73 protein-coding genes, 15 tRNA genes and 1 rRNA gene are annotated in these 87117 nt (G+C 39.0%); 53 read left to right on the top strand and 36 right to left on the bottom strand.

All coding sequences use genetic code 11. The features are described 5' to 3' along the window. The first annotated feature begins 167 nt into the window (after positions 1–167). Complete coding sequence (locus H5089_RS17515; RefSeq protein ID WP_182712751.1) at positions 168–1820, top strand: tetratricopeptide repeat-containing sulfotransferase family protein; 1653 nt, start codon at positions 168–170, stop codon at positions 1818–1820. A gap of 46 nt (positions 1821–1866) precedes the next feature. Here H5089_RS17515 and H5089_RS17510 read toward each other — a convergent pair whose 3' ends face one another. The 3 genes from H5089_RS17510 to H5089_RS17500 form a co-directional block, all read right to left on the bottom strand. Next, entirely contained in the window at positions 1867–3072 is a 1206-nt protein-coding gene (locus tag H5089_RS17510) for a DUF547 domain-containing protein (protein ID WP_182712750.1), read from the bottom strand. A gap of 5 nt (positions 3073–3077) precedes the next feature. Further along, complete coding sequence (locus tag H5089_RS17505; RefSeq protein WP_182712749.1) at positions 3078–4874, bottom strand: putative 2OG-Fe(II) oxygenase; 1797 nt, start codon at positions 4872–4874, stop codon at positions 3078–3080. 63 nt (positions 4875–4937) lie between these two features. Then, on the bottom strand, positions 4938–6101 hold the full coding sequence (locus tag H5089_RS17500; protein ID WP_182682303.1) for a DUF547 domain-containing protein: 1164 nt from the start codon (positions 6099–6101) through the stop codon (positions 4938–4940). A gap of 314 nt (positions 6102–6415) precedes the next feature. Between H5089_RS17500 and H5089_RS17495 the strand changes: the two genes are divergently transcribed. The 4 genes from H5089_RS17495 (at position 6416) to H5089_RS17480 (ending at position 13649) form a co-directional block, all read left to right on the top strand. Then, positions 6416–9070 carry a TonB-dependent receptor gene (locus H5089_RS17495; protein ID WP_182712748.1) on the top strand — a complete coding sequence of 885 codons (2655 nt, stop codon included), beginning with the start codon at positions 6416–6418 and terminating at the stop codon, positions 9068–9070. Between the two features lie 125 nt (positions 9071–9195). Continuing rightward, on the top strand, positions 9196–11136 hold the full coding sequence (locus H5089_RS17490) for a S9 family peptidase (protein ID WP_182712747.1): 1941 nt from the start codon (positions 9196–9198) through the stop codon (positions 11134–11136). A gap of 334 nt (positions 11137–11470) precedes the next feature. Next, positions 11471–11773, top strand: a complete 303-nt coding sequence (locus tag H5089_RS17485; protein WP_002958250.1) for an H-NS family nucleoid-associated regulatory protein — start codon at positions 11471–11473, stop codon at positions 11771–11773. 124 nt (positions 11774–11897) lie between these two features. Next, positions 11898–13649, top strand: coding sequence for a DEAD/DEAH box helicase (locus tag H5089_RS17480; RefSeq protein ID WP_182712746.1), 1752 nt, complete (start codon positions 11898–11900; stop codon positions 13647–13649). A gap of 44 nt (positions 13650–13693) precedes the next feature. Here the strand turns inward: H5089_RS17480 and H5089_RS17475 are convergent, their stop codons facing one another. Then, a complete protein-coding gene (locus tag H5089_RS17475) occupies positions 13694–14029 on the bottom strand; it encodes a ribonuclease E inhibitor RraB (protein ID WP_002958248.1) in 336 nt (111 codons plus the stop codon). 214 nt (positions 14030–14243) lie between these two features. Here H5089_RS17475 and H5089_RS17470 point away from each other — a divergent pair, with 214 nt between their 5' ends. The 3 genes from H5089_RS17470 to H5089_RS17460 are packed head-to-tail and all read left to right on the top strand — an operon-like array spanning position 14244 to position 20598. After that, positions 14244–15971, top strand: coding sequence for an autotransporter assembly complex family protein (locus H5089_RS17470; protein WP_182712745.1), 1728 nt, complete (start codon positions 14244–14246; stop codon positions 15969–15971). Beyond that, complete coding sequence (locus H5089_RS17465) at positions 15971–19660, top strand: translocation/assembly module TamB domain-containing protein (RefSeq protein ID WP_182712744.1); 3690 nt, start codon at positions 15971–15973, stop codon at positions 19658–19660. Before H5089_RS17470 ends, H5089_RS17465 begins: the two co-directional genes overlap by 1 nt. 32 nt (positions 19661–19692) lie before the next feature. Continuing rightward, a complete protein-coding gene (locus H5089_RS17460) occupies positions 19693–20598 on the top strand; it encodes a peptidylprolyl isomerase (protein WP_182712743.1) in 906 nt (301 codons plus the stop codon). A gap of 204 nt (positions 20599–20802) precedes the next feature. Here the strand turns inward: H5089_RS17460 and queF are convergent, their stop codons facing one another. After that, positions 20803–21648, bottom strand: coding sequence for an NADPH-dependent 7-cyano-7-deazaguanine reductase QueF (queF, locus tag H5089_RS17455; RefSeq protein ID WP_182712742.1), 846 nt, complete (start codon positions 21646–21648; stop codon positions 20803–20805). 59 nt (positions 21649–21707) lie between these two features. Here queF and syd point away from each other — a divergent pair, with 59 nt between their 5' ends. Continuing rightward, a complete protein-coding gene (syd, locus tag H5089_RS17450; RefSeq protein WP_182682298.1) occupies positions 21708–22247 on the top strand; it encodes a SecY-interacting protein in 540 nt (179 codons plus the stop codon). 424 nt (positions 22248–22671) lie between these two features. Here syd and H5089_RS17445 read toward each other — a convergent pair whose 3' ends face one another. From H5089_RS17445 to H5089_RS17435, 3 genes are all read right to left on the bottom strand, one after another. Beyond that, complete coding sequence (locus H5089_RS17445) at positions 22672–23445, bottom strand: Zn-ribbon-containing protein (RefSeq protein WP_002958242.1); 774 nt, start codon at positions 23443–23445, stop codon at positions 22672–22674. A gap of 13 nt (positions 23446–23458) precedes the next feature. Continuing rightward, positions 23459–23725 carry a hypothetical protein gene (locus tag H5089_RS17440; RefSeq protein ID WP_007378199.1) on the bottom strand — a complete coding sequence of 89 codons (267 nt, stop codon included), beginning with the start codon at positions 23723–23725 and terminating at the stop codon, positions 23459–23461. 96 nt (positions 23726–23821) lie between these two features. Continuing rightward, positions 23822–24058: a DUF2789 domain-containing protein gene (locus H5089_RS17435; protein WP_002958240.1), complete on the bottom strand. Its 237-nt coding sequence runs from the start codon at positions 24056–24058 to the stop codon at positions 23822–23824. Positions 24059–24211: 153 nt separating this feature from the next. Between H5089_RS17435 and H5089_RS17430 the strand changes: the two genes are divergently transcribed. Continuing rightward, positions 24212–24865 carry a GNAT family N-acetyltransferase gene (locus H5089_RS17430; RefSeq protein ID WP_182712741.1) on the top strand — a complete coding sequence of 218 codons (654 nt, stop codon included), beginning with the start codon at positions 24212–24214 and terminating at the stop codon, positions 24863–24865. A gap of 849 nt (positions 24866–25714) precedes the next feature. Here the strand turns inward: H5089_RS17430 and H5089_RS17425 are convergent. Together H5089_RS17425 and H5089_RS17420 are read right to left on the bottom strand one after the other, a co-directional pair. Further along, positions 25715–26014 (bottom strand): DUF3301 domain-containing protein, encoded by a 300-nt coding sequence (locus H5089_RS17425; RefSeq protein WP_002963032.1) that lies wholly within the window; start codon positions 26012–26014, stop codon positions 25715–25717. Then, positions 26015–27043: a DUF3549 family protein gene (locus tag H5089_RS17420; RefSeq protein WP_182712740.1), complete on the bottom strand. Its 1029-nt coding sequence runs from the start codon at positions 27041–27043 to the stop codon at positions 26015–26017. Positions 27044–27147: 104 nt separating this feature from the next. Between H5089_RS17420 and H5089_RS17415 the strand changes: the two genes are divergently transcribed. From H5089_RS17415 to H5089_RS17405, 3 genes are read left to right on the top strand one after another with little or no spacing between them, the layout of a single operon-like run. Further along, positions 27148–27468, top strand: coding sequence for a YqcC family protein (locus H5089_RS17415; protein WP_182712739.1), 321 nt, complete (start codon positions 27148–27150; stop codon positions 27466–27468). Continuing rightward, a complete protein-coding gene (gene truC, locus H5089_RS17410) occupies positions 27461–28225 on the top strand; it encodes a tRNA pseudouridine(65) synthase TruC (RefSeq protein WP_182712738.1) in 765 nt (254 codons plus the stop codon). The genes H5089_RS17415 and truC overlap by 8 nt, the downstream gene beginning before the upstream one ends. Continuing rightward, the gene (locus H5089_RS17405; protein WP_010553680.1) at positions 28225–28674 is read left to right on the top strand and encodes a flavodoxin; all 450 of its coding nucleotides are present in this window, start codon (positions 28225–28227) and stop codon (positions 28672–28674) included. Before truC ends, H5089_RS17405 begins: the two co-directional genes overlap by 1 nt. Positions 28675–28743: 69 nt before the next feature. Here H5089_RS17405 and H5089_RS17400 read toward each other — a convergent pair whose 3' ends face one another. Together H5089_RS17400 and gloB are read right to left on the bottom strand one after the other, a co-directional pair. After that, a complete protein-coding gene (locus H5089_RS17400) occupies positions 28744–30324 on the bottom strand; it encodes a LysM peptidoglycan-binding domain-containing protein (protein WP_182675669.1) in 1581 nt (526 codons plus the stop codon). A 155-nt stretch (positions 30325–30479) separates the two neighbouring features. Beyond that, positions 30480–31253, bottom strand: coding sequence for a hydroxyacylglutathione hydrolase (gloB, locus tag H5089_RS17395; RefSeq protein WP_182712737.1), 774 nt, complete (start codon positions 31251–31253; stop codon positions 30480–30482). Positions 31254–31306: 53 nt separating this feature from the next. On the opposite strand from gloB, the gene H5089_RS17390 reads away from it, so the two are divergent. Then, on the top strand, positions 31307–32092 hold the full coding sequence (locus H5089_RS17390) for a class I SAM-dependent methyltransferase (RefSeq protein ID WP_002963022.1): 786 nt from the start codon (positions 31307–31309) through the stop codon (positions 32090–32092). Positions 32093–32255: 163 nt separating this feature from the next. Here H5089_RS17390 and rnhA read toward each other — a convergent pair whose 3' ends face one another. Further along, complete coding sequence (rnhA, locus tag H5089_RS17385; RefSeq protein WP_002963021.1) at positions 32256–32720, bottom strand: ribonuclease HI; 465 nt, start codon at positions 32718–32720, stop codon at positions 32256–32258. A 68-nt stretch (positions 32721–32788) separates the two neighbouring features. On the opposite strand from rnhA, the gene dnaQ reads away from it, so the two are divergent. The 9 genes from dnaQ to H5089_RS17340 all read left to right on the top strand — a co-directional run bounded on the left by dnaQ (position 32789) and on the right by H5089_RS17340 (position 35739). Further along, entirely contained in the window at positions 32789–33502 is a 714-nt protein-coding gene (gene dnaQ, locus H5089_RS17380) for a DNA polymerase III subunit epsilon (protein WP_182694170.1), read from the top strand. A 9-nt stretch (positions 33503–33511) separates the two neighbouring features. Then, the gene (locus tag H5089_RS17375) at positions 33512–34882 is read left to right on the top strand and encodes a TIGR03503 family protein (protein ID WP_182712736.1); all 1371 of its coding nucleotides are present in this window, start codon (positions 33512–33514) and stop codon (positions 34880–34882) included. Positions 34883–34979: 97 nt separating this feature from the next. Further along, positions 34980–35056: transfer RNA gene (locus H5089_RS17370), tRNA-Asp, on the top strand. A 27-nt stretch (positions 35057–35083) separates the two neighbouring features. Continuing rightward, positions 35084–35160: transfer RNA gene (locus tag H5089_RS17365), tRNA-Asp, on the top strand. Between the two features lie 41 nt (positions 35161–35201). Then, positions 35202–35278: transfer RNA gene (locus H5089_RS17360), tRNA-Asp, on the top strand. 31 nt (positions 35279–35309) lie between these two features. After that, positions 35310–35386, top strand: a tRNA-Asp gene (locus H5089_RS17355). Positions 35387–35424: 38 nt separating this feature from the next. Next, positions 35425–35501 (top strand) — tRNA-Asp (locus H5089_RS17350). A 37-nt stretch (positions 35502–35538) separates the two neighbouring features. Next, a tRNA-Asp gene (locus H5089_RS17345) sits at positions 35539–35615 on the top strand. 54 nt (positions 35616–35669) lie between these two features. After that, positions 35670–35739, top strand: a tRNA-OTHER gene (locus H5089_RS17340). A 706-nt stretch (positions 35740–36445) separates the two neighbouring features. Here the strand turns inward: H5089_RS17340 and fadE are convergent. Then, the gene (gene fadE, locus H5089_RS17335) at positions 36446–38902 is read right to left on the bottom strand and encodes an acyl-CoA dehydrogenase FadE (RefSeq protein WP_002960075.1); all 2457 of its coding nucleotides are present in this window, start codon (positions 38900–38902) and stop codon (positions 36446–36448) included. 323 nt (positions 38903–39225) lie between these two features. On the opposite strand from fadE, the gene H5089_RS17330 reads away from it, so the two are divergent. Beyond that, the gene (locus tag H5089_RS17330) at positions 39226–39990 is read left to right on the top strand and encodes a class II glutamine amidotransferase (RefSeq protein WP_007586947.1); all 765 of its coding nucleotides are present in this window, start codon (positions 39226–39228) and stop codon (positions 39988–39990) included. A 53-nt stretch (positions 39991–40043) separates the two neighbouring features. On the opposite strand, the gene H5089_RS17325 is transcribed toward H5089_RS17330, so the two are convergent. The 5 genes from H5089_RS17325 to cmoA all read right to left on the bottom strand — a co-directional run bounded on the left by H5089_RS17325 (position 40044) and on the right by cmoA (position 44391). Then, a complete protein-coding gene (locus H5089_RS17325) occupies positions 40044–40778 on the bottom strand; it encodes a DUF3108 domain-containing protein (RefSeq protein WP_002959996.1) in 735 nt (244 codons plus the stop codon). 16 nt (positions 40779–40794) lie between these two features. Beyond that, positions 40795–41442: a phosphoribosylglycinamide formyltransferase gene (gene purN / locus H5089_RS17320; RefSeq protein WP_002959994.1), complete on the bottom strand. Its 648-nt coding sequence runs from the start codon at positions 41440–41442 to the stop codon at positions 40795–40797. After that, a complete protein-coding gene (gene purM, locus H5089_RS17315; protein WP_002959993.1) occupies positions 41442–42494 on the bottom strand; it encodes a phosphoribosylformylglycinamidine cyclo-ligase in 1053 nt (350 codons plus the stop codon). Before purM ends, purN begins: the two co-directional genes overlap by 1 nt. A 190-nt stretch (positions 42495–42684) precedes the next feature. Next, complete coding sequence (gene cmoB, locus H5089_RS17310; protein ID WP_138488804.1) at positions 42685–43653, bottom strand: tRNA 5-methoxyuridine(34)/uridine 5-oxyacetic acid(34) synthase CmoB; 969 nt, start codon at positions 43651–43653, stop codon at positions 42685–42687. Positions 43654–43665: 12 nt separating this feature from the next. Continuing rightward, positions 43666–44391, bottom strand: a complete 726-nt coding sequence (gene cmoA / locus H5089_RS17305) for a carboxy-S-adenosyl-L-methionine synthase CmoA (protein ID WP_007378000.1) — start codon at positions 44389–44391, stop codon at positions 43666–43668. 116 nt (positions 44392–44507) lie between these two features. Between cmoA and H5089_RS17300 the strand changes: the two genes are divergently transcribed. After that, a complete protein-coding gene (locus tag H5089_RS17300) occupies positions 44508–45194 on the top strand; it encodes a DUF3334 family protein (RefSeq protein WP_182696245.1) in 687 nt (228 codons plus the stop codon). Positions 45195–45346: 152 nt separating this feature from the next. Here H5089_RS17300 and H5089_RS17295 read toward each other — a convergent pair whose 3' ends face one another. The 6 genes from H5089_RS17295 to H5089_RS17270 form a co-directional block, all read right to left on the bottom strand. After that, positions 45347–46024: a response regulator gene (locus H5089_RS17295; RefSeq protein ID WP_182712735.1), complete on the bottom strand. Its 678-nt coding sequence runs from the start codon at positions 46022–46024 to the stop codon at positions 45347–45349. 4 nt (positions 46025–46028) lie between these two features. Beyond that, positions 46029–47387 carry an ATP-binding protein gene (locus tag H5089_RS17290; protein ID WP_259396089.1) on the bottom strand — a complete coding sequence of 453 codons (1359 nt, stop codon included), beginning with the start codon at positions 47385–47387 and terminating at the stop codon, positions 46029–46031. A 221-nt stretch (positions 47388–47608) separates the two neighbouring features. Further along, positions 47609–48115, bottom strand: a complete 507-nt coding sequence (locus tag H5089_RS17285) for a hypothetical protein (RefSeq protein WP_182712733.1) — start codon at positions 48113–48115, stop codon at positions 47609–47611. Positions 48116–48152: 37 nt separating this feature from the next. Next, positions 48153–50336, bottom strand: a complete 2184-nt coding sequence (locus H5089_RS17280; protein ID WP_182712732.1) for a YHYH protein — start codon at positions 50334–50336, stop codon at positions 48153–48155. Between the two features lie 210 nt (positions 50337–50546). Continuing rightward, positions 50547–51047: a M48 family metallopeptidase gene (locus tag H5089_RS17275; protein WP_165722927.1), complete on the bottom strand. Its 501-nt coding sequence runs from the start codon at positions 51045–51047 to the stop codon at positions 50547–50549. A gap of 24 nt (positions 51048–51071) precedes the next feature. Next, entirely contained in the window at positions 51072–51920 is an 849-nt protein-coding gene (locus H5089_RS17270; protein ID WP_182712731.1) for a DUF72 domain-containing protein, read from the bottom strand. 247 nt (positions 51921–52167) lie between these two features. Between H5089_RS17270 and aspS the strand changes: the two genes are divergently transcribed. The 3 genes from aspS to H5089_RS17255 all read left to right on the top strand — a co-directional run bounded on the left by aspS (position 52168) and on the right by H5089_RS17255 (position 54907). Then, positions 52168–53946 (top strand): aspartate--tRNA ligase, encoded by a 1779-nt coding sequence (gene aspS / locus H5089_RS17265; protein ID WP_182712730.1) that lies wholly within the window; start codon positions 52168–52170, stop codon positions 53944–53946. A gap of 119 nt (positions 53947–54065) precedes the next feature. Continuing rightward, positions 54066–54296 carry a hypothetical protein gene (locus H5089_RS17260; RefSeq protein WP_002959972.1) on the top strand — a complete coding sequence of 77 codons (231 nt, stop codon included), beginning with the start codon at positions 54066–54068 and terminating at the stop codon, positions 54294–54296. Between the two features lie 14 nt (positions 54297–54310). Further along, positions 54311–54907: a pentapeptide repeat-containing protein gene (locus H5089_RS17255; RefSeq protein WP_182712729.1), complete on the top strand. Its 597-nt coding sequence runs from the start codon at positions 54311–54313 to the stop codon at positions 54905–54907. A 71-nt stretch (positions 54908–54978) separates the two neighbouring features. Here H5089_RS17255 and H5089_RS17250 read toward each other — a convergent pair whose 3' ends face one another. Then, a complete protein-coding gene (locus H5089_RS17250) occupies positions 54979–55302 on the bottom strand; it encodes a hypothetical protein (RefSeq protein WP_010555318.1) in 324 nt (107 codons plus the stop codon). A 129-nt stretch (positions 55303–55431) separates the two neighbouring features. On the opposite strand from H5089_RS17250, the gene H5089_RS17245 reads away from it, so the two are divergent. Then, positions 55432–56178, top strand: coding sequence for an alpha/beta hydrolase (locus tag H5089_RS17245; RefSeq protein WP_182712728.1), 747 nt, complete (start codon positions 55432–55434; stop codon positions 56176–56178). Positions 56179–56281: 103 nt separating this feature from the next. Here the strand turns inward: H5089_RS17245 and H5089_RS17240 are convergent, their stop codons facing one another. The 3 genes from H5089_RS17240 to H5089_RS17230 form a co-directional block, all read right to left on the bottom strand. After that, positions 56282–56854 (bottom strand): hypothetical protein, encoded by a 573-nt coding sequence (locus tag H5089_RS17240; protein WP_008139086.1) that lies wholly within the window; start codon positions 56852–56854, stop codon positions 56282–56284. Then, positions 56851–57462 (bottom strand): hypothetical protein, encoded by a 612-nt coding sequence (locus H5089_RS17235; RefSeq protein WP_008139084.1) that lies wholly within the window; start codon positions 57460–57462, stop codon positions 56851–56853. Before H5089_RS17235 ends, H5089_RS17240 begins: the two co-directional genes overlap by 4 nt. A 157-nt stretch (positions 57463–57619) precedes the next feature. Next, positions 57620–58822, bottom strand: a complete 1203-nt coding sequence (locus tag H5089_RS17230; protein WP_182712727.1) for a bifunctional alpha/beta hydrolase/OsmC family protein — start codon at positions 58820–58822, stop codon at positions 57620–57622. A gap of 267 nt (positions 58823–59089) precedes the next feature. On the opposite strand from H5089_RS17230, the gene H5089_RS17225 reads away from it, so the two are divergent. Together H5089_RS17225 and H5089_RS17220 are read left to right on the top strand one after the other, a co-directional pair. After that, positions 59090–59929 (top strand): isopenicillin N synthase family oxygenase, encoded by an 840-nt coding sequence (locus H5089_RS17225; RefSeq protein WP_008172584.1) that lies wholly within the window; start codon positions 59090–59092, stop codon positions 59927–59929. A 199-nt stretch (positions 59930–60128) separates the two neighbouring features. Further along, positions 60129–61523, top strand: a complete 1395-nt coding sequence (locus tag H5089_RS17220) for a DEAD/DEAH box helicase (protein WP_008172585.1) — start codon at positions 60129–60131, stop codon at positions 61521–61523. Between the two features lie 124 nt (positions 61524–61647). Here H5089_RS17220 and H5089_RS17215 read toward each other — a convergent pair whose 3' ends face one another. After that, a complete protein-coding gene (locus tag H5089_RS17215) occupies positions 61648–62403 on the bottom strand; it encodes a DUF3307 domain-containing protein (protein WP_182712726.1) in 756 nt (251 codons plus the stop codon). Beyond that, positions 62403–63026, bottom strand: a complete 624-nt coding sequence (locus H5089_RS17210; RefSeq protein ID WP_182712725.1) for a hypothetical protein — start codon at positions 63024–63026, stop codon at positions 62403–62405. The genes H5089_RS17215 and H5089_RS17210 overlap by 1 nt, the downstream gene beginning before the upstream one ends. Before the next feature lie 137 nt (positions 63027–63163). Between H5089_RS17210 and H5089_RS17205 the strand changes: the two genes are divergently transcribed. The 8 genes from H5089_RS17205 to H5089_RS17170 all read left to right on the top strand — a co-directional run bounded on the left by H5089_RS17205 (position 63164) and on the right by H5089_RS17170 (position 70665). Further along, entirely contained in the window at positions 63164–63667 is a 504-nt protein-coding gene (locus H5089_RS17205) for an NYN domain-containing protein (protein ID WP_182712724.1), read from the top strand. 174 nt (positions 63668–63841) lie between these two features. Continuing rightward, the gene (gene nudC / locus H5089_RS17200; protein ID WP_002962842.1) at positions 63842–64762 is read left to right on the top strand and encodes an NAD(+) diphosphatase; all 921 of its coding nucleotides are present in this window, start codon (positions 63842–63844) and stop codon (positions 64760–64762) included. 9 nt (positions 64763–64771) lie between these two features. Next, positions 64772–65953, top strand: a complete 1182-nt coding sequence (locus H5089_RS17195) for a cystathionine beta-lyase (protein ID WP_182712723.1) — start codon at positions 64772–64774, stop codon at positions 65951–65953. 143 nt (positions 65954–66096) lie between these two features. Further along, positions 66097–66924: an ABC transporter permease gene (locus tag H5089_RS17190; RefSeq protein WP_024599820.1), complete on the top strand. Its 828-nt coding sequence runs from the start codon at positions 66097–66099 to the stop codon at positions 66922–66924. Then, complete coding sequence (locus H5089_RS17185; RefSeq protein WP_182712722.1) at positions 66921–67829, top strand: ABC transporter ATP-binding protein; 909 nt, start codon at positions 66921–66923, stop codon at positions 67827–67829. Before H5089_RS17190 ends, H5089_RS17185 begins: the two co-directional genes overlap by 4 nt. Further along, positions 67829–68203, top strand: a complete 375-nt coding sequence (locus tag H5089_RS17180) for a PH domain-containing protein (RefSeq protein WP_007377979.1) — start codon at positions 67829–67831, stop codon at positions 68201–68203. The genes H5089_RS17185 and H5089_RS17180 overlap by 1 nt, the downstream gene beginning before the upstream one ends. Positions 68204–68402: 199 nt before the next feature. Next, a complete protein-coding gene (locus H5089_RS17175; protein WP_002962833.1) occupies positions 68403–69197 on the top strand; it encodes a putative porin in 795 nt (264 codons plus the stop codon). Positions 69198–69861: 664 nt separating this feature from the next. After that, entirely contained in the window at positions 69862–70665 is an 804-nt protein-coding gene (locus tag H5089_RS17170; protein ID WP_182712721.1) for a putative porin, read from the top strand. Between the two features lie 66 nt (positions 70666–70731). Here H5089_RS17170 and H5089_RS17165 read toward each other — a convergent pair whose 3' ends face one another. Next, the gene (locus H5089_RS17165) at positions 70732–72579 is read right to left on the bottom strand and encodes a M2 family metallopeptidase (RefSeq protein WP_182712720.1); all 1848 of its coding nucleotides are present in this window, start codon (positions 72577–72579) and stop codon (positions 70732–70734) included. A gap of 167 nt (positions 72580–72746) precedes the next feature. On the opposite strand from H5089_RS17165, the gene H5089_RS17160 reads away from it, so the two are divergent. Then, positions 72747–75023 carry an acyl-CoA dehydrogenase gene (locus H5089_RS17160; RefSeq protein WP_182712719.1) on the top strand — a complete coding sequence of 759 codons (2277 nt, stop codon included), beginning with the start codon at positions 72747–72749 and terminating at the stop codon, positions 75021–75023. A 343-nt stretch (positions 75024–75366) separates the two neighbouring features. Here the strand turns inward: H5089_RS17160 and H5089_RS17155 are convergent, their stop codons facing one another. Together H5089_RS17155 and cysK are read right to left on the bottom strand one after the other, a co-directional pair. Further along, positions 75367–75801 carry a hypothetical protein gene (locus H5089_RS17155; RefSeq protein WP_002963139.1) on the bottom strand — a complete coding sequence of 145 codons (435 nt, stop codon included), beginning with the start codon at positions 75799–75801 and terminating at the stop codon, positions 75367–75369. Positions 75802–75943: 142 nt separating this feature from the next. After that, complete coding sequence (cysK, locus tag H5089_RS17150; RefSeq protein ID WP_002963138.1) at positions 75944–76912, bottom strand: cysteine synthase A; 969 nt, start codon at positions 76910–76912, stop codon at positions 75944–75946. A gap of 362 nt (positions 76913–77274) precedes the next feature. Here cysK and H5089_RS17145 point away from each other — a divergent pair, with 362 nt between their 5' ends. The 12 genes from H5089_RS17145 (at position 77275) to H5089_RS17090 (ending at position 82732) form a co-directional block, all read left to right on the top strand. Next, positions 77275–78426, top strand: a complete 1152-nt coding sequence (locus H5089_RS17145; protein ID WP_182693064.1) for a dicarboxylate/amino acid:cation symporter — start codon at positions 77275–77277, stop codon at positions 78424–78426. 108 nt (positions 78427–78534) lie between these two features. Beyond that, positions 78535–79185, top strand: coding sequence for a UvrY/SirA/GacA family response regulator transcription factor (uvrY, locus tag H5089_RS17140; RefSeq protein WP_002963136.1), 651 nt, complete (start codon positions 78535–78537; stop codon positions 79183–79185). Between the two features lie 9 nt (positions 79186–79194). Continuing rightward, positions 79195–81018: an excinuclease ABC subunit UvrC gene (gene uvrC / locus H5089_RS17135; protein ID WP_039488521.1), complete on the top strand. Its 1824-nt coding sequence runs from the start codon at positions 79195–79197 to the stop codon at positions 81016–81018. 42 nt (positions 81019–81060) lie between these two features. Continuing rightward, a complete protein-coding gene (pgsA, locus tag H5089_RS17130) occupies positions 81061–81606 on the top strand; it encodes a CDP-diacylglycerol--glycerol-3-phosphate 3-phosphatidyltransferase (protein ID WP_032827134.1) in 546 nt (181 codons plus the stop codon). Between the two features lie 212 nt (positions 81607–81818). Continuing rightward, positions 81819–81894 (top strand) — tRNA-Gly (locus H5089_RS17125). Between the two features lie 31 nt (positions 81895–81925). Continuing rightward, positions 81926–81999 (top strand) — tRNA-Cys (locus tag H5089_RS17120). 37 nt (positions 82000–82036) lie between these two features. Then, a tRNA-Leu gene (locus H5089_RS17115) sits at positions 82037–82123 on the top strand. 64 nt (positions 82124–82187) lie between these two features. Beyond that, a tRNA-Gly gene (locus H5089_RS17110) sits at positions 82188–82263 on the top strand. Positions 82264–82302: 39 nt separating this feature from the next. Next, a tRNA-Leu gene (locus H5089_RS17105) sits at positions 82303–82389 on the top strand. Between the two features lie 49 nt (positions 82390–82438). Continuing rightward, positions 82439–82514: transfer RNA gene (locus H5089_RS17100), tRNA-Gly, on the top strand. Between the two features lie 19 nt (positions 82515–82533). Next, positions 82534–82607: transfer RNA gene (locus tag H5089_RS17095), tRNA-Cys, on the top strand. 38 nt (positions 82608–82645) lie between these two features. Continuing rightward, positions 82646–82732 (top strand) — tRNA-Leu (locus H5089_RS17090). Between the two features lie 458 nt (positions 82733–83190). Here H5089_RS17090 and H5089_RS17085 read toward each other — a convergent pair. Together H5089_RS17085 and H5089_RS17080 are read right to left on the bottom strand one after the other, a co-directional pair. Continuing rightward, positions 83191–84789, bottom strand: coding sequence for a BCCT family transporter (locus H5089_RS17085; RefSeq protein ID WP_182696262.1), 1599 nt, complete (start codon positions 84787–84789; stop codon positions 83191–83193). A 165-nt stretch (positions 84790–84954) separates the two neighbouring features. Continuing rightward, the gene (locus H5089_RS17080) at positions 84955–86370 is read right to left on the bottom strand and encodes a sodium:alanine symporter family protein (protein WP_039488519.1); all 1416 of its coding nucleotides are present in this window, start codon (positions 86368–86370) and stop codon (positions 84955–84957) included. A gap of 631 nt (positions 86371–87001) precedes the next feature. Here H5089_RS17080 and H5089_RS17075 point away from each other — a divergent pair. Then, a 16S ribosomal RNA gene (locus tag H5089_RS17075) occupies positions 87002–87117 on the top strand; the annotation flags it as partial.

Below are 87117 nucleotides of genomic sequence, written 5' to 3'. Positions count from 1 at the left end.
AGAGGCACCTCTAGTTGGTGGTTCATTATCAACAAACGCAAATGCTATTGCTGGTTACTACGATTCGTTAGGTCGTTACTTCCATGCGAGCCTTTCATTAAAATTCTAATTTGAATTAATTAATGTATATTAAGCGAGCTTAGGCTCGCTTTTTTTATGGGGAAAAAATGAAATCGGTAAAAGAAAGTTTACTGTTTGCAATACAGCAATTGAATAGTGGAAAGATTGTGGCAGGAAAAGCAACCCTAGAAGGTTTATGCGACAACCCTGAAGTTAATGAGCAAGCTTTAGCTGTATTGTTTAAAGTAGCTATGAATGAAGGAGATTTACTAAAAAGTAAGGAAGTTTGTAGAAGACTCATTTCAATAGTCCCCAAAAAATTCGATTATGTAAATACTCTTTGTCAGTTATATGCCGCCAGTAATGAATTCTCTTTAGCAATAGACTTACTTAAAAAATACACTGAAATAGTACCGGATAGCGCAATGTCGTATTTTCAATTGGGTGAAATGGCAAAAAAAGATGGCAATGGTATTCTTGCAAGTACATCTTTCTTAGCAGCTATCGAGCTTGGTTACCACGACATATATACCGCTTATGTGGAGTTAGCATCCGTCTACTCTGAGCTTTTAATTGATTATGGGACTGCGACTAATTATTTACAGCAGGCAATTACAGTTGAACCAAATAAAATTAATGCCTATTTTAATCTTGCTAATATATATGAGCAGCTTGGTGATAAGCAAAACTGTTTAAAGAGCTTTAATCAGGTATTAAAGATAAATCCTTTATATGGTCTGGCGCATGCGAGAATTGCTGATATACAAACATTTAATAAAAAAGAAGCGTTAGAATACGAACTAAAAAGCCTATCTATTTTAGAAGCTACAGAAGATGATGTGTTAAAAGCTGATATGTATTATGCGCTTGGAAAAGCTTTTGACGATAGCAAAGATTATGAAAAATCATGGTCTTATTATACTAAAGCCAATAGTTTTAATCGAAAATATATCCCGCAATACAACAGGGTTGATATCGAACATCAAGTAAGTAACACACTAGCAAGAGAGCTTAGTAACGTAAAAAGTAAGACTGGCGATATTGTTCCAATTATTATTTGTGGCATGTTTAGGTCTGGTTCAACCTTAATAGAACAAATAATTTGCACTTCTGAGGTGATTAGCAATGGAGGAGAGATTGATTACTTGCATAAGCAACTATTCAATCTAATTGATAAGCCTAAAGTGCTGTCAAGCACGGTTAACTCAACATTATTTCAGCAAGGTTATGAGAAAGAATTAAAGTTAAGAGCGGGAAAAAGTAGTCTTGTTACTGATAAACGGCCTGAGAACTACTTATACATTGATATAATTAAAATGATGTACCCTGAAGCAAAAGTTATTTGGACACAGCGCGATATTAGAGATAACAGTTTATCAGCTTACTTTCAACATTTAGGCCCAAGTTTGAATTATGCGACCGCACTGAATGATACAGTGCACTATCATAAAGCGCAGCAGCGTGTTAAAGCACATTGGCTAAAAAAGTATCCTAATGATATTTTTACAGTCAATTATGATGAACTTGTTTCAAAGCCCGAGGGGGTATTATTGCCTCTGTTCGAATTTTTAGGCGTAAAATATCAAGGTGAAAGCGGTTTATTTCATCAACAAAAAAATATTGTAAGTACTGCTAGTGTTTGGCAGGTGAGAAAGCCTCTTTATACATCTTCATCGGGAAGATATAAAAATTTCAGTAGGTATATTAAAGAAAGCTTATCTATTTCTGATTTTGAAGAGTTTAATAATGTATTAGATTAATCACTGAGAGTATTCAGCACTCAATAGAGCGCTGAATACAATTTAATTATTTAGTGGGTAAGTCTTTTATTTTAACACTACTACTATTGATTTTTTTCTTGAGACGAAGCTTATTAATTTTGTCTAATACTGCAGGTGAAAAGCGAGATTGAGAGCTAACTTTAGAGGATAACATATCGCTTAGGAAGCTAAGGTTCATAGCGCCTGCACCAGGCACGTTACTATTGGCTGCTACGGCATTGAGTAAGGCCGCTTTGTTGGTGGCATTACCCTCACCAAATGAGCGCTCAGTGCCGTATATGTCGGTTACATTCCAGTCCTCAATAGCTAGAATTAATTCTTCCGAATCTTCTACTTGTGAGTTAATAGAAGAATCAGAATAGTTTAAAATATGCTTTAGTAGATCGTTCTCAAAGTCAGGAAATAAAATTTTTGCTTGATCATAAAAAATAGAAACGCTTAGACGATTTCTTTTAACTTGAACGCCTCGGTTGGAGTTTACAAACTCTTCAGCATTACCTGAAAGTTGTTTATATACCTTATCAGCTGTGTAAGCTTCGTTACGTAAATTCGGACTTCCGATTATCCCTTGATAGAAGCCATACATTACTATTTTCTTATTCCCAAATTTCTTAAAAACGATATCATGTTGAATATTATTAAGTGACAAGGTATGGCCTGAAACATTTATAAATTTATCGTTTAGTATTGAGCTTTCACCTTCGAGTAATTTTTTTGCATTTCGAACTGGGTAATGTTCAATTAACTTTTCAATAATGGCTGTATTATATAAGTTTAGCCAATAAGCTAATTGCTCATCTAAGGTTAATGCGTTTAAAGGGACTTCTTCAGGTACTTTTTCTAGGCTTTGGCGAATTACTTTAAAACCTAGCTTAATATCCGATTTTACAACTTCTTCGAAATAAAAGCGGTTAGCCTCTAAAGCCGTATCTCTGTCTCTATTAGATCGTAACCTTGTGCCATTACCTACTATTGGTTTTAGAATAGTCCTATCAGATAAACCCATGTCAATAACGGTTAACTCTAGAAGTTGGTCTAGGTCTTCATAAGATATGCTTATATCCCTATTTAAGCCAAAATCTGAAAACTCTTCGGGTAAAGAGAATTCTTCAGCTTTCACTGGAATAAAAACAATAGCGATTATAAGTAGCAAGCATTTTATCATGATCAATCCTTTGTTTTTGTTTTTGTTTTTGTTTATTTTTATAGCACTAGTTTGAATTTCAATCAACTAGATTAACCAATTGGCATAATATCGCTAGGTATTGTTAAGCGAGGTCTATCGCTTTTAAGCTCATTTGTGCCATGCCAAATATAGCTAGGAAAAATGATAATTTGTCCACTTTCAGGGCATATCTCGCGATCTATTGATTCTCTTTTTCCTAGGTCAAGGCATGTTTCTCCTAACTTTAACCAGCCATTTTTAAGTGGATCATTTTTACTCATTTCATCAGGTATAGAAATATAGCTGGGTGCTGACAACCAACCGTGAGGATGAATATGATTGGCATGATATCCTCCATTTTCTAGTTTTACTGACCAGCTGCCTTTGGCAGTAAAGTTTAGGCTATTCCTTGCCGTTAATGGGTGCATACTATCTGCTGGTAAATCATTTAAGTAAGTAGATATACATGACTCCATTGACTGCTTAAATAATGAGAGTAACGTATTTGAGCGATAGAGTAAGTGTCCTTCAGTTTGACTTCCTCTTCGAACACTTTGATCAAGCGGGTCTTGTTCTTTAGTGTGTAAAGTAAGTAATAGTTCCTTGAGTTCCTTCCCAAAAGAGTCAAACGACTTGTAGCCTTTAGGCGTAGGTAGAGCCATTGTTTTAACAAACATATCGTAATTAGTTAACCAATGATATTTATCGTCTTTAGCTAAGCGCCAAGCTGTGGATAAATAAGCCCAGATTTCTTGATTAAAAGGGTTGTGTTTAACTGCAGTGTTTAAGTGCAATATTGCTTTTTTATATTCAAAATTTTCAATACAGTAGTTTGCCAAATCTACACTATATCTTGCTGATTGGGGAGCCTGTGATACAAGCTCATCTAATATAATGAATGCTTTATCACTTTGCCCATGCTTACCTAAAATGATGCCATGAGCATGTTTTATGTCTAAGTTATCAGGGAAGAGCCTAATAGCTTGTGAAGATACATCAAGGGCTTGATTAAAATCTTTAAAATGTAAAAGCTGAGCTAGTTGTGATTGAACTAGTTGTGGGTTTTTAGCATGATTTAAGAATGTACTATTGTAGGAGCTCATAAGGGCTGATTTGTTTGCACGATCCCAGTATAATTTATTTAAACACTCATGCGCAGGTATATAGTTAGGAGCCTGTTCAAGACATCGTTTTAAATACTGCTCACAGAGCTCAAACTTTAGTAAATCATAGTAAGTACAGCCAATCAAAAAGTTAACCTCGGGGCTATACTTGTTCTGCTTATCGCTTAGCATTAAAAATATATCTAAAGCATTGTCGAATTTACCCATATTGCGAAAATTACAAGCACGTTTATATTTAAATAAAAATTGATTTTTTAAATCGGCAGGTAAAGAGAGGTAATAGCTTTCAACTAATTCTAAGTCACCCAAACGTTCTAGTAATTCAAGCTTTAACCAGTGATATCTCTCTTTTAAGGTTTCATCAGATACGGTTTTAGAAAGTTCCTTTTTTGCTTGTAACAACTGGTTGGTTTTGATCAAGCTTTCTATAAAATTCAGAGATACCTTTTTGCTTAATGCCAAATACCTTGTGTTTTTTAAAAAGTTTAAACATAACGAATGTTTAGCAGTTCTGCACAGCAAGTTTGTATAGTTTTCAATTAGAGGGAGGGATGAAGGAAACTTATTTACTGCGTAAGAATATGTTTGTTCGGCATTTTCATTTTGGTTAAGTGCGCTATATGTAGCGGCAAGTAAAATATACCAATCAACAGTTTTAATATCACATTTGTTTAAAAAAAGAATAGCTTGGTTATATTGGCGTGAATTATAAGCAGCGAGCGCAGAGTTAAGAAAGTTAGACATAAAACACCCTATTTTTCGTACCATGTTAACAGGGTGTTTTTTAAAGTTAAATAATAAAATTTATTAAAGGTCTTTTATTTTTACAGAGCCACTATTATCAGTTTCTTTTAGCTTGAGAGCTCTAATTTTTTCGAGCATTTCTGGAGAAAAGCGGCCAAAGTCCATTGTTTTCTCCGAAATAGAATTAGATAAAAAGCTTATGTTAACAGCACCTAGTCCTGAACCTGCGCCATCAGCTCCTATTGGTTTTGATGAGTTATTTGCAACAGCATTGAGCATGGCGGCAGGATTTGTTGACGCTGCGCCACCAAACTTTCGCTCTGTGCCATAAATATCAGTGATTCTCCAATCTTCAATACCTATTTTAAAGCTCTTAGCATATTTTATATCAGAGCTCATTGGCGGGTTTGCATAGTCTTTTAGGTGCTCTCGTAAATCTTTCTCGAAGTTTTCGAATAATGGTTTAACTTGCTCATAGTACTTAGAGGCATAAAGGCGATTTTTTCGCTTGATACTAGTTCCTCTATTTGAATTGACGAATTCTTCAGCGTTTTCAACTAATTGATGATAAACCTTGTTTCCTTTATATGCTTCGGCACGAATGTTAGGACTTCCTATATTTCCTTGATAAAACCCATACATAACTATTGGTTTTTTTATACCAAACTTTTTAAAAACAATATTTTGTTGTATGTCGTTTAAAGAAAGTTTATGGCCAGCAACATTTAAAAACTCATCCTCTAAAATTGAATTGCTGCCAAAGAGTAAATCTTCTGTATCGCGAATAGGATAGTGTGTGATCAGTTTTTCTAACATGGCTGTATTGTAAAGGTTTAACCAATAAGCAAGTTGCTCATCAAGGCTGAGTTCGTTAAGTGAGATTTCATTTGGCAGACTTTCTAGGCTAACTCTGATCTTATAAAAACCGTCTTTAATCTCTGATTTTGTTACTTCTTCAAAGAAGAAACGATTTGCTTCTAATGCTGTGTCGTTATTTTTATGCGACTTCATTCTTGTACCTATAGAGGCTTGAGAATTTAGTTTGGAACGATCTGATGCTCCAGTATCAATTACAGTAAAACTTAGAAGAGTATCTAAGTCATCATATGAGACAGTAATATCTCTATTTAAACTAAAATCTGAAAATTCTTCCGGAAGTTCTTTTAAGTCAGCGAAAGCCGAGAAGGAGATAGTGAGTATTAAAATACATACGAGGTGAGTTTTCATAGCAATTCCTTTGTTTGTTAGAAACACCATAATCTACAAATGTTAATTCACTTTCAAGGTTTGTTTACATTTAATTTCATTTTCTTAGCATAACTCCAAAAAGTTGAATATTGCTCCTTTGTTAATAGTGATAATATTGCAACGTGTTAGTTTTTTGTTTCTTTAAGTTGTTGTAAATTAATGTGTTTTTTCGTTGTCAAAGTGTTGACCTTTTGCTTGGGTTGGGCCTACTATTCAAATCGAAATAGGTACTGTGATGAATTGCAGACCGTTTTGAAAACAAAATAATTAAAAAATATTCTAGGGGTAATCCAATGTTAAATAATAAAATCTCGAAAGCGGTTCGCTTAGCGATAGCTTTTGGCGCGGCATCTACAGCTGCTTTTTCGGCTAGTTCATTCGCAGCTGAAGAAAGCGCAGATAAAGTAGAACGTATTCAAGTAACTGGTTCTCGTATTAAACAGGTTGATCTTGAAAATAGCTCTCCAGTAACAGTTATTACTGCAGCAGATATTAACTTGTCAGGTGAGCCATCTGTAGGAGATGTACTTAACAACTTATCTTCAAACTCATTCGGTTCTTGGACTGGTGTTTCTGGCTACGGCGCAGGTTCTTCTGCAACTTCAAGTATTAACTTACGTGGTTTAGGTTCTGATGCGACTCTAGTATTATTAGATGGCCGTCGTATGCCTGGAACAAGTACTTCTTCTGGTGCATCTGCAGATACTTCTCTAATTCCAATGGCTATCGTTGAGCGTATCGAAATCTTACGTGATGGTGCTTCTGCAGTATATGGTTCTGCAGCGGTTGCTGGTGTAATTAACATCATCACTAAAAAAGATTTCGACGGTTTAAATCTTAAATATGAATTTAATCAACCAAGTGTTGACGGCGGTGATAGCAGTACTTTCTCTGTATCGTCAGGTTTTACTGCTGAAAAAGGTAATATTGTTTTCACTTTCGAACACTCTGAAAGCGATGCTATTTACGATAGAGATATATGGGCACTAGATGATGAAACTTACGGTGCATACAGCTCGTACAGCCCAGTATCTAACTATTTAGATAGCACAGGCTACCATGCAAATTCAGATCTATGTGATGCAGAACCTAATACTGTAAATACTATTGATGCTGATGGTAATGGCCGTTGTACATATAGCTACGGTGAAGTAACTAAGTTTTACCCTGATACAAACAAAAACTCATTTTTGTCTAACTTCACTTATGAACTAACAGACAATATTCGTTTCATTGGTCGTGCGATGGCTAGCTTCAATGAAACAGATGCACGTTATGCTGGTACACCAGTATCTACTACGCCTATTTACATGAGTGCAGATAACCAATATAGCCCATCAGATGAAGATGTACGCATTTTTACTCGAGCTGTGCCAATTGGTAACCGTGATACAACAACTGAAGTTACAACAACAGATATTTTAGTTGGCCTTGAAGGCTTTACCGATCTTGGTAATGGTCTTGATTGGGAAGTAAACTTCCAAAACAGTGTTTCAAAAACTAACTCATTTGGTAAAAACCTAGTTAATGACGTTGCCTTCCAAGCGGCAATTGATACTGGTGAGTACGATGTATTTAACGTATCAGGCATGAGTTACGATGACTGGAGCACAAGTATGGGTGAGCTTTATCAAGAAGCAAATCATACAGGTACTTATGAAGGTCGTTACGAAAGTAAACAAATCGATGGTCTAATTTCAACGACATTACTAGATGACGGTGAATTTATAGTTGCCGGTGTTGTTGGTGGTGAATTTGAGCAAATTGATTTTACCCAAATCAGTGATCCAGAATCAGCGAATGGATTTATTTCTGGTGGTTCAGGTGGTGATGATGTTTATGCAGATCGTGACCGTACAGCTGCTTACTTTGAAGTACAAGCTTCTTTCCCACATGATGTTGATTTGACAGTTGCTGGTCGATACGAAAAGTATGAGCAAAGTGGTACAACAAATCTTGGTAAAAAAAGTACTACGTTTGACAAATTTGTACCAAAAGTTGGTTTAACTTGGCGTCCAACAGATACTTTATTACTTCGTGGTTCTTGGGGGGAGTCATTCCGTGCTCCAAACATGGGTGAGATGTTCCAATCTTACGCATTAAGCTTCCCAACTGTTCGTGATACAGCTTGGTGTTCTGCTAACCCAGGACAAGAAACTGATGGTTATTGTGCTGATGCAGGTGAGCAAGTTGCAACGTGGTTTGGTGGTAATACTGAACTTCAAGCTGAAACAGGTGATTCTACAACGGTAGGTTTCGTTTGGGATGCAGTTGAAAACCTTTCGCTTGAATTAACATATTACTCAATCAATTACGATGATAAAATTGATAGTGTAGATAATTCTGAACTTCTTCGCCTTGAAATTGAACAAGGTGGTTTAAACTCTACTCCAAATGCAATTGAGCGTAGTGCTGATACAGGTAAAATTGATTACATGTACACTGGTTACGTGAACAAGAGCTCGCTATCTACTGACGGTATAGACTTTACAGCTAGATACCGTTTTGATACTGACTTTGGTAACTTTACGAGCACATTAAATGTATCTCGAGTTTTATCATTTGAAGAAGTAGCTGATTCAGAATCTGATGCATTTGATTACGCTGGCTTACAAGATTATCCAGAATGGAAATCAGATTTAGCGATTAACTACGCTTATGAAGACTTCTCAGCTACGTGGACTATGTTCTATGTTGGTACTCAAGATTCGGGTAATGAAGAGTACGGCGTTGATTACTATGCTGATATTCCTAGCTATTTCAAACATAACGTTCAAGTAAGCTATGTTGCACCTACAAATACCAAAATTGCTTTAGGTGTAAATAACTTATTTGATAAAGCTGCACCTAGCTTCTACGATGGCTTCCGTGATTACCGAGACTCTAACTGGTCTCTATATGATCAAACAGGTCGTTCATTGTACTTACGTTTAGAGCAGTCGTTCTAAGCATTATCTAATTTAGTTACAAAGAATAAAGCCCTGCTATTTAGTAGGGCTTTTTTATTTACTAATAAGTGAAGTCTCTCTCAGCAAGCTGTTGTTAGTAAGCACTTAATTTATTTGGAAGTATTATGTCAGCAATATTTAAGTTAATAGTAATTTCTTACTTGTGTATTATTTCTTTTGAAATCAATGCTCAGAAGGCACAACCAAAAATTGAAGATTTTTTTAAAAATCCTAAATTCTCTAATCTTCAGCTTTCCCCAAATGGTAAGTATTTAGCAGTACTATCTCCAATAAATGAGAGAAAAAATATTGTTATACTTGAAACTGACGGGTTAAAAAATGCAAAGGCGGTAACAAAGTTTGATGATCAAGATATTAATGATTTTTCATGGGCTAATGATGATGAAATTGTTTTTAAGCTTGATAGTGATGGAAATGAAGCTTTTAGCCTTTATAAAATCAATGTTAACGCTAAAAAAGCGAGAGTTATTGAGTTAGTTGGCTCTAAAGTAGGAGCCTCAGGTATCCGTTCTGCAAGCATTGTCCATATGCTACCTAATGCTCCAGAGCATATTGTTATTCAATATAATGGAAGAAATATTAAAGCTCCGGATCTTTATAAATTACCTCTTAATAGTAAATGGGATAGAAAGCGAGAAAGAAATTTTAAAATGAAGATTCTGGCTAAGAATCCAGGTGATTTTCAGGGTTGGCTTTTAGATCATGATGGTGAAGTGAGAGGTGCTGTTGCTATCAATGGCTTAAAAGGTAAGTTTTATTATAAGAATAAAGGTGAAAAAGAGTTTCGTATATTACGTGACTATAGCGTTGAAGAAGAAAATATTACACCTCTGGCTTTCGATTTTGATAATAAAACACTATTTGTAGCTTCAAATATTAATAGAGATACGTCAGCTATTTATTATTTTCATCCTGATAAAAACGAGTTAGGTGAATTAATCTTTGGCATGCCAGAAGTTGATGTCTCTAATTTAATGTTATCGACTAAACGTAAAAAGCTAATCGGAGTCAGGTATTTAGATGAATACCCTGAAGTAGCTTATTTTGATAAAGAAACCGCCGAGATGATGGCCTCATTGAAGAGCGCTTTTAAAGATAAAGTTGTTAATGTAGTTAGCAGCTCAAAAAATGAAGCACTGAACGTTGTATATGTTGGTAGTGATACAGATCCTGGTCATTATTATTTGTTCAATAAATCAAAAAATACGCTCAAATCATTAGTTTCACCTATGGGCTGGATTGATAAAAGTCAGTTATCACCTATGAAACCAATTAAGTTTAATAGCCGTGATGGTTTAACTATTCGTGGCTATTTAACAATACCAAAAGATAGCAACGGTAAAAATTTACCTTTGATTGTTAATCCACATGGCGGCCCTTATGGTATTAGAGACGCATGGGGTTTTAATTCTGAGACGCAATTTTTTGCGAGTCGGGGCTATGCAACAGTTCAAGTCAACTTTCGTGGTTCAGGTGGTTATGGGAGAAAATTTCAACAAGCAGGCTATGGCGGTAAATGGGGCGCCGAGATGCAAAATGACTTAACCGACGCTATTGAGTACTTGGTAGGTGAGGGGGTTATAGATCCAAAAAGAGTATGTATTTATGGTTCTAGTTACGGCGGTTATGCAACTATGGCCGGTCTTACTTTTACTCCAGAGCTTTATAAATGTGGTATTAATTATGTAGGTATAACTGACGTTGAGTTACTTTTTGACTCGCTTCCTAAGCATTGGGAACCACAAAGAGAGCTTCTAGAAAAGCAAATTGGTAACCCTGATGATAAAGCTTTAATGAAAAAAATGTCTCCACTTCATCATGTAGATAAAATAGTAGCGCCATTAATGATTGTGCAAGGAGCCAAGGATCCTCGTGTTGTAAAAAAACATGCACTCGATTTAAGAGATTCTTTAGAAGAGCGCGGAATTATATTATCTGACGATGAGTGGATTATGAAAGATAACGAAGGACATGGATTCCAAAAAGAAGAGAATAAAATAGAGCTATATACTAAAATTGAAAAGTTTTTAGCTAAACATCTATAGTTATTTACCATTTTATTAATACATGTATATAAAGTTAAATAATTTTAATATTGTGATTTTTATATGCATGTACTATTTAATAAATAGGCTAAATATGAACTTAGTGTTTTTAGCCACGGTAAAAAAGGGTAATCTCTAGTTATTGAGTCTACTCGGTTAAAAGTATTGCATTGTCATTTTATAGCCTCTAGATTTGATAATTATACTATTGTAAAAGTATTTTTTTATAAAGCTTAAAGCAGCAGGTGTCTTTGAATGGTAAAAATAACTACTTGGCATTATACTAAGTAGGAATAATTAAATAATTCCAATCACACAATTTAGCGAGATATAGATGAAAGAAGTCCGATCTTTTATTAAAACAGCATCATTAACAGAGCTTGAAAAAGCTCAACAGCTTATCAATGATGCAATTTCAAAATATACCCAGCAGCAAAAAGCGAAACAGGAAGTTTTGGATCTTTTAAAAGAAAAAGGACTTACGCTAGAAGATTTACAAGATGGAGCATCAGACAAGCGCACCAAAGTTAAGCCTAAGTACCGTATGGAACTTAATGGTGAGACTATTGAATGGACTGGGCGTGGCCGTCGTCCTAAAGCGTTTGAAGGTGTTGAGCTTGAAAAGTTTTTAGCTTAAAGCTAAATATAAGAGAAGCTTCGGCTTCTCTTTTTTGTTTACCCCTCAATAAAATATAATTAAAGTTTAAAACTCCCAGCTATTATTTGCTAAAATCTCCGCACTCGAACCTATTTGTTTTCCCATGAGCTATAAACTAAGACCTTACCAACAAGAAGCCGTAGAACGCACCGTTTTACACTTTAGAAAGAGTAATGATCCTGCCGTTATTGTACTACCAACCGGCGCAGGTAAGAGTTTGGTTATTGCTGAACTTGCCCGTATAGCTAAGCAAAAAATATTAGTGCTTGCTCATGTAAAAGAGCTGGTAGAGCAAAATTCACAAAAATATAAAAGTTTTGGCTTAGAGGCGAGTATATTTTCAGCAGGCTTAAAAGAAAAATCATTAAACCATCAAGTAACCTTTGCCAGTGTGCAATCACTTTCTCGTAATTTAAATAAATTAAATGAGCATTATTCATTACTTATTATTGATGAATGCCACAGGGTAAATGGGGATAAAAAAAGTCAGTACGGTAAAGTAATAAACAGTTTAAAAGAGTATAACCCTCAGTTAAAAGTATTGGGTTTAACAGCAACACCTTATCGGTTAGGAATGGGGTGGATATACCACCACCATTATCATGGTTTTGTTAAGGGTACTCAAGAAAGTCCGTTTAAAAGTTGTATTTTTGAATTGCCGCTCAGGTATATGATCAAACATAATTATTTAACGCCGCCTAACGAAGTTGATGCAGCAATTAGCCATTATGATTTTTCGTCCTTAGATAGCAATGCATTTGGGCAATATACGACTGATGACATGAATGCGCTTTTAAAAAACAGTGAGCGCGCAACGCAGGCTATATTACAGCAAGTAATTCAATACAGTGAAGAGCGCGAAGGGGTTATGGTTTTTGCCGCCACGGTAATGCATGCCCAGGAAATATTAAGCTACTTGCCAGCTCATCAAAGTGCACTAATCACAGGTGATACGCCAAACACTGAGCGCGATAAAATCATTAAGCAATTTAAAGCTAAGCAATTAAAGTATTTAGTTAATATTTCGGTATTAACTACAGGATTTGATGCGCCACATGTCGACTTTATAGCTATTTTAAGACCTACAGAATCAGTTAGTTTATATCAACAAATTGTGGGGCGAGGTTTAAGGTTATCTGAATCAAAAACGGATTGCTTAGTAATAGATTATGCTGGCAATGGTTTTAATTTATTTCACCCAGAAGTAGGTGATAAAAAAGGCGATAGTGATAATGAACCTGTGCAGGTACTTTGCCCAGGTTGTGGGTTTGCGAATATATTCTGGGGTAAAACAGACTCCACTGGCAAAGTAATAGAGCACTTTGGCAGGCGTTGCCAAGGCCTGTTAGAAGATGATGAAGGTACAAAAGAGCAGTGCGATTATCGTTTTAGGTTTAAAGAATGTGAGCAGTGCGGCGCCCAAAATGACATTGCGGCACGTAAATGCCATGATTGCGGCGCGGTAATGGCCGACCCTGATGATAAGTTACGTAATGCATTAAACTTAAAAGACGCACTTGTGCTTCGATGTAGTGGGTTATCGGTTACTCAAATTAAAGATGAACTTATTAAAGTAACGTATTTTGATGAAGATGGCGCAAGTTGCGATGAGGTATATAATCTCGCAAATAAAGGCGGGCAATTTATATTTAATAAGCAATTTGGTCTACGAGTAGGACTTGGACAAACACCTATTAATTTTAAAAATGCAGCGCAAGTACTAAGCGCACAATTTGAATTAGTACCACCAGATTTTGTTATTGCACGAAAAAGCAAAAAGTATGGTTGGAAAGTGGCTGATAAGCTATTTGACTATAAAGGCAATTTTAGGAAGGCAAATCAGTTAAGCCGTTAAGCTTAACTGATAGAGTGCATTGAACTAATACAATTAAAAGGCAACTAAGCCTCGTCACCGTCCATTAATCCCCAGCCGTCACCATATCCATTAAAGCTATTAGCAATGCTTTCAATGTATTGCTCAGCTTGGCCTAAAAGGGTGTGCTCTGGCACCATTTGTACTTGAGTGATTACTTCCCAAACGCCAGTGTCTTTACATTTTTCAAGCTCAGCCTTTTGAACTAATGCATCAGAAACTATTTCTTTAGCAAATTTTTCAGCATCGGCTTCTTGTTCAAATAAAATAAAAAAATCGACTTGGTGCATTTTATTTAAATCAATGCCAGCAGCGGCTATTTCGGCTAAAAGTTGGCCGTTATCATCATCAGGGAATTGCATTAAAAACTCATTTAAAATTAATTTTTTATTCGTAGGCACTATTGTAACTAAAATATTGTCTTAACGCGTACTAATTTTAATTATGCTGATACTTATTCAAAGTTAAATTTACGCATTAGATTGTCATTAAGTTAATGTGTTGCTCATTATGGCTATGCTAATATGCGCGTAATCAGCCAGTTTTATGTAAGATATTAAAAGTAAGGATATTTACTTGTTTATTAAGTTTTTACGTTGCATGTGTGTTGTGAGCGCTTTAATTGCGACAAGTAGCTATGCGGCAGAAAAAGTCATAGAAGATTACGAAATTAAAGGGTTAAGTGGCGATTTAGAAAATAACGTAGCCCTTTATCTCAAGCAATTAATTGGTGAAAAACCAACCCGTACACTTCGTCGTTATGCCCAAAAGCAAGTACAAAATAGTATTAAAGCACTTGGTTATTATAGCCCGACCGTCGAGGTTATTTATGATAAAGACAACAGCGAGCTAATTGTTAAAGTTGAGCGAGGTCCTGCAACACGCATAGAAGCAATTAATATTACGCTAAACGGCGATGGCCAAAATGATACTCAATTACAGGCATTAATTAAAAATACCAACTTAAAACAAGGTGATGTTTTAAATCATGGTAGATATGACTCTGCTCATAAAAAAATAGAATCTATGCTATTGGAGCTTGGCTATTTTGATGCAAAGTGGCCAGCGCGCAAATTAGAAGTGTCACTTAAGAAAAATAGTGCTGTTATTACTTTTGTAATTGATACTGGGGTTAGATACCAGTTTGGTGATATAAAAATAGCTAGTAATACGCCTGCTGAAAAATACATACGCTCGCTTGCGCCTTTTACTCAGGGTCAACCTTATAAATCAACACATATTGCTGACTATAATTTGGATTTATCAAGCACCCCTTATTTTGCAAGCGTGCGCGTTTACGCCGATATTGCTGCGCGTAAAAATAGCCAAGTACCTATTAAGGTAGATGTGTTGCACAAGCCTGCAAATAGCTATGAAATTGGCGGCGGTTTTAGTACTGACTTAGGGCCCAAAGTGCGTTTTAAATGGAGTAAACCGTGGATCACAGAAGACGGCCATTATCTCGAAACTAATTTAAATGTGGCGCAAAAGCAGCAAGATATTTCCATGGCTTATACCATTCCAGTTGATGATCCGAATGATGATTTATGGCGTTTTTCTGCTGGATATAAATTAGAGGATGAACTAACAAACGATACCTACAGTGAAATACTCACGGGGCAAATTCAGCGCCAATGGTTAACCGAAAATAAGTGGGTGCGTACTGCATTTTTACGCCGCGACCAAGAAACCTACCGCATCGGTGATGAAGAGGAAGAAAGCACCGAAATGTTAATGCCGGGCATTAGCTACGCCCGCAAAAAATCAAAAGGCGGCACGACTCCATACTGGGGAGAGCAGTGGCTTATATCTGCTGAGTTTGGTTTAGATGATGTGCTTTCGAGTACTAATCTGATTAGGGTGCAAATGCAACATGCGTGGTTACGTACATACTTAGATAAGCATTTAGTGTTTTTAAAAGCAAATGTTGGTGCAATGCTTGTTGATGATATTGAAAACGTACCTTACTCACTGCGCTTTTATGCAGGTGGCGATCAAAGTGTTCGTGGTTTTGCGTATCAATCAATATCGCCAGAAAATGATGATGGCGACCTCATTGGTGGTAAATACTTACTAACCAGTACAATAGAGTACAACTATCAGTTTGCTCAAAACTGGCGCGCAGCTTTATTTGTTGACGGTGGTACTGCAACGAATGATTTTTCTGATGATTTTGAAGTAGGCGCTGGTTTTGGTTTTCGCTATTTAACACCCGTTGGCCCAGTGCGTATAGACCACGCTTGGGGATTAACAAAAGAAAGTAAAAGCACACGTTTAAGTATTACCATAGGGCCAGAAATTTAATGTCAGTATTAAAAAAGATAACAGCCGCCGTAAGTGCTATTTTTGTCACGTTAGTTGTTGCACTATTTTGTTTGTTATTTACCGCACCCGGTAATCAATTTATTGCTTATAGTGCAAACAAAGCGGTAGATGGACTACATATCGTAATTAAAGATGGCCGTTTTATTTATAATGATGCCTTTAATGTGCGCTTTACTAGCAACGGATTGGATTTTAATGCACAACAATTGAAAATTGATTTGTTTTGGTGGCAGTGCGATGGAATTTGTATAGATAACTTAAGTGCTAAATCTATAAATTTAACATTACCAAAAACTGCAGAGTCACAAGAAGAAGCCGCTGCAGAGCCGCTTGAAAAAATCAGCTTACCTTTTAATATTGCTTTAAAAAACATTGCGATCAATAAATTTACTCTAGAGCATCCAAGTGCAAACGTAAGCGTTAATAACTTTAAACTCTCAGCAAAAGCAGAGGGTTCAAAGCTTACGGTTAAAAGCCTGAATATTCCCACCATACTTGTTGCTTTAAAAGAGCAAGAACAAGATGCGAAAACACAAATGGCGCAAAATACTCAAGCGCCTTTGACGCACCTACCCGCACTGCCTAATATAGAATTTACTTCACCACTTGATTTAGTTGTTGAAGACTTTGAAATAGCTAACATTACGATAGAGCAAAACGAAGCCCAGCATGTTATTGAAAACATCTCGCTGCAATTAAGTGTGGAAGATGCGGTTATTAATTTAGAGTCATTCTCAGCAAAGTATGAGCAGTGGCAGCTTAATACGCACCTTAATGCTGAGCTTGCAGGAAATTTGCCCATAAAAGGGAATGTTGTTTTACAAAGTGTTGAGCACCAAGCCAATTTGCAGTTGAATGGCGACTTATCAAATCTAAACTTAAATTTAGAAACGCAGGGACAATATCCGCTTAGTTTAACGGCAACGGCAAATTTAAAGCAAAAAAACTATCCGTTTGAGTTAAATGGCAAAATTAAACAGTGGCTTATTGATGCACAAAGTAATGAGCTTAAAGTGCGAAATGTAAGCCTCAATGCACAAGGTAATGCCGACGATTACCAGCTTAGCCTGCAGGGGAATAGCCAATTAGGCGCGTACCCAGCTGTTGACTTAAATACCCAATTAAAAGGCAGTCTCACCAAAGCAACTTTACAAGCGCTAAGCATTAAAGCAAACGAAAGCAGTGCAACTATAAAAGCCAATGTTGATTGGCAAAAAGGCATACAGGCTAACTTTAATGGCACGCTTGCTAACTTAAAAGCGCAGTACTTAACTGATGCCGCTACCAGTGATATTTCAGGACAGTTTAAAGGCTCGTTTAATGCAGCTGACGACAAGTGGCAGCTACAAATGAATAATACAAAGTTAAACGGATTACTTAACGACGTGCCACTAGAATTTGCTTCAAACTTTAAGCTCGACAACACGTTAAAAGCTAATATTGATAGTTTTTATTTAAGTAGTGGCACCAATAAATTAGCACTAAGCGGGCAAGTTGATGATACTTGGCAGGTTGATGGCAAAGTAACGCTTAAAAGTGATGAAAAAGCTAATATTCCATTTACTGCCGATGGCAACGCAAATTTAAAAGTAAGGGGGGAAAGGTTAACGCCCTCTGTTGATTTAGCGCTAATACTCGATCGCTTTATTTTTGATGAAATAAACATTAATAAATTATCAGTAAGAGGGCAGTTAGATACCGCAGCCGATTGGCAAACCGATGTTTCGGTAAGTGTTGGTTCGGCGCTTGTAGCCGAACAGCAAATTAATAGCGTTAAAATTGATATTAGCGGCGACAAAACAGATCACCAACTTACGGCATCTGTAGATGCTGAGCAAGGCAGTGTAGAGTTTGAAGTTAATGGCAAAATTAATAATACCACTTGGAATGGCGAGCTTAGTAATGTAACGCTCAGCGATAAAAAGCTTAGTTTTAGTAATACTAAAAATATTGCCATTATGGTTAATACGCAAAGTGGCGACTTTGATGTAAGTGCACATTGTTGGGCATCTGAGCAAAGTAAATTGTGCATAGACACCTTAGCCCAATCAAAAAACCTCGGTCAGCTAAATGCTAAACTAAGCAATTTAGCTCTTGAGGAGCTTAAGCACTTTTTACCTAATAGCATTCGTACTCGCGGTAATATAACTGGCGATGTAGCGCTTAATTGGCAAAGTGGTGCGCTTAAAACATTACGCGCAAATATCGATTCTAGCGACTTAGAAGCGGTGCTTACCTCGGAAGAAGATCGTTTTAAATTACCAATCGAAACTCTAACTGTTAGTGCATTTTCGGACTCTCAAGTTGGCAAGCTTGAAGCTAATTTAGAATCAAGTGTGCTTGGTAAAATAAACACACAAATTGATATTGACGACATACAAAATACGCAAGCGCTTAACGGCACTATTAATATTGATAAAATACTCCTTTCAGACTTACAACCATTTCTTGAAACCCTTGAGCAGTTAAAAGGTGATATTAGTGGAAAAGTCGCATTAGCAGGTACGTTAAAAGATCCATTATTAAATGGTGAGCTTAATGTGAGCGATATTAGTTTAGAGGGCGAGCAATTGCCTATAGCGCTGCAAAAATCAAATATAAACGTATTGTTTGATAAAACAACAGCCACAATAAAAGGCAACTTAAACGACAACCAGGGCGGTAAAATAAACCTCACCGGTGACGTTGATTGGCAAGGTGCGCAACCTGCTGTAAATGTGGCGGTAGTTGGCGATCAGTTTTATGTACGCGCGCAGCAAGGGGTTACTTTTAAAGTATCGCCGGATTTAAAAATAGGCTTGGCTAATAATGCACTCAAGCTTGCTGGTGAGGTAGTTGTGCCTTACGGTCGTATAATGATTGAAGAGCTTCCTGAGGGCGCAGTGCAAGTTAGCGATGATGAAATTATTGTTGATCAAAAAACCGAGGCCACCGAAACAGTTCCGTTTGATTACGACATAGATTTAAAAGTGATTGTTAAAAACGATGTAAAAGTAGAATCGTTTGGCTTGGAATCAAAAGTTGCGGGTGATTTAGCGATAAAAATGAGTCAAGGTGCACCAATTATAGCCACAGGTGAGCTTAACTTAATTGAAGGTACTTACTTAGCCTTTGGGCAAGATTTAATAATCAGCACCGGGCAAGTAGGTTTTAGCGGTTCAATTGAACAACCATTTTTAAATATTAAAGCAATACGTAACCCCGATACGACTGCAAATGGTGTCATTGCAGGGGTTACGCTTACGGGTAATGTTGAACAACCAACGCTTAAAATATTTTCTGAGCCTGCGATGGATCAAGCACAAGCACTCGCATATTTACTTAATGGCCAACCTTTAGGCGATGGAGAAAGTTCGTCAAGCGATGCTATGCTCACACAGTTATTACTTTCTCAAGGGGTTAGCCGCAGCGAAGGGGTTGTTTCTAAGGTAGGTGAAACCTTTGGGTTGTCAGATGTAAGTTTAAGCTCATCAGGTAGTGGTGATAGTACCAAAGTAGAAATATCAGGATACGTAGCACCCAGTTTGCAAGTTAAATATAGTGTGGGTGTATTTGATTCGCTCAGTGAAGTGGCTGTGCGTTATCAGTTACTTTCTCAGTTATACATAGAAATAACGAGCGGCCTATATCAAAATGTTGATGTGCTATATAAGTTTGATTGGGAATAACCAAAACTATAATAATTATAAGGATATAAGCGATGAGGAAAGTTATATTGCCAGCTCTGCTTAGTGTTTTATTGAGCGGTTGTGCTCAACAACTAGGTGATGATTTTGCTAAACAAGAGCTACCTTTATTGAGCGCGAGTGAGGTAATTGCTAGTGCAACAGATAATGACTGGCGAGTAGTGGATGCTCAAAATATTTTAAAGGTAACGCTGCCAACGGGCGATGCGTATATTGAACTTAATGAACAGCTTGCCCCAAAGCACGCTCAAAACATTAAAAAGTTAGCGCGAGAAGGGTTTTATAAAAACACCAGCGTTTATCGGTTTGTTGAGGGTTTTGTAGCGCAAGGTGGCGACAGCTCGGGTAAAAAGTTAATTAAAACTGCAGATAAAACAGTTCCAGCTGAGTTTTATTTAACAACAAACAAACCACTTTTAATTACTGAGCTAAATGGCGACGGATATGCACCAGTTACCGGCTTTTTAAACGGCTTTGCAGTAGCTCAAAACTCAGCACATACGCAAACATGGCAAGTGCATTGTAGTAGCGTGTTTGCCATGGCGCGCGACAACGATAAAAATAGTGCGAGTACGGAGTTTTTTGTAACAATAGGGCAAGGCCCGCGCTACCTTGATAAAAATATTACGGTGTTTGGTCGATTGCTCGAAGGTATAGAGCATTTTAACCGTTTAGCGCGCACACCAAGTGAAGGTAAAGCATTTAACCCAATTACCAATATACAAGTACTTGGTGATGTACAAAGCGATAAAAGTATATTTAAAGTGATGAAAACAAACTCACCGGTGTTTAAAAACTTAATAAATGCTCGTAAAAACCGTGTTGAACCTTGGTTTGTTAAAGCACATAACTACGTTGACGTGTGTGGTATGCCCATACCCACTAAGCGCGAAGTTATACCAATTCCAATAAATAGCTGATCTATTTTACTTGCTAAAACAACCCATTTCTTTGTTGTAAATTTCGCAAAGGGAACAACCATTTACATCAATTTACGCCTAGAACTGAATTGTTTTTTCGGCGTAAAATTTAGATCACATACTTAATGGAATAGGTATTAATTAAAAAATGTAAAAAGGAGCCTAGGCTCCTTTTTTAATACTCATATTCCAGTTTAAAATAACCTACTGACGATTAATTTTAACTGCAAATGGCGTATCGTTATAATGCGTAGAGCGATACGGGTTTATATCAAGCCCGCCGCGACGAGTATAACGCGCGTAAACCTCTAACTCTTTAATATTAAGTTGTGTTGTTAAATCGCTATAAATACGCTCAACACACTGCTCATGAAATTCGTTATGTGTTCTGAACGAAATTAAGTAACGCAATAACGACTCACGACATATTTGCTCGCCTGTGTATCGTATAATGACACTTGCCCAGTCAGGCTGGGAGGTAATTAAACAGTTCGATTTAAGTAAGTGGCTATAGAGCGTTTCTGTAACTACGTTATCACTTTTTGCTTTAAGTGAATTAGCATCAATGTCGTAATTATTAATCTCAATATCTAAATCATCAATACATTCACCTGGCAGCGCCGTACACGGTAAGCAATTGTAATCGTCAGGATTGTATAAAGTCACTTTGACAGAGCTGTTAACCGCGTTTGATAAATCATCAATTAAATGCTGTTTTACTATATCAATGCTTTCAAATCGGGTTTGGTTAAAGCTATTCAAGTAAAGCTTAAACGACTTTGACTCAATAATATGGCTGCTTTGGCATTCAAAGGTAAATAAGGCCACGGCAACTTGCGGTTTACCTTTAGTATTTAGCCATGAAAGCTCGTAACCTGTCCAAATATCTTGGCCTTTAAATGGAAGCTCTGCTTCGTCAATATTTAAAGCATCACGATTTAGTTTGCGCGCAATAGGGAAAAGCAAGCTTGGCGTGTACACATCTACATACTCAGTAGATTGGCCTAATACGCTACCTTTAAGGTCTGGAGAATTGCTGTAATCTGTCATGTTTGCTCTTAAATAGTTACAATAGGGACATTATATCTAATTTAAATGAGTTTCACAGTATGTCTGTTGCATTGCTTATAGAACAACTTCATCAAACATTTAGCGAAAATACCCTTAAAAACACTACAAAGTACCCACTTATTGCGCACGACGAGCAATGGCCAAGCCCATGTGAAGTTGGTGAGGTTGACGAGCAAGGAAACATTCAATGGCAGGGCGCGCGTCAGCAACCTGCAGGTTCGCTTAATGATTTAGCCAGTGCACTAGAACTTGAGTTTCCAAAAGCGCTTAGCGAGCTATACGGACATATGTACGGTGGAAGTATTTTAGCAAGTATTGATGGGCATCAGGTTGAATTACTACAAGCATGGAACGAAGAAGACTTTAATTTGCTACAGCAAAATATAACGGGCCACGTTTTAATGAAACGCAAGCTTAAGCAGCCAGAAACAGTATTTATTGGTTTAACAGATCAAGATGATTTACTAGTAAGTGTATTGGTGCACACTGGTGAAGTATGTTTAGAGCATGTAGGCAAAAAAACACACCATGTACTTGCACCTAACATTAATGCTTTTTTAAAGGCATTAGAGGTTTAAAACGTGTTTTATAAATCAGCTTAGCGTCATCACTAAGCTGATTTTTAGAGCCATTACTAGGGCGTGTTGACCTTTCGTGGTTGATTTTGCAGCTGTATGTTTGGTTTTTAGGCAAGGCAGAGCCTATGTAGTGTGGTTACTCCCCATAAATAGGCGATAACGAAGCATAAATGCCAAACATGCGCTGCCCTTTGAGTTCTTTCTAGGGACGGTTTACTCTTTGTTGCCTACATGGATGTAGGTAAGGGGCGTGAGCAGGACGCGGAAGCTTTGCTCGGTTTTTACTTATTCTTACATGGATGTAAGCCAGTAGGGTAACGCAGGAGCAGTTACCGAGCCCACTAGGTTACAAACCTCGCGCCGCGATTAAATCGTCCCTAGATTGAACAAATTTCAATCCACAAAGGTCAACACGCCCTAATGGTTACTGAAAATCCCACGATATATTAGACACTAAGCCACATGGCTCACACCTAAAGTCGAATAACCCAAACCACGATTCAGGTAATTTCCAGTCGCCATTACAACTAGGGCACTTTCGTTCAAGTTCAGACGCTTTATCTACGCCGCCTACACGGTATAAATAATAATAGGTTGGCTTTTTAGTTAAAAAACTAATTCGCTTTGTTATGTCTTTTCCGCGTCTGTATAAGTCGCTTTGAATACTCGATATTTCTTCAAGCGCCGGAAACTCACAACGGGTTGCGCCATTAATTTGAATTTGATCGCAGGCTTGCCAATCTTCTTGCCATTTTATAAGCGTTTTATAGTCACCATTAGCAATTGCCGGAATACGAAATAGCGGCACAGGCAAAAAGTCATCACCACAATAAAGCGGGCTGCACGTATGCACATAGGTTGTATATAAAATATAACTTGATGGTTCTTTGCAGCAATCAGCGCCGTTGGAGTGAATATCTTGTCCGATCACTTTTACTTTTGGCGCAAGTAGCCCAGCACTATGTAACTTTTCGATACTGTGCTTAACAAACGGGCTGTTATTTAGCGGGTGCATTGCATCTTCAGTAGGGCACATTACGCGGGTAATAAAAAATCCATCTTTTAAAACGGTTGGAAATTCTTCCCCCATTATTTGACCATTAAAACGCAGTGCATTTACTAAGCGATTTATTGCTTGTTCGGCTTGTTCTAGGGTGGTGTCTTGGTAGCAATCAAAAGTTAAATCAACAACGAACATTTATAGTCTCAAATTATTTTTGTTCTAGCAGCGCAAGAAGTTTATCGAGTTTTTGCTCAATTCTATCTAATTGACTTGTTTTAAGCTCAGTATTATCTGACTGCTGTGGGTTTCTCATGAAGTTATTAATTGAATCAGGATTGTTTTTATATTGGCTTACTGCTGCAATAATCATAGGCATTGGAACCGGTTGCGCCAAACGGCTTTTAGTTAGTGCTACAGTAGGGGTTTTGCCTTCATCGAGAAGGGCTTTGATTGCATCAAATACAACTGAATTCATTAGATATATAACTCTTTAATAAAATAAATACGCAGCATATAAATGCTGCGCAGATGCTATGTTAGCAATAAATAAGGGAGGGTACATTAAATAAAATTACTTACTTTGACGAATGCGTACATCTAACTCGTCAATTACTTCACTCCAATCTCCGTCTTGTGCAAGGGATTCAGCTAAAAAGTGCTGTTGTGCCTCATCCCAAAAAGAAGCTTCTTGGAGTAATGTTGTGTCTTCTAATTCATGTGAGGCAATAAATGCATCTATTTGCTCATCACTATTTGGTAATCCAAGCTGTGCAAAAAGTGTGTTAATGTCGTGTTTTGTCGTATCCATGATATTGCTCCTTTAAATGAATGAAAATTCATACTAGTACCTAACTGTACCTCCTGCTAGTTAAACTCTCGCTGAATTTACGGTTAATAATTTTAGGTATATAGTTAGGTTTAAAGTTAAACAGCCTATAGCTAAAATAATAAAGGAAATACAATGAGTGTAACCACACCAGCTGATACGTTCAGCGTACAGTATTTAGCTGCAGAAGATATTAGTACTGCAGCGAGCCTAATTTATCAGGCTTATCATGACGATCCTGTATTACTAAACATGCTTAGCTACAATGACGAAAATAAAACAGTTTACGAAAAAAAATTACGATCATTAATTCGCGAAGAGCTCAGTAGTTTTTGGCAAGAAAAACAGCCATTAATTGGTTTATACCGCAACGATAAATTAAAAGCAGTAGCGTGTGTATTTGAATCTAATAGCCAATTACAAGCGCAGCGTTATTGGCACTGGCGTTTAAAATTAATGCTGAGTGCGGGATACTTACAAACAAATCAATTAATAGATAAAGAACAAACAATTAGAGACGCCCTTAAAGAGAAAGGCAATTACTATTTTTTAGCTTTTATTGCCGTAGATCCGCATTTTCATGGACAAGGCTTTGGTCGTTACTTACTACGCGGGCTTGACGACTTAGTTAAATGCAACGCTGAGTCAACAGGGATGGCTGTATTTGTAACACGTAAGGAGCACATTGAATTTTTTAAAACTGAAAAGTTTGAAGCATTTAAACACCTTACTTTTAACCAAGTAGAGGGCGAGTTACTGTTTAAATCAATAATTGAGCCAACTATTTAAAATTATAATGTAAGCCAATGCGCCCAAACGGACATAAGACCGTGAGATATATCTCACATCATCGTAAGCATTGTCACTTAAAGGCTGCTAATAAGTAGCCTTTTTTGTTCTAAGCTATTGTTCTGCAGTATTTATTTTGTTTTTTCATTTTTGTGACGTTTATTTATTTAATGTTAAGTCCTATTTCTCTCCCCTGATTGCTTTAAACTTCTCTTTGTCAAGACGACATAGCTCAATGATTGAGTTACTGCCAAGGATAAGGAATAGGCAACATAGCAGACGCTAGCAGGAAGCATAAAGGACAAGCTAAAATGGATACAAGGAAGAATAAGGAAGTGCATGAAGCACTTAGTAGCTAGGAGTTACTTTAGGATAATCACGGATGACGCTACAGGAAGTAGCAGGAGCGTTAGTTTACGCAGGACTGCCAAGATGGCAAGTGGACATTGCAGGATGCAAAAAGTGGCAGGAGCTACTTTAAAGGATTACCAGGGATGATGCTACGGGACGTAGCCAAACGATAGATTTCGTGGGTTTGCCAAGATGGCTATGGATATTGCAGGATGCAAAAGTGGCAGGAGCTACTTAAAAGGATTACCAAGGATGATGCTACGGATGTAGCCAAACTATAGATTTCGTGGGTTTGCCAAGGTGGCCATGGATATTGCAGGATGCAATGTGAGGGTAAACAAGGTTGTTTACTCGTTCAGGGGATGATAATACGGATTTAAGATAATGGATATCTAGCAGGATGCAGTCCAATTGGGGCGTAACTTTAGTTACGCCTTAGTTTTTGTGTTGAATTAAATTTATTAATTTAAGACACATACTCTTAAAGTATATTAAGTTTTATATTTTATGCGGTGGAACAACCACACTTTTCAAAAACTCATTTTCCATAATCAACACACCTTGATAAGCATTTTCACCATCGCTTGAAAATTCAAATATAAATTCACTTTTAATGCCTGGCTTGCCGTTCTTTAAAAAACCAAAGCGGCGTTTTGTGCATGCAACACTCATCAACTGCACCTGCAGTTGCTCACTTTGACGTTTAGCATGAACGTTCGCCGCTTCAGCAACCTTTCGGTTAAGCCAAAATAAGTAAATTACACTACCAATAAGTATGAACGTCCATAAACTTGCCATTTAAGAGAATAACCTTCCAATTGCACGCGCGAGGGTTTCGCTACGATTTTCTTTACGTAATAAGCCTAATAAATGCGGGCGAATAGTTGGTATTGCAACTAAGTCAGCAAAAATACTTGGAAACAATTCTTCAATTTTTTGATGATGCGCGCAATTATCCATAAATACATGTAAGCGTTCAGGGTTTTCTAATTGTTTAAAACACCGCCCAGCGATTGTTAGTAACACGTCAGAGTCGTGCTTCACTGGTGAGCTTAGTACAGTATCAACTAATTGAGCGCATAACCCTTGAGCTTGACCTTTTGAAGCTGATCTTAGTGCTGCGGTTATAGCTAATGTATCGTTATTACTAATTGCGGTCTGTGTGTAATCAACAAGTAACTCACTCATTGATGTTGGTATTTCAACGTGTTCAAGCATGGCACTGAGTGGTTGTAGTACTTCAATAGGTAAATGCGCCCATGCTTTTTGCAGATTACTTAAGTTTGTATCGCTGTCTAAGCGTAGTGCAAAATCGGCAATACCCTGTAGTGCAACACTTTGCCAATTATCAAAACCAATTTTACCGCTAAAGTACAATTGTGCATGCTCGTAATACTGCGATGCAGGCTGTTTTAATAGTACTTTTACTTGGGCGTTAAATGCCGCTAATTTATTTGCGTTTGGTGTAAAAACATAAGGGTTATTATCAAGCTTTCCATCGGCTTGCTCGCCTGTAATTTCAGTGCCTAGCGCTTGAATAACCATATCAGCAAAGTGATCGCGACTAGCACTTACCAGCATACTTTGCTCATCAAGTGAAAATTTTAAAAACCATACATACGGTTCTTTACTGGCTTTAGTATCCCAAAATTGAATAGCGAGCCATGCATGACCAGCAAGTGGATAAGGGTAAGGCACTTGAGCTTGTTCAATAGCTAAAAATTGTTTTTTATCAAGCTTAGTAATGTGCCTGCCAATATCAAAAGCACGCCACTGAGTACCCGCACCATCTAAAAGCTGACCTAATGTAGCTATTTGATCACTCATTGTTTTCTCAACTGTTTTTACTGCAAAATTACATTAATTATACGTCATAGCCGCTTGTGAGGGAACAGGGTATAATTGCATTACATATATAAAAGAGGGTGGTTATGTACCAGCAAACCCAAACTTATTTAGTGCAGCTAATGGCACTTTTACAAAAACACGCGCTTTGGCAAAGTGAGCCAATAGACGCTGAGGCACTGCTTTCAAATACTCCTTTTTGTCACGATACAATGGCATTTGAGCAGTGGTTACAGTTTGTATTTATTGACAAAATACAGCAATTAATAACACATAGGCAACCACTGCCGCGTAACTTTGCTATTGCCCCTATGGCGCAAATGACACTTGTGAATAAAGCCGGAAGCGATGAAATTATTGAATTACTAACAGCCCTTGATACCTTTTTAGGAGAACCAAATGAGTGAGCGTCCAGCGCCTATTGAATATGGCGAGCTGACTATTTTGTATCAAGATGAAAACTATGTGGCTATAAATAAGCCTTCAGGTTTATTAGTGCATCGCTCGTTTTTAGATAAACACGAAACCCAGTTTGCTATGCAAATGTTGCGCGACCAGCTAGGGCAACATGTATTTCCAGTACATAGGCTCGATAGACCTACGTCGGGCGTATTGCTGTTTGCATTGAACTCGGAAGCTGCTCGCGATATGAACCAGCTATTTATTGAAGGCACCATTGCTAAGCGCTATTTGGCCTTAGTGCGCGGCTTTGCGCCAGAGTCAGTATTTTTAGATAAACCGCTTAAAGAAGAACTTGATAAAATAGCCGATAAGTTTGCAGATCAAGATAAAGCACCTCAAGAAGCGCAAACCCAGTTTAACTGCTTGCACCAAGCTGCATTGCCTATTCCTATAGGTAAGTACCCAACAGTGCGTTACTCGTTAGTGGAGTGCTTTCCAAAAACGGGGCGCAAGCATCAAATTCGCAGACACTTAAAGCACTTATCACTGCCTATTATTGGTGATGTAAATCACGGTGATAATCAGCATAATCAATTTTTTAGAGTGCATTTTGAGCTAAGACGCCTAATGTTATTTGCAACAGAGCTTAGTTTTGTGCACCCTTATAGTAATGAATCAATAACAATTAAAGCGCCACTAGGTGAAGACATGCTTGAAATATGTAAGCAGCTAGGTTGGCCAGAGCAAGAAAAGGATTATTAATGGCACATATTAGTATTTTTGTAGGTAGCGTTAATGGCGGTGCAGAGCGTTTAAGCGATGAAGTTGCAGCCACAATAGAGCAAGCGGGTCATACTGCTACAGTAATTACAGAAGCATCGCTTGATGATATAAAAAATGCATCGCATATTTTAATTGTTACCTCCACAACAGGCCAAGGTGATGTACCGAGTAATTTGGCCGGATTGTACTTTGCAATGAATAGCACTTTCCCAATGCTTACCGATAAACCGTTTGGTGTAATTGCAATGGGTGACAGATGTTACGGCGATACATTTTGTGGCGCAGGGCGAAGCTTTGACGAGCTACTTCGTGATTTACAAGCAAAGCCTGTGGGCAACCGCCTAGAAATAGATGCATGTGAAGATTTTGAACCGTGGCCGGTAACCGAGCCTTGGTTAAAAGTATGGCTAGAAAAACTACCTGCTTAATCCTTTAATTTTAAAGTATTAAAAAAGGAGCGCATGCGCTCCTTTTTACTTTTAATATAGTTTTATAAATTAACTACTTCTGACATCTACTTTAAGTTTTAGCTTTTGGCCAGGTTGTAAGTATTTTTGACCGGCTAAATTATTCCACTTAATAATTTCGTTAACGCTTAGATTAAACTTAGACGCAATACGTGCAAGTGAGTCACCACGGCGTACTTTGTATGTAATAGTACGGTTGGTACTTGCCGTTGCTTGTGGTTTATTAGCTGACTTATACACAGTAAGTTTTTGATTTAGGCGCAGTACAGAGTTTTTCTTTAGCTTATTCCATTTAGCCAACTCATCCATAGTTACGTCATATTCGCGGCTAATGTCCCATAACGTGTCGCCACTTTTAACTGTGTGCGAAAGCTTTGTGCGAGTTGCTTTATTAGCAGCTAAGCGCATCTGCTTTGGTAAATGTTCGCTATTTATAGCGCCATCAGTAAGCGGGACTAATAATTCTTGGCCTACTTTAATCGTATTTGATTTGAGTTTATTAAGCGATCGGATTGCACTTGAGCTCGTTGTAAACTTTTTGGCAATTACTGATAAGCTGTCGCCTCGAGCCACAATATAACGTTGCCAGCGTAATCTGTTTTTAACATCAGTGTTTGCTAGTTTTTGGCTAAATTGCTCTGCTTTATCTACTGGCAGTAATAAAGAATGTGGGCCATTAGGATCAGTTGCCCAGCGGTTAAAACCAGGGTTTAATCTGTATAGCTCAGTAAGCGTCATATCGGCCATATCAGCAGCAAGTGCTAAATCTATTTGCGAGCCAACATCAACCACTTCAACCACTTGTGCATTAATTACTGGTTGCCATGTAACGTTAAAATCATCTGAGCGTTTTAATAAATCGGCAAGTGCTAATAACTTTGGTACGTAGGCTGTTGTTTCGCTAGGTAAATCAAGAGACCAAAAATCGGTAGGTAAATGCTTTTTACGATTCTTTTTAATAGCGCGCATCAAGCGCCCTTCACCTGAATTATAAGCAGCAATCGCATTTAGCCAATCGCCTTCAAGTGTTTTATGTAAATACGACAAGTAGTCAAGTGCTGCGCGAGTCGACTGCACTATGTCGCGACGACCGTCGTACCACCAGTTTTGTTTTAAATCGAATCGCTCACCGGTTGCAGGCATAAACTGCCAAATGCCCGATGCGCTGCGATTAGAATAACCAAATGGGTCAAATGCGCTTTCTACAATAGGCAGTAGTGCAATTTCGATTGGCATTTCGCGCTTTTCTACTTCTTCAACAATAAAGTGTAAGTAAGGTTCTGCACGTTTAGAAATACGATCTAAATAGGCTTGGTGGCGAGCGTAATAGTTACGTTCAGTAACAACAGGGCGGTTTTGCGGTATTTCGATAGAAAGTTGGTAGCGAATTCGCTCCCACACATCATCAAACACGGGCGCTTCTTGCTCATCAGAGTCAACTTGCTGATATTGTGCGTTTACCATCAATGCATTGTTAATGTCGTTAGGACTTGCGCCTTCGAGTTGTTGGTTTGCTTGCGTGGCAACTTTAGAGTCTGACTCTAATGTTGTCAGTGTTTGACAACCACTTAGCGCTAACGCCAAGGCTACTAATAGGGGAGATTTATTCATAAATACCAATACATCGGGTAAAAAACTCGGCGAATACTACCTGTTATGAGTTAACATTGCCACTTAATGACTTTTTAAAACGCAGAAATAGAATCATCACTATATCTTAAGTTAATGATTCTAATGAAATAAATATTAAAGTATTAGTTTTTGCATTAAAAATTGTCTTTGAACTGTCTCAGACTCGCAAAGTTTCCCCAAGGTTCATTGTTTTTTGTAACCGAGATAAATTTCTCTGGCACTAACTCTATAATGGTTGGCAAATCGCTACGCATAAATGGATTTATTTTTAGCTCCTGTCCAATAGAGGTCGGTAGAGAAATTTGATTATTACTGCGTAATTCATCTACTTTTTTACTGTACTCAAGGAGTTCTGGATTGCGTGGTTCAACTGCTTTGGCAAAGGCAAGATTAGCTTGCGTGTATTCGTGCGTGCAATAAACAACACAGCTTGCAGGCAGCTCTCTTAGTTTATTAAAAGATTTCCACATTTGCTCTGGCGTGCCTTCAAATAAGCGCCCACATCCGCCGCTAAATAATGTATCGCCTGTAAAAGCAAGTTCATCATTTGTGTAACAAATATGATCAAGCGTATGCCCAGGAGTTGCTAAAATAGTAAAGTTAATATTAAGCACACTGATGCTTTGTCCATCAGTGAGTGCGTGAGTGACGCCTTTAAATGGACTATTTGCAGGGCCATAAACCGATATATCTGGATAGGCGTCAACTAATTCAGCTACGCCATCAGTGTGGTCGTAGTGATGATGCGTAATTAAAATGCCACCAAGCGTTAGTTTGTGCTCAGCTAAGTACGTTAATACGGGATGTGCTTGGCCTGGATCGACTACCCATGCTTGGTTACTGTTATCGGTAGTTAAACACCAAATGTAATTATCAGAAAAGGCTTTAATTGCTTTGACTTGCACCATGGTAAATTGCTCTATAAAGTGACACTTATCGCATAGTATAACGAGCTCAAAAAATGAAACCAGCCCTTAGTTTTCAAGAAGGACCCAAACCACTGTCGTGGCAGCAGTTTCCTCATGGGGATTATTTACGCACAGATATTGAACGTAAAATGGAGCAATGGCTTCCGCGTATGTTTGGCTATCATATGCTTAAGTTGGGTAATTTAAGTGGCGAATTAAACACAAGTATAAGTACGATTAAACACCAAGTGTGTGTTGCAGAGCCTGGGCCTTACACTGGGGTAGTTGCTGACATAGATGAATTGCCATTTTACGAGCACAGTATTGATGCTTGTATACTAAGCCACTGCTTAGAGTATCATTCAGACCCACATCACATTTTACGAGAAGCACATCGCACGCTTATTCCGGGCGGTTATATACTAGTGACTGGTTTTAATCCGTTTAGTTTGTGTGGGCTTGCACAAATGCTGCCTTTTAGTGGTCAGAAGTTACCATGGACGGGGCGCTTTTTTACCCCTGCGAGGGTTAAAGATTGGCTAAATTTATTGGGTTTTGAAATTGTAAGTGACGAACGTTTTATTTATTCATCACTGGCAAGAGGTAACAGGTTATCAAGATTTGAGTTTTGGCGGACTTTTGCAAAACAGTATTTAAAACCAATGGGCAGTGTTTATATGCTGGTGGCACGAAAAAGAGTTGCGCCACTTACGCCGATAAAACCTAAGTGGCATGCTAGGCCGCAGTTTGCACCAGTAAAAGGGGCAGGGCTTAGACAAACGTCAAAGCAACACTTTAAATCGTGCGAGCAAAAAAATAATACCAATTGCATTAAATAAGTGATCTATCATAGCGCTAAGAAAATAGCACATTAACAAGGCGAAAATTGTGACATATAGTTGTTCTATATGAATAATTTTTAACGCAGTTAGTGAGTTATTTAATGCGATAGAATGAACATGTTTTTAATAAAATTGGTATAACAACTAGCTTAGAATAAATTTAAGGCTGGTAGCCTACATCTTCTAGTAAATCTTTACTGCCAGCGGCATCGCGCGCTAAATCGTCAACTATTTCGTTGTATTTATTGCCGCTATGCCCTTTAACCCACTTCCAAGTTACATTGTGCTCGCTACAGGCTTTATCTAAGCGTTTCCATAAATCGACGTTTTTAACCGGCTTTTTAGCTGATGTTAACCAGCCACGTTTTTTCCAGTTAGTGATCCACGATTCAATGCCTTGCTTAACATATTGGCTATCGGTTGTTAGGTTTACATCGCATTCTCGAGTGAGTGATTCTAGGGCAACAATAGCCGCGAGCATTTCCATTCGGTTATTTGTTGTGAGTTTATAACCTTGGCTCATTTCTTTTTCGTGGCCGTTATAAATCATAAAAATACCATAACCGCCGGGGCCTGGATTACCTAAACATGAGCCGTCGGTGTAAATCTCTACGGTTTTTTGCACTGTTTTACCTTGATCTTATGTACAATAAAGTGATTATAGAAAGATACCAGAATCAGGCTAAATTCGATATGGCACGTAGACAAATAGTTTTAGATACAGAAACCACCGGCATCGACCCTAAACAAGGGCACCGTATTATAGAAATTGGTTGTGTGGAGTTAGTAAATCGCCGTTTAACAGGCAATAACTTTCACGTTTATATAAACCCACAACGCCCAAGCGAAGAAGAAGCAATCGACGTTCACGGTATCACTAACGAATTTTTACGTGATAAACCGTTATTTCATCAAATTGCCCAAGAGTTTTTCGACTATATTGAAGGGGCAGAGTTAGTTATTCATAACGCGCCGTTCGATATTGGCCATATGGATAATGAATTTGCACTACTTAATCAGGGCTATCCTAAAACAGAGACTTTTTGTCAAGTTCTCGACACGCTTAAAATGGCGCGTGACTTGCATCCAGGTCAAAAGAACAATCTTGATGCATTATGTCGTCGTTACGATGTAGATAACGCAAAGCGAACACTTCACGGCGCGCTACTGGATTCTGAAATTTTAGCCGATGTGTACCTTGCCATGACGGGTGGTCAAACAAAGCTGAATTTGAATCAAAACAAAGATGACGGCAGCGAGCAACAGAAAGGCGGTATAAAGCGTTTAAATAGCGATAGAGCCCCATTAGTTGTATTGCGAGCAAGCGACGCTGAGCAAAGCGCACACGAAGCACGATTAGATCTTGTAAACAAAGAAGGCGGCCAATGTATATGGCGCGCAGAATAAGGCGATTTAATGAAAACGATGTATTTTGTAACAGCGTTATGTGCCGCTAGTTTATTTACTGGCAATGCATATGGCGTAAAACAAGTAGAAGTGCTCAAGCGCGATGGGCATCAAAATGAGATCCCTTTACTTGATAATCGTTTTCGCATAGATAGCAAAATAGATGAAATAACACTGCTGTTTTTTAGAAAATCAGGTGCACCTGCTGTTATTTTAGTGCGGCCCGATGGCAGTAAGTACTTTGCTACTGACTCAGTTAAAAACCCTAACTTAGATTGGTTTGACGAACTCAGCTACGATTTAGTTACCATAAAAAAACCTATGGCGGGTCCTTGGCAAGTAATAGGCAGTATTTTACCCGACAGCAGAATAGTTGTATTAGGCGAAATATCTCTTGAGGCAGAGCCTCTTCCTTCAATGTTGTTTAGGGGGGAGACAATAAAAATCACCGGGAAAATACTAAACGACGGTGAGCCAATTAACACAAACCTATTTAGGGATGTTGTGAGCCTTAATGTTGACTTTGTAAGTACCAACAATGAAAACTTTGCTAACTTTGGCGCAGGCATTCAAGAAGTAGCGGAATTTAAAGACGATGGACGTGGATTTGATGAGCGTCCTAAAGATGGTGTGTTTACCGGCGAGTTTACTTTAGATTTTCCTGCGGGTGAATGGACACCAGAGCTTTACGTGGCAACACCTCTGCTGCAGCGCCGCATTGTGCAAAATACAATAGAAGTGCACGAGCCACCTTTTATAACCGAAGTCGCGTTAGCAGAACAAGACACAGACGAGCATCTGTTAACTATAAATATAGACCCAAGTATTGTTAAGCCAGAGACAGTCATCATCCAGGGAAAAATCTACTATCCCAATAACGAAGAGCAAATCTTTACCATAGATGCTGCAGCTAAAGACTCACGTCAGCTTAGTGTTAAAAATTATGATTGGGGTAGATATAGTGTTGAACTGTCTGTTTTTGGTACTAATATTAATGGCCGTGAATTTATGGCAACGCTACCAACGTATAAATTTGAGATAGAACGACCCATAGAAGCGGTGCCCGAAATTGATTCGGCAACAATTATTACGCCAGATAAAATGATTGAGAGTGAGCCTGTTGAAGAAAAAATGGCCACATCGGCAATTATTAGTTTAATTGTAGGCTGCAATACGCTCATTTTATTACTCGGTTGGTTGTTAATTCGTATATTTGTTCAGAAAAAATCGATTAAATTTAAAGTGAAGCTGCCTTTTTTAAAGAAAAAGAAAACAAGTGAAGGTGGTGTTGCCGACACAGAAAAAAATCAAGTCGGTAAAAATGGCTCAAAAAATGACAGATCAGGTGAAATTTTAAACCTTTCGATGACAGATGACTAAAAAACCTATAAAAAAACAAAAAAGCCCTTGACGAAATAGGGGTTGGTTCGTATTATTCACGCCGCTGTCAGGGAGACCTAAACAGCAACGAAAATATGGAGTGGTAGTTCAGTTGGTTAGAATACCGGCCTGTCACGCCGGGGGTCGCGGGTTCGAGTCCCGTCCACTCCGCCATTTTCGTAAAACTTGTAAGTAAAAGCTGGAGTGGTAGTTCAGTTGGTTAGAATACCGGCCTGTCACGCCGGGGGTCGCGGGTTCGAGTCCCGTCCACTCCGCCAACACTTACACAACGTATGGTTGTAAAACATATTCTTATTATGGAGTGGTAGTTCAGTTGGTTAGAATACCGGCCTGTCACGCCGGGGGTCGCGGGTTCGAGTCCCGTCCACTCCGCCAATAAGAAAAAATAACAGTTTAAATATGCGCTGGAGTGGTAGTTCAGTTGGTTAGAATACCGGCCTGTCACGCCGGGGGTCGCGGGTTCGAGTCCCGTCCACTCCGCCAACTATTTAAACAATGTTATATTACAAAATTTGTATGCTGGAGTGGTAGTTCAGTTGGTTAGAATACCGGCCTGTCACGCCGGGGGTCGCGGGTTCGAGTCCCGTCCACTCCGCCAACAAATTAAGTAATAACAAGTATAATGATATCTCTGCGGAGTGGTAGTTCAGTTGGTTAGAATACCGGCCTGTCACGCCGGGGGTCGCGGGTTCGAGTCCCGTCCACTCCGCCATTTGATATCATGATTAAAATTAGTAAGTGCATTACCCCATGCACATACCACTGCGGAGTGGTAGTTCAGTTGGTTAGAATACCGGCCTGTCACGTCGCGGGTTCGAGTCCCGTCCACTCCGCCACTTGTTATTTCCTCAATAACAAGCTTATAAAATCCTTGATTAAATAATTTAGTAAAACATTCTTTGGCTATCAGCTATCAGCTATCAGCTATCAAACACATTCCTTGCACAAACCTGCTGATATTCCTTATTATCCGTATCAATACCTATATCAATCTGCCGATGCTCTGGGTAAGTGCTTCTGCATTGCGCTGTATCTCTCTTCTCGTAACTTTGAAACTTTTACCGCAGTTAGCTTAACGCCAGGTTTAACCCCAATTCGCTTAATTAAGTAATCTATTTTGATGTAAGAAAAGCATGTCGATAATAAGGAATAATTCGTTATTTAGTTGTTTTCGGCAAATGATCCTGCATTGCTCTATCTCCTGCATTTATGCAGTCGTATATCAGAGACTTTTAACACTGCTAGGCAGGCTCTAAGTATTATTGCTAATTGGTATAGTCATTAACTTTATAGTGTTGTACTTGTAGAGCTCTTGACAGGGTTTAAGTTTTTACAGGAATATAGAGATGAATTAAGGGTATTTAATCAATACAGAGCTTTTAGGGTTGGTTAGATGTCAGAGCTGCCTGTTATACCAAGCTGTATAATTATTTAAACAATCTAACGAATTAAACTACTCCATCACGTTGTTAAAATTTTTATTGTGCACAAAAAAGCCAGCACGTTATATGCTGGCTTTTGGTCTGTAAATGCTTAGCTTACTTAAGCAGCATCAGCTTCTTTTTTAACGCTATTACGTGCGGCTTTGCCTGCAAGTAAGTCAGCAGGGTCGAAGTCATCAACGTTAATAACATCTAAACGAGATTGCTCAACAGCAGCTAGTTTATCAGCTTCTGCTTGGCTTAAAATGCCTGCTTCAAGCCCCATTTGTGCTACTTTATCAAGCTGGAAGAATGGCAGTTTAAGACCTTTCTCTTTACATACTCTTTCAAATAATGGCTCAACGTCTAGGATGTCTTTAAGCGTTTGCTCTTGACGACCCACAAGGTTAAGCGGCTCATTTTTTAAGTATACGTAGCTTGCTAAACGGTTACGCGTTTCGCTAGGTACTTGTAGTAGTTGCGCAAGTTTATGCTCAAGTTGGTCAGTTGGTTTACGAACCGGGCGACCAAACGGGAATAACAATACTTTTAACACGGCACGTAGTGGAGCCGAAGGCATGTTATTAATTAAATCAGCAAGTGCACGTTGGCAATGATAAAGGTGATCTTGGCAACTCCATTTTACTAGAGCAAAATCTTCTTTTTTACGGCCTTCGTCGTTGTAACGCTTAAGCGTTGCAGACACTAAGTATAAGTAACTAAGTAAGTCACCTAAACGTGCTGAAATACGTTCTTTACGTTTTAGTGAGCCACCAAATACTGCCATGCTAATGTCTGACATAAGAGCAAGTGATGCACTAAAGCGTGACGCTATACGGTAAAATTCAGCAGTTTCGTCGTTGTACGGCACACTTGTAAAACGTGCGCCGGTAAGTGCAAGCCACTTAGTACGTACAAGGTTCGACATAGTAAAACCAATATGACCCATTAGCGCTTTATCAAATACGTTAAGCGCTTCTTCGCGGTCTTCAATTTCGCACGCACCTAGTTCGGTAAGTACAAATGGATGACAGCGAATTGCACCTTGACCATAAATAATCATATTACGGGTCAAGATGTTTGCACCTTCAACGGTAATGGCAATAGGTGCACCTTGGTAGCCACGACCTAAATAGTTATTTGGCCCAAGCATGATGCCCTTACCGCCAAGTACATCCATTGCATGAATAGTTGCATCACGCATTTGCTCTGTCAGGTGGTATTTAATAATGGCAGAAACTACCGATGGCTTTTCGCCTAAATCAACCGCACCCGTAGACATACTAACCGCAGCATCAGAGCTGTAAGCGTAACCAGCAAGTTTTGCTAGTGACTCTTCAACACCTTCCATTTTACCAATAGGTAAACGGAACTGACGACGAATGCGGCTATACGCACCCGTTGCAACGGCAATCATTTTAATGCCACCGGCAGAATTTGACGGCAATGTAATTGCACGACCAACCGATAAACACTCAACCAGCATGCGCCAGCCTTGACCAGCCATATCTGGACCACCAATAATATAATCAAGTGGTACGAAAATATCTTTACCGCGAGTAGGACCATTTTGAAATGGTACGTTAAGCGGGAAATGTCGACGACCAATTTCAACTCCAGGAGTGTCCGTTGGAATAAGTGCACAGGTAATGCCTGGCTCTTTATTGTCGCCAATTAGCCCATCTGGATCTTGTAACTTAAACGCAAGACCAAGTACGGTAGCCACTGGGGCAAGTGTAATGTAACGCTTATTCCACGTTAAACTAACACCCACAACTTCCTCACCATTCCATTGCCCTTTACATACCACACCGTAGTCTGGAATTGAGCTTGCATCAGAACCCGCTTCTGGCGAAGTTAATGCAAAACATGGAATTTCTTGACCGCTCGCTAGGCGCGGTAAGTAATGATCTTTTTGCTCTTTTGTACCATAGTGTTGTAATAATTCACCTGGGCCTAAAGAGTTCGGTACACCAACAATTGACGAAAGTAATGTTGATTTACTTGTTAGTTTTTGAAGTACACAAGACTGTGCAAATGCAGAAAATTCTAAACCGCCGTATTCTTTTTTGATGATCATGGCAAAAAATTTATTATCTTTTAGATACTGCCACACATCTTGAGGAAGGTCGGTTAGTTCGTGCGTTGCTTCCCAATCGTCCAACATGCTACAAACTACTTCAACAGGGCCATCAACAAAGGCTTGCTCTTCAATAGTAAGTTTAGGAACTGGGTATTGGTGAAGTTTTTTCCAATCTGGGTTACCGCAAAATAAGTCAGCTTCCCACCACGTCGTACCGGCATCAATAGCTGATTTTTCAGTATCAGACATGCTTGGCGTTACTTTTTTAAACGTAGCAAAAATAGGCTTGATGATATATTGCTGACGAAGGCCAGTAACAGAAAGAGGAACCGCGATGATCAAAAAGATCAACCAGCTAATTAAACCAAAAGCACCCGCAAAGGTACCAATTAATAAAGTTATAGCCGAAACACCAAGTGCTGTGTTCCAACTTGCTCTGTGGTAAACCGCAGTGCAAAGCAACGCGATTAGAACCAGTGTAAATATGAGTGTCATTTTTATTCCTTAATAGAGGTCAGACCACCTCACTTAGAGTAGCGCTAGTAACAGTAATTTTCAAGTACATAACGATGTTAAATTGTAGTAGAAAGTAACTTAAATACGATATTTAATTACCCGACAGAGGAACACTCAATAACTATCGTATAGTCAAAGCATTAGCCGTAAGTAGTGCTAACGTAAAAATAAATAAATCTAATAGCAAAATGACACTTTTTAAGTAAGTATAGCCGTTATAGCGGGCTGCAATTTAGTGTACGCTTAATACACAAATATTCGCTATTTATTTTAATGTATGGTTTTTAAGGGTTATTTTATTAATGTGTGAATTACTTGGCATGTCAGCCAATGTGCCTACCGATATTTGTTTTAGTTTTTCAGGCCTTTTAGAGCGTGGTGGTAATACAGGTCCTCATAAAGATGGTTGGGGTATTACATTTTACGAAGGTAAAGGCTGTAGAACCTTTAAAGATCCTGAGCCGAGTTATCAATCTGAAATTGCAAAGCTGGTTAAAGCATACCCCATTAAAAGTGTCTCGGTTATTAGCCATATTCGCCAAGGTAATCGCGGGCGAGTATGCCTTGAAAATACTCATCCTTTTACGCGAGAGTTATGGGGGCGTGAAATTACTTACGCTCATAACGGGCAGCTATCTAATTATCATGATTTAAAACCGCAGTACTATCGCCCAGTGGGTAACACCGATAGCGAACTCGCTTTTTGTTGGTTGCTTGATAAAATTCGCGAAAAATACCCAAAGCGTCCAAGTAATATGGCGTCGGTTTTTAGATACGCGGCTAAGCTTTCGCATACCCTGCGTGAAAAAGGGGTGTTTAATATGTTATTGACCGATGGGGTGTTTGTTTTAGCGTATTGCACTAATAACTTACATTACATAACGCGCCGTGCGCCATTTGGTAAAGCAACGTTGATTGATGCCGACATGGTGGTTGATTTTCAACAAGAGACCACACCAAACGATGTAGTAACAGTTATAGCTACAAGGCCTTTGACGAATGATGAGCGCTGGCAAAAAATGGAGCCTGGGGAATTTGCATTGTTTAAAATGGGTGAGCTAATTTAGCCCACCTATTTTAAATACTAACTTAACTTAACTTAACTTTGCTTTAATTAAATTTAGTTAGCTTCTTGAGGTTGTTGTGCTGTAGCAGGCGCAACAGCTGTAGGCGCAGTAACAGTAAATGAATTCATTTGAACTTCAAACTGCTCCATACCTTTTTCGCCTTTCCACATACGTACCAGCATGTAATCCATTTCTGGCGCGAACCATGCAATTGCTTGGCGTTTATCGTTATCGTATAAACGCTTCACTTTAATGGCTTCTACATTACCGATAGGTAAGGAGATCATCTCTTTTTCAACAACTTCAAAGTTGTAGTCGCGGCGGTTACCTTTTTTATCTATAAGGGGGAATGAAAAGCTTGTTTCGCCTTTTTTCAATCCTTCGCGCACTTGCACTTGGTACGAAATAGCATCCTGAAATTCATCAGTCCATTCGCATTTAAGTGGGTATTCACTAGCGCTGCTAGTCACTACTTTGTTTGTTGTATCAAAATCAATTTTGTAATCTTTATCTGGGCCTGTCCCTGTACGAATCATGTTGTAATGATGCGGGGTAACCTTGCCATCTTTAAAGGTAAACTTTGATGTTTCTTCACGAGAGTCAGAGAAAATCATCCACTCAATATTGCTGTGGTATGTTAATTCATAAGTATCGTCGCCCGTTTTTTTGAGCTCACGAACAGCCTCACCATGATTTTTACCTTTGCGTAAAATATCGTAATTAGCTTGATACTGGGTCAATTCGCCTGCAATTAGGCTAGTTGGAAGTAAAGCGCCCGCACATAACAATAGGGCACTTATTTTTTTATTGTGGGTAGTGCGCGCCGTGTGCAGGAAGTTGTTTTTTGTCAAGAACTGCATAATCTGCTTCCATAGTAAGTCTGTGTTCACTGAACCACTTGACCACCAAAGGATAAATTATATGCTCTTGCTCATGCACGCGTTTTGCTAATGTTTCTGCTGTATCATCCTTGAGTACAGGTATTTGCGCCTGAAGAATAACGGGACCGCCGTCTAATTCTTCAGTAACAAAGTGAACACTTACGCCATGAACATCGTCTTTTGCATCAATTGCTCTTTGGTGGGTATTCAGCCCCTGATACTTAGGCAACAAAGATGGATGAATGTTCAACATTTTTCCAACATATTTTTGCACTAAGCCAGGAGTAAGAATACGCATAAACCCAGCTAATACAACTAGATTTGGCATAAAAGAGTCGATAACGTTCATTAATTGCGCATCGTACGCTTCGCGCGAGTCAAAATCTTTATGACTGAGCACTTTTGTAGCAATACCTGCTTGTTTTGCACGCTCTAGGCCATAAGCGTCTGCTTTATTACTAATAACAGCCGCTATATGCCCGTTTATCTCGCCACGTTCGCAGGCATCTATGATGGCTTGTAAATTAGAGCCACTACCTGAGATTAAAACTACCAGACGAGTCGGTGCCATTACTTAGCACCACCTACAATTTCAACTTGCTCTTCGCCAGCTGCTGCATCTTGAATTTCACCAAGGTGCCATGCATTTTCGCCCAAGTCTTTTAGCATTGTTAAGCTTTGCTCAAGTTTGTCAGCAGGGACTACTAAAACCATGCCTACACCACAGTTAAATGTACGGTACATTTCGTGTGTAGTAATGTTGCCGTTTTCTTGTAACCAATTAAAAATTGGTGGCCACTGCCAGCTATCACCTTTAACTACAGCTTTTGCTGAAGCGGGTAATACGCGTGGAATGTTTTCCCAAAAACCGCCGCCAGTAATATGCGAAAGCGCATGTACGTCAACGTTTTTGAATAACTCAAGTAAAGGTTTTACGTAAATACGCGTAGGCTCAAGTAGAGTTTCGCCTAATGTTTTACCTTCAAAGTCAGCGCTGGTATCAGCTTTTGACACTTCAAGTACTTTACGAATTAAAGAGAAGCCATTTGAATGAGGACCGCTTGAAGCAAGTGCAATAAGCTGATCGCCTGCTGCTACTTTTGTGCCATCAATAATTTTTGATTTTTCTACAACGCCTGTACAAAAGCCTGCCATGTCGTAGTCTTCACCATCATACATACCTGGCATTTCAGCTGTTTCGCCACCAATTAGGGCACAACCTGAAATTTCACAACCTTTGCCAATACCTGTCACTACGTCAGCTGCTGTGTCTACATCTAGTTTACCAGTTGCATAGTAATCTAGAAAAAACAGGGGTTCAGCACCTTGAACAATTAAGTCGTTTACACACATTGCAACTAAATCAATACCAACCGTATCATGTTTTTTTAAGTCGATTGCTAAACGTAGTTTAGTACCAACACCATCTGTGCCTGCAACTAATACTGGTTGCTTGTAGCCTTCAGGAATTTCGCAAAGTGCGCCAAAACCACCAATTCCGCCCATTACTTCAGGACGACGAGTTTTTTTAACTACGCCTTTAATACGCTCAACAAGTGCATTACCAGCGTCGATATCTACGCCCGCGTCTTTATAGCTTAGAGACTGTTTTTGTTCGCTCACAGGTTTTCCTCAAAATAGTTGTTTTGGGTTGCTTAGAAACGCGCGTATTTTACAACAATTGCAAGGTCGCGGCTAGCGTAAATGTAATTTTGAAATAATTAACAAGGACACTTGTCCGCTGTTTGTTGTTTAAATAAACAAAAAAACGCCCGTAGGCGTTTTTTTAGTATTAAAGGCGTTAAATTAACAGCTATGCTTTTGCGGTTAATATGGCTCGAAGTGGAGCGGGGTAGCCTTCAATTGTTTTACTTGTATCGTTTGGATCTAAAAAGTCGATTAACGATTCGTTTTCCATCCAGTCGGTTTTACGTTGCTCTTCAAGCGTGGTAATAGCGCAATCTTTTATTTGCACATCTTTAAAGCCAACGCGTTCCATCCACAGCTTTAATGCTGCAGTACTTGGAATAAACCAAACGTTGCGCATTTTAGCGTAGCGGTCGGTTGGGACTAATACCGTGTTTTCGTCGCCTTCAATTACTAGGGTTTCAAGTACGAGTTCGCCGCCTGGGCGAAGCTGCGCTTTTAACTGCGCTAAAAAGTCGATAGGTGAGCGACGATGATAAAGTACACCCATAGAAAAAACAGTATCAAACGCTTTAAGCTCGGGTAATGCTTCTACGCCTAGTGGCAGTAAATGTACGTTTTCATCTGGGTTGTAGTGTTTAATTGCCTGAAACTGACATAAAAATAAATCAGATGGATCAATACCCACGACAAACTCTGCGCCTTCACCGCGCATACGCCATAAATGATACCCTGAGCCACAACCAATATCTAAAACAGTGCGGCCTTTTAATGGCTCAATATGAGGAAGCAGGCGGTCCCACTTCCAATCACTGCGCCACTCTGTATCTATTTCAATACCGTGCACACTAAATGGGCCTTTGCGCCATGGCATCATGCGTTTTAATAAATGCATGGCTTGCTTTTGCTCGCCATCACTCATCTCTCCTGGCGCGCCAATTTCTACCTTTGTAGAAATATCAACATGGGAAGTTGCCACCTCAGGCAAGTTTTTAAGTACTTTTTGCCATTTAGGCAAATCACCATGGCTAGCCTCGTTTTGCCAATGTTTTAATTGAGCAGGGAGGGTTTCTAGCCAGTGACTAAGTGGGCTTTGTGCGATAGATGCGTAAAATTGGTTAAACCATTGAGACATGGATGACTCTCTTTATTTAATTGCTACCATTGAGCAAAAATTAAAACATTGATACCACACTTGAGTTTGGCTAAAACCAATATCTTGTAAGCGAGTAAAGTGAGCGCTTAGTGTATCTGGGCGCATAACGTTTTCGATGGCGGTACGTTTTTGGCTTATTTCAAGCTCTGAGTAGCCATTGTGACGTTTAAAGTCGTGGTGCAAATCAATTAATAGGTTATCGCATTGCTCGTTTTCGGCTTTAATTTTTTCGCTTAGCAGCAATACACCACCAGGCTTTAAATTAGCGTATATTTTTTCAAGCACGGCTTGGCGCTGCGCATGTGGAATAAATTGCAGTGTAAAGTTCATTGCTACTACTGAGGCGTTTTGAATCTCAAGCTCGTTAATATCGCCCAAAGTAACAGTAACCGGCACATCCGATTTAAAACCTTGTAAGTGCACCTTACAACGTTCAACCATAGCTTGAGAGTTATCTACCGCTATTATATGGCAGTTATCGGTGCGAATGTTACGGCGCATGCTAAGCGTGACTGCGCCCAGTGAGCAGCCTAAATCATAAAGATTTGAGTTACTTTGTGCGTACTCACCCGCAAGTTTACCCATAGTGCTTACAATGGTGGCATACCCAGGTACAGAGCGCTGGATCATATCTGGAAAAACTTCGACTACATTTTGGTCAAAGCTAAAATCTTTTACTTGTTGCTCAGAGGCATAAATACTGTCTTTTATGGTCACGAAGGCAGTCTCTTTGTAAATAATGGCGCTATTTTAACATTTTATACTGGATAGTCAGTGATAAATTCAGTAGCTTGACTAGAATTATGAATAATAAGTACAAAAGAGAAGATTAAATGAGCAAAAGTAAGGTCATCAGCACAGACGATATATTAGCAACCCTTTGTCATTCAGTGACAGGTGTACTCACATCAGCCAGCGGTAATGGTATTAGCTACTCAGCCATGGTGCAAAAAATAACACGTACATGTATGCGACCAGATATTGGTTGCTTTGTTTTATTTGACGGCGGTTTTACAGGGCTCGTAATTACCAACTTTACTTCGCAAGCGGCGATGGAAATTTATGGCGATTACATGCGCAATATGGGAATGCCAGAAGATGAAATAGCGCATAGCCATTTATCAGACGACGTATCAAACGTACTAGGCGAGTTGATGAATCAAATTGTTGGCGACTTTACGTCTAAAGTGCGTGAGCAATTACATACGTCTATTACGCAAAACCAGCCAAAAATGATGGCAATAAACAAGCAAGTGCAAATATCGGTAGATACCACGATGGATCGCCCGCAAGCCCGCCGCGTAACATTCACCACAAGTAAGCAAAATATTTTTTACTTGGAATTAGCGATGGATAAAACAGAGTTCATTAAATTACACGACTTTGATATTGCAGAAGCACTCGACCCAGATGACATAATTGAAAACGAAGCACGTAAAAAAGCGGACAAAGAAAAAGCATCTACCGCAGTAGAACAAGATGATGGCGATGATGATTTTATGGCAGGCCTAGGGCTTTAAGTCTATTTACGTAGGTTGGGTTGAGTGAAACGAAACCCAACGACTGCTCAGCTATTAATCTTTAGTTATGAGTGTTCAGGTTAGTGATTAAAATAAAAGCGCGATTTATATCGCGCTTTTGCGTCATGTTAGCTTTATTTGAATAAGTAAACCTACTCTTTAAATTTATAGCCCACACTATAAACCGCTGCTATTGGGTTTAGCCCTGCTTGAATGTCGTTAATCTTTTTTCGTATATTTTTAATATGTGTATCTATGTTGCGATCGGATATGTCGGTTGTGTCGCTGTATACGTTATTAATAATATCTTCGCGGGTAAAAACACGCCCTACGTGGCTTATAAATAATAAAAATATTTTAAACTCGATGGCGGTAAAGCCAATACTTTTGTCGTTTAGGCGTGCTTCGTAATCGTCTTTGTGTAATTGGAAATTATTATGATTAATGATGTTGGTTTTAGGCTGGCTGGTCCTTCTTAGTACGGCTTTTATGCGTGCTACAACTTCTTTGGGGCTGAAGGGTTTGCATATGTAGTCATCGGCGCCGATCTCTAAACCCTGCAAGCGGTCTATTTCCTCACTTTTTGCGGTAAGCATAATAATAGGCAGACTTGAAAAGGCTCTTATTTGCTTACATAGCTCTATGCCATCAACATCTGGCAGCATTAAATCAAGAAGTATTAAATCTACTGCGTTTTGTTTTACAAAACTAACTACACCTTTGCCACTATTAAAGTGCTCAGTTTCGTAATTTTGTTGCTTAGCGTAGGCAATAAGTACCTCGGCAATGTTTTCTTCGTCTTCAACGATAAGTATTTTTTGTGATGCCATTATTTTAACCTAAAAGTGTCAGCGTTATTTTTACCTCTAGCCCACCGAGTGGTGAGTTGTGCAACGATATTTGACCGCCATGTGCCTCTACTATTTGTTTGCAAAGTGCAAGTCCTAAGCCCGAGCCGCCGTGCTCTCGGCTTCGAGATTTTTCAACGCGATAAAAACGCTCAAACAATTTTTGTAAGTCGTTTGGTAAAACACTTGGGGCTGAATCTTGTAAAATAAGCTCAATGTTATTGGGTCTTTTGTGGGCAAGTATTATTACTTGCCCACCTTTATGCGTGTATCTGCAGGTATTTTCTAACAGGTTTGAAAATAATTGTATAAGGCGTTCTTTATCACCATTTATTATACATTTGCCGGCTTTGGTTAAGCTTTTGCTATCTACATTTAATTCATGCTCTTTAAAGCGAGCGGTGTAGTTTTCAATTGATTGCTCAAAAATAGTGATTAAATCAATGCGCGCATTGTTATAGGTTAAATTAACGCTATCTGTTTGTGCTAGTTGGGCTAGGTCGTCAACAATGTGACTTAAGTTATCTACTTGGTTTATGAGTAAATTAATGCGCTTTGTGTCGGCTGTAAATACGCCATCTTGAACGGCTAGTAAATGCGAGCGTAGTACGGTAAGTGGGGTTCTTAATTCGTGGGATGTGTCTGACACCCATTGAAACCGCATTTGTTGGTTTTGCTCAAGCGTGTGGGCTAAGGCATTAAAGTTGTTGGATAGGGTACCTAGCTCATCTTTACTAGAGGGAATTATTCTGCTGGCAAAATTTCCTTTTGTTAACTCATCGGTGCCAGTCACTATTTGCTTTATTGGTTTTATTAAATGGCGAGATAACACAATAGCCATAATAAATGCGAGCACAATAACGAGTAACGTGATCATAAAATAGTTATGAAATTGCGCTGCTAAAAAGGCTTCTGCTGGGCTACTTTGTACAAGTTTTGAAGGGACTAAACCTATCCAGCCTATAACGTTATTGTTTAATAAAATAGGTTCTATATGTGGGTTGTCGTTTAAATTAGCTCTACCAACAACAACCTTTTTATTTTGATCATATAAACTTATACGTTGCCCTGTTTTAAGAGAACCTGCAGGTAAGTGTACCCACAATAAAGAGGGCGTTGCATTGCTGCTATTTGGTTTGGGTGGGGTGCTTGTGTGTTTATTCGTTTTAGGCTCGCCTGGCTTTTTTTGCGGCTCTACAATAGATCGCCATAATTGCGTGTTTTGCGTAATGGGTTGCCAACTGCCTAATTCGCTATAAAGCTCAATAAGTTGCTGCTTAACCATTGCTACATGCTTTGTTTCTTCTTGTTCAACAAAGTCGTTAAACCCTGACGAAAAGGTCATGTATATAAACACAAACATAAGCCCAACAAGGGCGATATTAGTGATAAAAAAAGCTAAAAAGAATTTATGTATTAATTTCACTGATTGGCAAATAGTAAAGATCATGACGTTAACGTACCAAGCAGTATTGCATATTGATTATGTGCCTACAATTAGCGTATTTAGGGAGTTGCTTACTAAAATCCTTTTTAAGTAAGCTTTTAGGTATGTTGATTCTTGGGCTAGAACTTTATTTTTGCGGTATCGCCAGCACCCAGTAACTTATATTGTGGTTTTACAAAGCTTGCGTGTACTGCTCCTAAACTTTTAGGGAACGATATGGCAAGTTCATCTACTGTTGTAAATGTGTGCTTCGCTTGAAAAACAATTTCTAGGTCGTGCGCTTCGTTGTTGCTGGTGGTTAAAGCGACGCGTTCAAACACGATAACTTGCTGATTTACACGTAAGCTCGTTTTTTGTTTAAGTGCATTTTTTGCAAACTCTTCTTGTTGCTCTGCACTTAAGTTTGTAGGCATAAGCTTATCAATATCGCCCATAAGCCATGCTTGCTCGCTTTGCAGCGCTGAAATTAAGTGCTCAGCATTAGTTAATACTTTAACCTCAACTTGCCCGTCTCTTAAAATCACTTGGGCTGTTGTGTTTTTTAATACATGGGCGCTCACTTGAGCGCTCATACTTGTTAAAATACACGCGAGCATTAGCCATTTTAATTTTTTTAAAAAATACATAATTACTACCTTTTATCGAGGCGGTTGACCTTTTTGTTTATTGAGGTTGCTCAATAGTTGCTTTACAAATAAGGGTGTTGTCGATTTCTAAGTCTTCGCCCCATATGAATTTTGCGTTTTTATCCCAGTTAATGTCGTCGTAACCGTCTTTTGGTCCTACATCGGCAAAGTTGTGCTCTACTGCATTAGCCCAATTAGTATCGTCAAAGTTACTTTGCAGCCAGTTAGTTGGTGCTTCTTTTGACATAAACGTACAAACGCCTTCGCCCGCGACAGGGTTTGATTCGCTTTCGCATAATTTGTTAAGCGGCGCTTTGTGCAGTATTTCGCATTTAAAGCTTTTATTGCTTACCGCAATTACTTTATTTGTATCGGTGTCGGTAAGTTGCATAATAAAACCGCCATCACCCATTTGCTGATTTTTAGCGCCGATGTATTCAAGCCCAGTGTCGTTTTGCTTAAAGTCTTTAATTATTAAATTAAGCTCAATAGGGTAGTTTGCAGAAAACGTAATACTTTCGGCATTAAATGAACGCTCTGTAGTTATAGGCACAGAATCTTCAACAAGTAACTGCTCGCCTATGTAGGCTGTAAACCAGTTATCAGCCCATGCTTCTAGCTTTAAGTTATGCTTGCCCGTAATGGCAGGATTTGTATTTTGCTTAGTGACTGTTGGAGTAAGGTGATTTGGTTGCGGACCTCTACAAAATGTACCTGTTTGAACTTTGCCACCATTACTGATGGTTTTTTGTTTAAAGCTATAGCAGTCTTTTCCCTGTGATGCAGGGCTGTAGGTAGTAAAGTAGTTCTCGCCTTTGTATGAGTAGCTCATTGTACGGCTGCCGTTTTCAGAGATTGTGTGCGTTAGGTTTTCAACGCCTCCTTGTGGCGGGCGCAAGTCGGCTCTTATACCTTGAGTATCGCCACTAAGTGGTGACACTCTTGGTAATTTTGCGGTATCTACTTCACCAACTAAGCACTGAATAATATACGGCGGCGTAGCTGATGTTTGGTAGCGATAGCCAAATGTGTCGTCGGTTTGTCCGTTACATACATCAAGGTCACCTTTGGCAATTGCACTGCCGTCTGGGTTTTTACTGCCATACAGCGGGTAACCATCGTAAGCCCAACCAATAATGGCATCGCTTGTTTGGTTTTTCATTGTGTCAATCATACACGTTGGCGATACATGATAATGGTAGTCATCACCTCGTCCTGCGTGTCCGCCACAAATATCTAACTGTCCGAGTGCTAACGTGTCGTGTTTTTCATCGTAGCTATTTACGTCCAACTCACCTTGCGAAGAATAGTCGTATATTGGTACGCCGTTAACGGCAACACCTACGGCTGCATCAATTGTTGTTATTGTTTTTGCTTTTTTAGGATTTAGCTTTATAGGTGCTACGTAGTCTTTAGCTGGAACAGGTATTTGCTCGTTAGTACCTGTAATACCAGTCATTACTTCATGATCAGGATAAGTAGATGAGGCAATATAAGCATATTGTTCATCGCACGTAACAGATACGCTTTGATCAAACCCTGCATTACTTACTGATTGTGTAATAGCATCGCAACGAGGTGATTTTACGTTAGCGGTTAAATATGATTTATCAGGCTTTGGTTGCTCATTTGGTTTTGGTCTTGTATTAGGTTTGTGTTCGGCGCTACTGGCGCTTCGCGAGTATTTAACCGTCATACTTGCAGTATCGAGCGTAATATCTTTTACAGCAGCGAGTAATGCTGAGCGATCTACTTTTGTATCGCTATTAAAGGTAACCGGTGCAGATAACGCGTATACAGTATAAGTATAGCTTTTTTCACCTGGGCCTTTAGAGCAAGGCGGCGCGTATTGGTTTAAATCGTTTACGCTATTAGAGCCTACTTCACCGAGGGTTTCGCCCGCTTTAATTTGTGTTTTATCGGCGGAAATGTTGTACATGGTCCAATACCAATGCATTCCCTCTGGCGCTTTATGATCCATAATTAACGCATAATATTTGGTTGCCTTAGGTGCTCCACTCCAGTTAAGTGGGGGGCTAATGCTTTGCCCATCGCATGTATAAGTAATAGGCAAATTACCGCCATCACTTACTTTTGAGCTGGTTAGAGTAAAATCATTGAGGTTTGATTGTTCAAGTGATTGGCTGTTTTGCCCGTTGCAGGCACTTAAGGTTAAGCAGCACAGGGCACTGAGTAAAATGGCATGGGTATTTTTCATCATTTAAAAACTCCAAAGATTAAATTAACTTTTAAGAGTCTAGTTCTCAAATGTAGGGCAATTATGTAGTTTTAAACTTTTTTTATTAAGGGCTGGCGTTAAGTTGTGAGCTGCTTACGGGGATAAAAGACTGGGTATGGGCGTTTGGTTATGAAAGGAAATATTAACTTAAGTATGGCGTTATTTACACTCATTTAAGTAACGCTAAAATCCTTATTTTAAATAAGGATTTTCTCCCATTGCGACTACCACACAAAAAATTCTTAAATCTAACTCTAGCTGGTGGTAACTCGGCTCCATATGACAGCAAAGCTGATAAAAGCCTTTGTTGTGGTCTTTTTCTTTAAAGTGGGCGAGCTCATGTACCACTAACGCTTTTAATAACGGCTCGGGAGCGCGGAGCAAGTCGCTGTTTATCGCTAAATCGTGCTTACGGGTTTTACCTTGCATTCGATACGTATGTGTACCAAGTGCGTTGGTGACCATGTCGCCTTGCTTTTTAAATGCTGCGCGCCCAAACGGTGGTGCATTTTTTAAATACTGTTTTTTAAGCTCGGTTGCGTAGTTATAAAGTAGTTTATCGCTAGTAATGGTATGTGCTTGCGGATACTTTTTAAGTAAGTAGTCACATACCTTTTTGTTATTTATAAGGCTTAATACTTGCTCAACAATGTTAGCTGGGTAGCCGGTAAAGTAACGTGCGTATTCACTCATTATTGTTTCTCTGTCGTTTTACTTTTAAAAAAGTGCTGGCTGGTGGGCTTCTTTTTCGCCAGTAAATGGGTTTAATGCTTTGTGATGATAACCAAGGTCTTTACAAAACTGCCTTGCTAATAATGGCGCTTCTCGGTTATCTGCCGTATGAAAAAACACATAAGGCGTTTTTCCTTCATCAAGCCATTGTTTTACTTTACTTAGCCACGGTTTATAAAAGGGTTTATAGTCGTTTTGTAAATCGGCTATTACAAAGCGCGCCATAGGCTCTGAGCCAGTAGCTATTGCATGTACCGGTAAGTGGGGCTTTTTTTGCTGTGCATCTATTAGCGCTTCGGTTGTTGGTTTTACCGCAAATAGGGCGCGAGTATCCATCGATATACGATTTATGTTGTTTGCCATTAATAATTGGTTAAGCACTATTTCGGCTTCACCCTTTTGAAAAAACGCAGTATGACGTACCTCTACACCGTAATTAACCTCTTTTGGTAACAGGCTAATAAATTGGGCGAGTTTGGGTAAGTCACCAGGGCCAAATGCTTTAGGTAATTGCAGCATGATTTGCCCGGTTTTTTCTAAAATAGGGGAGAACAAGTTAAGCCAATCAGTAAGCTCGGTTTGAACATTAGTAAGATGCAGCTCGTGGCTAAAGCGACGATTAAACTTAAACGTAAATTTAAAATCATCGGGTACGCTGTTTGCCCAGCGCAATACGGTGCTTGGCGAAGGATCAGCGTAAAAGCTGGTATTGCCTTCAACTGAGTTAAAGTGTTGGGCGTATTGGCTAAGCATATCGGCGTTTTTACATTGGCTTGAAAATAAATTGCCTTTCCATGCATTACTCGACCACTGCGGGCATCCAATATATAACATACAAACTAGCGCCTTATTATAAAGTGGCGATAGTGTAGCAAATAACAAAACGAGCTGCTGTAAATTCAGGGGCAAAAGCGGCACACGCCCTAGCATCTTAATGTTAGTTGAGTATAATGCAGGGCTTAATTTGATTATTTTTAGATTGCTAGCGGCTTTATTTGTATTGTGGTGACCTGTTTTTTAAATCACACGCCTTAAAACAAATAAATATAACCGTTTAAGCCTTTTATCTGACAGGAAAACTATGCGCTCTATATATTGCGGACAGCTAAATAAAACTCACGTAGATCAAGAAGTTGAACTATGTGGCTGGATCAACAAACGACGTGACCTTGGTGGACTTATCTTTGTCGATTTACGCGATAGAGAAGGTTTAGTACAAGTTGTATTCGACTCTGACATTGAAGAGTTAATGAGTTCAGCTAACACACTTCGCCAAGAATTTTGTGTTCAGCTAAAAGGTACTGTACGTGCACGCCCTGATAGCCAAGTAAATAAAGATATGGCAACAGGTGAAATTGAAGTTTTAGGTACCGAGCTTACAATTATTAACCGCTCTGAACCGCTTCCACTTGATTTTAACCAAGTAAACTCAGAAGAGCGTCGTTTAAAATACCGCTACTTAGACCTACGTCGTCTAGAAATGAGTGACCGTATTAAATTACGTGCTAAAGCAAGCAGCTTTGTTCGTCGCTTTTTAGATGAAAACGGCTTTTTAGACATCGAAACACCGGTACTTACTAAAGCAACGCCAGAAGGCGCACGCGATTACTTAGTGCCAAGCCGCGTTCATAAAGGTAGTTTTTACGCTTTACCACAGTCTCCACAGTTATTTAAGCAATTGTTGATGATGTCGGGTTTTGACCGTTACTACCAAATTGTTAAATGTTTCCGTGATGAAGATTTACGTGCCGATCGTCAACCAGAATTTACCCAAATAGATATAGAAACCTCGTTCATGAGCTCTGATCAAGTACGTGGTATGACTGAAAAAATGATCCGCGAGATGTGGCAAACATTGTTAAACGTTGATTTAGGCGATTTTCCAATCATGCCCTACAGCGAGGCAATGAGCCTTTACGGTTCTGATAAGCCTGATTTACGTAACCCAATGAAGTTAGTTGATGTTGCAGATTTAGTTAAAGACGTAGAGTTTAATGTTTTCTCAGGTCCAGCTAACGACGAAAAAGGTCGTGTTGCTGTATTAACTGTACCGGGTGGCGCTAAGCTTTCTCGTAAACAGCTTGACGATTACACTAAGTTTATTGGTATTTACGGCGCTAAAGGCATGGCGTGGATGAAAGTAAATGACCACACTGCAGGCGCTGAAGGTGTTCAATCACCAGTGGCTAAGTTTTTAAGCGAAGACGTAATCACAAAATTACTTGAGCGTACTAATGCAAAGTCTGGCGATATTATTTTATTCGGTGCCGATAAGCGCAATACAGTAAATGAAGCAATGGGCGCACTGCGCGTTAAGATTGGTGTTGACTTAGAAATCACTAACCTTAATAGTTGGGCACCACTTTGGGTTGTAGACTTCCCAATGTTTGAAGAAGATGACGAAGGCACATTACATGCTGTGCATCATCCATTCACTGCACCAAAAGATATTACTGCAAGTGAGCTTGAAGCAAATCCAGCTGCGGCTATTTCAGATGCCTACGACATGGTATTAAACGGCTACGAAGTGGGTGGCGGTTCGGTACGTATTCATAATGCAGATATGCAAGAAACTGCATTTAGAATTTTAGGTATTAACGAGCAAGAGCAACAAGACAAGTTTGGCTTTTTACTTGATGCACTTAAATACGGTACACCACCACATGCTGGTTTAGCATTTGGTCTTGACCGTTTAGCAATGCTTTTATGTGGTACCGATAACATTCGTGACGTTATTGCTTTCCCTAAAACAACACAAGCGTCGTGTTTATTAACTAACGCGCCTAGTAAGCCTAATATGGATTCGTTAGCTGAGCTTGCAATTAGTGTTGTTGAAAAATCGATACCTAGCGAAGAGTAATTTTTGTTTAGCTTATTGAGCTAAATTTAAAAACCCTTAAGTTATATGCTTAAGGGTTTTTTTGTGGTTAAATTTACAGCAACATGTATTTTAATCGAATAGACGAAAAAGGAATTATTATGTCGATCAATGCAACCTTATTTGGTGAGTTCTTAGTTTTTTTTATTGTGCTGAGTATTCCTATTTTTGCTGTAATTAGCTACAAAATAGGTAAGCGTAAAAGTACTATGCCGGGGGTTTTAGCTTTTGTGGGTGGCTGTTTAGCGCTATTTCCACTATTTGCTTTGATTTTTATTGCAGTGCTTGCGCTTAAAAAAGATTTACCTAAAAATAGCGTCTATGCCCATTAAAAACTAGGTTAATAGTGTCAATTTCAAATAATAATCACTACTTCGACGAGCAATTTAATGCTTTGCAGCACGAAGAGCAACTAACTGAAAATTCTGAGTTTGAAGAGTGCACATTTACCGATTGCGACTTTTCAGACGGGCAGTTTAAAAATTGCCGATTTATACAGTGCAACTTTAAAAACTGTAATTTATCGTCACTAAAATGGAACTACAGCTCGCTTGAAGATGTAAGTTTTAGCCACTGTAAATTAAATAGTCTGCAATGGACTGACGTGGATTGGCCAGCGCTTAGTATTAACGCACCGGTGAGCTTTAATTATTGCGAGCTCAGTAATAGTTCTTTTTTTGAATTAACCCTCAAAGCCCTCAAACTAACACACTGCTTTGCCAAAAATGTTGATTTTAGACATGCTGATTTAAGCGGTAGTGAATTTACAGGAACAGATTTTCGCGATAGTGAGTTTTTTCAAACTAACCTAACAAAATGTGATTTTGTAGGTGCGACAGCATTTAATATAGATTTGAATAATAATATGTTAGCGAATGCTAAGTTTGATCGCTTCGAAGCACTTAATTTGCTTACCAGCCTTAATATAGAGCTTTGTGATTAATTTAGTTTAATATGATTACTAACTAGAAGCGACAGCTTAGCTGGGCTTCTAGATACTGCGTGACTTCGTAATTAACGGCTAGGGCCATTTTTATTACGTGCACTGGCAAGCTGTCTTGCGATTTCTAATAACGCTGGTGAAATATCTTCAGCGCCATCTTTAATTAGTTTTGTAACATCACCTGACGAAAACAAACCGTCACGTGGTGATTTAATACCTAACTCACGAACAAAATCCTTCGTTTTACCTGTGCTGCCTGTTTCAATAAACTTAAAAATAATACGTTCATTGTTGTTTTTAGCAGGTGCTTTTAGTGTTTCGATTTCGTCATGTATTGCAGTTAGTTTGTCTTCTAAAATTTCTATACGTTCTTGAATGCTATTGTATGATTTCATTTATTGGATCTTTTACTAAATATATTTAAACAATGGCGGCTATTATCGCATAGTTTGACAATAGAGAATGCAAAGCTATAAAGTAAAAGTTATTTTTAATTAAAAACAATAATTTATATAAATTTAAATATGCAAAAAACACTTAAAAAGCTTTTTATATTAAGCGCACTAGCTCTAAGCACATTAGTTATGAGCACAGCAAGCTATGCAAATGAGAACGTTATAACTGATAAAAGCCGTAATCGCGATATTCCTATCAATATTACATTGCCAGCTAATAATGCTAAGTGTACAGCGCAAGTAAAATGCCCTGTAGCGTTTATTAACGCAGGTTACGGGATTAGCCATAACGGGTATACGTTTGCCAGTAATGCGTTTAATCAGCGTGGATATTTAACAATAGCCGTTGCACATGAGCTAAAAAGTGACCCTTACTTAAACCGTGAGCAGCCTTACTTAACAACTCGCATGGAAAACTGGCATCGTGGCGTAGTAACGCTTAAGTTTTTAGTTAATGAGCTAGCGAGTAAATACCCAGCGTATGATTTTACAAAGCTCGCCTTATTTGGGCATTCTAATGGCGGGGATATTTCCGCATTATATGGCTCTATTTATCCAAACGAAGTTAGCACTATTATTACGCTCGATCATCGCCGCATGTTGATCCCGCGCAATAAAAGCATTCGCGTACTTACACTTCGCGGTAGTGATTACCCAGCTGATGCGAATGTGTTGTTAAACGATTCAGAGTTGGATAAGTTTCCTGTTACACAAACACTAATAGAAAAATCACGCCATAACTATATGTATGATGGCGGACCAAAATGGTTGGTGGATAGAATGAGTAAAGAAGTAGTGGCGTTTTTAGATAATTAGGCAAGATATAATCAAGCCAACTTTAAGCTGGCTTGATATATAAAGGTTTAAGCTGACGCAGAATTTTGAGTGGTATTAAACAAAGCATGTATATTATTGCAGGTTACCCTTGCGGTGTAGCAAACTGTTTTATTGGTCGTTCTTTTATTTCCATATCTTCTGTAGGCATTGTTAACAGTGAATAGTTTGTTCTAATTGTGATGATATCGGCAAACTTACCATTAATGTACAAGTTTACAAATGGAGTAAGTGTTCCCACCATATACCTTTTCCCTGGCTCTAATGCAAACCTCTCTTCTATGCCCTTTAGCTCTATAAACTTGACTTCTAGTGGCTCGAATTCTAATGATGATAATTGCTTGTAGGCACGTCTGCGTCCCTGTATGGGTTGCTCTGAAATACCTGTATCTAAATTATTCTCTTTTAAATCGTAGTATCTACTTTCTTCAAATACATACATCGAATTTAAATCGATTCCTTGTTCATTAAAAGCGAGAGAGCTTAGCTTAACTTGATACGGGGTTGTGTTAGCTAGTCTAATATTCGTTGTACACTTAGTATCTAGATGACAAAAAGTGAAAGAGGAGGTAGCGATAGGGCTTTCTTTAACTTCTTCAGACTTAACAAGAGATGAGTAACTTATTAAACAAACTATGGAAATAATAATTTTTTTCATTGGGCTGCTCGTACTGCATTTTCAAATGCGTATGAAGAGGATAGAATTTCTTTCCTATATTGGGCGTTTTGATTTATTCGTGCGTTTCGAGCGATTATATTAAGCTCTTTCATAGCTGTTCTAGCGTTATATGCTGTATCTTCAGAAGTCCATACCGCGTGACTAAACTCGTGAACGATAGTATCAACTTTTCTGTCAGTTCCTACTTCGAAAAAGCTCTTACCAAACCCTATAATCCCATATCTGTCATAATAAGTAGCATCGCCAAACCCTGCGCATTTATAAAGCTTATGAGGAGTTAAAAGCATGGAGCCGATAAGGTTTATTAGTTTACGAGCTTGGCGAATAAGAAATGTTCGTGTTGCTTCAAATTTAGCCGAATTAACAAAACCGTATTGTTTCATAATTGATTCGAATTTTTCTTTTTTCTTTTCATCTAAGTTAGCAGGGTTGTGCAATATATTAATAAAAGTTGTTAATGCTTTTGGGGTAATTAGCATAGCTAATTCAATTTGTTTCAGCTCAGATAAAGTTAACTCGATACCTGTTTTGTTTGTTACTTCGTAAATTGAAAAGTTATTGCGCTCATAGTAAGTATTTTTATTCATACTATTTATACCTATCCTTGGTTATATAATTTTACTAACAATTTACTAGAGTCGTACCTATTATTCAACCTCTATATTTTATCTCAGATTGTGAGATTACTTTATTGTTCATCTAAAATAGCGCAGTGTGACCTGCGCTATTTTAATTTTACGGCAGTTATTCTACCAGTTCACTTACAATAACTGGGTTGTTATGTAGTGTTTTATGCACAGGGCATTTGTCGGCTATTTCGAGTAAACGCTGACGCTCTGGCTCTGTTAAGTCGCCACGTAAGGTGATTTTACGGGTAATGGCTTCAAGGTTACCGGTTTGCTCACAATCGTCGCAATCTTTGTTGTAATCGCGAGTGTGATCAAGTTCTACTTTAACATGCTCCAGTGGTAAGTTTTTACGTGTAGCGTACATACGTAGTGTCATGGCCGTACAGGCACCAAGCCCCGCTAATAAGTGATGATACGGATCGGGGCCTAAGTTTTTACCGCCTACTTTTATTGGCTCATCTGCAAGCCAAGTATGATCTTTTGTACTTACGTGCTGAGTAAATACATGGTCTTTTTCTTCAACAAGTACATTACCACCCGTTAAACTTGCCGTGTATTTAGTTTTGTCGTACTTAACATAACGGTTTGCCCACGTTGCAATTATTTGTGCTGCGTAGTCGGCATCGTTTTTATTTGTTAAAAGGTGATCGGCGTTATCTAGGCTAATAAAGCTTTTAGGATGCTTAGCTGATGCATAAATTTTTTCAGCTTCACTAATATTTACAGTCGCATCAATAGGGGAGTGCATTACTAATAATGCGCGCTTAAGTTTACTTATGTGGCTTTTATCGTACTTGGCTATATCGTCAATAAATTGCTTTTTAATGGTAAATTCACGACCAGCTAAGTTAACTTTAGCTTCACCTGCTGCGTTAATTTCATCAAGGTGTGCTTCAAAGTTATGCGCTACGTGCTGCGCATCTGACGGTGCGCCAATAGTTGTAATAGCCGATACTTCAGGAATATGCTCAGCAGCAGCAAGTACCGCAGCGCCGCCTAAACTGTGGCCAATGAGTAGTTGCGGCGGAGCAAAGTGCTTACGCAGATGATCAGCCGCAGATACTAAATCTTGAATGTTTGATGAAAAGTTACTGTTAGCAAAATCGCCATCACTATTACCTAAACCGGTAAAGTCGAAACGCAGTACGGCGATACCTTGCTGCGTAAGTGCACGACTAATCCGTGTAGCTGCTGCAATGTCTTTACCGCATGTAAAGCAGTGTGCAAATAGCGCGTAAAACTTAACGTCACCAGAGGGAAGTTCAAGTTGGCCGGCAAGTTCTAAATCGCCGCTTTTAAAAGATACTTTTTGTCGCATGGGGAGCCTTATTTACACAAATAAAATATATTCTAATAATAGACCAGAGATAGTTACTAAACCTTGCAAATTCAACGTTTTTTTATAAGTTGATCTTGATCAAGCAAAGTGACGGTGACTATGCCTTGCGGACATATGTCCTTATGTTTTTGAGGTCATTTGTCTATCCTCGCATAGCGCTATAATGAAGGCTTTGCTACTTTATATAAGTAATTTAGCACTATTAAAAGCAACTCACTTCACACAACCTATTCACTGGAACGTACAATGCAATTACCTACTGTTGATTATAAAGCTCCCGATGCGGCTGCACAATTTGTTGAATCGTTAAGAAATACTGGATTTGGCGTTTTAAAAAACCACCCAATCCCACAGTCTTTAGTTGAGTCTATTTACAAAAATTGGCAAGACTTTTTTAACTCAGAGCAAAAGCACGACTTTTTATTCTCTAAAGAAACTCAAGACGGTTACTTTCCGCCTTCAGTATCAGAAGTAGCGAAAGGCTTTACAATAAAAGACATTAAAGAGTACTTTCATGTGTACCCTAAAGGTCGCGTTCCTGCCCAGCTTGAAGCTGATGTACGTGAATACTACCGTTTAGCAAGTGAATTTGCTGGCACATTATTAAGCTGGGTTCAGGCTGAAGCACCAGCTGATGTGCGTGCTAAGTTTTCAATTGATTTAAAAGACATGATTGCCGATTCTGAGCAAACATTGTTACGTATCCTTCATTATCCGCCTATGACGGGTGATGAAGAGCCTGGTGCTATTCGCGCAGCAGCCCATGGCGATATTAATTTATTGACTGTATTACCAGCTTCTAATGAGCCTGGTTTACAAGTTCAAAAAACAGATGGCGGTTGGTTAGACGTGCCATGTGATTTTGGCAGCTTAATTATTAATATCGGCGACATGCTACAAGAAGCGTCGGGCGGGTATTTCCCATCGACAATTCACCGTGTAATTAACCCAACGGGTAAAGCATCTACTAAATCGCGTATTTCATTACCGTTATTTTTACACCCGCATCCAGATGTTGTGCTTTCAGAGCGCTACACGGCAGATAGCTACTTGCAAGAACGTTTGCGTGAGTTAGGTGTTAAGTAACTCTAATACTTAGAGTAATTAAGTATAAAAAAAAACGGCTTATGGCCGTTTTTTGCATTTTTAAGCAACTTAATCACAGGTTTAACTTTAATAAACTATGCTCAATTGCCTGCAACGTAAATAATGGCATGCATTCTTAGCTACTACAGGTATAATGCGCGCAACTGGCTAATGTAGCCTTATTTAAAAGAGAGTTTATATGAGTTTTGAAGGTTTAGGTTTATCACAGTCTTTGGTTAATGCGGTTTTAGAAAAGGGCTATGAAACGCCAACGCCGATTCAGGCTCAAGCAATTCCTGCAATTATTGAACGCCGTGACGTTATGGCAGCAGCGCAAACAGGTACAGGTAAAACAGCGGGTTTTACATTACCACTTATTGAGCGCTTGTCGTCGGGTCCTAAAGCTAAAAGCAATCACGTACGTGCGCTTATTTTAACGCCTACACGTGAACTTGCTTTGCAAGTAAGCGAAAACGTTGAAGAGTACGCTAAGCATTCTGATGTGAGCTCGTTTGTAGTTTACGGTGGCGTTAAAATTAACCCACAAATGCAGCGTCTTCGTAAAGGTGTTGATATTTTAGTAGCAACGCCGGGTCGTTTAATCGACTTACATAATCAAAATGCAGTTAAATTTGATAGCGTTGAAGTGCTTGTACTCGATGAAGCTGACCGCATGTTAGACATGGGCTTTATTCACGACATTAAACGCTTAATTGCTAAAATGCCTGCTAAACGTCAAAACTTGATGTTTTCGGCTACATTTTCAGATGAAATTCGTGCATTAGCAAAAGGGTTAATTAATGACCCAGTTGAAATTTCAGTTGCAGCAAAAAATACCACTGCAAAAAGTGTTACTCAGTGCGTTTACGCGGTAGATAAAACACGTAAAACAGCATTGCTAAGCCACTTAATTCGCACTAACGATTGGCAACAAGTATTAGTGTTTAGCCGTACAAAGCACGGTGCTAACCGCTTAGTTAAACAACTTGAACGCGATGACATTGTAGGCGCGGCTATCCATGGTAATAAATCACAAGGCGCACGTGTTAAAGCACTTGATGGTTTTAAAAGTGGTGAAGTACGCGTACTAGTAGCAACAGACATTGTTGCACGTGGTTTAGACATTGTTGAATTACCGCATGTTGTTAACTACGACTTACCAAACGTATATGAAGATTACGTTCACCGTATTGGCCGTACAGGCCGTGCTGGTGCATCGGGTCATGCAATTTCGTTTGTAACTACAGAAGATGCTGTTGATTTATACGGTATTGAACGCTTTATTGGTGAGCTTATACCGCGTGCTGAAGAAGACGGTTTTGAGCCTATTAATCCAGTAGCTGAACGCGCATTAGATGCTCGCCCACTGCCGGCTAAAAAGCCTAAGAAAAAGCAGCCTTTTAATAAGCCTAAATCTGATAGCAGCAAGCCTAACAGCAAAAAGCCGAACAATGGTGGTAATGGTACCGGCCCACGCCGTGGTGGTTCTAAAAAGCCAGCAGCTAAAACAGATGACAGCGCGCAAAACCCATGGGCAAAGCGTGAATCTGTTGGCGGTAATGGCCAACGCCGTCGTCGCACAAATAACGATTAATCATTATTAGTGATTGCACTAGCGTTTAATTAATTTAGAATTTAGTTAAATGCTGATACAAAAAACGCGCTCCCTTCTTTAATTAAATAGAAGCAGCGCGTTTTTTATTGCCTGTAATTTGTACTTACTGTATTGCCTGCCTGATTAAATAGTTAATACCCAAGCCGACAAATAAAGTCACACTTACGCTAAGTAATGTGCCGAGCATGACGTACTCGGTAAGTTTTTTATCTTTGCTTGCACTTAAATCACCAAACCTAAATACCGACTTTGCCGCAAGTAAAAAACCCAGCCCTGCAAATTGGTCAAGTAATATAAAGCTCAGCATAAGTACGCGTTCCAACATACCTATGCTTTGCCCTGCAAGTGGTAAGCTACCAGTACTTGAAAAGTTACTTGTTAAACGCTCTAACATCATTCTTATAAATACGGCGCTAGGACTCAAAATAGTTAAATAACCACATACCACCCACAGTATTTTGGGATCAGTGAGCATATTATTAATTGCAGCCATAAAGCTACTGTTATCAGTTAGCCAAATACTGAGCGCAATAATAACGAGTATGTGCGCTATTTGATCAAGTAAAAAAGGTACCACGCCTTTATTAGAATACGATTTAGCTATATCAATAAAATAATGGCTCACCATAATGCTTGCCGTTGCAATTAAAACACTGCTTAGTTGCTGCCACCCAAATGTGTATTCCCACACGGTAATAATGAGTGCACTTGTTACACCATGCACGAGTACATGAAAATAAAGCTTAGTGGCTTTAAAGTGACGAGTGTTTCTCTCGTTTACCCAACTCATAGGTTGCCAGTAAAAGTCAGCGAGTAAGTGGCCAATAATAAGGGCGACCAGTAAAAGTGAAAACGCCATTATTCACCTCCTTTAATTATATTTTTTATAACGTGCTGTGTGTGCTTAATGAAGCGCTCTATAAGTTGGTAATGCGCTAAATTTAGTAGTTTTGTTACATTTTCGCGACTTGTTTTAAGCTCTTTAGCTAGTGCCGCATGGCTGTTGTCTGATGATGTTAAATAGACATACAGGGCATTTGCTTGTTTTTGTGTGATTTTAGTGAGCAATACGTCAGCAAAGGCTAAATTAAGATTTAAGCTTTCATCAAGCTGCTGCTCATTAATATTAAAAACAAAGCGTTGATTGCCTATTTTATCAAGGGCTTGCCCCGAAAGGGTAAAAGCAGAGCCGGTTGCTGTTTTTATATCGCTGCGTGGGTTATCTATTTGCCCAAGCGCTAGGCTTTGGCGTAGCTCATAACCTGATGATTTAAGGTGTAAATACACTAGTATAGCGTTTTTAAAAAGATACTCAGGGTTATTAACTTGTAACTGAAAGGCATCGCCTCGGTATATATTCCAAAGGGTTTGCTCACCCGAAATATTTCGCAAACTTTGCTCTAGTTGGTAAAGCATGGCATCGTATTGCTGCTTAGGGATGGTTTGCGATTTAATAATATCGCCGCTGATCACACCAATCATAAAAATCTCAAAATGGTTACTTTTTAATATGTAACCAATATTGGTTACATAAGGGTAAGTAACTAATTTAGGTTACTTAAATATAAATTGCAAGGTACACTTATTTTAATTGCTATTAATCCTCATTAGGACACTAAATGACTTTACAAAACGAGCAGCAAAGCACGAAACCACGAGTCGGTATTTTTGTTGATGTGCAAAATATTTATTACACGTGCCGCGAGAGTTACGGAAAAAACTTTGACTACAATACGTTTTGGCGGGTAATGCAAGCGCAATACAATATTGAATGTGCTTTTGCGTATGCTATTTATCGAGGAGATGAAAAGCAAAATCAGTTTCAAAATATTTTGCGTGCGATTGGTTTTGACGTAAAGCTAAAGCCATTTATTCAACGCCGTGATGGAAGTGCTAAAGGCGATTGGGATGTAGGCATAACAATAGACATGTTAGAGCAGGGTAAAAATCTTGATAAAGTTATTTTGCTCTCTGGCGATGGTGACTTTGCCTTGTTACTTGGGCATTTAAAAAGTCAATATAATGTACTGTGCGATGTATACGGTGCTGACAGGTTAACTGCTGAGGTATTAAAACAAAGCGCAGAGCAATTTCATTTAATTGATAATACTTTGCTACTTTAACAGTAAAAAATAGTTAAAAAAGTGCAAGCTAAGTGCCTGCAACATGAGAGATTTTAATACAAAGTCGTAATAGATGAATTAAGCCTTATATAGGCTTTTTTTATTACTGTAATCAATTGGGTTTGCTAAATGATTATGGTAATTTTAAAGCATAACGAGTTACCAAGGACTTACATGCTTCATTACAGCAACATGCCACTAGATAGAGGCTCAAATTTTCGTAAAGACCCATCGTGGCTTAAAGCGCAAATGTCGGCGCAAAGTAAATGGGTTTTAGTTAAAAATAATCAAACTCTATTTATTAAAGATACCCCTAAAGTAAGCTATTTAACGTATCAACAAGTGGCACATTTAGATTTAACGAGTGCTATTTTTGTTGGTTTAAACAATGCTAAACATGGTGTGTTTGCATTGGATGTCTCTGATCTGGATGAAAGCGTACTTTCGCCTTTAATAGAGGGCGCTCAGTTTTTTGATATTCGCCAATATGGGCCTCAAGTAACCATTAAATATGCCTCAATAGCCGCCCTTGCGAGAGGGTTATGTTATTGGCATGCCACGCATCGTTTTTGTGGGCGCTGCGGTAGTAAAAACCGTTCAGTGGAAGCCGGGCATTCTCGTGTATGTGAAAACGAAAACTGTAAGCATCCTACATTCCCGCGTACCGATCCTGCGGTAATTATGGTCGTTACTAAAGTCTTTGCTGACGGAGTAGAACGCTGTTTATTAGGTCGCCAAGCTGCGTGGCCCACAGGTATGTATTCATCGCTTGCTGGATTTGTAGACCCAGGGGAGACACTAGAACAAGCTGTTGCGCGTGAAGTTAAAGAAGAGGCAGGCATAGAAGTTGATAACGTACGTTATGTTGCATCTCAGCCATGGCCGTTCCCATCGTCAATTATGCTTGGCTTTTTTGCACAGGCGACATCTGAGCAAATTAACGTAGATAAAGAAGAGCTAGACGATGCAAAATGGTTTAGTCGTGAAGACTTAGAGCAATTTGGTAATTGGCACGAAGAAGGTGAGCATTTAAAGCTGCCTAGAACCGACTCTATCTCTCGTTATTTAATTGAGCATTGGCGCACAAACCCTTAAGGATTAACAATGTCGAGTAAAAGTAATAAAAACACTCAGCTAGTGTCATCAGGACGCAAAAAAGCGTATACACACGGCGTAGTAAACCCGGTTGTACAACGGGCATCTACCATTGTATTTGATACTGTAGCCGATTTAAAAGAAGCGGCTAAAACCCGTGGCGATAAAACGTTATTTTATGGGCGCCGGGGAACAACAACACACTTTGCGCTGCAAGAAGCCATAACAGAACTTGAAGGCGGTGAAGGGTGTGCACTATACCCGTGTGGCGCGGCGGCGATCAGCCAAGTATTTTTATCGTTTTTAAAAAGCGGTGATCATATTTTAATGGTTGATAACGTGTATGAGCCCACTCGTGATTTTTGCGATAAAATTTTAGCAGGGCTTGGAATTACCACTTCGTACTACCCGCCAACCATTGGCGCAGGTATTAAAGATTACATTCAGCCAAATACTAAAGTGTTGTTTTTAGAATCTCCAGGCTCTATTACGATGGAAGTGCAAGATGTGCCCGCTATGGTAAAAGTAGCCAATGAGCACAACGTAATGACCATGCTTGATAATACCTACGGTAACGGTCTGCATTATCGCCCGTTAGAGCACGGTGTTGATATTAGTATTCAAGCTGCAACAAAGTATATTGTTGGCCATTCGGACGTGATGATGGGGGTGGCTGTTGCTAATAAAAAGTATTGGCCAACTTTGCGCGAAAACTCATACTTACTAGGGCAATGTACCAGTGCCGATGATGCGTATTTAGCACTTAGAGGCTTGCGTACAATGGGTGTGCGTTTAAACCAACATGAAAAAGCAGCATTAGAAGTAGCTAAATGGCTTGAGCAACATGAGCTTGTTGATCATATTCGACACCCTGCATTTGAAAGCTGCCCAGGGCATGAGTTTTTTAAACGTGACTTTGATGGCAGTAATGGGTTGTTTTCATTTGTGATGAAAACCGGCAATCAAAAAGCGATTGATGCATTTTTAGATAGCCTTGAGCATATCAAAATGGGCTTTTCGTGGGGCGGTTTTGAAAGTTTGGTAACGGCTAATTTAACCATGAAAGGGTTGCGCTCAAATACAGGTTGGGATTTAGGGCCGGTTATTCGTTTGCACATAGGCCTTGAAGATGTTGAAGATTTAATTAGCGATTTAAGCCAAGCACTTGAGGTTTATAAGCAGTATTTATAATTTATATCGCAATTTATACTGTTACATTTAAATGTATTGTTACAAAGCTCACCACAGGTGAGCTTTTTTTTGCTGGTAATTCAAGGTGTTTACACTTAGTGTGGATAAATACACAGAAAATAAAAAGTCATTAAGGATAGTCAATGGCAACACCATTACCGATAAACGTAGGGCGATTAACGCAAATAGCGGGATTTGAGCTTGTACGTATGTTTTTAACTAAACGTGGACTTATTGCATTAGCTGCCTTTGCATTGGTGTGGCTAATAATACTGCGCTACCCAATAGGACAAGCAGTAGGCATTGTAAGTGCGCCTGATTTTGAGCAAATAGCCCGTGATATATCAGGTTCTATTGGTTTAAGTAAATTATTGGATTGGCCTGAGGCCGAATTTGCTATGTACTGGTTAATAGCCCTTTATAGCTTTCCCGTTTTTGGTTTATTTATTTGTAGCGACCAAACGGTAGGCGATAGAGAGCGTGGCACACTGAGGTTTTTATCACTGCGCTCCACTCGCTTTGAAATACTGTTTGGCCGTTTTTTAGGGCAGCTAGCGGTATTAGCCTGCTTAGTGGGCATTACTCTTGTGGCTACGCTCGCTGTACTAGGGTTTAGAGATCCAAGTTTACTGGCAGGTGGTTTTGCCCGTGCACTTTCTATATTTTTAATATTAGTGATTACTCTGTGCCCATTTGTAGCACTTATGACGTTAATAAATACTTTTGCTCGCTCATCGCGCTTATCTATTGTATTGGCAATTTTATATTTTGCAGCAGGCGGTATTGTAGTTGGTATATTGCAATGGCAAATACCCGCATTAGGCTTGCTTGATTATTTATTTCCGGGTGTGCAAATAGAGTTATTAGCGGGGCAAAATTTACCATTATTAAGCGCTGTTGCTATTCCCCTTGTACAAACAGCGGTGCTACTAAGCGTTGCTCAACGTATTTTTGCAAGGAGCTCACTATGAGACCATTAATTACAGCTCGCGGTTTGAGTAAATCGTATGGTGCAAAACTTGCGCTTAATAATGTGGACTTTGAAATTAACAAAGGCGCGCCAGTGGCGCTTGTTGGGCCAAATGGTGCGGGTAAAACTACCTTATTTAGTTTGTTGTGCGGCTATATAGCGCCAAGTAAAGGCAGCCTTGAAATATTAGGGCATAAACCTGGTAGTGCTGCTTTATTTAATAAAGTAAGTGCATTACCGCAAGATGCACAACTTGACCCTCGTTTTAATATAGACAAGCAACTCGCTTTTTATGCAAAACTACAAGGTATGGGGGCAAAGCAAAGCCAAACTGAGGCGCTACGTGTACTTGATTTAGTTGGCTTAAAAGAAATTGCAAAGCAGCGTGCAGGTGACTTATCGCACGGTATGCGCAAGCGCGTTACGATAGCGCAAGCACTTATTGGTTCACCACAAGTTGTAATGCTTGATGAAGCAACCGCAGGGCTTGATCCGATTCATGCCAGAGAAGTACGTGAGCTGGTATCAGAATTAAGTGAACAGGCTACATTTATTTTAAGCTCTCACGATTTAATTGAGCTTGAGCGACTATGCTCACAGGTACTTCATTTAGATAAAGGCGTACTAAGCGAGCATCAAACAAAAACTAATAATACCGATAAACACTTTTATACATTAATGCTAAGCGAGGCTTATCAAAATGTTGAGCAACAGCTTCAAGCAATTGCAGGTGTGAGTCGTGTGTATATGAGCCAACATAAAGAATATGTAGTTGAGTATCAGCCAACGAGCGATCCACTTGATATTGCACTACTGAATTTTTGTCATCAACAACACTGGCAGTACCGGCAGTTAGTTAATGGTCATACATTAGAGAATCAAATATTTAAACAGGAGAAAGTATAATGGGTTTACTTAGCGGACTTATGGGTAATGCAAGCGAAGTTGACGATTCTGATTTAGAAAAAATCCTCGCCAATACATTAATTGACGGCGAGCAAGTAGAAAAAGCATATAAAGTAGTACGTGATATGTTTATTTTTACTAATAAGCGCTTAATCTTAATTGATAAGCAAGGTATGACCGGTTCTAAAATGGAAATGGTGAGTATTGCTTACTCTAAAATTACCAAGTTTAGTAAAGAAAGTGCAGGCCATTTTGACTTAGATGCCGAGCTAAAAATATGGGTTGGCTCAGATCCAACACCAATTAGTAAAGAGTTTAAGTCTGGCGACAATATTAACGATGTTTACCGAATTATTAGCCAACACGCGCTTTAATACGGTACATGTTTTAAGTAGTTGTTGACTAGATGTTGCAACTACTTTAATTTTACAGTTTACAACACTTCCTTACAATTAACTTAATAAATACAAATGGTTAGTTAAGTTTTCATTCAGTTTCCTAACGTTAGCATGTGCCTCGACTTTAGCAATACAGCTAGAGCATAAAAAGCAATGTACATAGGGAAGTCTTACAATGAAAAAATTAGCAGTTATTATTTCGAGCATTTTATTATCTAGCACTGCGGCTGCTGCAGACAGCTATAATTCAATTAGTAACCTAAGCTACAAAAATAGCGATAACAACGATACTGTTGCTGTAGATTCTATTTACTACTTATCTCCTAAAAAAACTTTAGGTCCGTACGATCAGTTTGAATACATCAATAAACAAACTAACGTATATGGTGGCTACGCTGATGACGACTTTGGCGATTTAACATCGGTTGGTGGTGAATACTTTATTAATGAATTTGTTGTTGGCGCATCTTACGAAAACCTAGACCCAGATTCAGGTTCTAACAGTGAGCTTTATAAACTGACGGGTGGTTACTTTTTCAACCCTGATTTACTTGCAAAAGTAACACTAGTTGAAAACAAAGACGGCGACGATTACGCATTATTTGATTTAGCTTATAACTACATGCTAAATAGCACAGATTACGTAGGTGTTACACTTACATCAGACGACGATTTTGATTACCGTGCAGTTGCTGCTAAATACTTTATTGATTTACAGCAAGGTAACTACCTAACTTTTGAAGGTAAATACGAAAGCATTGATGACGCAGAAAACCAATGGGTAGCAGAAACTAACTATTACTTCTCAAAAGCAACATCTGTATTTGCTAACTACAACAAGCAAGACACTTACAGCTTTGGTGCTCAACACTTCATCAATAAAAATATTGGTGTAAAGGTGGGTTACGAAAACAACGCTGATGATTCTGATAACGATGCGTACTTTGCTAACATGCGTTTTCAGTTTTAATTAAGTCCCGTACTTAGTTAATACAAAAGTAATATCAAAAGCCCGCTAAATTTAGCGGGCTTTGTCGTTTTTAAACGTTTGAGTTTTTAACTGTAAATTATTACCAGTCGCAATTACGCCCTTTATTTTGCTCATCTAAATACTTCTTTTAAATTATAAATAGAGTCGCCATGAATGGCTAAATTGTTATTAAAGTCATTAAATGCAGTCGATGATAATAGCTATAAAATAGTAAGTATTGGAGTTGTTTTTGCTAGTAAACAATGGTTATTGGGAAAAAGCAGATAAAAATATGCACTGATACAAACCTATTTTTCATTATAAATACAGAAATAGTGAATTAAATATAGTCATTATTTTGAGAAATTAGAAAAATTTAGTGAGGGGAGGTTATATTAATGAGGTTTATCGAATAATTAAGTTGTGCTCAATTTGGCGGCAACTTGTACCTTATTTGTTACTTTTAAAGTTTAAATGATGACAGACTATTGTTACGCAGATTTTGTTGATACTTATTATTTACATTCGCTCGTAATTACTTACATTTTAAGTGGTTTTAATCTAACCTCTTATTCAGTTTTTGTTCATTTTTTTGACGTTAGGATGCGCCCCGACTTTGGCTAGACAGCTGAGGCATAAAAGTAATATTTATAGGGAATTTAAAATGAAAAAATTAGCCGTTATCATTTCGAGCATTTTATTATCAAGCGCTGCAACCACTGCAATAGCCGCAGATACTTACCAATCAATCAGCCATGTAGGATACGTGGATGTAGATGGTGATGACACACTAAGTGTTGACTCAACTTATTATTTTTCTCCAAAAGCGACGTTAGGTCCTTACGATCAATTTGAGTACATCAATAAGCAAACAAATGTTTATGGTGCATACAGTGATAATGATTTTGCAGATGTTACTAGCATTGGCGGTGAGTATTTTGTAGAAGATTTTGTATTAGGTGCACAGTACAATAATTTCGATAGTGATTTTGGCTCAAGCACGGATGTAATTGAACTTTCTGCAGGTTACTTCTTTAATCCAAACCTTTTATTAAAAGCAACGTTTGTTGATGTAGAAGATGCTGAGAATCAGTTTGTGTTTGACCTAGCATATAACCACGAATTAAATAGCACTGATTATATCGGTTTCACAGTAACAGCAGATGATGAGTTTGATTACCGTGCAGTAGCAGCTAAGTACTTTGCTGATTTACAGCAAGGTAACTACTTGACTGTTGAAGGTAAATTTGAAGATGTTGATGGTGGTTCAAGTAACTGGGAATTAGCATCTAACTACTATTTCAGCAAAGCAACATCGGTTTTTGTTACAGTTAATAAAAATGATGATTACACTCTTGGTGCTCAACACTTCTTCAACAACAATGTTGGTTTAGAAGCAGGTTACGGCAATAACTGGGATGATTCTGATTATGATGCTTACTTTGCAAATGTAAGCTTACAGTTCTAATTTAACTAAAATTAGAATATGAATAAAAAGCCCGCTCATTTGAGCGGGCTTTTTATTCAGCGCTATTTACCAGCCGCAGTTGCGGCCTTCGTTTTGTTTATCTAAATATGTTTGTAATGGTGCAAAGTAATCGAGCATTGCTGTTGCATCCATTTGCGGCTTACCTGTTACAGTTTCAAGCGCTTCTTGCCAAGGGCGAGATGAACCCATTTCAAGCATAGCGTTTAGCCTATCCCCTGCTTCTTTTGAATTATAAATAGAGCAGCGATGAATGGCTTTATCGTTACCGGCAATTTCACATAAGCTGCGATGAAACTCAAATTGTAAAATATGCGCTAAAAAGTAACGTGTATAAGGCGTGTTACCCGGAACGTGGTACTTAGCACCCGGATCAAAGTCGTTTTCGCTACGTGCGATAGGAGCTTGTACTCCTTGGTATTTTTCACGTAGTTCCCACCATGCTTTATTGTAATTTTCTGGGGTTACTTCACCTGAAAATACCTGCCAGCGCCACTGATCAACCATTAAGCTAAACGGCACAAAGGCTACTTTATCAAGTGCCATTTTCATTAACAAACCGATATCTTTAGATTCATCAGGTACTTGTTCAAGTAAGCCGATTTCTTTTAAGTAACCCGGTGTAACCGATAAGGCAATGGTGTCTCCAATGGCTTCATGAAAACCATCGTTTGCACTTTCTTGATAAAATAAAGGTTGTTTATTATAAGCGCGTTGATAAAAGTTATGACCTAATTCATGGTGAATAACTGAAAACTCTTCGCCTGTGCGCTGAATACACATTTTAATGCGTAAATCGTCTTTGCTATCGATATTCCATGCTGATGCATGACACTGCACATCTCTGTCTTTTGGTTTTACAAACAATGAACGCTCGTAAAATGTCTCTGGTAGCGCATCAAAACCCATTGAGGTAAAAAAGTTTTCAGCCCCTTTGACCATTTTAAGTTCGTCGTAATTATTTTGAGCTAATAACTCGGTTACATCGTAACCCGGATCGGCATTTTCTGGTGCAACAACATCGTAAATGTTACCCCATGCTTGCGCCCACATATTACCGAGTAAGTGTGCTGGTATTGGCTGATCTTGAGGTACTTTGTCGGTGCCGTACTTTTCACCTAACTTTGCGCGAACATGGCAATGTAGCGAGTTATAAAGTGGTTTAACTTGGCCCCAAATACGGTCAAGCTCAGTGGTGAAGTCATCAGCAGGCATATCGTATTTACTGCGCCATATAGCGCCCGTATCGGCATAACCAAGCTCCTTTGCACCTTCGTTGGTAAGTGCTACTTGTTGCTCGTAAAGTGAGCGCATGGGTTTTGATATTTCACGCCAGCCTTGCCATAAATCAAGTAGTTCGTTGTAATCTCGGCTGGTGGCCATTTTTGAGGTCATGTCGCCAAGGCTTAAACAGCTGCCATCTTCTTTACAGTATTTGCCTTTACCATATAGCCCGCCAAGCTCTGCGACAATTTGTGAAAGCTTCGCTGTTTTATCAGCGTCTTGTGGGGCTGGAAGTGTAAGTGCTAGTTTTAGTTTATCAAGCTTACGGCGAGCATCGTAATCAAGCTCTAGTTCGTCGTATTTTGCAGCTTCATTTGCTAAACGCACGACTGTTTCGGTCATTTTACGGTTAACTTCAGCGGATAGCGCAGATGTATCGTGAGTAATAAAGTTTGCGTAAATCCACTCTGCACGGCTCGATTCTAAATAAAGTGCACTTAGTTCTTTTTCTGTGTTGGTTATAAATGTATTTGCATCTTTAGCTGTTACAGCTTTTTTAGTGTGTGGTGAATCGGTAGTGTCGATAGATACTTGCGCATCGCAGGCCGTTAAAGCAAGAGTACTTGCTACCATTAAGGCGCTCATACTTAGTTTAAATCGAAAGGGGGTCATGCTATTCCTTTAATTTATTGTTATTAAAACGTTGATAATAGCAGTGATGTTTAAAACAATAAAATGAATGCGTTAAGGCTCACGACTCGTCGTGCAATGATTGTATTTAAATTAAGATGGGTCATAATTAAGTTACTATTTTCATTCAATGTGTAAGGAATGTGCGCATGTTAATATTTATAATATTGCTGGTCGTGGTGGTGGTTATTTTTGCGGTTAAAGATATTCGCCTAAACTTGATTAGTCGTCCTACGTTTAAAATGTTCAAAAAGGTGCTTCCGCCATTATCGCAAACAGAGCGAGAGGCAATGGAAGCAGGTGATGTTTGGTGGGATGGTGAGTTATTTAGTGGTAACCCAGACTGGCAAAAACTGCACCACTTTCCAAAACCAGAGCTTAGCGATAAAGAAAATGCATTTATGGCTAACCAAGTAGAAACCTTATTGGCGATGCTTGATGATTATCAAATTGTACAAAAAGACAAAGACTTACCAAAAGAAGTGTGGGATTACCTAAAAACAGAAGGTTTTTTTGCGCTGATCATTCCTGAAAAATTTGGCGGTCGTGAGTTCTCGGCAATTGCTAATTCAACGATAGTGTCAAAAATTTCGACTAAAAGCTTAACAGCCGCAGTTACTGTTATGGTGCCTAATAGCTTAGGTCCGGGCGAGTTACTTCTTCACTATGGTACTAAAGAGCAGCAAGATCGTTGGCTGCCAAGTTTAGCTAATGGTACAGATGTTCCTTGTTTTGCACTAACGGGACCAGAGGCGGGCTCTGATGCTGGCAGCATTCCTGATTCAGGCGTTGTGTGTATGGGTGAGCACAATGGCGAGCAAGTAATGGGCCTGCGTTTAAATTGGTCAAAACGTTACATTACGCTTGCACCAGTGGCTACTGTACTCGGCTTAGCATTTAAAATGTATGATCCAGACGCTTTATTAGGTGATAAAAAAGAGCTCGGTATAACGTGTGCGCTTATACCAAGCGATCATCCGGGTGTTGAAACGGGTGAGCGTCATTATCCGCTTAATATGGCCTTTATGAATGGTACCACTTACGGTAAAGATGTATTTATACCACTGGACTGGATCATTGGTGGTCAAGAGTGTGCAGGGCGTGGTTGGAGAATGCTTGTTGAGTGTTTAAGTGCAGGGCGTGGAATATCACTACCAGCATTAAGTGCAGCAACTGGGCATTTAGCTTCAAAAATGACATCGGCATACGCCATGGTACGCCAGCAGTTTGGTGTATCTATAGGGCAGTTTGAAGGTGTCCAAGAGGCACTTGCACGTATTGGTGGTTTAACTTACACACTTGAGTCGTGCAGATTAATGACCGCAGGTGCGATTGATTTAAAATTAAGCCCGTCGGTTGTAACAGCGATTGCTAAATACCATATGACTGAAATGGGTCGTACGGTAATGAATGATGCAATGGATATTCATTCAGGTAAAGGAATTCAAGTAGGGCCTAATAACTATTTGGCGCATGGCTATATGGGGATTCCAGTATCAATTACGGTTGAAGGCGCGAATATTTTAACGCGTAACTTAATGATATTTGGCCAAGGTGCAACACGCTGTCATCCATTTGTTTTAAAAGAAATGGAAGCCGCTGCAATGGAAGATGACGACGCAGCACTTGAACAATTTGATGGTTTATTAATGAACCATATAATATTTGCAGCAAGTAATGCAGGTATGGCATTTGTGCATGGCTTAACACGTAGTTATTTTGCTAAAGCGCCTGTAGGTGGTGAAACGGCTATTTATTATAAACAACTGAGTAGAATGAGCCGAGGCTTAGCTATTTGTACAGACGTTGCAATGTTAATGCTTGGCGGTGAACTTAAACGTAAAGAAATGATATCAGCGCGTTTGGGTGATGTATTAAGTCATTTGTACTTAGCATCAACTGTTTTAAAACGTTATGAAGATGAAGGGCGCCAACAAGCTGATTTACCATTTGTAAAATATGCAATTGAGAACTCATTATTTGAAATTGGCCAAGCGTTTAATGGCTTCTTTAAAAACTTTTCAAATCCGGTTGTGAATTTTATCCTTAAACGTATAGTGTTCCCGCTTGGAAACCATTACCACAGACCAAGTGATGAAATAGCACAAAGTATTTGCGAGCGTATGACTCAACCTGGTGTATTTAGAAACCGCTTAACGCATTTATGTTATGTAGATGAAAATGCAGGTACAGGGGTCATGGAAAGCGCATTTTTAGCTATGCATGATATGCAAGCGCAGTTTAAAGACTTAAAACAATGGCAGCGCAAGGGCAGTGTGCCTGCAACGCTTGATATTGAAGGTGCTATAAATTATGCGCTTGAAAATAAGTTGTTAGAGCAAACGGATGCTGATGCAATGCATCATGCTAATAAGCTACGTAAGAAAGCCATTGCAGTTGATAACTTTCAACCTGGTGAGCTGTAGCGCACTACTTTAAATACTAGGGCGTGTTGACCTTTCGTGGTTGAATTTGCAGCAGGCTGTTTGGTTTTTAGGCAAGGCAGAGCCTATGTAGTGTGGTTATTCCCCATAAATAGGCGATAACGCAGCATAAATGCCAAACATGCGCTGCCCTTTGGGTTCTTTCTAGGGACGATTAACTCTTTGTTGCTCGGTTTTTACTTAGCCCACTAGGTTACAAACCTCGCGCCGCGATTAAATCGCCCCTAGATTGAACAAATTTCAATCCACAAAGATCAACACGCCCTGCTAAAGCGAAAAAGGCCTTACGAATGTAAGGCCTTTTTTATGTTTAATTCATTTATTTTTAACGAGCGTAAGGGTCGGCAACAATTTTATCTATGTACCATTTTCCCTTTTTACGAAGCATTTTTACACTGCGCATTTCGTCAATTTTATCACCATTTAAATAGCCGGTAAAAATAAGGTTTATTTTAGCGTTATCGCCGTATTGTTCACGGACGCTCATATTGGTCATATCAACTTCAATGGTGACTTCATCGTATTGCATATTTACTAAGTTACGGGAAAACTGTTTAGCGGTGCCGTAGGATTTCATTATACGTGTAAGGTTGGGGGTTGCCATGGTGCTGGCTTTTTGAAGGTCTTGCTGGTTATAAAGCGCATCAAAATAAGCGGTTGCTGTATCGCCCGGAGTGTCGCCAAGTGTTTTGGTATCGTCACCACAGGCTGATAAAAATAAACAGATGACCAAACTTAATAAACTCGTGATTTTTTTCATATTAATTATTATTAATTAGTTTTTTTAAAGTGTGTGGTTTATCTATGCAGATGTAAAGGTATGGCAGGCAATAAATAGAAAATTGGATAATAAATAATAAAAAAGGATGCCTAAAGCATCCTTCTAAAAATCTTAAAATTACTTATTGTACTAGTTCTTGTTCACTAAACTCTTCATCAAACATTGGGCTTGATAAGTAGCGCTCAGTTGCACTAGGTAGGATAACAACAATATTTTTATCTGCGTTTTCAGGCTTTTCAGCAATTCGCTTAGCTGCAACAACCGCTGCACCTGACGAAATACCTACTAAAATACCTTCTTTTTTCATTAACTGATGCGCCATTGCAATTGCGTCTTCGTTAGATACAAGCTCTGCGCCATCAATTAAGTCCATATCTAAGTTGCCAGGAATGAAGCCAGCACCAATACCTTGGATTTTATGAGGACCTGGTTTAATTTCTTCACCGGCAAGCGTTTGGCTAATAACTGGAGAGTTAGTTGGCTCAACAGCAATAGACTTAACGTTTAGACCTTTTTCTGTTTTAAGGTAGCGGCTAACACCTGTAATAGTACCACCAGTACCAACACCGGCTACAAAAAAGTCTACTTTGCCATCAAGCGCATCATAAATTTCAGGGCCTGTTGTTTCAAAGTGAATTTTTGGGTTTGCAGGGTTTTCGAATTGTTGTAATAAAATATACTTATCAGGTGCTGTTGCTTGAATTTCTTTTGCTTTTTCAATTGCGCCATTCATACCTTTTGCACCGTCGGTAAGTACTAGATTTGCACCTAATGCTTTTAATAGCTTGCGACGTTCTAGGCTCATGGTGTTTGGCATAGTAAGCGTTAACTTGTAACCACGTGCTGCTGCAACAAATGCAAGTGCAATACCGGTGTTCCCAGATGTTGGTTCAATAAGTTCTTTACCTTCAACAAGCTGACCTGACTTTTCAGCTTCCCAAATCATCGATGCACCAATGCGGCATTTGATACTAAAGCTTGGATTACGAGATTCAACTTTAGCGTATACATTCCCACCTGTAACACGGTTAAGTTTTACCAGCGGTGTATTACCGATGCTTAGTGAGTTATCTTCAAAAATAGTAGACATAATGTTCCTTTGGATACAATCTGATCAACGTGTTAATAGCCTTTGCTACTAACTATATAAACACACTTTACTGTGAGTTTAAAAAAACTAAAGTAAAGTTTGGCTATAACATATATCTATTGGGCTTATAACCAGTCGAAATAAAAATCAATTATTAGCTGTGCTTTAGTTATTATAGGTGCGGGCTTAATTTAAAATTTAAAGAGTAAAACTTCGTTTAGTCAAAAAATGTTCAAAAGAGTATTGAATTAAGCTGTGTTTGTTCAATATTTGTGCATATGAATGTAACTTGAATAGTTTTATCACACAATGCGTCTAAAACATGATAAAAACACGTATCTAAATTCAATTAAGCAATCACAATGAAATTAATCTTAAAATTAATTGCCGGTATTGTGGCCGGTATCCTAGTTGGACTATATGTACCTATAACTGGTGTTGAACTTTTATTCACAGTAAAAGAGCTGATTGGTCAAATTATCTCCTTTACCATTCCACTTATTATATTATTTTTTATTGCATCAGGTATTGCAGGCCTACCAAAAGGGTCTGGTCACTTACTTGGTAAAACAGTCGGGTTTGCTTATAGCTCTACAATTATTGCAGGTACGCTTGCATTTTTATTAGTAAGTGCTGTTATCCCTTTTTTAAGCGGTGGTATTACATTCGAGGCAGAAGTTGCTACAGAAATTGGCAGCTTTATTGATTTAGAAATTCCACCTTTGATGGGGGTAATGACCGCATTAGTAACTGCTTTTGTATTTGGTATAGGCATGAGCCAATTAGAGCTTGATACGCTTAAAAAGGTGTCTGATCAGGGCCGTGATGTGATTGACGGATTATTATCAAAAGTAATTATCCCTGCTTTACCATTTTACATTGCAGGTGTATTTGCCGAAATGACGGTAGCGGGTACTGTGGTAGATACACTGCAAACATTTGGCGTAGTACTAATTGCAGCGCTTGTTATGCACTGGTTATGGTTAAGCGTTTTATATATAGCGACAGGTATACTATTAAAACGTAATCCAATCGAATTAGTTAAAAATATGCTACCAGCTTACTTTACAGCGTTAGGTACTATGTCAAGCGCAGCAACGATTCCAGTATCGCTTCAATCAAGTAAGGCAAATAACGTTAAAGAAGATGTAGCTAACTTTACAGTGCCACTTTGCGCGACTATTCACTTATCTGGCTCAACTATCACCATAGTAACCTGTGCAATGGCTGTTATGTTTTTATCACCAAGCATGGAAGTCCCTTCATTAATGGGTATGCTACCGTTTATTATGATGTTAGGTGTAGTGATGATTGCAGCACCAGGTGCTCCAGGTGGCGCAGTTATGTCGGCGCTTGGCCTATTAACAAGCATGCTTGGGTTTAATGAAGGCGCGGTTGCATTAATGATTGCACTTTATTTGGCACAAGATAGCTTTGGTACTGCGTGTAATGTAACGGGTGATGGTATCATTGCGTTATGGGTTGACAGATTTAGCGAAAAATCGTCATCTTAAACTATTAGGGCGAGGCAATAATATTAGTTATTGTTTCGCTTTATGTATGTTACTGTGGCAAATTAATTTAATTAAATTGCATGTTGTTAGGTAAGTGAGGATGTTCCATTGATTAATGTACTTTTAGTTGATGACCATGAACTTGTACGAACAGGAATAAAGCGTATTCTTGATGATGTACGAGGGTTTAAAGTAATTGGTGAAGCTAAAACTGGCGAAGAGGCTGTACAGTTTTGTCGTCAGCATGCGCCAAACATAGTATTAATGGATATGAATATGCCAGGCATGGGCGGATTAGAAGCGACTAAAAAGATTTGTCGTTACTGCCCTGATGTAAAAATTATTGTGCTTACCGTTAACTGTGAAGACCCGTTTCCGAGTAAAGTAATGCAAATTGGTGCACATGGCTTTTTAACTAAAGGTGCTGGCTCTGACGAAATGGTGCGTGCCATTCGTTGTGTTCATGCCGGTCAGCGTTATATTGCTCCTGAAATTGCACAGCAAATAGCACTTGCGCAAGTGACAGGTCGCACAGACGAAAATCCTTTTCAGAGCTTATCTGAACGCGAACTGCAAATTATGCTTATGATCACTAAAGGTGAAAAAGCACAAAATATAGCTGAGCGTTTAAACCTAAGTTCAAAAACAGTAAATAGCTATCGCTATCGTATGTTTGAAAAGCTAAATGTAGGTGGTGATGTTGAGCTTACCCATTTAGCAATTCGTCATAAAATGATTGATATAGACGTTTCGTACTAACTATAATTTATGTCTGAATTTGATCACGTACATTTTCTCAAAACGCTATCAAGTGAGCCGGGTGTATACCGCATGCTTGATAGTGACAACCAAGTTATTTATGTTGGTAAAGCTAAGCATTTAAAAAAGCGTGTGAGCAGTTACTTTAGAAGTAACATTACCGACAGCAAAACACGCGTTTTAGTGAGTAATATTTGTGACATCGAAGTCACACTCACTAATACTGAAACAGAAGCGCTGTTGCTTGAAAATAATCTAATAAAAAAATACCAGCCTCGCTACAACATATTATTACGCGACGATAAGTCGTATCCCTATATTTTATTAACTAGCCATAAACACCCTCGTTTAGCGTTTCATCGTGGCAGCCGTAAAATTAAAGGTGAGTACTTTGGACCTTTTCCGAGCGCGGGAGCGGTATCTGAAAGCTTGCGCTTAATGCAAAAAATATTTCCTGTTCGTCAATGTGAAGATGCTTATTACCGCGCAAGAAGTCGCCCGTGTCTGCAATATCAGCTTAAGCGTTGCTCAGCTCCGTGTGTGAATAAAGTTACGGATGATGATTACAGCGAGCAAGTTGACTATGTCCGTAAGTTTTTAACGGGTAAATCTCACGAAGTTATTGCTGATTTAATAAAGAAAATGGAAGCAGCCAGCCTACAATTAAACTTTGAACTGGCGGCAAAAGTTCGCGACCAAATAATGCTACTTCGTAAAATGCAGGAGCAACAGTCTATATCAGGTAATTTTGCTGAAATGGACGTAGTTGGTTTTGCTCATTTAAATGGTTTAAATGGTATTCATTTATTAATGATCCGCGATCACAAAGTATTAGGTAGTAAAACGTATTTTCCAAAAGTACCTAAAGATTCAAGTGAGCAAGAAATATTGACTTCATTTTTAGGACAGTACTATTTAGCGCCAGGAGCAACAGGGCGTATTGCAAAAGAAATCATATTACCGTTTGAAATAGAAGAGAGCGGGGCACTCGGTGAAGCACTCACACAAATAAGTGAGCGCAAAGTAACACTTAAAGTAGTTACCCGTGGTGAGCGTGCTCAATACTTACAACTGGCCAATAAAAATGCATTAAACAGTATTGCAGTTAAGCAAAGTACCCAAGACTCTATTAATAAACGTTATGCACAATTAAAAGCAACACTGCGACTTGATGATATTACCCGAATGGAGTGTTTTGATATAAGCCACACTATGGGTGAGAACACTGTTGCAAGTTGTGTTGTATTTGACTCACAAGGCCCAAATACAAAAGAGTATAGGCGCTATAATGTAACGGGTATAACCGGTGGTGATGATTATGCTGCAATGGAGTTTGCACTTAATAAGCGTTACAACAAATTAGTAGATGAAGACAAAATTCCAGACGTTATCTTTATTGATGGTGGTAAGGGGCAACTGGGGCGCGCGGAGCAGTACTTTTCTAACTGGCCACATACAAAAATGCCTTTGTTAGTAGGTGTTGCTAAAGGTACTAGCCGTAAGCCAGGCCTTGAAACACTATTAATTGACGGTGGTCGAAAAACCATTCCTATGGATTCAGATGCACCTGCGCTACATTTAATACAGCATATACGTGATGAATCTCATCGTTTTGCAATTGCAGGTCATCGTAATAAACGCCAAAAACAACGTACGCAATCACTACTAGAAGAAATAAATGGAGTCGGTTCTAAGCGTCGGCAAACATTATTAAAATATTTAGGGGGCATGCAGGGAGTAAAAGCTGCTAATATAGAACAGTTAAAGAAAGTTCCTGGGATCAGCCCTGACATGGCTGAGAAGATATTTAACCATTTGCATGACAAGGGCTAGCCCTACATGCGAATATAGCAAAAAAGACATATCCAAGTAGTTATGTGGAATATTCCAAACACACTCACAACATTTAGACTTTTTCTTATCCCCGTTTTTTTGGTGATATTTTATTTGCCTTATAGCTGGGCTTTTTTTGCTGCCGCCTTTATTTTTTGGCTTGCATCAATCACCGATATACTAGACGGTTATTTAGCAAGAAAGCTTGAGCAATCAACCCCTTTTGGTGCTTTTTTAGATCCTGTTGCTGATAAAGTAATGGTATGTGCCGCACTTGTAGCGTTATCTGATCAGTACCAGTCAATGTACATGACTATACCTGCTCTTATTATAATAAGCCGTGAAATTATCATATCTGCACTTCGTGAATGGATGGCAGAGCAGGGTAAGCGTGGTAATGTCGCTGTATCAAACATGGGTAAAATTAAGACGGCTGCACAAATGTTAGCCATTATCGGTTTGATTTGGCAATATGATACATGGATGAACTATTTAAGTTTTGGACTACTGTACATTGCGACCTTTTTAACCTTGAGTTCTATGATGCAATATTTACGTGCAGCATGGGGTGAATTGACTAAAAATTAACTCTAAATGTATAATAACGCACCGTTTTAGATAAAAAACAAGCAAACAGTTCAAAACTAGCATTTTTTGTATTGACGCGTTTAATAATCTCTGTAGAATGCGTCCGTGTTGAGAGGGCATAGCCCCCGAGATAAACAAAACGGTAATTAATCAGTTACCTGAATGTTCACATAAATCATCATGTGCTAATTCAAATAACTGATAAATAAAATGCGGTACTAGCTCAGTTGGTAGAGCGCGACCTTGCCAAGGTCGAGGTCACGAGTTCGAGCCTCGTGTACCGCTCCAAGTTTATCTTAAGGTTAATACCCCGTACTGGGGCGGAATGGCAGAGTGGCCATGCACCGGATTGCAAATCCGTCTACCTCGGTTCGACTCCGGGTTCCGCCTCCATTTCAACACTCCACACGCTTTAATTAGCAAACTCGATGCCCGAGTGGTGGAATTGGTAGACACAAGGGATTTAAAATCCCTCGACTAACAAGTCGTGCCGGTTCAAGTCCGGCCTCGGGCACCACTTTGTGGTTTAATTGCATTACCAAGTGTAATTTATAAAATGGTTAATTTAGAATTAATATGATGCGGTACTAGCTCAGTTGGTAGAGCGCGACCTTGCCAAGGTCGAGGTCACGAGTTCGAGCCTCGTGTACCGCTCCATATTAGTTTTATCCACTTGCTTTAAATAGCAAACTCGATGCCCGAGTGGTGGAATTGGTAGACACAAGGGATTTAAAATCCCTCGACTAACAAGTCGTGCCGGTTCAAGTCCGGCCTCGGGCACCACTTTAAATTGTTTAACCAAGATAATTTAAAGTTGATAAAATAGTATTTTGCGGTACTAGCTCAGTTGGTAGAGCGCGACCTTGCCAAGGTCGAGGTCACGAGTTCGAGCCTCGTGTACCGCTCCAAATTATTTGGAAACATTTAGGCGGAATGGCAGAGTGGCCATGCACCGGATTGCAAATCCGTTTACCCCGGTTCGACTCCGGGTTCCGCCTCCATATAATTTACTCCACACGCTTTAATTAGCAAACTCGATGCCCGAGTGGTGGAATTGGTAGACACAAGGGATTTAAAATCCCTCGACTAACAAGTCGTGCCGGTTCAAGTCCGGCCTCGGGCACCATCTTTATTCAAATCCTCAGATTAAATTCTAAATTGCTTCTAATTTTAAAACATTCAAAAATTATTCTTACTTAAATTCTCTAATCTTATTTTTAATACCTACTTACCTTTAAAATCTATTTCTTTTTAATATCTTAGAGTTTCACCATCATACATTTATAAAGCTGCCTGTTTGTATTTAACAGTTACTACTTTTATCCCAGCTGGTTAATTAACTGAATTGGTATAAGAGCACCTGTTTATAACAAAGCAAAAATCAGAACGCTGGTTATTTAATTTTCTTGGCAATTACTCCTGTACCTAAGTTTTAACGAGGGGTGGCATTAATGAATGTAATATAAGTGCGGTGTCTAAAATAAATTTAAGGTGGGAGTATAGGGAATGCGTTAAGCACTTAGTTATACGAATTGCGAAGATTTTATAAGCGACCCTTGAGGATCGCTTATAAAAGATAAATTGTTATTGCAGTTTACTCTGAGCTTTGTAAATTGGATACTCGCTCAACAAGCCTTGGATAAGCGCAACACACATTAAAATAAGTACTATTGAAAACGGTAAAGCTGTAGTAACTACGCCCGACTGAAGCGCTTGCAATGCTTGCGAGCCACCAACCCAGAGTAATACTGCTGCAATCACGCCTTCGACTGTAGCCCAAAATATACGTTGTGGCACTGGTGCATCTATTTTACCGCCCGCAGTTATACCATCTATTACAAGCGATCCTGAATCAGACGACGTTATAAAAAACACCAAAACGAGTGCTATAGAAATAATAGAAATAAAACTAGAAAGAGGTAGCTGCTCGTATACTTGAAATAAAGTCACTGAGATATCAGTTAAACCATTTTGTCCAAGTGGGCCAACTTTATCTATAACTTGTGTAATTGCCATATTTCCGAACACGCCCATCCAAACCAAACTAAGAAGCGTTGGTAGGCCAATGACGACGAGTAAAAACTCGCGTACAGTGCGTCCCTTTGAAACTCGAGCAATAAACATCCCAACAAACGGCGACCATGATATCCACCATGCCCAATAAAACACAGTCCAAGAGTGCATCCAATCTTCATCGGGTCTATTGAATGGATTACTCAAAGGTACAAAGTGCTCTACGTACGCCCCAAGGGTAAACCAAATAGCAGTAATTGCATCAGAGAAAGTAAGGGCAATAACAGCTAATAATAAAATAAATGCACAAATTAAATTAACATTGCTCAGTACTTTAACACCCCCCTCAATACCTCTAATAACTGAGAAAATTGCAATGCACGTTACTAAACCAATAACAGATATTTGAAAAGCGGTCCCGTAATCAGTGCCTAGCAGGTAATTTATCCCGCTGGTAGCTTGTTGAGCGCCAAGGCCTAGCGATGTAGCTAAACCAAATAAAGTAGACAGTACAGCGAGTATATCTATGATATGACCAAGCCACCCCCAGGCGCGATCACCAAATAATGGATAAAAAACCGAACGTATAGATAAAGGAAGGCCTTTATTAAATGCAAAAAAAGCCAAGCTTAATCCAACAACTGCGTAAATCGCCCATCCATGTAAACCCCAGTGGTACATGGTTGCACCCAAAGCTAATGAGTGTGCTTGCGGTGAATTTGGCTCAACGCCCATAGGCATATGATACCAACCAGTATAATATGCAGTTGGCTCAGCAACTCCCCAAAACAGTAAGCCAATCCCCATGCCTGCTGCAAAGAGCATTGAAAGCCATGACATGTAACCATGTTCTGGACGAGCTTTTACGCCACCCAACCGAATTTTACCTAAAGGAGAAAATGCTAAAATAACGCAAAAGATCACAAAGGCATTGGCTAGTAACATAAAGTAACTATCAAATTGATTAATTATTGCGTCTTTAGTCGAGGTTAGTGCATCACGGGTAACGGTAGGGTCAAAAACTAGGGTAAGTATTACAAATAAAACAACTAAGAAGGCGCTTATACCAAATACTGGATTATGGATATCAAATCCCCACTTTTGTACATTATCTTGCCCAACTTGGTAATCAGTAGTGTCTATACTGTATTTTTTTGTCATGTCATCCATCGGCTCTCCTTTTTATAGATAACTTAATTCATATGTCTTACGTAATTAAATATAAAATAGTTTTAAAATTAATATAACTTTTTATTTATAAGCAATGAGATGATTAAGCGTAGTATTTGTTATTTTTAGAACTAAAAAAGCGAGCCGTAGCTCGCTGATTATTTTCTATTCCCAGGCCGCTGGGTCAACCTCTTTAGCAAGTTTAGGATGCTTACTTTTGTCAAAGGTGGGTATTAAGCCCTTTTTGCGTTGTTCGTTATAGTCTTTTGAAAGCCATACAACAACACCTGAAAGCATAAATAGCGCTATAACGTTTACAATGGCCATTAAACCCATTGATATATCTGCCAGCGTCCAAATTAAACCAAGCTCACCAACAGCACCAAACATCACCATACCTAAAACAACAAGTCTAAAGATAAACATACCTTTATTAGAGTTGTGCTCTAAAAACATTAAATTTGTTTCAGCGTAAGAGTAATTAGCCACAATAGAAGTAAAAGCAAAAAACAATATAGCAATAGCAATAAAGTAAGTACCCCAGTCGCCGACATGTTCTTGTAATGCTGCTTGTGTAAGTTCAATCCCCATAACACCAGATTCAGGTACTAATTGCTGCGATAGTAAAATAAGAGAAGCAGTCGCTGTACAAATAACAATAGTATCAATAAATACGCCTAACATTTGCACATAACCTTGTGATGCTGGGTGAGGAGGGTAAGGTGTCGCAGTAGCCGCGGCATTAGCTGCACTACCCATACCAGCTTCGTTTGAGAATAAACCACGCTTTATACCTTGGATCATCGCTTGTGTAACACCATAACCAATAGCACCAGCACCAGCTTGTTCAATACCAAAAGCACTTTTTATAATAAGCACTAGCACATCTGGTAGTGCAGTAAAGTTAATGGCGCATACATAAAGTGCAACCAGCAGGTAAGCTAATGCCATAAATGGCACAACCATTTCAGCAAAGCGAGAAATTGTTTTTAGGCCACCAAAAATAATGATGCCAGAACCAATAACCAAGCAAATGCCTACTATATACTTAGGTACATCAAACGCTACTTCAAATGCTGCAGCAATAGAGTTTGACTGTACTGCGTTAAATACTAAACCAAAGGCTAAAATTAAACATAACGAGAATAAAGTTCCCATCCAACGTTTGCCTAGACCGTTTTGCATATAATAAGCAGGGCCACCTCTAAAATTACCATCTGCATCTTTTGTTTTATAAGCCTGAGCTAGAGTACTCTCGGCAAAACTTGTAGCCATACCTATTAATGCAATAAGCCACATCCAGAAAATAGCACCTGGGCCACCTAGGTATAAGGCGACAGCAACACCTGCCATATTGCCAGTACCGACACGAGCTGCTAATGAAGTACAAAAAGCCTGAAAGGATGAAATTTCGTTATCGGCACATTTACGAGAACCAAACATAACTTTGAACATATGTGGGAATTGCACAAATTGAATAAAGCCTAGTCGAAAAGTAAAGAAGAGGCCCGCTGCTATTAATAAGTAGACGAGAACTTGCCCCCATAGAAGGGCACTTATACTATTTATTATGTCTGTCATGGATACTGCCTAAATACATGAGTTAAAAAAAGTGACCGCAACTTATCACATCAGGATAAAAGTGTTTAGTTTTAAAGTTCAAAAACAGAGTTATCAACAGGGTTTTGTGGGTAACTTGTGTCTATCGTGTGCACTTGCTTGGGGCTTAATTTTAATTACTATTTTATGCAAATAACGCTTGCGTAAAATCCGCCGCTCCCTATAATGCGACCCCACTGAGACGGGATATGGCGACGCGCAGCGGACGAAGCATAGCAAGGCACGAACTACTCACAGAGTTAAATAAAACTTCGGTTTTAAATCTTCCAAAAGAAAATTTAAAACAAAGTATTGACTCGAGAAATAAAGGGTGTATTATTCGCATCCCTTGAGACGCTAAAGCGACTCAAAACGTTCTTTAAAAATATAAAGCAATCATCTGTGTGGGCACTCGTACAGATTGAGTTCTAACAGCCAAGCTACTTAGGTAGTGAGGCAAACAAATTTAGAGTCTCAATTTAAACTGAGTGACCAACAGCAATAACTTACTTAGGTTTTACTTAAGAAAAGAATTGCAGCACAGTCAATTCAATATCGAAAGATATTAAATAAATTCAGAATTCATTGAGCTGTCGAAAGACACAAAACTTTTTAATTGAAGAGTTTGATCATGGCTCAGATTGAACGCTGGCGGCAGGCCTAACACATGCAAGTCGAGCGGTAACAGAAAGTAGCTTGCTACTTTGCTGACGAGCGGCGGACGGGTGA

This window comes from Pseudoalteromonas sp. SR45-1, assembly GCF_014163655.1.
GTDB classification, from domain to species: domain Bacteria; phylum Pseudomonadota; class Gammaproteobacteria; order Enterobacterales; family Alteromonadaceae; genus Pseudoalteromonas; species Pseudoalteromonas distincta.
This window is presented reverse-complemented; position numbering and strand designations above follow the sequence as displayed.

Coding starts and splice junctions, on each gene's coding strand:
- H5089_RS17515 (WP_182712751.1), top strand. CDS start 168: ATGAAATCGGTAAAAGAAAGTTTACTGTTTGCAATACAGCAATTGAAT.
- H5089_RS17505 (WP_182712749.1), bottom strand. CDS start 4,874: ATGTCTAACTTTCTTAACTCTGCGCTCGCTGCTTATAATTCACGCCAA.
- H5089_RS17500 (WP_182682303.1), bottom strand. CDS start 6,101: ATGAAAACTCACCTCGTATGTATTTTAATACTCACTATCTCCTTCTCG.
- H5089_RS17495 (WP_182712748.1), top strand. CDS start 6,416: ATGTTAAATAATAAAATCTCGAAAGCGGTTCGCTTAGCGATAGCTTTT.
- H5089_RS17490 (WP_182712747.1), top strand. CDS start 9,196: ATGTCAGCAATATTTAAGTTAATAGTAATTTCTTACTTGTGTATTATT.
- H5089_RS17485 (WP_002958250.1), top strand. CDS start 11,471: ATGAAAGAAGTCCGATCTTTTATTAAAACAGCATCATTAACAGAGCTT.
- H5089_RS17480 (WP_182712746.1), top strand. CDS start 11,898: ATGAGCTATAAACTAAGACCTTACCAACAAGAAGCCGTAGAACGCACC.
- H5089_RS17475 (WP_002958248.1), bottom strand. CDS start 14,029: ATGCAATTCCCTGATGATGATAACGGCCAACTTTTAGCCGAAATAGCC.
- H5089_RS17465 (WP_182712744.1), top strand. CDS start 15,971: ATGTCAGTATTAAAAAAGATAACAGCCGCCGTAAGTGCTATTTTTGTC.
- H5089_RS17460 (WP_182712743.1), top strand. CDS start 19,693: ATGAGGAAAGTTATATTGCCAGCTCTGCTTAGTGTTTTATTGAGCGGT.
- queF (WP_182712742.1), bottom strand. CDS start 21,648: ATGACAGATTACAGCAATTCTCCAGACCTTAAAGGTAGCGTATTAGGC.
- syd (WP_182682298.1), top strand. CDS start 21,708: ATGTCTGTTGCATTGCTTATAGAACAACTTCATCAAACATTTAGCGAA.
- H5089_RS17445 (WP_002958242.1), bottom strand. CDS start 23,445: ATGTTCGTTGTTGATTTAACTTTTGATTGCTACCAAGACACCACCCTA.
- H5089_RS17440 (WP_007378199.1), bottom strand. CDS start 23,725: ATGAATTCAGTTGTATTTGATGCAATCAAAGCCCTTCTCGATGAAGGC.
- H5089_RS17435 (WP_002958240.1), bottom strand. CDS start 24,058: ATGGATACGACAAAACACGACATTAACACACTTTTTGCACAGCTTGGA.
- H5089_RS17430 (WP_182712741.1), top strand. CDS start 24,212: ATGAGTGTAACCACACCAGCTGATACGTTCAGCGTACAGTATTTAGCT.
- H5089_RS17425 (WP_002963032.1), bottom strand. CDS start 26,014: ATGGCAAGTTTATGGACGTTCATACTTATTGGTAGTGTAATTTACTTA.
- H5089_RS17420 (WP_182712740.1), bottom strand. CDS start 27,043: ATGAGTGATCAAATAGCTACATTAGGTCAGCTTTTAGATGGTGCGGGT.
- H5089_RS17415 (WP_182712739.1), top strand. CDS start 27,148: ATGTACCAGCAAACCCAAACTTATTTAGTGCAGCTAATGGCACTTTTA.
- truC (WP_182712738.1), top strand. CDS start 27,461: ATGAGTGAGCGTCCAGCGCCTATTGAATATGGCGAGCTGACTATTTTG.
- H5089_RS17405 (WP_010553680.1), top strand. CDS start 28,225: ATGGCACATATTAGTATTTTTGTAGGTAGCGTTAATGGCGGTGCAGAG.
- H5089_RS17400 (WP_182675669.1), bottom strand. CDS start 30,324: ATGAATAAATCTCCCCTATTAGTAGCCTTGGCGTTAGCGCTAAGTGGT.
- gloB (WP_182712737.1), bottom strand. CDS start 31,253: ATGGTGCAAGTCAAAGCAATTAAAGCCTTTTCTGATAATTACATTTGG.
- H5089_RS17390 (WP_002963022.1), top strand. CDS start 31,307: ATGAAACCAGCCCTTAGTTTTCAAGAAGGACCCAAACCACTGTCGTGG.
- dnaQ (WP_182694170.1), top strand. CDS start 32,789: ATGGCACGTAGACAAATAGTTTTAGATACAGAAACCACCGGCATCGAC.
- H5089_RS17375 (WP_182712736.1), top strand. CDS start 33,512: ATGAAAACGATGTATTTTGTAACAGCGTTATGTGCCGCTAGTTTATTT.
- fadE (WP_002960075.1), bottom strand. CDS start 38,902: ATGACACTCATATTTACACTGGTTCTAATCGCGTTGCTTTGCACTGCG.
- H5089_RS17330 (WP_007586947.1), top strand. CDS start 39,226: ATGTGTGAATTACTTGGCATGTCAGCCAATGTGCCTACCGATATTTGT.
- purN (WP_002959994.1), bottom strand. CDS start 41,442: ATGGCACCGACTCGTCTGGTAGTTTTAATCTCAGGTAGTGGCTCTAAT.
- cmoB (WP_138488804.1), bottom strand. CDS start 43,653: ATGTCTCAATGGTTTAACCAATTTTACGCATCTATCGCACAAAGCCCA.
- H5089_RS17300 (WP_182696245.1), top strand. CDS start 44,508: ATGAGCAAAAGTAAGGTCATCAGCACAGACGATATATTAGCAACCCTT.
- H5089_RS17295 (WP_182712735.1), bottom strand. CDS start 46,024: ATGGCATCACAAAAAATACTTATCGTTGAAGACGAAGAAAACATTGCC.
- H5089_RS17290 (WP_259396089.1), bottom strand. CDS start 47,387: ATGACCTTTTCGTCAGGGTTTAACGACTTTGTTGAACAAGAAGAAACA.
- H5089_RS17285 (WP_182712733.1), bottom strand. CDS start 48,115: ATGTATTTTTTAAAAAAATTAAAATGGCTAATGCTCGCGTGTATTTTA.
- H5089_RS17280 (WP_182712732.1), bottom strand. CDS start 50,336: ATGATGAAAAATACCCATGCCATTTTACTCAGTGCCCTGTGCTGCTTA.
- H5089_RS17275 (WP_165722927.1), bottom strand. CDS start 51,047: ATGAGTGAATACGCACGTTACTTTACCGGCTACCCAGCTAACATTGTT.
- H5089_RS17270 (WP_182712731.1), bottom strand. CDS start 51,920: ATGTTATATATTGGATGCCCGCAGTGGTCGAGTAATGCATGGAAAGGC.
- aspS (WP_182712730.1), top strand. CDS start 52,168: ATGCGCTCTATATATTGCGGACAGCTAAATAAAACTCACGTAGATCAA.
- H5089_RS17260 (WP_002959972.1), top strand. CDS start 54,066: ATGTCGATCAATGCAACCTTATTTGGTGAGTTCTTAGTTTTTTTTATT.
- H5089_RS17250 (WP_010555318.1), bottom strand. CDS start 55,302: ATGAAATCATACAATAGCATTCAAGAACGTATAGAAATTTTAGAAGAC.
- H5089_RS17245 (WP_182712728.1), top strand. CDS start 55,432: ATGCAAAAAACACTTAAAAAGCTTTTTATATTAAGCGCACTAGCTCTA.
- H5089_RS17240 (WP_008139086.1), bottom strand. CDS start 56,854: ATGAAAAAAATTATTATTTCCATAGTTTGTTTAATAAGTTACTCATCT.
- H5089_RS17235 (WP_008139084.1), bottom strand. CDS start 57,462: ATGAATAAAAATACTTACTATGAGCGCAATAACTTTTCAATTTACGAA.
- H5089_RS17230 (WP_182712727.1), bottom strand. CDS start 58,822: ATGCGACAAAAAGTATCTTTTAAAAGCGGCGATTTAGAACTTGCCGGC.
- H5089_RS17225 (WP_008172584.1), top strand. CDS start 59,090: ATGCAATTACCTACTGTTGATTATAAAGCTCCCGATGCGGCTGCACAA.
- H5089_RS17220 (WP_008172585.1), top strand. CDS start 60,129: ATGAGTTTTGAAGGTTTAGGTTTATCACAGTCTTTGGTTAATGCGGTT.
- H5089_RS17215 (WP_182712726.1), bottom strand. CDS start 62,403: ATGGCGTTTTCACTTTTACTGGTCGCCCTTATTATTGGCCACTTACTC.
- H5089_RS17210 (WP_182712725.1), bottom strand. CDS start 63,026: ATGATTGGTGTGATCAGCGGCGATATTATTAAATCGCAAACCATCCCT.
- H5089_RS17205 (WP_182712724.1), top strand. CDS start 63,164: ATGACTTTACAAAACGAGCAGCAAAGCACGAAACCACGAGTCGGTATT.
- nudC (WP_002962842.1), top strand. CDS start 63,842: ATGCTTCATTACAGCAACATGCCACTAGATAGAGGCTCAAATTTTCGT.
- H5089_RS17195 (WP_182712723.1), top strand. CDS start 64,772: ATGTCGAGTAAAAGTAATAAAAACACTCAGCTAGTGTCATCAGGACGC.
- H5089_RS17190 (WP_024599820.1), top strand. CDS start 66,097: ATGGCAACACCATTACCGATAAACGTAGGGCGATTAACGCAAATAGCG.
- H5089_RS17185 (WP_182712722.1), top strand. CDS start 66,921: ATGAGACCATTAATTACAGCTCGCGGTTTGAGTAAATCGTATGGTGCA.
- H5089_RS17180 (WP_007377979.1), top strand. CDS start 67,829: ATGGGTTTACTTAGCGGACTTATGGGTAATGCAAGCGAAGTTGACGAT.
- H5089_RS17175 (WP_002962833.1), top strand. CDS start 68,403: ATGAAAAAATTAGCAGTTATTATTTCGAGCATTTTATTATCTAGCACT.
- H5089_RS17170 (WP_182712721.1), top strand. CDS start 69,862: ATGAAAAAATTAGCCGTTATCATTTCGAGCATTTTATTATCAAGCGCT.
- H5089_RS17165 (WP_182712720.1), bottom strand. CDS start 72,579: ATGACCCCCTTTCGATTTAAACTAAGTATGAGCGCCTTAATGGTAGCA.
- H5089_RS17160 (WP_182712719.1), top strand. CDS start 72,747: ATGTTAATATTTATAATATTGCTGGTCGTGGTGGTGGTTATTTTTGCG.
- H5089_RS17155 (WP_002963139.1), bottom strand. CDS start 75,801: ATGAAAAAAATCACGAGTTTATTAAGTTTGGTCATCTGTTTATTTTTA.
- cysK (WP_002963138.1), bottom strand. CDS start 76,912: ATGTCTACTATTTTTGAAGATAACTCACTAAGCATCGGTAATACACCG.
- H5089_RS17145 (WP_182693064.1), top strand. CDS start 77,275: ATGAAATTAATCTTAAAATTAATTGCCGGTATTGTGGCCGGTATCCTA.
- uvrC (WP_039488521.1), top strand. CDS start 79,195: ATGTCTGAATTTGATCACGTACATTTTCTCAAAACGCTATCAAGTGAG.
- pgsA (WP_032827134.1), top strand. CDS start 81,061: ATGTGGAATATTCCAAACACACTCACAACATTTAGACTTTTTCTTATC.
- H5089_RS17085 (WP_182696262.1), bottom strand. CDS start 84,789: ATGGATGACATGACAAAAAAATACAGTATAGACACTACTGATTACCAA.
- H5089_RS17080 (WP_039488519.1), bottom strand. CDS start 86,370: ATGACAGACATAATAAATAGTATAAGTGCCCTTCTATGGGGGCAAGTT.